Origin of the sequence: Curtobacterium sp. 320, from assembly GCF_031455235.1 — a bacterium.
Lineage (GTDB): Bacteria > Actinomycetota > Actinomycetes > Actinomycetales > Microbacteriaceae > Curtobacterium.
In genome coordinates this window covers 1-110,977 of record NZ_JAVDSI010000007.1, presented here as the reverse complement: position 1 = coordinate 110,977, position 110,977 = coordinate 1, and the positions used below count along the sequence as shown (strand labels likewise).

Here is a 110,977-nt window from a genome sequence, read left to right as displayed (position 1 = left end):
GAACTACCGCAAAGCACCGGAACACCAGTACCCGACAGGTCTCGACGACGCCCAGGACGCGCTCCTCTGGGCAGTCGACCACGCCGAAGAACTCGGCATCGACCCCAGCCGTATCAGCATCGGAGGAGGCTCCGCCGGAGCGAACCTCGCCGCTGCACTGACGCTGAAGCTCCGAGACGAAGACGGCCCACGGGTCATGTTCCAACTGCTCGAAGTACCAGCCCTGGACCTGACCTTCCGGAGTCCCAGCGTGCAGGAGAACGCCACCGGCTACGGACTGGACTTGCCGACCCTGCACATGCTCGGCCCCCTCTACCTCGCCGACACCGCACGCGCCGCCGCAGACCCATACATCTCCCCCCTCCTCGCAGAAGACCTGTCCGGACTGCCCAAGACCTACGCAATGTCGGCCGAGTTCGACCCGCTTCGCGACGACGCCCCGCGCTTCGTCGACCGCCTCCGAGCATCGGGCGTACCCGCCTCCGGGTACCTCGGCCGCGGGCACATCCACGGCTCCGGCGCCTACACGGCCGCGATGGAATCCGCGCGCCGATGGCGGCAGCACGCCCTCACTGCCCTCACCGCCGCGCACCAGCCCGAGGCACCTCAGTGACGTTCAGAGCACGGCACGTGACCCCACTTGCCAGACACGCCCTGACGACAGCGGCAACCGTCGCGATCGCGTACACGCTGCTCGCCCAACTGCTCACCATCGTGCCGGTGTCGTGGACGATGCCGCTGCTGCAGTGGGACGTGTCCCAGTTCCTGATCATCCTGCTCGGGACCCTGCGCGATGCGCTCGGAATCTGGAACATGGTCGTCGGGCTCCTCGGCGTCGTCTGCGCCGCCATACTCTGGCGAACACCCGTGGCACAGCGCCGACGTGACCAACCTGAACGGGCGAGGCATCCCCGCCACCGGCTTCCGCTTGCCCTGCTCCTGACCGGGTCAGCCGGGACCCTCAGCGCGATCACAGCGACGACGGTCCTCGCGATCTCAATCGCCTCACTCGGCACCGGGTCAAGCGCACTACTGCCAACACTGCCCTTCACCGGGCTGAGCAGCTCCCCAGACCAGACCGTGACGGTCGGCAGGGCCGGGAACACCACACTCCGAGCCGACCTCTACCTTCCCCGTGGTACCGCTCCGGATGCAGGTTGGCCCGTTGTGGTCTCGATCCACGGCGGCGGCTTCTCCACCGGCACCCGAGGACCCAATGCGTACACCGGGTTCCTACCTGAGCACGGCTACGCCGTCCTCGACGTCGACTACCGCCTCGCCTCCTCGCACTACCACCCGTGGAGAACCCAAGTCACGGACATCGGCTGCTCACTCGCGTGGATCGGCAAGGCAGGCCACACGGAACAGCTTGACCCGAGCAGGATCGCAACACTGGGTCTGTCCTCTGGCGGGAATCTCGCTGTCAACGCCGCATACATGTCCGCGAACCAGACCCTCACCTCAAGCTGCGACCCATCGGACGCCGCGATCCCCACAGTGCGGGCAGTGATAGCGGGCTACCCGGCAGTCGACCTCAGCGGCATCGGGAACCGCAGCGCGATCGGCCGCCTCGTTGAGCAGTGGTACGTCGGCGGTACGCCCGCCCAGTACCCTGAACGGTACCGCTTCACGGACTCAGCCACCCACATCAGCGCCCATTCACCGCCGACACTGATCTACCAGGGCGGGCGGGACCACCTCGTCTTCGCCGACCGAGCACGCTCCTTCGCCCACATCCTTGCCGAACACCACATCACTTACCAGTACGTCGAGTACCCAGGATTGGAACACGGCGCTGGCGATGCGAATGGAACCCTCACTGCCGCAGCAGCCGCGAGCCGTCAGCTCGCCCTCGACTGGCTCCGACACCACGACACCTGAAGCAACCGGCACACCCGCACTCATCGAATCTTAGGACCGAATCATGAAGATCGACCACCTCGACCATCTCGTCCTCACCGTCGAGTCCATCAACTCCTCGGTGGCGTTCTACGAACGGCTTGGCTTCGAGCATGTCGTCACGGACGACCGGCACGCGCTGCGGTTCGGGCAGAGCAAAATCAACCTGCACCAACACGGACACTCGTTCCAGCCGTCCGCCGAGCACCCCACGCCCGGCAGCGGAGACCTCTGCTTCATCGTCGACGACGGCCCCGAGTCCATCCGCGCGGCCATCACCAGTGCCGGGATCCCAATCGAAGAAGGCCCCACCGAGCGCTCCGGTGCACTCGGGCCAATGACCAGCGTCTACATCCGAGACCCCGACCAAAACCTCCTCGAGCTCTCGACGTATCAATGATTTGAGGGTGCCGCCGATCACAACACAGCGCAGAACCACGTCGTCGGCGACCACGCTGCTTGTCCAGCCATCCTCGTACCGGCGCCGATAGCGTGCGCTTATGTCAGTTTGTCGAGTTCCCATACATTCCCCTTCGTCTAAGCGACCAAGTGGCTGGGGCGAGTATGCGAACCGCAGCTGACTGCCGACAACCAGGGGCAGCTCAGCCGGGCGACGACCCGAGGCCGGCGATGATGACCCCGATCGCGAAGTCGCGCCGGTCGTGCTCAGAGGGACCGACGAGTGCGCGGGCGGCGTGCGCCACGCGGGGGAAGCGCTCGGGGTCCATCGAGCGGTAGGCCTGTTCGACGCTGTCCCGGTCCTGCACGTCGCCGGGCGCACCGCGGAGTGTCCGTTCGGTGGCGGTCGCGGCCACGAACTGCGAGATCAGGTCGATCGCGAGGGCAGCCCGTGACTCCGGGACGCCACCGCGGCCCATGAGTGCGAGCTCGTGGTCGGCGAGGCGGAGCGCTCCGGGCAGGGTCGGGATCGAGCCGAGCGCCACCGCGCCGAGCCCCGGATGGTCGGCGAGGGCCTCGATGGTGTTGACGATCGTGGCCGCGAGCGCGCTCCGCCAGTCCTCGTCGACGGCGTCGACGAGGACGACCTCGCCGTAAACCTCGTCCAGCACGTGCTCGAGGAGGACGTCGCGGTTCGCGAAGTACGCGTAGAGCGACGCTGCGCCGGTCTCCACCTGCTGCGCGACGTCACGGAGCGAGACCGCGTCGGCCCCGCGCTCCCGGATCAGCCGCGCCGTCGCCTGGACGATATCGGCTCTCCCAATGACTGATCGACTGCGATGACGGCTGTCACACGTCCGCCGCGGACCGAGCCCGCTCGGGGTCTGCGGCGTCGTGCATCGCGAGATGCGACTTCGAGTCGAGACGGATCAGGTCCGCGGCTCGCTCCCCGACCATGAGAACAGTAACGACCGGGTTCACCGACGGCACTGTCGGAAAGACCGACGCATCGGCAATGCGCAGTCCTTCGATGCCCCGCACGCGGAGTTCCGGGTCGACCACGGCGAGCGGATCCGAGGGTGCGCCGATCCGGCAGGTACCGCTGACGTGGTACACGGTTTGGTGGTTCGCCCGCTGAACGGCGCTGAGCTCTTCGTCGGACTGCACCTCAGCACCGGGGAAGACCTCGCGCGCGATCCAGCGGCGGAAGGGCTCTTGCTCGGCGATCGCACGCGCGGCCCTGACGCCGGCGATGAGCATCCGTTCGTCGTGGCCGTCGTCGTCGGTGAAGTACCGGTAGTCGATGACGGGTGCTTCGTCGATGTCCGCCGAGGAAATCGTTACCCGTCCTCGGCTGTGCGGCTTCGCCACGTTCGGTGCGATCGCGACGATGGCCTCGGGGAACTCGACGCCCAGGGCCCGTGGATGGTCGACGACGGGCTGCACGGGGAAGTGCATCATCACGTCGGGACGCTGCGGACCGCCCTCGTGCAGTCGCAGCATCGCGCCGGCGTCCCATCCGCTCGCGCTCACCGAGGGCGGGACCTGGGTCGCCTCCCACACGACGAGCCCCTCGGCGTGGTCCTGCAGGTTCTCGCCGACGCCCGGGAGTTCCACTACGACTGGCACTCCGGCGTCGTCGAGGACTCGGCGGGGGCCGATGCCGGAGAGGAGCAGGAGGCGCGGTGTGTCGATTGCGCCGCATGCGAGCACGATCTCCCGTCGGGCGCGTGCGGTGCGCAGCGTCCCGGCCTCATCGCGGTACTCGACGCCCACGGCGCGACCGTCGTCGAACAGGACCCGGGTGGCTCGGACCCCGGTGATGACGTGGAGGTTCTGCCGCACGTCCAGCACCGGGTGCAGGTACGCGATTGACGTGGAGCCGCGAACGTTGGTCGCAGGGTCGTAGCCGAGCTCGAAGAAGCCGGTCCCTCGGGCATCCACGTCGGTGCGTCCGTCGTTCCAGCGGTCTTGCACGGGCAGGCCGAGTGCTGCCGCGGCCGCGGCGACGACGTCGGCGACGAAGGGATTGCGGTCCTCGGGCGCGACGGGGTGGATTGGGACGGCGAGCCGGTCGAAGTACGGCTGGACGGTGTCGGCGTCCCATCCTGCCGCGCCGGCAGCGACCCACTCGTCGAGGTCCGCGCGGAGGGGCCGCCAGGAGATCATCGTGTTCGTCGTGGAGCAGCCGCCGAGCAGTCGTGTCCGGGTCTGCCGGATGCGTGAGTTCCCTCGTTCCTGCGGCGTGCTGCGGTAGTCGAGGTCGTACTCGCTCTCGACCATCTCCGCCCAGCGGCGCAGGTACCGAGCGCGGTCCTCGCCTCGGTCGTCGGGTCCCCACTCGAGAACCCCGACGGTCACTGCCGGGTCTTCGGACAGGCGGGCCGCGACGACGCCGCCGGCGGTGCCCCCGCCGACCACCAGGTAGTCGAACAGGTCTGCGTCGTCGGTCATCGGTCGTCCGTCCGGGTGGTCTCGGCTGCGTCGATCGGCGTCGGCTGCGGGGAGAGCGTCGGCCGGCGGCGTCGCTCTGCGAGGTAGCCGACAACAGCGAGCAGGCACACGGCGACGAGGGTCCCGATCGTGAACAGTTCGAAGGTCGTCCGATCGACGCCCCAGGTGTCAAGGAAGTCGTAGTGGATGCCGAACACGGTCTCGAGCGTGCCCGGGAAGACGGCGACCCACGATCCGAGGAGCACCCACAAGAAGATGACGACGGTGCAGGTGACCAGGCCCGCCGCGCCGCCCGGGACTCGGAACGGGCGCTCGACCGACGGGAACTTCAGGCGGAGCGCCACGGCGGCGGGGAAGATCACCAGGTATGACACGAGCAAGGTTGACACCGCGACGGTCAGCACGACGGTGAACACCGCACTCGTGCTGCCGTGCAGGAGCAGCGTCGCCGCGATGCAGAAGGCGGTCGAGACGATGCCCGAGAGGACGTTCATCCGAACGGGCGTGCCGAGCCGGTCGGAGAAGCGACCGAAGTACCGGAAGAACGCCCGCTCGGCCGCGGCCGCCGCCTGTACGCGGTCGGACGCGACCATCCAGGCGCTGGCCTGGGTGAGGACGACGAACACGAACACGAGTGCGGCGATGACCCGGAGCGCCGGGGCCGCGGGTCCGTAGACGTCGAATACCAGGCTGGCGGCGTCCAGGAAGCCGGACGCGCCCTCGATCTTGGCGCTCGGCAGGACCGTGAGGATGGCGAAGACAGGGACGAGGTACGCGAGCGCAGCGATGGCGCCCGAGGCCGCGACGGCGCGGGGGACGTCGCGCTGCGGATCGCGCATCTCACCCCCGGCGCCGTTGGGCGCCTCGAAGCCGACCACGGCGAACAGGACGATCGGGGTGACGGCGAGGAAGCCGCCGAGCGTCGGCGCGAACGCTCCGGCGGCGGCGCCGTGCAGGCCGTGTTGCGCGGCGTACGCGGCGACGGTGACGACCACGAGGACGACGAGTGCGAGCTTGGCGATCGCACCGATTGCGATGACGACCTTCCCACGCTGCAGACTGATCACCGCGATGCCGATCGCTATCCAGATGAAGCAGATCTTGAACACCAGGTCGCCGGCGCTTCCTGCTGCCGACCGTGTGACGTACCCGTTCCACGTCTCGGCGGCGATGAACGCGAGGGAGCCACCCATCCAGATCGGGTTCGTGACCCAGTAGAGCATCGACGTGATCGCGCCGGCGAACCGGCCGAAGGCCATCCGGACCCATAGGTACGGGCCCCCTTCTCCTGGGAAAGCGCTCCCCAGCTCGGCGGTCACCATCCCGTAGGGCAGCAGGAACGTGACGACGATGACCAGCGTCCAGGTGAACGCCTCGGCTCCGCCGGACGCGGCGATCTGCGCGATCGTGTCGATGCTGATGATGGCTCCGACGGCGAGCAGGACGATGTCCGCCCGTCCGAGCGTCCTGCGGAGCGCACCGTGCTCGAGCATCTGGGTCGATCCCGGGCTGCCCATCAGCTGTGCTTGATCCACGTCGTCTTGAGTGCGGTGAACTTGTCGAGTGCGTGCGCGGACAGGTCGCGCCCGAAGCCGGACTGACCGAAGCCACCGAACGGCACACCGACGTCGATGGCGTCCACCGTGTTCACCGAGACCGTGCCGGCCCGCAGCCGTGGTGCGATGCGGTGGACCCGCGAGAGCCGGTCGGACCAGACGGACGCGGCGAGTCCGTACACGGAGTCGTTGGCCAGGGCGATCGCCTCGTCCTCGTTGTCGAACGGCATCACCGCGAGCACGGGCCCGAAGATCTCCTCGGTGGCGATGACGGCGCCCGGTGCGACGTCCGAGAAGATCGTCGGCGCGACGAACGCGTCACTGGTTGCTCCGGCGACGATCCCGTCGCCGTGCACGAGCGTCGCCTCTCCCCTGCCGGTCTCGATGTAGGCGCGAACACGCTCCGCCTGACGGCGGCTGACGAGCGGCCCCATGCTGGTGGCCGGGTCGAGCGGATCGCCGACGGCGATGGTCGATGCCCTCGTGACGACGCGCGCGAGGAGGTCGTCGTGGATGCTGCGCTCGACGAGCAGTCGGGAGTTGGCGGAGCAGACCTGCCCCTGGTTGGTGAAGATGCCGGCGATGACGCCGTCGGCCGCGGCATCGAGGTCGGCGGTGTCGGCGAAGACCAGGTTGGCGCTCTTGCCGCCGCACTCCGGCCATACCTGCTTGAGGTTTGACTGCCCCGCGTACTGCAGGAACAGCTTGCCGACCGGCGTTGAGCCGGTGAAGGCCACGACGTCGACGTCGGGGTGCACCCCGAGTGCGCGCCCTGCCACCGGGCCGGCTCCCGGAACGACGTTGAGCACGCCATCTGGCAGGCCAGCCTCGGTAGCGAGCTCGGCGAGCCGCAGCACCGAGAGCGGCGACTCCTCGGCCGGCTTCAGCACCACGGAGTTGCCGGATGCCAGGGCGGGTGCGAGCTTCCACATCGCCATCTCGAGCGGGTAGTTCCACGGGACCACGGCGGCAACGACACCGAGCGGTTCTCGCCGCACCAGGGCGAGTTCACCTTCGCCGGTCGGAGCGACCTCGTCCGGGACTTTGTCGACGAGGTCTGCGTACCAGCGCAGGATGGCGGCGGTCCCCGGGACGTCGATAGCGGTGGTGTCAGCGATGGTTTTCCCGGCGTCTACCGTGTCGAGGAGTGCCAGCTCGTCGGTGTGCTCGAGGATCAGGTCGGCGAGCCGTCTGAGCGTCGCTTGCCGTTCCCGCGGTGCGCGTCGGGACCACCGTCCGTCCTCGAAGGAGCGGCGGGCGGCTCGGACGGCGAGGTCGATGTCCGCCGCCCCGCACTCCGCCACCTCGGCGAGGACTGCGCCGGTCGCCGGGTTCATGGTGTCCCGGCGCTGCCCGTCGACACTTGCAACGGCTCGACCGTCGATCCAGGCATCCCGCCTGATCCGCAGCGCCGCAGCCGCCGTTGTCCAGTACTGTACGTCGTCGCGTGCGGGTAGCGCCACGGTGGTCATTCAGCGACCTCCACGGTCCTCGGGATCACGGTGCCTTCAGCAGCGGGGACGGGGTGCCTCGCCGCGCTCCGCCGCATCAGGAGGTAGTAGAGCGGGCAGATGACGGCGAGTCCGACGATCCAGGAGATGTCGACGCCGTGGAGTGCGGTCGCGACCGGTCCCGTGTAGAACGCGGTGGCGACGAAGGGGATCTGGACGGCGATGCCGACGAGGTAGCAGACGACCGCGTTGACGTTGACCCGGCCGTAGACGCCACCGTCCCTGCGGAACAGTGAGGCGATGTCGTACTCACCGTGGCGGAGCAGGTAGTAGTCGACCAGGTTCACCGCGGTCCACGGGATGAGAACGCACAGCAGCAGCACCATGAAGTTGCTGAGGTTGACGAGGAAGTTGTCCGCGAACGCGAGGCCGAGCACCAGAGCGATCCCGAAGAGCACCAGCGCGATCACCGCGCGGGCTCCGGCACGTGGGTGCCACCGAGGAAACAACGTTTGGCCGATCGTGATGACGGAGAGGCTGCCGCAGTACAGGTTCATGGAGTTGCTGATGCTGATGCCGACGCCAAACACCAGGATCGCGATCCCGCTGATCCCCGAAGTCAGAGCCGTCAGGCCGGCAGCCGTGTCGAGCTTCGGCATCGCGGCGCCCACGATGGCACCGAGAGCCATCGCGAGGAAGGACCCGGCGACAGCACCCGAGAAGGTCGCCCAGAACGCCGCGCGGGTGCCCGTCTCCTTCGGCATGTAGCGCGAATAGTCGGAGACGTACGGCGCGTAGGCGATCTGCCACAGCGCGGCCAGCGAGACCGTCGCCATGAACCCGGCCGGCGTCACGGAGCCGCCGGTGAACGTCCCCGCGGGCAGACCCTGGACAGCGAACATCCAAACGAAGACGAGCAGGAGCGCGCCACCTGCGACGAAGCTCATCACGGTCCCGAACACGTGCAGCAGCCGATACCCGAAGATCGCCCCAGCCACACTGACCAGTCCGATGACGACGGTGGAGATGCCGCCGCCGATATGAACAAGAGAGTTCAGCGCCTGCCCGCCGAGCACGATGTTCGACGAAAAGAACGCCACGTACATGCCGACGACGATGACCACGACGAGGAGGCTGCCGAACGACCCGAACTGCGCTCGCGTCTGGAGCATCTGCGGCACGCCCATCTGCGGCCCCTGCGCGGCGTGCAGCGCCATGACCACTCCGCCGAGCACGTTGCCGACGGCCATCGCCAGGAGCGCCGCCCAGACCGGAAGCCCGTAGACGACGGTGGCGAGCAGGCCGGTCGCGATCGTCAGCATCATAATCTGGCCGCCGAACCAGATCGTGAACAAGTTGCGGGCCTTCCCGTGACGCTCCGTCTCGGGGATGTAGTCGATCGTGTGCGACTCGACGCCGAGCGCGTCGGTGCGGAGTTCAGTAGCCATGCGGGCCTCCTCGGATAAACGGTGACCGAATCACCGTGGGGAGAAGCATCACGTGACTGGACCGCATCTCGCGAATGACGTTAGATGATGCAAGGCATCACCAAGGGAGATGCAGTCGCAAGGGAGATCATCCCGACACAAGTTCGTAACACACGCGAAACGGAGGTCCTTCGGATGGGCCGGAAACCTGACGTCACCCTGATGCAGCTGCGGTACTTCGTCGAGGCTGCCAACTGCCTCTCGATGACCGGCGCAGCACAGCAGCTGCTCGTTGCACAGTCGGCGATCTCCGCGGCGATCGCGCACCTCGAGGCGCAGATCGGAGCACAGCTATTCATTCGGCAACGCGCCCGAGGTCTGGCGCTCACCGCAGCTGGACAGCAGCTCCTGGGCGATGCCCGCGCGCTCATCCTGAACCTCGAGGAGGCGCTGGACACAGCACGCGGCATCGACAACCAGGTCCGCGGCTCGATCCGGATCGGGTGTTTCGTCACCCTCGCTCCGTTCGTGCTGCCTGCGATCGTGACGCGCGTCCGCGAGTCCCACCCGTACCTCGAGATCGAGGTCGACGAGGTCGATGCGGAAGGCGCTCGCGACGCGCTCCGGTCCGGCCGCGTCGAGCTCGTGATCGGCTACGACTTCCCGATGGGCCCGGACATCCGCACGACCGTGCTGCGTGACGTCCCGCCCCACGTGCTGCTCGCGGCAGACCACCCCCTCGCCGCCAAGCCGCAGGTCTTCCTGCGTGAGCTGTCCCGTGACCCAATGATCCTGCTCGACCTGCCACAGAGCCGTGACTACTTCATCGGCATCCTGGCCTCCGTCGGGCTGCAGCCCCAGATCCGACACCGGTCGATGAGCTACGAAACCGTCCGGGCCTTCGTCGCACACGGCCACGGGTTCTCGATCCTCAATCAGCATCCGCGCCACGATCAGACCTACGACGGCGCCCGGGTGGTCGCTCGGCCTATCGCCGACGACATCCCGTCGCTCTCGGTCGTCCTGGCCGCCATGCGTGCGACGCGGACGACCGCACGCGCTCGGGCGTTCTCGGAGGTCGCGGCAGAGGTCGTGACGGAGGCGCTCGCCACCCATTGATTTCGGTTGTGTTTCACGGAAGATCATCATCGTGTTTGCTGATGCAGTCAATGACCTTCTTCGATTTGACCGATTCATCGGATGACGGTCACGCTGATCCGCAACGGAACGAACCAGTTCCGAGTGGAGGTGGACATGTCCGACCGAGCAACCGAGGTCGTCGTGGTCGGCGCCGGCCAGGCCGGCGTGGCGATGAGCGAGCACCTGACGAAACGAGGAGTGCCCCACGTGGTCCTCGAGCGGAGCCGAGTCGCCGAGCGCTGGCGGACTGGACGCTGGGACTCCCTCGTCGCCAACGGGCCGGCCTGGCACGACCGCTTCCCGGGTATGGAGTTCGACATCGACCCGGACGGGTTCGCCACGAAGGACGAGGTCGCCGACTACTTCGACCGGTACGTCGAGCGGTTCGCACTGCCCGTCCGGTGCGGCGTCGAGGTCCACTCGGTACGCAAGCTCGTCGGGCGTCCCGGCTACCGGGTGGAGACGTCCGACGGTGCGTACGACGCCCGCTACGTCGTGGCGGCGACCGGCGCGTTCCAGACTCCGGTCGTCCCACCGGTCGTCCCCGCCACGGCGCCCGTCGAGCAGCTGCACTCGAACGCGTACCGCAACCCGGCGCAGCTGCCGGCCGGAGCGGTGCTGGTGGTCGGCGCCGGCTCGTCCGGCGTGCAGATCGCAGCCGAGTTGCGAGCCGCCGGCCGCGACGTCCTGCTGTCGGTCGGGCCGCACGACCGACCACCGCGCGCCTACCGTGGGCGCGACTTCGTCTGGTGGCTCGGTGTCCTCGATAAGTGGGAGGCGGCCACGCCTCCGTCCGGCGCAGAACACGTGACCATCGCCGTGAGCGGCGCCGGCGGCGGCCACACCGTCGACTTCCGCGACCTGGCGGCGAGCGGCATCACCCTCGTCGGCCGGACCCGGACCTACGAGGGCGGCGTCGTGCGGTTCGCGCCGGACCTCCGCGAAAACATCACTCGGGGTGACGAGAACCACCTATCACTCCTGGCCGAGGCCGACGCGTACGTCGCTCGCAACGGTATCGACCTGCCCGAGGAGCCCGGGGCGCACGTCCTCGGCCCGCTGCCGGATGCGGCGGAGCACCCGCTCCTCGAACTCGACCTCGTCGCCGCAGGTGTGACCTCGATCGTGTGGGCGACCGGGTACTCGTCCGACTACGGCTGGTTGCCCGCCGACGCCACCGACGACGACGGCAGGCCCCGACACCAGCGCGGGGTCTCGACCGAACCCGGGATCTACTTCCTCGGGCTCCCCTGGCAGTCCCGCCGGGGATCCAGCTTCATCTGGGGCGTCTGGCACGATGCGGGGTACCTCGCGGACCACATCGACATCCAGCGCGCGTACGCGGCCCACTCGTCCCTCGTCCACCTCGAGCCCGCCGTCGCGGGGACCGGAGCAGAACGTTGACCGTCCACACCCGCATCCGTCCGTTCAACACGAAGGACACGTACCCGGAGCAGAACCTCGACAACGACCTTTGCCAGGCAGTCGTCGCGAACGGGGTCGTCTACATCCGGGGCCAGATCGGACAGGACCTCGACACCCGAGACTCGGTGGGGGTCGGCGACGTCGAGGCGCAGACCGAGCAGGCGATGGCGAACATCGACATGCTCGTCCGGGAGGCCGGCGGATCGCTCGAGCACATAGTGAAAGTCACCGTCTACCTCGTCGACGTCCGCTACCGGGAGACGGTGTACCGGACCATAGGCAAGTGGTTGCAGGGCGTCTTCCCGGTGTCCACCGGCATCGTCGTCCACTCGCTCGCCCGTCCCGAGTGGCTCGTCGAGATCGACGCCACCGCGGTTCTGCCGTGACGTTTTCGCTCGCCGTCCGCGATCCCGCCACCGGTGCGTTTGGATCGGTCATCTGCTCGTCGTCCCCCGCCGTCGCCGCCCGGTGCGTGCACCTGCGTGACTGCGTCGGTGCCGTGCACTCGCAGAACATTACGGACCCGCGGCTCGGCCGCCGACTGCTCGACGTCATGGAGGGCGGCTCGTCGGCCCTGCACGCCGTCGACCGCATCGTCGCGACGGACGCAACAGCGCAGTTCCGGCAGCTCGTCGCCGTCGACGCTCTCGGTCGCACCGCCGTCCACTCGGGTGAGCACGCGCTCGGTATCGTCGCATCGCATGAGGGCGTCGCCGCCGCGGCCGCGGGGAACATGCTCGCGAGCCCGGACGTCCCCGAGCGCATGGTCGAGGAGTGGGCTCGGGCGACCGGTTCCGTCGAGGAGCGGCTCCTCGCGGCGTTCGCTGCCGCTGTGGCCGCGGGCGGCGAGGCAGGCCCCGTGCACAGCGCTGGGCTCAGCGTGGTGAGCGGACACGGATGGCGCACCACGGACCTCCGGGTCGACTGGAGCGACGACCCGCTCACCGACCTCCGTGCGCTCCTCGCGGTGTGGCTCCCGCAGCGGGACGATTACGTCGTCCGCGCTGAGGACCCTGCCCGCTCCCCCGGGTACGGAGTCCCCGGTGACGGCCGCTGACGTGGAGCGGGCAAAACGTGAACTCCGCGAGACCACGGCTCGCGGTCACGGAAAGCTCGTGGCACTCGCTGACCGCATCCACGCACACCCGGAGGTGGCCTGGGAAGAGCACCGCGCTGCCGCCTGGGTCGCTGGTGCGGTCGACGACGCCGGGTTCACGGCGACGGTCGGCGCGTTCGGGCTCGAGACCGCCGTGCACGCCACGGCGGGTTCCGGGAGTCGTCGCGTCGCGTTCGTCGCGGAGTACGACGCGCTGCCCGGCCTCGGTCACGCGTGCGGCCATAACCTCATCGCAGCGTCCTCGGTCGGTGCCGCGGTCGCCCTCGCCCGGGTCGCCGACGAGCTCGACCTCACCGTCGAGCTCTACGGCACCCCCGCAGAAGAGGGAGGCGGCGGCAAAATCGAGATGCTCGACCGAGGCGCCTTCGACGACATCGACCTGGCGATGATGGCGCACCCCGCCCCCGTCGACGTCGCCGAGGCGCGCCCCTTCGCCGTCACCCACTCGCACATCGCGTACGACGGGGTGAGCGCGCACGCCGGGGCCTACCCAGACCAGGGAGTAAACGCCAACGACGCCTTCGTGGTGGCGCAGGTCGCCATCGGCCTGCTCCGCCAACAGCTCACCCAGGGCACGCGTGTGCACGGCATCCAGACCGTGGGCGGTGCGGCCCCGAACGCCATCCCCGACCGTACCGAGGGGCGCTGGTACGTCCGGGCGGAGACCCTCGCCGACCTGCTCGAGGTCGAGGAGCGCGTGCTGCGGTGCTTCGAAGCGGGCGCCCTCGCCACGGGAGCAGCACTCACCGTGACACCCGAGAGCAAGCCCTACTCGGAGTTCCGGACCGCCGACGCGGCCCTCGAGGCCTACGTCGCCAACGCGACGGCACTCGGTCGCCGGTTCACCAGTGGCGACACCGCATCACGGATGAACCGCGCATCGACCGACATGGGCAACGTCTCCCAGCGGGTCCCGTCCATCCACCCCTACGTCGGACTGGAGGCACGCGGCGCGTCGAACCACCAGCCCGAGTTCGCCGCGGCGTGCGTCGGCCCGAGTGCCGAACGCCTGGTCCTCGACGCCGCGACGGCGCTCGCTTGGACTGCCGTCGACCACTTCACCCACTGACCCCCGATCGCCGGAGGACCCGATGCCCGACCTGATCATCAACGATGCGAACGCCTACCTCGGGGACGGCGTGTGGCAACGAACCTCGGTCCTCGTCCGGGACGGGATCATCGCTGCCGTCGGTGATCGAGACGACCTCGACGCTCGAGCATCCCCGGACGTCGAGGTCCGCAATGCGGGGGGCGCTTCGGTCATCCCCGGCGTGCACGACACGCACGTCCACCCCCCGTTCGCCGGCGCAGCCTTGCTCGGCATCGACCTCAGCCCTGTCCACGACGCCGACGCCTACGCCCGGATCATCCGCGAGTACGCAGCCGCCCATCCTGACGAACCCGTCCTCGTCGGCTCCGGATGGTACGGGGACTGCTACGACGGCGGGTTCCCGACGCGGTGGGCCCTCGACGAGATCGTGCCCGACCGGCCCGTGATCCTCACCGGTCACGACGGCCACGGCGCCTGGGTCAACAGTCGCGCGATCGAAGCCGCCGGGATCCCCGAGGACATCGTGGACCCCTCCGGGGGGCGCTTCGTCCGGACCGCCGACGGTGTGCTCACCGGAGTGCTCCTCGACACCGCGACCGCCGCCATCAACGGGATCCGCCCCGAACAACCCGACGACCACCTCGAGGCCGCGATCCTCGCGGCCCAGACGCACCTGCACAGCGCCGGCATCACGACTTGGCACGACGCCGCCGTCGGCAAGAGCGAGCTCGGACCCGACACCTTCGATGCCTACATGGCACTCGAACGACGCGGGGAGCTGACCGCCAAGGTCGTCCTCTGCCAGTGGTGGGACCGTCACCGAGGGCTGGAGCAGCTCGAGGAGCTCCGCGGCCGACGAGACCGGGCCGCGTCCACTGAACACATCCGCGCGAACACGGTCAAGATCATGCAGGACGGCATGATCGAGAACCGCACGGCAGCGATGCTGGAGCCGTACACCACGCACCCGGACCACCGAGGGGACTCGTTCATCGAACCCGAGGAACTCAACCGGATCGTCACGGCGCTCGACGCCGAGGGATTCCAGGTGCACATTCACGCCGTCGGCGACCGCGCCGTCCGGGAGGGGCTCGATGCGATCGAGTCCGCTCGCGGGACGAACGGCGCGGCGGACGGGCGTCACCAGATCACTCACCTCGACGTCGTCGACCCGGCGGACACCACGCGGTTCGCCGCACTCGGCGTGACGGTGAACGCGCAGCTGCTGTGGGGACGGACGGACACCGAGATCGTCGAGCGCAAGCTCCCGCTCATCGGCGACGAGCGCGCGCAACACCACTTCCCCTACGGCAGCCTGCACCGCGCCGGCGCCCGGATCGCTGCGGGTAGTGACTGGCCCGTCTCCGATCCGAACCCCTTCTGGGCGATGCACACCGGGACGACCCGCCTCGCCCCGGCGTCCGACCCCCACGCGACAGGACCCGCGCTGGTCAAACCACTCCTGGCGGACGAAGCGCTCCCCTTCGCCGTCGCGCTGGACGCGTTCACCGGCACGGCCGCCTGGGTCGGTCATCTCGACGAGGTCACGGGACGGATCGCTCCGGGCTTCGCAGCCGACCTCGTCCTGCTCGACCGCGACGTCTCGAACGGGCACGGGCTCGACTCCGTGCAGGTCGTCGAGACCCTGGCGGATGGTCGGACGGTGTCCCGTCGGCTGTGAGCGGACGCACCGTCCGCAGCGACAGGACGACGAAGAGGGCGCCGCCCTCCTCGTCGTCCTGTCGCCCGCGATTCACATCGCGACCATGGAGAAGACCGCGGCAGTCATCGCGACGACCTCGCCGAGTCCGAACGCGAGACGCCTCGGATGTCCGGTGCAGGACCGGCCTGACCGTGCCTCCTGGATGACGGCGACGGTCACGACCGCACTCAGCGCGACGTAGCCGACGACGGCGACGACGACGACCGCCTCGGTCGCGCTGGTGTGGACGTGACCGGTCATCGTGCCGACGTGATCGCCGCCGATGAGCACAGCGCCGGCCATGACCACGGCGCTGATCCCCCGGTGCAGCCCCATTGGGTGCACGGCTCCACGCCGAGCACCGAGCGCGACCGGCGCACTCGCCAGCAATGCCACCGCGACCAGGAGCACGACCCGCATGTCCTGTCCGAGCGGCGACGACACGGCGACCATGGCTGCCAGCATCACCCCCGCAGCGACCAGGCTTCGGCGGGCCGGACGGGTTCCGACGACGCAGCAGGCGGACAAGGCCGACGAGATCAGCCCCGAGGCGTCGATCGCGGTCATCGTCATCACGCGCAGCCGCACCCCGCACCGCAGACGTGACCTCCGTCTGCACGGCACGATTCGGCAGACACGACCGGGACGTCGAGCGTCGGGTTCCTGTCGAAGAAGCCGTGCGGCTTCATGACGAAGCCGGTGTGGTCGACGGGCATGATCGGCCAGTCCTCGAGCCGCGGGAAGTGCGTGAGCCCGAAGGTGTGCCAGACCACGACGTCCTCACCGTCGACCTCCCGGTCCGCGGCCGCATACGAGGGGAGGCCGGCACCACCAGGGTGCTGGTTCACCGTGTAGCCGGCTGCCCACAGCTCGTCAGGCTGGTAACGCGTCACCCAGAGATGGTGTGCGGCGAAACCGGCCCGCTTGCGCGCCGGAGCGTCGATGTGGTTGAACAGCGCCGCGTTGCCTTCGGGGTAGAGCACGTAGCTCGTCGGCTCGCCTACCCGGTTCTTCCGGTCAACGCTGCTGATGCTCCAGACCCGTCCGACGGTGCCGTCGGCATCGCGCTGCGCATCGGCTTCACGCCGCAGACGGGTGCGGGAGCGCCCAATCGCGTTGCCCCACGGGTTCGAGTCGTCCATCGGGACGCGCGCCACGTCGAGCTCGTCGACCGCATTGCGCTCACCGTCCACCATCATGTCCAGGCGCGCACAGAACAGGTGCTGGTGGACCGGGGCGCCCAGACCGGGCGCGAGCTGCGTCGCGTACGGGTAGTCGCTGCCATCGTGCCCACCCGTGAACACGATCCCGGTTGCCTTCGCCTCAACCTCGAACGTGCCGTCCAGGTAGAAGTAGAAGTAGAAGCCGTAGTCGTAGTTGCCGACCGTCGTGAAGAACGACACGACGAGTCGCCGCTGCCGGCGGGACTCCGACGTGTGGGTGAACTCGTCGGTGTGCTTCCAGAGGATGCCGTAGTCCTCCTCGTGGATGCACACGGCGTTCTTGATTGTCCTCGGGCGACCGAAGTCATCGGCGACCACGGCGTCGAGGTAGGTGATGTCGCCGACGCAGTCGCAGCCGAGCTCGAGCGAGTTCGCAGTGCGGCCGAACTGGTACTCCCCCGCGTCGAAGTAGTTCTGCCAGCCGTGCGTGGGCGTCGGGTCGGCGTAGTTCACGACCATCTCGGAGATCGAGGCGCGGTAGATGACGGGGCGCAGTTCACCGTGGTCGCGGAAGCCGATCTCGTGCAGCGTCAGCCCTTCGCGTCCGTTGAACCCGACGCGGAGATCCCAGTTCTCCCACTGCAGCCGGTTGCCGTCGAGCGTGAAGCTCACGCCCTCGGGCTGAGTGATGGCGATGGGCTTGAGCGTCGCCCGCGTCGGCCCGCTGACCGCGGGGTCGAGGTAGTCGCCCGACTCCATCGGGATGTGCTCGAACCCGGTCTCGACGACCCGCAGCACCGTGCCGCTGATCACGTCGACGTGCGCCACGACACCGTCGATGGGGTGCGCCCAGGGCAGGTCTGCATCGTCGAGCTGCAGGAACGCGAGCACCCGGAGGACCCGTCGACCGACCTCGCCGTCGTAGCCGAAGACCCCGGCGCTCAAGGCACAGGTGCGGACCTGCGTGACGTCGGTGACGCCGCGACGGGTCATTGCCTCGACCCAGCGCTCGTCTGCCTTGACCAGGTCGTCGACCAACTGGAACTCTTCGTCGAGCACCGGTGCCGTGCCCTCGACGCGGGAGTCGATCTCTCGGTTGAGCACGACGACTCCGTCGGTCACGTCGGTGACGGTCTCTCGGAGCGCCCCGGTCGAGATGTCGAGGAGCAACGCCTCGACGTGGCGGTGCAGGCTCGCGTGACGAGCGACGTCGAGCACGTCCCGCTTGGCCGGCTCACGGAGCATGACGTACGCGAATCGTGTCGTCGCGGAGGCGAGGCCGCCCTGGTGCAGCACCGATCGTGCTCGGTCGATCTCGGCTGCCGTCAAGGGAGCGGTGGGGTGCCGGCCGGTCTCCGGCGCTGCTGGTGTCGTCACTGGGCCTCCAGGCTTGTGGCGGACTTCTTTCGTTGACTTTAGAGTCAAAATCATTTCGTCGGTGTTTCGGGCGGCGCGGCGGGTGCGACAGGATGGTGCGATGCCGAAGATCGTCGATCACGACCGCCGCCGCGAGGAGATCGTCGAGGCGTACCTCCACGTGCTCGGGGAACGGGGCGTCTCGGGCACGAACGGCCGGACGGTGGCGCAGGCACTCGGTGTCGTGCCTGGCACCATCTGGCACTACTTCGACTCAGTGGAGCAGATCGCCGAGGCCGCGGCTCGCCGGGGCGTGCAGCGGACCCTCGACCGCATCGCGACTCGGCTGCACCACCGCAGCGGCCTCGCCGCCCTCGTCGCGATCGCCGAGGAAATCCTGCCCGTCGACGACGTCACCCGTACCGAAGCACGGGTCGTCGTGGCGTTCTGGGGGCAGGTCACGCCCGACGCACAGGAGCGCAGAGCACTCGGCCGGGTGCGGGAGTTCACCGAACTGACTCGGACTGCCCTCGAACAGGCCGTCGACGCCGGGGACCTGCAGCCGTCGACGCCGATACGGGCACTCGTCCGTCAGGTCGACTCGGTGTACGCCGGCGAGCAGGTCATCCTGGCCGCGGACACCGGTTCGGGATCTGCAGCGGACGTGCGCGCGGTCTTCGCGATGGCCGTGGCTCCCTGGTTGACGCAACCCCTCCGCTCCGAGACTGCTCACGAACTCATCAGATGGTGCTCAAATGCCGTGGCTCAGCCGCCTACGTTCCACTGAGCTCTCTCCGCGAGAGAACGCAGGCGCTTGGCGCATGGCTTTCACGGCACGAGCCGCTGGCTGGCTCTTATGTCAGATTGTCGATTTCTTATGCACCTGCCTTTGCGTAGCCGACCAAGTGGCTCGGGCGAGCGAGAGAACCGCAGCTGACTGCCGACAACCAGGGGCAGCTCAGCCGGGCGACGACCCGAGGCCGGCGATGATGACCCCGATCGCGAAGTCGCGCCGGTCGTGCTCAGAGGGACCGACGAGTGCGCGGGCGGCGTGCGCCACGCGGGGGAAGCGCTCGGGGTCCATCGAGCGGTAGGCCTGTTCGACGCTGTCCCGGTCCTGCACGTCGCCGGGCGCACCGCGGAGTGTCCGTTCGGTGGCGGTCGCGGCCACGAACTGCGAGATCAGGTCGATCGCGAGGGCAGCCCGTGACTCCGGGACGCCACCGCGGCCCATGAGTGCGAGCTCGTGGTCGGCGAGGCGGAGCGCTCCGGGCAGGGTCGGGATCGAGCCGAGCGCCACCGCGCCGAGCCCCGGATGGTCGGCGAGGGCCTCGATGGTGTTGACGATCGTGGCCGCGAGCGCGCTCCGCCAGTCGTCGTCGACGGCGTCGACGAGGACGACCTCGCCGTAAACCTCGTCCAGCACGTGCTCGAGGAGGACGTCGCGGTTCGCGAAGTACGCGTAGAGCGACGCTGCGCCGGTCTCCACCTGCTGCGCGACGTCACGGAGCGAGACCGCGTCGACTCCTCGCTCGCGGATGAGCCGTGCCGTCGCGAGGACGATGGAACGACGCGAGAGCGGGGACTTCGCCGGCCGTGCCCGCCGGGACACGGGCTCGCGTGCGGCTGGCATGCCGAGGACGTTACCACTTGACACGAGCAGGGTTTGTGACGAACACTGTTCGCGAACGTTGTTCGTTAAGGAGGCGAGATGTCGGTTCTGGTGGTCGGCGCGAGTGGAGCCGTCGGTGGCGCGGTCGTGGAGGGACTCGTGGGTCAGGGGGTCGACGTCCGCGCCGCGAGCAGGAGGCCCGAGCGGTTGCAGTTGCCGTCGCAGGTGTCCGCCGTGGCGGCTGATCTGCGGGATCCGGAGTCCTTCCGTGCCCCACTGGACGGGGTCGAGCGACTGTTCCTCTACGCGGACGTCGACGAGCCGGAGGGACTCGTGGCGACGATCGCCGCTGCCGGGGTCCGCCACGTGGTGCTGCTGTCGTCGTCCGCGGTGACGTTCCCCGGCGCCGAGACCGACTTCAACGGCGCCCGCTTCCTCCGGGTGGAGCGTGCGGTCGCCGGGGCGGGCCTCGAGTACACGTTCCTGCGTCCCGGCGGGTTCGCGAGCAACGCGGCCCGGTGGAGCTGGGGGGTCCAGCGCGACGGTCTCGTGCCGCTGCCCCATCCGGACGCCGTGCAGGTCCCCGTCCACGAGCAGGACATCGCCGACGTCGCCGTGGCGGCACTGACCGGTGATGCCCTGCTCGGTCGTGCACCGGTGCTGACCGGCCCGGAGCGGCTCACGCTCCGACAGCAGGTCGCGATCATCGCGGACGTCGTCGGACGACCCGTCCGGGTCCTCGAGCAGACGGAGGCCGAGGCGTCTGCGATGCTGTCCGAGCACGTGCCCGCCGTGTGGGTCGAACAGATCATCGCGGACTGGCGGAGAGCGGTCGGGACGACACCGGCGGTCTCCGACGAGTACCGGGCGATCACCGGACGGTCGCCACGGACCTTCCGCCAGTGGGTCGTGGACCACGCCCGACTCTTCACCGCGGCCGCGCGCTGACGTCGTCCTCGTCCTGACCCGACGCCGCGTGACCCGTGCTCTCGACGGTACGCTCAGCGGTGGCTGCGACCCCTTCTTCCCCACAGCCCAGGAGGCACGAGTCGATGTTCGGCAGGGTCCCGATGCTCCCGGCGGTCGTCCCGATGGCCGTCGTCCTGTTCGCGCTCCTGCTCTGGGGGCTCCACCGTCGCGGACGGCTCACACCGGCACGGGGCGCCGTCGCGGCAGCAGCGGCCCTCTACTCCGGCGGTGTCGCCGCGAACACGGTGTTCCCGATCTTCCTGGCGTGGCCGCGCTCCGACGGTCCCGATCCGCTCCCGCTCAACCTGGTGCCGGTCGTCGGGTACGAGGTCGGCGACGCGGTGACCAACGCACTGGTGTTCGTGCCGCTGGGGATCCTCGTCTCGCTGATGCTCGCGCGGCCGACCTGGGCACGCACGATCGCCGTCACGGCGGGGATCAGCGCTGCCGTCGAGGTGACGCAGTTCCTCACGGCGCGGTTCGCGCACGGCGGGCACATCGCCGACGTCAACGACCTGGCCTCGAACGTCCTCGGGGGTGCGGTCGGCTCTGCGGTGTACGCGCTGGCGATGCAACGACCGGCTCTCGCTCGCGTCGTCGAACGGTTCCGGTGGCACCGCGAGGTGACGGCGTGACGCCCACGTCGCCGAGCGGTGGCGGGTCCGCTGCCGCCCGTCCCCGCGTCGCCGTCATCGGCCCGGGCGCGATCGGGACGACGATCGCGGCCGTGCTCCACGCCCGTGGGTCGACGCCGGTGCTCGCGGGTCGCTCCGCGCGTGCGGAACTCCGGTTCGTCGGTGGGGACGGACCCGTCATGGTCCCCGGGCCGGTGCTGACCGACACGTCGTCGGTCGTCGCCCCGGTCGACGTGGTGTTCCTCGCGGTCAAGGCGACCCAGACGGCCGAGGCACGCGAGTGGTTGCGGGCGCTCTGCACGCCGGAGACCATCGTGTGCGTGCTGCAGAACGGGATCGAGCAGGCCGACTCGGTCCGGCCGTTCGTCCCCACGAGCACGGTCCTGCCCGCGGTCGTCTGGTTCCCTGCCGTCCGCGAGGAGGACGACTCGGTGCGACTGCTCGGTCCGGCCCGGCTGACCCTGCCTGCGGGCCCCGCGGCCGAGCTCGTCGCGAACCTGCTGGACGGGGACCGCTGTTCGGTCGAGCTGGTCGCGGACTTCTCCACCGTCGCCTGGCGGAAGCTCCTGCAGAACGCAGCCGCCGGGCTGATGGCGCTCATGACGCGCCGCTCCGGCGTCTTCCGACGGCCGGACGTCCAGGTCCTCGCACTCCGGTACCTGCGCGAGGGGCTCGAGGTCGCGCGAGCCGACGGCGCCGAGCTCGCCGACGACGTCCCCGACCAGATCCTGGCCGGCTTCCGCACGGCCCCGGAGGACCACGGCACCTCCATCCTCACCGACCGCGAGGCCGGCCGGCCCCTCGAGTGGGACGTCCGCAACGGCGTAGTCCAGCGAAAGGGGCGAGCACTCGGAGTGCCCACGCCCATCAGCGACGTGATCGTGCCCCTCCTCGCAGCTGCGAGTGACGGCCCCGGGTAGCACCCTGCACGCCCTGCTATCCCTCGTCCTCGGACGGGTTGCTGGATCCGAAACTAGCGTCCTCAGCGGACCCGCGAAGCGCTTGCGACAGTTCCGCTTCCGTCGGGAGCGCCGCTTGCACGGACGGTGGCAGGAGGTCGTAGCTGGCGACGCCGATTGGTGTCTGCTGCCCGGCAAGTGAGTACCGCACCACAGCGTCGTTCTTGTCCGCGACGAGGAGCAGCCCGACGGTGTCGGCGTGCTGGGGCCGGCGGAGTTTGTCATCGACGAGGGCCACGTAGAAGCCGAGCTGGCCGAGGTATTCGGGCTTGAACTTCCCCGTCTTGAGTTCGATCACCACGTAACGGAGTTGCTCGACGTGGAAGAACAGCAGGTCGACGTAGAATTCGTCGCCGTCAACATCGAAGTTCACCTGCCGGCCAACGAACGCGAACCCCTCCCCGAGCTCGCGGAGGGTGTCAATTATGCGGTCCACGAGGGCCTGCTCGAGGTGGCGTTCCTTTGCGTCCCCGTCGAGGGCGAGGAAGTCCAGCACGTACGGGTCCTTCGTGATCTGCTGCGCCAGATCTGACTCCCCCGGTGGGAAGACGTCGGCGAAGTTCGTCGGCGCCGCCTGCAGCCTCGTGTGCGCTGCGGAGCGGATCTGGTGCTCGAGCACGTTTCGCGACCAACCGTGTGCAGCCGCCTGGCCGGCGTACCAGTCGCGGAGCTTGTGGTCATCGAGCCGGTCAAGCAGGACCGTGATGTGTCCCCACGGGAGTTGTCCAACAGCCTGTTGGACAACTGCGTCCGCCGTCCACTCCCCCGCGAATCGGCGCATGTAGAACAGGTTCGCGCGGGAGAACCCTTTCATCTCCGGAAACTCTGCACGCAGATCCGTCGCGAGACGACCGATGACGTTACTGCCCCACCCCTCATCACCCTGGCGCTGCAGGATGGTCGCGCCGATCCCCCAGTAGAGACGGACGAGCTCCGTGTTCACGCGGCGCTGCGCGGTGAACCGGGCGGCGCGAACCTGCTGCTTCAGTTCGGTAAGAGCGGCGGCATACCCGGATACGGCTGGCGACGAGTCAGACATCACTACTCAGTCTGCCCGACCACCATGCGGGAAGAACCCGACCACCATGCGGGAAGAAGGAGCAACAAAGCGCTCTCCGGGATCTGCTATGCCAGGGTGGATCTGATCCCCAGAGCGAAAGGCGGCCTCCTTATGGCGCAGAAAGTCACTACGCACCTCGTCGACGACCTCACCGGCGACACCATCGAAGAAGGCAAGGGCCGCACCGTCGCCTTCGGATTCGACGGCACCCACTATGAAATCGACCTCACCGACGACAACGCCGACGCACTCCGCGAAGCGTTGTCCGACTACGTCGCAGCAGCCCGAAAGGTCAGTGGCCGCTCCGGTCGTACCAGCGCCGGCAACGGTCCGAAGCGCGGCAACTCGGAGGATCTCGCGAGGATCCGCGAATGGGCGAACGCGAACGGCCACGAGGTGTCCAGTCGCGGACGCATCAGCCAGGCCGTACGAGACGCCTACGACGCCGCACACTGACAGAGCTCCCGGCACAGAACGGCCGATCACCCGCGGGTGGTCGGCTGTTCTAGTTCGTGCCGATAGGGCGCTCTTATGTCAGTCCATCAAACGGTGAAAGCTTGTCCGCAGAGGACGCAGTGAATCGGCATGGAAGCATCTTCGGGTACCTTGACCGGCTCCCAGGGGTGGCACGGCGGAGCAACCATGGCCATGTCGTCGGGCTCCACCAACGGGTCCGGCTCGGCCGGCCCGTCTGCCTTGCCGCGTTTGAATGTCAGGCCACTGTTCTTGCTGAATTTAAGTTCTTGCTCGAGCGCGTCAGCGATTATTCCCGGAGCTACTGCTGCGACGACAGCTTCTTGGTGCAAGATCTGCTCCTGAGTAAACCACTGGTCAGGCCCCGCGGCCCGACCAGGGTGGCCGAGGCTAGGACGTCGGCGGGCATCAGGCCGATTAACCCCCTCAGGCGTGATCAGCGAACCACTGCCGGGCTCGTCGTTGCACCTGCGGGGCATTGGGGTGTGCGTAGAAGGCGAGGTGTGTGCCGTCTTTCATCACAACGAGGGTGCTGTCAGGGATCGTGTTGTGTGCGTCGAGGCTGTATTGCGGGATGGCGTCGGTGTCGGCGTCGCCGTGAATGAGGAGCACTGGGCACCAGATGCGGTCGAGCTCGAGGGAATCGATCGCCCTGTAGTTGGCGACGTCGTTGTCCCATCCGGCTCGACGCGGTCCGCTCCAACTCATGGTGCGTGCTACCTCCAAGACCGCACGCCGCTGGTCCGGGGCCGCCATGACGCTCCTGGTGAGCGCCTGGAGGTCATCACCTCGGACAGAGCCCTCACCGGCAAGGGCCCCACCGACGATCTGCGCGGGGGCGAGGCGGCTGAGGAGGCGAACCATCCAGTTGCCAACCCTGGTTCCGAAGAGGAACGCATCGGACGGCGAGTATTGCGGAGCGGTCCACCGGCCACTGACGGCCGCGACCTGGACGAGACACGTTACGCGATTGGGGTGTCGGACGGCGAGACGGTAGGCGGAGGGCCCCCCACCCGACCACGCGAACACTCCGGCGCGATCAATGGCGAGGGCATCGAGCACGGCCGCGAGGAGGTCAGCTTCATGATCGATCGATGTGCCATCAGGGGGCAGCGGCGTGTTGAGGTACCCCGGCCGGGACAGAGCGATGGTCCGGAAGCGTTCCGCGGGCAGGAACCTGCCCATCATCCGTGCGCCGTCCACCCCGCCGGGACTGCCGTGGAGGACCAACACTGGCACGCCCTCGCCGTGTTCTTCGATCTCGACGGGTCCAAGCGCCGTGGAGACCGTTTCGGGGGAGCGGCTCACGCCAGGATCCCTGCGCGGAGGTCGTCGAGGTAGGCGCCGACCGCGCCCATCTCACCGGCGTCGGAGATGAGCGCGACATAGCCGTCCGGGCGGATGAGCACGAGCGTGCCGTCCGTCGCGCCGTATGCCGCAGCGAGGGACCCGTCGCTGTCGTCCACATCGATCACGGTGACGCCGTCGACGGCCCCCAAAGGTGCGCCGCCGAAGGGCAAGAGCGTCCAGGTCCCACCCGCCGTGAGTTCGAACAGCCGATGCACGGAACCGTCCCTCGCGGTGAGTCCAGTCGCGTCGGGGGCACGATCCCCGGCGCGAAGGACCCCCTGCCCGTTCCGGTCGTCGCGAGCGAGTGGGGAATCGCGGTAGGAGATGTCGAGCTGGATCGTGCTGCTGTCCCGGCTGGCGGGCAGGGCTTTGTCGCGGATCACGGCATTCATCCGACGGTTGGACATCGACAGCACACGTTCCGCGACCGGCCGGCGCTCCGCTTCGTACGTTGCGAGCAGGTTCGCGCTGGCACCGGCTTCGACCGCCGTGAGCTTCCAGCCGAGGTTCGTTGCATCCTGGATCCCAGTGTTCATTCCCTGACCACCAGCCGGCGGGTGGATGTGTGCAGCGTCCCCAGCAAGGAAGACCCTACCGTGGCGGTAGCGCTCTGCCAGCCGTGTGTTCGCCAGCCATACCGACGTCCAGGGAGCATCGACAATTCGTACATCGCCGCGGCCGGATACACGGTCGAGGACGGCTTGGAGGTTCTGGACACTGAGGTCCGGTTCGACGCCGGGCTCGATGCCGGCCTGGAACTGGAAAAGGTCCGTCGACGGCAGCGGACACAGCGAGGCCATCTCTCCCTCTGACCGCCACATGTACCAGGAGCCACGATCAAGCCCGTCGACCCTCACGTCCGCCACCAGCATGCGGACGTCGTCGCGGGTCTCCCCGACGAAGGCGATACCGGACTGCTTCCGAATCACGCTGTGTCCGCCGTCACAGCCGACGAGCCAACGCGCCCGGATAGTTCCGGTGCCTCCCCCGCTGGAGACCGTCGCGATGATGCCGTCGCTCTGCTCGGCGCACGAGTCGAACGTCGTCCCGAAACGCACCGTGTGTCCGAGTCCCCCGAGCAGGTCGCGCAAAGCTCCTTCGACACGCCACTCCGGCGTGATCACGCTCGCTGGGTAGGGGATGTCGGATCGGCCGAGCAGCGATTGCGGAACCTCGTCGACGCGACTCGTCGAACCGTCCGGTGCGATCGCGAGCATCGGCATGACCTGGGCGTCCGAGAGGACCGCCTCCACAACCCCGAGATCCTCGAGGACCTCCAACGATCGAGGTTGCAAGCCCTTGCCCCTCGATCCGGCGTGCGGCCCCGGGGACGCCTCGATGATCTCGAAGAGCACGCCGCAGCGTGCGAGTTGGCACGCGAGCGTCAGACCGGTCGGCCCGGCACCGACGATGAGCACCGCGGTCGTTACTTCACCCATAGGAACTCCAGAGATAGTAAAAGCTATCTAATAAACGTAGTACGCCTTTGAGAAGGAAGTCAAAGCTTTCTAAACTGGCCGAATGGTTGAAGCGAACCCGGGCAAGCGCCGTCGGGGTACGGAGCTCGTCGATGCGATCCTCGAGGCAGCTTGGGTTGAGCTCGTGGAGGTCGGGTACGGGCGGTTGACGATGGACACCATCGCTCGCCGTGCACGGACGAGCGAACCGGTCCTTTACCGCCGATGGCCTAACAAGGATGCCCTGGTCGTCGCTGCGATCGAGCACCGTCGGGTGACGCACCCGGTTTCGGTCGAGGACACCGGCTCGCTCCGCGGCGACCTCGTGGCCGAGCTCACCGCGGCAGCATCCGCGCGGGCTGAGTTTTACGCAATCACGATGGCCGCGGCGTACGCGGGACTCACCGTCGCCGGAGTGAGGACCCCGAGCGAGGTGCGTGACCGCCTCATGGGTCCGCACCGATCGGGGCGCGATCGACCGCTCTACCAGCGTGCGTCGGATCGCGGTGAGATCGATCTCCGAGCTACCCCGGACATCGTGCTCGAGATGCCGTTTGCTCTCGTCCGACTGGACCTGCTGATGAACCTTGCACCCCCAAGTGCCGCGCGGGTCCAAGCAATCGTCGACGACTGCTTCATGCCGGCGATCGAGCACCACCGCCCGCACTGAGCTGCACAGATACGATCTGTCTCGATGCGCGCCGCAAGAGCGGATGAACGACCGAAGCGTTGTCGCCTTCGTTTGAGCTGGACTGCCTAGCCGGCGCCTTGGGAGGGGTGAGCGAACCGTCAGAATCGGGGTACGGGCGCGATCGACGCGGCTTTCGCTGCTCGAGACATCTCGTCGACGAGGATCTCTTGCTCGCCAGCGGCGATGGCGGCCAGTGCTGCGTCGGCAACCGAACGGGGGTCGAGCTTCGCGCCGGGGAAGTCGGCCATCATGTCGGTGTCGATGAATCCTGCGTGGATCGCGGTCACCTGCACGCGCTGCGACGCCAGTTCGGCTCGCGTGTTGTTGGTCAGCGACAGCGCTGCCGCTTTCGAGACCGCGTACGCCATGTTGCCCGGACCGGCGAGCCAGGAACCGGCCGACAGGACGTTGGCGATGACGCCGCTCCCGTGCGCGATCAAAGCTGGGGTGAAGGCGGCAGTCACGGCGAGCATGCCGAGCAGGTTTGTCCGCAGCATGGAGTCGACGACCTCGATCGCGTCGTCATCGAACAGCGTCGCCCGCCGATGAATACCCGCGTTGTTGATCACCATGGTCACATCCGAGAGCTCTCGGGCGAGTGTCACGACCTGGCCACGGTCGGTGACATCGAGACGCACCGGGGTGACGCCCGCCGGTTGAGGTGCCCGCGGATTGCGAGCGGCTGCATAGACCTTCGACGCTCCGAGCTCTACGAGCGCGCTCGCGAACGCTGCCCCGAGGCCGCGATTGGCGCCGGTCACGAGGACACGGTGATCGCTGTAGTAGTTCATGCTTGCTCCTTCGATCGGTGTCACCGACGCTCGCAGAGACCACTCACACCTCACTGACGTCACCCTGACACACGTCGCGAGCCATCGAGTCCCGGCACTTGACCAGGCTCAGGCATGGCCGTACTGTGCTGGTGTACATACACAGTCTGTCAGGAGTGGCGTGCGGATCATCTTGTCGAGCACGAGTTCGGTGCCGATGTACGAGCAGATCAAAACCCAGGTCCGTAACGCGGTGCACGCCGGTGAGCTCGCCGAGGGTGCGCTCCTGCCATCACTTCGGCAACTGGCGCTGGAACTGCGGGTGAGTGTCATCACGATTACCCGTGCTTACAACGACCTCGTCGCCGAGGGGCTCGTCCGAAACGAACACGGACGTGGCTTCGTTGTGCGCGAGGTCGACGCCGACCTCGCGGGGACGGCACTCGCTGGACGGGTCGAGAGCGCCACCAACGAACTCGTCCAAGCAGCTCGAGCGGCTCACATGAGCATCAACGACATCCGAAAGAAGGTTGAGGACGCATGGAACCGAACCTGATCGACGCCGCCGTCGCGGTCCGTTCGCTCCACAAGCAGCAAGGGGCGTTCGCGCTCCACGATGTCGACGTCACTGCTCCCACCGGGCTCGTGACCGGACTCGTGGGTCCGAACGGCGCCGGCAAGACCACCCTCGTGAAGACCGTGCTCGGCCTTGTACGAGCCGACCGCGGATCCATCACACTGTTCGGCAACCGGTACCCTGCGGACGCCGCGGTCCACGACCGGATCGGGGTGGTGCTCGACCAGGCGACCGCCGCGCCCGAGTGGCGCGTCGGATCGGTCGGGCGGTACGTCGGCCTGCTCTTCCGGCGCTGGGACGACCGTCGTTTCCGCGACTTGCTCGACCGGTTCGACGTGCCAGTCGGCAACCGCGTTGGCGGCCTCTCACGCGGGCAGACCGTGAAGCTGTCCCTCGCGATGGCGCTTGCGCATGATCCCGAGCTACTCGTACTCGACGAACCGTCGAGCGGCCTCGACCCGGTCGCCCGGCGAGAACTTGCGGACACGATCCGAGAGTTCGTTCTCGACCCGGGCCACACGGTGCTCTTCTCGACGCACATCACCGAGGAACTCGACGACCTCGCCGACCACCTCGTCGTGCTCGCTGGCGGCGCAGTCGCCTACGAAGGTGGCGTCGACGAGCTCCATGACGCGTTCGCCGTCGTCCGCGGAGCAGGACCATTCCCCGAAGCCGCAGGACCGTCAACGATCGGCTTGCGCCGCGACTCCACCGGGCGATGGGAAGGCCTCATACGCTCCCGTGACACCGCCTGGTTCGGACCGGACGTCGTCATTGACCGGGCGAGCACTGACGATGTCGTCGTGCACGTCGCCCAAGACTCGCGCGCACATCAGAAGGTGTCCGCATGACCGCCGTACTCCAGTTCGCCCGGTTCGACCTGCGCACCATGGCACTCACCCAGCCGCTGCGCGTCCTGCTGCCGCTCCTGTTCACCGTCGTCTTCTGCGTCACGCTTCCCGTACCCGGCTTCGGGATCGCGATCGGCGCGGTCGTTGCGACAGTCTCCGCGTCCATCCCGTTCCAGGGCGACGAACGCGGACGACTCGACACCCTCTACGGCATCGCCCCAATCGGCCGGACCGCGGTGGTCCTTGGCCGGTACTGCTCGATGACCGTGTTCGCCCTAACAGCGATCGGGGTCGGCACCGCAACCACCCTCGTCATGCGAGTTGTTCGACACCAGGACTTCGGATGGCCACTCGTCGGCACGATGCTCCTCGCGTCGCTCGCATGCGTCGGCGTCGCGTACGCCGTGCAACTGCCCTGGTTCTTCGCCCTCGGCTTCACCCGCGGACGGCCGATGATCTACATCCCGGTCGGGATTATCGCCGTCGCCGGGACCATCGTCGGCCGGAGTGGGTGGTTCGCGACTCCGAGGTCGATCGACGTGCTCGTACCCCCACTGTGGCTCGTGGCCCTCGTCTTCGCTGCGGTACTCGTGCTGCTCGTCTCCGCCGGGATCGCCATGCGGGTGTACCGGAGGCGGGAGCTCTGACGCGCCCGCGAACAGCGCCGGCTTGTGCGCCGAGCGACCGGGCACTCGCAGTCGGATCACGTTGCCCCCTCGTACGGTCAGCTCCGTGCGAGCACGGCGACTGCGAGGAGACCGCCTCCGGCGGAGACGAGCAGGGCGAGCAGCGCGGCAGCGGTCACGGCCAACCCACTCCGATCATTCCCGACGAGGAGTCCCTTTGTCCGCAACACCCGCCCTCACCAGCACTCTCGATCTCGGTGGGATCACCCTGACCTACATTCCGGACGGCGAGTTCCGCGCCGAGCCAGCGCTTGCGTACCCCAGCGGCCACGAGGCGATGCTGTCCGACGACCTCGACGTCGTCGACGACGACGGCATGCTGGTCCTGAGCATCGGCGCGGTCCTGATCAGCACCCCGGACCGGAAGGTCCTCGTCGACACCGGCATCGGCATCGGCATCGGCATCGGCAACCGGACTATCCCGCTCGTCCGCCCCGGAACCGCCCGGGATGCCTTCATGCGAGGCGGCACGCTGCTCGACGAACTCCGCAAGCTGGGCGTCCAATCCACGGACATCGATGCCGTGCTCCTGACGCACCTGCATGCCGACCACGTCGGATGGATCGGGAACGAACACGCCGACGGCATCTCGACGTTCCCGAACGCGGACTACCTCGCCGACAGCTCGAGGACGGCTCCGAACCCGTGGCCGGTGTCACGGCGATCTCCTCGACCGGACACGCACCGGGACACGTCGCCTTCGCAGTCCAGGGAAGTCGTTGTCGCGCGCTGATCGTCGGCGACGCTGTGCACTGCCCGGGCGAGCTGATCCACCCCGACGTGGTGTGGGTGGGCGATCACGAACCCGCCGAGGCGGTCGACACACGGCGTGCCATCGCCGACCGTGTCGGGGACGGCGACATGGTCGTCGTCGGACCACACTTCCCAGACGCAGTGTTCCGACAGTTCCACCATGATGCACCAACGGCGCTCACCGAGGTGATGGCGGGCGTCAGCCACAGCAGCAGTCCGGCGCACAGCTCCTCGGCCTGACGAGATCGTGCGGACCGTCCCTGCTGCCGAGCGCGAGAACGGTCCGATCGGCCGTCAGCCGGTCACGGACATCGAGGCCGCGAAGCCGCGAAGCTGACGCCAGCATCGCAAGCAGCACCCTCCGCGCATACTCGATCGGCGGCTGCGTCATTACGGAACGACGCCAAGGTCGAGCGTTGAGGGGTCTACTCCAGGGATACGCCGGCGCGGGCCTCCTCGCGCTATCCCGACGAACCCGGCTGAGGCGAACACGCACCCGGCGGGGGTCACAGCGCGGATGAAGTCGATGATCTTCTCCAGATGCGCGAAGGGTCCCGACATGGGCACGAGCAGGGTTCGGACCGGCTCGTCTGGAACGAAGTACGAATCCCCCGGGTGGTACACGTTCTCCTCGACGATGTAGCCGACGTTCGCCGACACCGGCAGGTCGGGGTGGATGATGGCGTGCGCACCGCCGACGACCGCCACGCGGAACCCGGCCACGATGCCGCTGTCGCCTGGAGCGACCACGCGGACGCGGTCCGGGCGATCGGGCAGGAGAGCAGCGACGCTCGCTGGTGCCCAAACAGTCAGGGTGGGCTGGCCATCGAGGGCGGCGGTGACGAGGTCGACGTCCGCATGAACCGGGTGCTCGTGGGTGATCAGCACCGCGGCCGCGGCACGGATCAGCTCCGGTGCCGCGGCGGTGAAGGTCCCTGGGTCGATGAGCAGCGATTTGCCGTTCTCTTCGAGGAGCACAGTCGGGTGCGCGTACTTCCGCAAGATCATCGGTGCGAGGAGCTCTCCGCCGTCGTCGCAGTGCCGAGGTTCTGGGCGATCCAGGTGGCAAGCGTGGTGGTCGGGATGTTCCGCCGCGCGTTGAACGTTTCGGCCTTCGGCCACGCGACGCCGCGTCCCTGCGCGAACGCGGCCCGGTACTTCCGAGTCATGTTCTCCGGGTCAGCCGCGAGCTCCGCCATCAGCGTCGACTCGGACCACACCCGCAGCTCGAACGGACGCTCGAGGACCGTCTCGAGGGTCTCCGCGAGCTGGCCGTAGGTGATCGTGTCGCCGGCGACGTAGACGATCTCGTCGCGGATCCGCGGCTCGGTGAACACGATCTCCGCGGTCAGGGCGCCAATGTCCTCCGGAGTGGTGACCGTGACGGCGGTGTCCGCCGTGCCGAGGGCGTTCACGGTGGTGTTCGGCAGGTCGACCATGCCGGAGTCGGCGTCGAAGAGGTAGTTCATGAACATGCCGGTGGAGATGATCACCCACTCCGTGTCGTGCTGCGAGCGGAGCAGGTCACGGACGTCGAGCTGGGAGTCGAAGATGTCCTGGGGGCTGCCCCGGCCGATGACGTCGAAGTCGACGCCGAACTGCCACGGGAAGTACCGCGGCAGCTCCGCCACGAGTGCGGCCTGCGCGACCTTCATCGGGGTGTCGAGGCCGGCGGTGATGCCGGTGCAGCCGATGACGGTGTCGTAGTCGCGGAAGATCGCAGCGAGGTCCTCGACGCTGCTCTCCACCAGGTCGCCGCGGATGATGCCGATGCCGAGCTGGCGGATCTCGGCGACGTCGCGCTGCTTCGCTGGGACGGTCGAGTCAAGCGTTGTGCTCCGCAGCAGCACGTCGATCGTCGAGCCCTGCACCGCAGGTGCCCGGCGGGCGAGGTTTCGAAGGACGGGCATCCCGAGCTCTCCCGCTCCGATGACGAGGATCTTCCGTGACGTGCCGTCCCAGCTGCGCGCTGACATGTGTTCCTTCCTCCCGACTCCCGACTGTCGGGAACCGGTACGCCAGGAAGGCTAAACTTTGACATCACTGTCAAGGTCAAGTCGGAACCAGTGGAAGAGTCGAACAGCATGAAGATCAGCGACGCGGCGGAAGCGGTCGGAGCACCGGCGCGGATGCTCCGCTACTACGAACAGCAGGGCCTCATCCAGGCGTCCCGGTCATCGAACGGGTACCGGGACTACACGGACGAGCAGGTCGAGCACGCGCGCCACGTGCGTGCGCTCGTGGAAGCAGGCTTGTCCACCCGGATGATCAAGATCGTCCTCGACATCGAAGCACCCGACCCCGGGCCGCGAGAGTCCCCCGGCGGTCGCGCCGCGGCGGAAGAACTCGCCCGTGAACTGCGGGTAGTCGAGAACCGGATCGTGTGCCTCGAGAAGAGCCGCGACGCGGTCACCGAATACCTCCTGCGCTCCGAGCACGCCGACCTCCTCAGCCCCGCACTCGCCTGACCCGTCCTCGGGCGGCTCGACTCCGACCGCCGGCAGGGCAACGGAGCGCCCGACCACTGACGCGTCAACCCGCTCCGGGTGGCGCCGCATGCTCGGCCACTGACACGACATCAGGCAGCGCGTGCAGCTGTTGAATGCCGACGTCGTGCCGACGCACGCCCTCCTCTCCTCGCAGCACCGCAGCACCGCAGCACGCGTGACGGTGCGCTTCTTCGTGGCAGTCCCTCCGGTCCTGCCCGCCGCTCCTCTCGATCGACGCCGATTTGACCTTGACATTGATGTCAATGTTTACGCTGGCGAGCACGTGCGCTGACCCAGCGATTCCGCAACTCCCCCTTCAACGGGGATGGGCGCTCATGTCGAGCCCGTGCATCCTGAGCGGCGTTTCGGGTGACCAATCGCAGCGCCCACGGAAACGACTCACCATGTCGAGAGAGGAATCATCTGAGATGAGCACCATGAAAGACCTGACCGCCCGAGAGTTCGGCTACGGGCACCCCACGCCACTGTTCATGATCGGCACCTACGACGAGGCCGGCAGGGTCAACTTCATGAACTCCCACTGGGGCGCACTAAACCACGGCGGCTACATCAACCTCAACATCAACACCAACAAGAAGACCCATCGGAACATCGAGGCAATGGGAGCCTTCACGGTGACGCTTGCCACAGAGCAGCTGATGCCCTACGCCGACTTCTTCGGCATCCACTCGGGGTACCAGGTGCCTGACAAGTTCGCCAAGACGGGCTTGACAGTCCACAAGGCCAAGCATGTCAACGCGCCAATCATCGACGGCAGCACGCTCGTCATCGAGTGCGAGTTGGTCGAGGTCCTGTACGAGAAGCACATCCACACGGTGATCGGGCGCATCGCCAACGTCTCCGTTGATGAATCAATACTCGACGCGAGCGGCCGAGTTGATGCGGGACAGCTTGGCATGATCTTCTTCGACTCATTCAGCCGAGGGTATTTCACGCTGGGCGACAGAGTAGGCAACGCGTGGAGCGAAGGCCGGATCCTCTCGCCGCGATAACGCGAGGTCTCGGAGTGAGTCCCCGGTGAGGGATGACATCCGGAGCGTCCGCAACATCGGGAATACGCCGCGCCGACCGCCCGTTTGGTGACACGTCATCTAGATGCGGCGCCCCGCTGCCTTAGACAGCACCCACCCTCTTCCGATCGAAGGACACACCATGACGCTCACCGCCTCCGCCATCCCCGGCTACCAGACCGGCACCTGGAAGATCGATCCGACGCACTCCGAGGTCACCTTCTCGGTCCGTCACCTCGCCATCAGCAAGGTCAAGGGCTCGTTCGAGCGCTTCGACGCGACGCTCGTGACCGCCGAGAACCCGCTCGACACCAAGCTCGAGGCCTCGATCGACGTCGCCAGCATCAACACCAACCAGGCGCAGCGCGACCAGCACCTCGCCACCGGTGACTTCTTCCTCACCGAGGAGCACCCGCAGATGACCTTCGTGTCGACCGGCATCCGCGAGGACGGCGACGACATACTCATCGACGGCAAGCTCTCCCTCCGCGGCGTCACCAAGGACGTGACCCTGAAGACCGAGTTCGGCGGCGTCACCACCGACGGCTACGGCCAGGTCAAGCTCGGCGCTGAGGCGACGGCGAAGATCGACCGCACCGAGTTCGGTGTGAACTGGAACGCCGCACTCTAGGCCGGTGGCTTCACGCTCGGCAACGACGTCACCATCAACCTCGACGTGCAGTTCGTCCTCCAGGCGGCCTGAGCACCTCCGGCAGCAGCAGACGGCCCGCTCGCCCGATAGGCGACGGGCCGTTTGCTGTTGCGTTCGGTAGAAGGAGGGCCCCGCCGCGTGGGCACGAAGCACACTGAGCGCCTCGCGACGGCCCGGCCCGAGCTCGCTCGCTCGTGCCGCACCGGCGTCGGCGTGGGCTAACCGAGGACGCCGGTTTCCGCTGCCACGGCGTCGCCGTCGGCTTCTTCTGCCGTGTGGTCGGCGTCGCTGCTGTCGTCGCGTTGACGGTGGGCCGGGTGCCGGTGTCGGCGGTGTGTGTGCCGGTCCGTGTGCGCAGGCCCGTCGCCGCTGACATGGACGGTGACTTCCACCGGACCGGATTCCGCGGACGCTGTCGCGGTGATCAGGAGCCCGCTCCCGACTGATGGCGCGACACTCGGCACGTCATGATGCGGCGTGTGGGGTCGCCGCTCCTGCTGCACGAGAACCCCACCGCCTCCGCCGTGCGTCTGCGGGGCTTCGGTGTCAGCGGCGTGCGTCGACGCGTTCGCGTCGCGGCCGATCGTGGTCCAGTCATCGACGGGGGTGACGTAGCCGGCGTGGGTCAGTGAGGCGATCTGTGCGGAGGCCATCATGGAGCGCTTCCCGGCCCTGCGGTGCCGGCGGGCCTTCGCGATGAAGTACGGGCGCCCAACCAATGCCAGCAGGACGCCGGCGGCAGCGTAGCAGCCGAGCAGCAGCCAGCCCTGCCATGACGCGGGGCCGACGTCGTAGACAGTGCGCCGGAAGAGGTCGACGGTTGCGGTGCCGGTGACGAAGTCGTGGAGGAACTGGAACGGCTGCGGCAGCAGCTCTGCCGCGTACGCGCCGCCGGAGGCGGGCACGTTCGCGAACACGAACACCAGCAGCGCCGCTCCGGTGACGAACCTGCCGAGGAAGTACGCCAACCCGTTCACGACGCATCCCACAGCGAAGCTCGTCGACGCGCCGACGAGCCACAGCATCCAGAAGTGCCCCTCGACCGCGTGCACGACAAACCGGACCAGGACGACGGCGACGAGCGGGAGGATGACGCTGCCGGCGGCGATGACGGTGAAGCGTTGCCAGTGTCGGAGTCCCCCGCCCATCATCCCGACGAACATCGCGACCATGTACCCGGCGATGGTGCACAGCAACGTCAGGTAGAACAACGACGTCCCAAACGCGTCCGCCTTCGGCAGCGGCGCCAGATCGTCAATGGTGACGGTGGCTTTTGACGCGGTAGCGACGGAGCCGAAGAACTGTTGGGCGAAGGTGGAGAGCTGATAGTTCGCCGCGCTCGCGACCACGATCGTCGCCCGGCCTGTGCTCGGGTCGGGGGCGTAGGCGGCAGCGATGCTGCCATCGCGTACGGCTGTTCGCGCCTGCTCGAGCGTGCTGATGGTCGAGATGTTGACCGTGTCGCCGGCCGAGGTGCGGATTGCTGCTGCGGTCGGTCCGGTGATCTGGCTCTGCCCGACGACGGCGACCGGGATGTGGTGGAACGCCGGGGCGTGGAAGGCGAAGAGGTAGCAGAACACGAACGCGATGACGAAGAAGATCGGCAGCCACAGCTGCAGTCCGATCATCTGCAGCGCTGGCGGCAGCGTCTCGTACCAGGACCGGTACCGGCCGCGAAGGGACGGGCGGGACAGGGGGGTGACTGCGGTGTCGGTCATGCGTGCTGGCTCCTCACGGTCGCGGTGAGCCGCTCGGCGGCGTTGGTGTTGAACCGGCCGAGGAGCTCGGCGAAGCGCTCGAGGTCCTCGTCGGAGAAGTCGTTGGTGACCTCGCGAATCGTCGCGGCGCCGCTCAGGGACAGCTCGTCGAGGTGGCGTTGTCCTTCATCGGTCAGCGTCAGCAGCGACGCGCGTCGGTCGGCTGGATCGGTGTCTGCGGATACGAATCCGTTCGCCTCGAGCGCGGTGATCCGGCGGCTGATCGCTGCCCGGGAGAGCCCGGTGTCGCGTGCTGCGTCGCTGGAGCGGACCGGGCCGTTCAGCGCGATCGACTTCAAGATCAGCCGGGTGAGGGTGTCGGATCGTTCGTCACCCTCGGTGATGGCAGCGACGGTCACGTGGCGGTTCCACAGGCGGCTGACTTCTTCGTAGAGGCGGCGCTCGGATTGCTGTCGATGCTGGGTCATGTTGCGGACCACTATAGTTGCGCTGCGCACACAACCGATTCAGCATCCTTCTCCTGCACGCGGGAAGCGTCACATCAGGAGGCGCCTTGGGCGCTCACGAGGCGGGTAAGAAGGGCGGTGAGGGTGCGCTGTTCTTCGGTGGTCCACCCGTCGACGGACGCTCGAACCATGGCGGTTGCCGCGTCGCGCATCGCCGCGGCAACGTCTTGCCCCTGCTGGGTGAGGTGGACCAGTGCTGCGCGGCTGTCGTCGGGGTCTGGTTCCTGCCGGACGAGCTGCTGGTCAGCCAGGCGCCGCAAGGCTTTGGAGATGCCGGCTTTACCGATGCCGGTGGCTTTGACGATGTCGATCGCGCGAGCGGGCGGCTGCGCGTCGAGGCGCCAGATGATCCACCCTTCCGTGCTGTCGAGCGGAATCGGGAGCGTCGCGTTGAAGGCTTCCTGTCGAGCTCGAGAGCGCCAGAGGTCGGTGTAGGCGCGCAATGCGGTGATGAGCTCTGGGAGTGGATCCTCAGTAACAGGTTCCGGCGTGGGCACGACTCGACGGTAACACCGGCGTATGGTTTCCCAAGGAAACCAAAGCGGCGAGGGTGCCGCAGAACGGAGCAAGCATGTCTCGGACCATTGCTGTCACGGGAGCCGCGAGCGGCCTCGGCGCTGCAACCGCGGAAGCGATCGAGGCCGACGGCGACCGCGTCATCCGAGTCGATCTCCGCGAGGGAGATGTCACTGTCGACCTGAGCACCCGGGAGGGGCGCACCGAGGCGGTTGCGAAGATCGGTGAAGCAGCCGGCGACACCCTCGACGGGATCGTCACCTGGGCGGGCCTGGGCAGCGGAAGCGTGGCAACGCTCCTGGTGAACTATTTCGGATCGGTCGACGTCATCGAGGGCGTCCACGATCTCCTGGTCCGCTCACCGCAGCCCCGCGTCGTTGTCACCTCGTCACGGATGTCGCTCTACCCCGCCGATCATGGCCTTGTCCGACAGCTGCTCGAGCACGACCTTGACAGCATCGAGGCGCTCGGAGACGAGCCGGAGCAGTCGTTCTACTACAAGGCGTCGAAGACCGCGACGGCGAAGTGGATGCGGAAGAACGCTGTCGCACCCGAGTGGGGCGGGCGAGGGATCAAGATCAACTCGATCGCGCCGGGACTGATCGAAACTCCCATGACTCGGGGCACGCTCGACTCGCCGGAACACGCCCGCATGCTGCTTGACATGCACCCTCAGGCAGAGGACGTGCTCTCGCAGCCGTCCGAGATCGCGGCGATCGCACGCTTCCTCGCCAGCCCCGACGCTGGCCTCCTCGTCGGGCAGTGCCTGTGGGCCGATCGCGGCACCGAAGCCATTGAACGCGGCACGGACATCTGGTGAGCCCGGCAATCTCCACACAGTGCTCGCTGCGGCGCGACGTCGCGCGCAGGCAGTCTCAAGGAGCCCTGTCGTGAAAGCGTTCCGTCTCCTCGACGTTAATCAAGCCTCCGTCCAGGAAGTGGACCAACCTGTTCCCGGTCAAGGGCAGGTGCTGGTCAGGGTCGCCGCCGCCAGCTTCTGCCAAAGCGTGCGGCGGATCGTCGACTGATCCCAGTACCGATGTACACGGTGAGCCCTGCAACTACCGTCTGAACGCCCCTGCAGCGCTACTAGGCGTCCCTTCGCCAGACCGCGGCACAAGCGGGCGATCACGGTCTATCGGGATTTAGCAGGCGAAGGAGCTCCTGGAGCCATCGGGAACTCGGGCCGGCGGCGCCAACGGCGACGGCAACGGCGACGGCGGCGGCGCGGTGACGTCATGCTGCTCCAGCGGTACGCGGGATCCATGAACCTGATCACCGGCGTGAGCTCGTCACGAAGTTAGGTAAGGGCACGACGCTGGTGTGCCGGCGCGCGGCAGGGGGGTATCGGCTGTGTGCGCCGCATGACCCGGGCAACTCTCGGCCGTGCTCACGCTTCGCCGTGGAGCGTGTCCGGTTCTGGCCGCAAGGCGGAAACTAGATCAGCTTCTGAAGGAAGCGCCGCACGTGCCGCGGGCGGGAGTAGGTCATAACTGGCAACCCCGACCGGGCTCTGCTGGCCCGCGAGGGAGTAGCGGACGACAGCGTCGTTCTTGTCCGCGACCAGCAGCAGACCAACGGTGTCGGCATGCTGGGTGCGGCGGAGGCGGTCGTCGACGAGGGCGACGTAGAAGCCGAGCTGGCCGAGATACTCGGGCTTGAACTTCCCGGTCTTGAGCTCGATGACGACGTAGCGGAGTTGCTCGACGTGGAAGAAGAGCAGGTCGACGTAGAAGTCGTCGCCGTCGACGTCGAAGTGCACCTGCCGGCCGACGAACGCGAACCCCTCACCGAGCTCGCGGAGCGTGTCGATGATCCGGTCGACGAGCGCTTGCTCGAGGTGGCGTTCTTTCGCGTCGCCGTCGAGGGCGAGGGCGAGGAAGTCCAACACGTACGGGTCCTTGGTGAGCTGCTGCGCGAGGTCAGAGTCTCCCGCCGGCAGAGTTGCCGGGAAGTTCGTCGGTGCCGCCTGCAACCGGGCGTGAGCGCTGGTCTTGATCTGATGCTCGAGGACGTTGCGCGACCAGCCATGCGTCGCTGCTTCGTGGGCGTACCAGTCGCGGAGGTGGTGATCATCGAGCCGGTCGAGGAGCACGGTGATGTGACCCCAGGGCAGTTGTCCAACAGCCTGTTGGACGACCGCGTCCGCCGGCGCATGTAGAACAGGTTCGCGCGGGAGAAGCCCTTCATGTCCGGGAACTCGGCTCGCAGATCCGATGCAAGCCGGCCGATGACGTTGCTTCCCCACCCTTCTGCCTCCTGCCGCTGCAGGATGGTGGCGCCGATTCCCCAGTACAGCCGCACGAGTTCCGTGTTCACTCGCCGCTGCGCAGTGAACCGCGCATTTCTCACCTGCTGCTTCAGTTCAGCGAGGGCTGATGCGTACCCGGACGGGATCGGCGTGGTGTTGGTCATCACGACCATTCTGCCTCGTAACCAGGTTTGATCGTCGCCCTCATGGCGCAGGGGTCGATCCAATTTCTATGCCACAGTAGAAGCGCAGTCCCTCGAATGAAAGGCGGCGTTCCTATGGCGCAGAAAGTCACCACGCACCTGGTCGATGACCTGACCGGCGACACCATCGAGGAGGGCAAGGGCCGTACCGTGTCCTTTTCGTTCGATGGCAACCACTACGAGATCGATCTCTCCGACGACAACGCCGAGACGCTTCGGGAGGCATTCTCCGACTACGTTGCTGCCGCTCGAAAGGTCAGCAGCGGCCGTCAAGCGCGCACCAGCGCCGGCAGCACAGCCAAGCGAGGCAACTCCGACGAGCTCGCGAAGATCCGCGAGTGGGCAAACGCGAACGGACATGAGGTCTCGAGCCGCGGCCGCATCAGTCAGGCAGTGCGCGACGCGTACGACGCCGCACACTGAGGATCTACGACGATAGGACGGCCGCTTTCCCCTCGGGGGGCGGCTGTTCGGTTGCGCCAAGATATGCGGCGGAGGCGCCCGGGATTTTCTGGTGGTACGGCCTGGTGCCATCTGGCCAAGCAGAAGGCGGGCGAGCAGCGTGGCAACCCGAATGCCGTGCTGCTCGCCCGACTCCACCCTCCAAAACCGGAAGCCAGACAGCAAGCATCGTTCGTGAAGAGGACTGGGTGTGGTGCTGGTCGTCCCGGCGCGACCGAGGCGGTCGCCACCGGTCGGGTGCGACTGCCAGCACCACACCAACCTGTCTAACCGGCCCCATTGCTCATCGCACCGGTCTACCCGCGCACTGGGGCCGTAGACGCTCAATTTCGTGGATGGGCGCCCACATGGGGTCGAACCGTGTGGGCGGTTATGCGCAGGATGCGGCTTGAGTAAGGGCGTCGGTGGTGACTTTGAGATCGAGACCCGGGCCGGCGGACGGAGTGCCGTGTTGGGTGACCTCCCACACGGCGCCAATGGGGTCGGCCCCCATGAGGGTCGCGACGGACGGGAAAAACTCGTGTCCCATCCCGCTTGATGAGGATGCCCATGCGAGCTCGAGTTCGTCATCGAACGCGGCGTGCATCGAGGGTTGGCGGTCGATGCTGACGTGCGGCGTGAAACCGCCTCGTAGGGGGTTCTCCGCACCATAGGTTGATAGGGCGGGCATGCATGTGCCGTTAGCGAAGCGGGTGGCGTGGTTCGCGTTGACGATCGTGCCCGTGAGGGTGTCGCCGTCGGTGTGCTTCTCGAACTGGATCGCGACCGGGAGGGTGTCGTGTTCGTCATACCCGAGGCCGGATCCGCGGTAGGGGGAGATAGTGCCGGCGAGGATCTTGCCGCCGAAGACGCTGCTGAGGATCACGGAGTTCGGGATGCTGAGCACTGCACGAACACCGGTGACTGTGGATCCGACAACGTCAGCTTCGTACACGGTGGTCGCGTAGGCATTTTTCTCTGAAATCTGCTTCGACACGGCGCTGTTCATGGACAGCTTCTTCCCGTCAGCGCTCAGGAATGCCTTCCCGTCGCGCCCGACAGCGCCAACCACCGCACCGCTGGTGGGCAGACGGAGAGCCTTGCCGGTGGTGTACGCCGCCGTGCAGGCGAGCTTTCCATCGACCTTCGCGATGCTGGCGCATGCCTTGGACAGGTCAACGGTCTGCGGCTGCATCGAGCAGCCGGCAAGGGTCGTGACCGCGGCCGCTCCGACAAGGAGCGCGGCGATGGTTGTGGTCGTGCGGGGGGAACGCATGAGGGGTCCTGTCTGCTTGGGGCGCGAGAGCGTCGGTGGAGCGGGGGGTCAGGAGCGGGGTGGTCAGGTGAGGGTCTGGTGGGGTGGGGTCATGAAGACGTGCACGATGACATGGCAGATCGTCTCGGCGTGGTCGGATAACATCGCGGCGCACGGCCCGGCCCCGTCGGCGTGCGCGGGGCGGGCAGCGAGGAGCAGCAACGTGGCAGCGGTGACAGCGACCACCGCCAAGGCAACCGCGACTTGAACCCCGGCTGTGGCGGCGGGCTGCCGGTTGGTCATCGGTCGGTCACAGTCACGGTGAAGGTGGTGCGGTGGCCGTACCGGTCAGTAACCCATGCGGTCGTGGTCCCGGGCTTGGTGAAGGTGAACCCGGCGTTGAAATCGACACCATCGGAAAATTGAGCGGCGCGGAACTGGGCGATCGCCGGGACGGCCGATCCGCCCGTCCACTGGGTTCCGTCGGGACTACTCACGATGAGAACGTCACCGGTGCGGACGATCACTGATCCGGCTTCGAGCTGCTCTTTCGTGCGGAACAGCGGAGCCGGTACGCCGCCGAGCTCGTGTGTGCGAGAAACATCGGGAGTGGTGTGCACGTCTGCGTGTTCGTTCCCGTGGCGGTGGAGCGCTTCGTCGAATCGAGACGACGCGATCGCGGCGCTCGCGCCACCTCCGACGATGACGATCGTGGCCGCGGCAGCGGTGAGGAGGGCGGTTGTCCGTAGAGGCATGGTGATCCTTTCCGTGTCCGGAGCTGAGGACGAGTGGGCTGGTGTTCCAGCCCGTCGTCACCTACATGGCCGGTACCTCTCGGGGGCTTTCACACGGTGCGAAGTTTCTTGGACACGGGCCGGTGAAAGGTTGGGCCGGGGGTCGGCCATGATGTTGCATGTGCACCCGCCTGGCCGAACCGTTGCGTACGAGGTGTTCGTGCGGACCCACGGCGATGCGGTGCTGCGGTTCCTGCGCCGTCGAACCGATGCGGACACTGCGGATGACGTGTTCGCGGAAACGATGCTCGTCGTGTGGCGCCGCTTCGACGTGATCCCGTCCGAACCGCTGCCGTGGCTCTATACGACCGCGCGGAACTGCCTCCGAGACGCTGAGCGGGCTGCCCGTCGTCGGCACCGGCTCGTCAATCGGATCACCACCGTTGATCCGCCGGTGGTCGCGTACACGCACTCCGCCGGCGAGGACGATGACCGGGTGTCGAAGGCGCTGACAAGCCTCCGGCCCGCCGACGCAGAGATCCTGCGGCTCTGGGCGTGGGAAGAACTCACTCCAGCACAGATCGCCAGCGTGCTGACGATTACCGTTAACGCAGCAACCATTCGGCTGCATCGGGCGAAGAAACGCCTCCGCACACGCCTCGAGTCGATGGAGATCGATCCCGCGCAGCGCACCACCACGGAAGGAGCGGTGTGATGGACATCCGCGACGATGACGAACTGCGCGCTGCGCTTCGCCGCACCGATCCTCACCGTCACCCGTCCCGTCTCGACGACACGCGCATCCGTCGCCTCGTCGCGGCCGCTGAACGCGGCGAATCGCTCACGTCCACCGGCCGGCGTCGTCCGCGGACGACCCGCCCCAGATGGCTGCTCCTCGGCGGGGCCACGACCACGCTCGCTGCGGCCGCCGCCGCGTTCGCGATTCTCACCCCAGTGACGACTCCAGCCGGTGAGCACACCGGATCAGGAGTGATGCAAACCCCACCTTCCGCGTGCCCCACGCTGAGCGTCGACCAGATCCGCGCGAACGATACCGCGTTCGAAGGAACCGTCACCCGGCTCGACGGGGACACCGCAACCCTGCAGGTCTCGAAGGTCTACGCCGGCACACCAGGTACTACGCAAAGGCTCACCCAGATCCCGGACGACACCACCGGATCCGACACGCTGTTCATTGATGGGAAGACATATCTCGTCGCACTTTCCAACGGCGCCGTCACCGGATGCGGTGAAACAGGAGTCAGCACACCACAGCTTGAAGCACTGTTCAACGAAGCATTTCCACCCAGTCGTACCCACTGAGCAGTGCCCGATCAACGTCCCGGCGTGAGCGATAACGGCTGCCCCCGTCGGGAGCCGGCGGCCGCTGCTGCTGCCGGCAGAGCAGCAGTCCACGAGCCCAGTTACGAGTGAGGAGCCTGATCCTCGAGGGTGTGCGTCACGGCGTCGGCGACGATGTGCGCGACGTGCGCGTCAGCGAGGGAGTATTCCGCTTCGCGCCCGTGCCGGGCCACCGTGACAAGCCCGGCGGTGCGGAGGGTTCGCAGGTGCTGTGACACGAGGGGTTGTGAGAGCTGAGCTGCATCCGCGAGGTTCCCAACCGACGTGGGTTGCTCGCTGAGTAAGCACAACAAGTGCAGACGCGATGCCGACGACAACACCTTGAAGAGCTCAGCTGCAGGTTCGAGGTTCGCTCGGGGTGTCACACGGAAACATTAGTACTTGGACATGCGTTGCAACAGCAGCGGCGCTCTCCCGTCCGGGAGAGCGCCGCTGCTGAAGCGAGCTCAGTGCTCGTCGTAGTGGCCGTCGTGCTCGGCGTGCTTGTGGCCGTCGTGCAGATAGTCGACGTGGTCATCGTGCTGGACGGCTTCGTGGCCGCAGTCAGCTGCGTGCTGGTGCTCGGCCACGGTGTGCTCAGCGTGCGTCTCAGTGGCTGCCATGGGGGTCCTCCTGGTGTGGGTGTAGCGATGGTGTGGTCTCAGTACACCCGTTGTATGCATCAGTTGCAATGCTTTCATGTGAGAGCCTTCCAAGCTCGCTTGCCCTCGAGCACGGCGACGGCGCCGCCTCCGAGGGAACGCTCGTCGCGCTCACCCTCGTTGCCTTCGATCGCGCGTTCGCCGCAACCGACGACGCGAGTGGGGTCGCTGCGACGATCACGATGTCACGAACCATGGCCGGAACGGCCGGGGCGTTCGAGACGCGTACGAAGCTGCACACTAGGCCGAAACGCACTCCTCCGGGCTACGCTCCACTCGAGCACCGCTTGCCCGGAGCTCCGGCCGGACCGTCACGACACTGACAGTCCGGCCGTTCTCGTTAAAGCGCCGATAGCGGTCTCTTATGTCAGGTCAAGACAACCGGCCGCTCAAGAGTCAGGCACCCTGAGGCAAGACAACACCCGCGCTCACGCAGGATTTTCTGATCACATCTTCGAAGTCGGTGTTGGCGATTGCGTTGGCAAGCAGATATGGCTTGGATTCCGCTCGTTCGAGGACAGCAAGAATTTCGGGCTGCGAGTAAAGCCAGTCGCGGGAGTCCACATAATCTGCAGCCTCAGGAGCACGCTGCTTCAGCAACAGACTAATCCTGGACCTATTTGACTCACAGAATTTGTGCACCAGATCCTCCACGGGGTCAGCGTCCGAAGGATAGGCACTCAATAGGAGATTCATCAAGACTACGTCCACGGACGGGGGCGTGACCTCCCCGCTCAGATCCTCGTACTCCTGTTCCAGCGCTTCGAGAGCGAGCGCCGGCCTGTACATAGGCAGTTTCCTCCTCTTACGAATCATCCGCTGGACCTCGTCATCAAACAGTTCCACTAGAACGGTAAGCCTGTCGATTACTCGCCGCATCTTGCCGGGAGGTTTTACAAGCCCTTTGTACAGCAGCTTATGCGACACCACTGACCATGCATCCTGGGCACGAGTTCGTAGCTGCACCTCAGCCAGGATCAGTTCTTCCTTGTCATCAACAACACTCGCCGCCGACAAAATAAAGTGGATACCGGGATAAAACAGCTGGTCATGCTTGCCTCGCTTTACGGTGCGTTCAACGATGCGCCACGGACCTCGCTGTATGAGCCCGTCTGCGGAGCGAACGTCCTCATTCGTCGAGCAGACGATTCTCAGGCCAATCTTGTCCTGGATAGAGGTCCAAGAACGGGGGTTCGACGGGTCCGCACGCGCCTTCCGAATGAGGCTGCGTGCTGTCTTCACCCGCCCCGATACCACGTAGTCACTCAGAAGCGGTGACACGACCTCCTTGAGGTCGCGCTCGTACGTCACGAGCGCCTCATCCAGTGACGGCCTCGCATCTCGGTAGCGCGATCCGAGGTCCTCGGGGTCCGCCATCAGACTGGCGGACGTGACAGGCGGTAGGAGTCCGCCTCGCCCTTCACAATGATTCGGGGACCGTCCTCCGAAGTCGGGTCAACAACCACAGTTCCATTCTGCATGGCCTCGCTAGAGGCAGTGATCGTTACGCCTGACGAAGTCTTCACTTTCAATCCCCCAATTTGGCTTCGCACCAACCGAGTGTCTTTCGCAAATGTCGACGAACGAATTTGACTTGGGAGGCTCTGGGAGAAGTCATCTCGGTCCTCGGCATCCAGGAATTCTGAAATGAAGGAACTCGGTGTTAATTGAGCAGAAGGACTTTCAAGCACGGCCACGGCCGCCGTCGCATACCGCGCACGCTTCTCTTCCGGCATTCCAGGCGTGTTGATGAACTTGGTGACGGCCTTGACGAACTCTTCCGTCTGCACTTCCGCTCGATGCTTTAGTTCACATCCAAGAAATTGCTGTAGGAAGTAGTCTGCAAAAGAAACGCCGTTCTGCTTGTCCACCATTAGGCCAACAAGCTGATCCTGAGCATCAATCCAGAATAGTCCGATTTTATACACTCGAGAGTTTTGCCCCATGATGAGTTCAGTGAGATGTTCTACCTCAAAAACAACGTTCTCGCCGTTCGTCTCGTGGTTCAAGCGGACGCCTTCCTGGTGCTCAGCCTTCAGAATGACGAAACGATCACCGGTACTAGCTTTAGCGAGGGCTGCCAGAAATACGCCAGCAGAGCTACCATTTGTCTGCTTGCGATGCATCCAGTCGGCGATTTGCTTCGAGTTGTCAGCAAGGAGGTTAGGATTCTCAAGTGCAGCTCGCACCAGATTTGGTACCGGGCTGCCGTACTTGTCGGTTGCGACAATCTCTCGTGCGAACGCGAATGCTGGCTGCAGCATCTCTTCCCGAATGAAACGATCCGTCGCGGGGTTTAGTGGCGTCGGAGCTGAGGAATACAACGGCTCAGCCCCGCCCTTGTCCTGCCGGCGACCGCGAGGGATCTCATGCAGCATCGTCTGCTGAAGAGTCAGTGGTTCTACAGTCGGCACGATGGTCCTCTCCCGCCTCATCCGTGAGGCATGCTCGATGCAACTGTATCGAGTGCGCCGGGCGCGAGCGTCCCCCACAGTGACGCGCCGACGCCGCGCAGCGCCACTATCGCGACGACAATCCGTCTATCGCTTCAAGGTATGCCCTAGCGGAACGCCTTCTGGGCGGCCGTATCCCGTATTTCTGGGGTGGCAGGGCGTTCTACTGCGACGGATGCGTGCACGGGGCTAGCGATGGTGCAACGCTCGCAGCGACCTCACGCTGGCAGGTTCAGCAGCAGTGCGCCTACGTCATCGAGCGCTGAGGCTCGCGACGATTGCACGCTCCAGGCAAGGCCCTGCGATGTGGTGATTTCGAGCTGTCCGTACTGGACGACTGGTAGCACCGGGTTGTTCTTGAAGCGGCGGTCAGGCCCTCCCTTGACGTTGACGTACTGCCAGGTCTGGTCGACGAGCTGCGTGTCCTTGGGAACCTGGCCCGGTTGTTCGACGAACCGTGTCACGGATCGGCGCACGGCGAGGTGCCGGTAGGAAACGTCTGAGTAGTGCTTGCCGGAGCAGACCAGGAGGCGATCAGGCAGGAAGTACAGAGCGTCCTTGCCGGCGCGCAGAGTCGGGATGTCGACGTTGGTTGCGAGACCCTTGGGTTGCTGGATCCGCGCCGTGGCAGAGATCCGACGCACGAGCGCGCCGACGCCGGCGTTCGCTTTGTGCTGGTAGGTTGTCTGGACGCGGCCGGATTCGATGGTGCGCCAGAGCCGGTCGCTTGCGACAGCGGCGCTCCACGCTGTGCTGAATCGGTCGAACCATACAGCGCTAGCGTCCTCGAGGTCGTACAGCAGGACAACGTTCTTCTGCAGTGCGTCGCGGAGGAAGAACCACCAGCATCCCGGTATTGCGACCGCCCAGACGATGAGGCCCCAGGGCAGCAGCGCTGCTCCGACGATGAAGGCGGTGATTGCGGCGATCCAGCCCCATCGGGGGCGGCGTGCTGCTGTGTTGAGCTGCTGGACGATGTCGTCCCCGCCGGTCGGACGCAGATCGAGCGCTGTCAGACCGCTGACGTCGGTCATGTCCACCACGGCGGGGCTCTGCAGCATCCGCGGATGTGGCGGTGCAATGTGCGGCGCTCGTGATCCTGAGGAGGACAAATACGTGGCACCACCCGGCCCGACGCGCACGTAGTTCCCGCGAGGCCCTGTGCCCACTCGGAGTCCCGGAATGCCCGCGCTGACTCCGAGTCCGGACTTCGACAGGTTGAACCGAAGCGGCCCCGCCTTCACGCTTCGCCGGATCGTGATCCCCATGTTTCATCCCGTCTCGTCAGTGTCTCGTCCTGCCGGCAGGCTTGTCCGCGTCACGCGCAGCTTCGGCGCGAGGTACCCGCCACCCCTCGAACTGGGATGAGGTGATGCGGTGAGAGCTCACGCAGACTTGGGCAGTCCTCAGTAATTAGGAGCATCATGCCACCCCTCCCCCGCGTCCATGGGCCTTCACAAGGCGCCCCTCGGAAGAAGATCGCCCCGTCGACGTGGGTCGGATTGGTCGGCACGCTGCTGGTTGCGCTCCTTGGGCTGGCGTCGGGTGGTGTCTGGTCGATGCTGGTGATGGCTGCCCTCGTGGTGCTCCTCACGACGCTCTACGGGCTGCTGTTCCGTCGCACCACTTGGCTCCGCCTCCCGCGGAAGCGCTCCGCCGCTGCCCTCGGGGCAGGACTCGCCCTGGTGGTGCTCCTCGGATCCGGATCGGCCTTCGGCGCCACCCACCCAGCAGCACCGGCCTCCGCGGTCGACCCGACACCGATCGTTTCGTCTTCTCCTGCAGCAACCACAGCGCCGCACAACACACCGACACCGACACCGACACCGACACCGATCGTCACAACGAAGGACGTCACCGAGACGACGCCGATCCCGTTCGAGTCGACCACGGTTGAAAGCACCAGCCTCGCGAAGGGCACCTCGACCGTCACCACGCCCGGTATGGACGGTGTGCGGACGACGACGTTCCGCGTCACCTTCACGGACGGCGTTGAGACCAGTCGTCAGCAGGTCAGCGAGACGGTCACGACGCAACCCGTCGCTCAGGTGACCACGATCGGAACGTACGTCGCCCCAGCCGCACCGGCACCGGCACCGGCACCGGCACCGGCACCGGTCGATGGTGGTGGCGCGACCGCCCTCTGCAATGACGGGACGCTTTCCTACGCCGCCCACCACCAGGGAGCCTGCTCACATCACGGAGGTGTCGCCAAGTTCTACAGGTGACGTTGGCCCACTCTCCAACGGCAGCGTCCGTCCCGTCGCGTTGTCGCACCAACGGGTCCAGAATGTCGGCGCTCGCTCCTAAGGTGTGGGTAATGCTCACGTCCGTGAGCGCTGATGGCAAAGGAGCCGATCATGCGAGTCGCCGCGTACCACTCGATCAACCAGTCAGACCCCGACGTTCACCACGACGACAGCAACTGCCCCGTGGGTAAGCAGATCCCCGACCGCAACAAGCGCTCCGGGACGAACGGATGGCCCCGCTGCCAGCGCTGCGTCTGACGATCAGTGCGAGGCGCGGACGAGTTCGTCCGCGCCTCGCGCGCGTCGCAACCTGGTCCCTCCAGCAGCCCAGCGGTCGGTTCGGTAATCAGGAAAGCTAGTGGTCGCTATCAGCTGCTATCTGATGCTTGCGTGGAGTAGCGGCCTGTTCCAGGTCAACGCCGAGCGCTTGAGCGTCGTTCAAGATAACCGCGAGTCGAGTGAGCGCGTCGTCGACGGCGGCGTCGGTGCTGCCGAGCTCGGTATACGTCTCCTGCAGTGTCAAGGCGTCGAACCGTGACGGCCGCCGCGCAACCACTCCGAGGGTCTCCACAATCGGGCCGTCTGCGACTGCTGCACGTCGACTCGGGATGATGCTCGTCATGGACCGACCCGACAGGCTCACCCCGGTACGCGCCCATCCGTGAACGTCTAACGGCAACAGCAGCTGCTCCGCCCGGCGCCACTCCCCCGGCACCGGCTGCTCGCAGTCGTGCCGATCCAGGTTCCCCTTCGTCGGGTCCAGCAGTCGGATGACGTCGCCGCGGAACCCCGTCCAGACCGGTCCGACGATGCGCAGCCACCGAGTCACCGCGCACGCCCCGCAGGACGCCGGATCGTCGGAGGGCGGGACGACGTGGCCGCGGATCCGGACGATGCTCGTCACCGCGACATCGTCAGGTGCGATGGTGCGGGCCTGCTCGCGGGTCAGATGAAGGACTCCGAGGAGAACGATGAGGAAGGCGTCGCGGCGGCCGCGGAGCCCGATCGGGTATCGGTACTTGGGGATTGCCGCGAGCACCTCACCCACGGCCACCTGATCGGAGCCAGGGGCTTCTGGTCGTGGCCACACCCGGGCCGCCACGGTAGGTATCGGGACGGGGAGACCAGCTGCGAGGTGGTGTGCGCGGATCGCATGCCGGCGGAGTCGCTGCGTCGAGGTGGCGCCGGGGAACAGCGTCAGGAACTGCTCGATCGTTGCTGCCGTCGCAGGGAGCGACTCGTGACCTGCCGCCTCACACCAGGCGACGAACCGACCCCAGTGCGCCTCGAGCAGGGCCCTGCTGTCGGGCGCGAGTTTGGGGTCTGGTTTGGGGGAGGTTTGGGGGGTCACAAGCGCATCCGGGTGACGGCGTTGCGGACCAGGGGTGCGTATTCGCGGTCGTAGATCTGCAGGGTGGCGGCGTTGGTGTGGTGGGTCTGGTTCATGATCTCTATGTCCGTTGCGCCGGCGTTGCGTGCTTCGGTGACGAATCCGGCACGGAGGGAGTGCCCGGACCAGCCGTCCGCCCCGAGCCCGGCCGCGTGCGCGCGGCGGGCGACGGCTTTCCCGACGGCGGTCGGGCTGATCCCGGCGTCGCGGAACAGGCCCCACTTCGACACTGCGCGGAAGAACGGCATCAACGCCGGCAACCGGTCGGTGCCGAGCCCGTCGGTGCAGACGTGCATAGCGAGGCTCGCACCAGTGAGCGTGGCGAAGAGGCCCGCTTCCCCGCGGGCGTCCTGCGCGGCCATCAGCCGGGACAGTCGGACGTAGGCGCAGGGGGCGCAGGTGACCGGGTTCGCGCCTTGCTGCAGCACTTTGATCCGACCGAGGCCGTCCTGGTCGGTTTTCGACTTCCGCACGCGGGCGTAGACGCCTTCGCCGTCGACGAGGCGGAGGTCGGCGACGGTGAGGGCGGTGAGTTCGGATTCGCGGAACGCTCCGACGAAGCCGAACAGCAACAGCGCCTGATCGCGGGTTCCGAGCGCGCCGGTCTGCGGGTCGGCGACGTCGATCTTCAGCAGCGTCGTCTGCAGCGCCTTCAACGTCATGGGCTTCGCGCGCCGCACCGGCACGGACCGGGTGCGCCGGATCCCCTTCAACACGTCACGGACGATCGGCGTGGAGCCGGGTGGGGTGTGGCCGCGGCGGGCGTGTTCCCAGTCGATCGCGGCAACGTACCGGCTGATCGTGCCGGGTGCGTACCGCTGCCCACCATTAGGGAGGACGGCGTTGGCCTTGTCCGCGAGGAATGCCGCGACCTCGGTCGGGTCGACCGGTGCGGTGGTGATCTGCTCGAGCTCGTGCGGTTCGGAGATCTCGTGGTCGAGGAACCCGGCACGCCACCGGGCGAACTGCCGAAGGTCCGACCGATACGCGCGAACCGTGTTCTCCGACAGGGACGCTTCCGCGAACACCTGCGGCGTTGCGCCCACTGGCACCGTCACCGCAGCTGACCCGGCGGGGGCGCCATCGCCGGCGGCGATTCGGAGTCGCGCGGACGCGGTGCGGGAGCGTTCCGCAGCAGCACGCTGCTCCGCCGTCATCGACCTCCTGCTGACGGTGGCTGCGGAGGTCACGGACTGCTGGTCGGTCACGTCAGGCGAGGCCGAGTTGCTGCAGGATGCCGAGCTGGTCGGTGCTCCCCCATCGCTCCGCGGCGCGGCCGTCGCGGAAGCCGATGACCTGCACGTTGCGGATCCCGGTGAACCGGCGCCCGGTCGGTGCGTGCCCCATCCACTCCCCCGTGTGCGTGCCGGCGAGGGTGGAGATCGTGATCACCTTCGTCGGTGTCACGATCGTCTCGACGTCTTCCCTGTCGATGTCAGTGAACGCCTTCCCGAACTGCTCCCAGAACCATGCGATCCCGGACCCGTCCTGGGGTTGCCCGTCGGCGGCGTCGTGGTCGGTGAAGTCGGGCGTGAACCGCTCCTGCAAAGGCAACTCCTGCTGCCGCATCCGATCCCGCGCCTCCAGCGTCGGACCGCCACCCACTGTTACCTCAACCGCCATCGGAGCCTCCTCGTCGTGTGGTTGGAGCCTACGCACGGCTACCGGGTCAGTTCCGATAACGGTTCTTATCGGAATGTTTGGGCAGGGGTGGAAGCGACGCAGGAGGTGCAGACATGGTTGCGGCGCCTGATCTTCGCGCCGTAGCCTTACCGCGGCGGCCAGCCGCCAGGCCTCGCGCGTCCCGACCGATGCGCGACCGGCGAAGCCGTCTCGGACGCAGCTGGGCACGTCCCACGTCGAATCCCCTGAGGTGTCGACCTCCGAAGAAGCACGCTGGTCGGAGCGTCTCGGAGCACCATGTCTACACACGCCCGTCTTCAGCGCCGTGCCCTCCTCCGCTCGCGACTGCTGCACGAGCCCTACCACCTCGCACGGAGTCACGTGCTCGCCGTCGGTTCCGACGACGTCGTAGTGCCTGCACCGTCCGACGCGCAGAGCCGCCTTGAGGGTGCTGTGTTCCACGGCCTCGGCTACCTGCACGCCGTCGGCGGATATCCGGATGACTACCGGATCCACCGCCTGCTACCCACCGAGCATGCGCTCGAGGTGTGGCTCACCAAGCACTCGGATGGGTTCCTCCGCGGCCTGGTCGGTGCCCTGCCCACCTGGTACCCCGAGGACCGTGTCCTGGCCAACGGTCATCCTGGCCTGCGGTACCGCAGCATCCGAACCCAACCCGATACCGTTGAATTCTTCCTACTTCACGAGCAGTGCGCTGTCCGAGTCCACGGTGTCGACGTCGCCGCGTTCGAGGACGCATGCGCCGTCCACGACCCGGAGGAGGACTTGCAGGCAGACCGAACCGGCCATACCCTTTCCGCTGCCGAACTCGGCGAACTGGAACATCGCGACAGAAGGATCGACGCGCTCATCAGCCCGCTGATACGCCGTTTAGGGGCGCTCGGGATGGACGAAGTCCGCAGTATCGACCTCTGGCGGACGCACCCCGACGTCCTGAGCGTCGAAATGTTCACCGCCGACCGATCAGAGCGCACCTTCCGCAGACTCCTCGCCGATCTCATCTCCCCGCACCTACGTCCTCAGATGACAGTGGTGAGGACCGATGGAGCGGCCGGCTACCGAACTGTCTTTAGGGTCGACGGGCACACAGCGCAGCTACACCTACGGGTTCAAAGCTCCTAGCCCTCGCCGCGGCCTCACCGGCTCGACCCGCCAGATTCATGACTGCCGCCGATGATCCACATGCTCTGCGGACTGCGAACCGACCGGTTGACGATCGGCTATCGGCTATCGGCTATCGGCTATCGGACACGGTCATCGGCTTCGACGGGCCAGTCGGTTGCGGCGGTAGAAGCTCTCCAAGGCAGCGCGGTCCGGCAGAAACACCTTCGGCCCTTCGAACTCGTCGAAGGCATGCCGATAACGGAGCCGATTCCTCCTAGCGGGCCCGAGCATGAAGCGCAGCATGTCGACGCGGACACGGTCACGAGTGCCTTCCAAGCGTCCGGCGCGGTCGGGCTCGAAGAGGGTGCGGTGAAAGTAGCGGACGATGCCGACGGCGGTCGAGACATCCAGGAGCACTAGACCGGTTGCTCGCCGCAACCGGTCTGGCAACCAACGCGAATAGTTGCCCTCGATGACCCACTGATCGGTGCTCATCGCTTCGTTGTGCATGTATTCGAAATCAAGGTCCGGTCGCTCGAACCAGTCTGTTCCGGGTAGGTGTCGGTACTGGTCGAGGTGCACGACCGGCAGCGAGCGGGCTCGGCCGACAGCAGCCGCAAGGGTCGACTTGCCACTGTTGGACGGCCCCACAATGCAGATCCTTTGACCGAGCTCGTCGAGGTCCATCCTGCGAGTCTCGCAGGTACACGCAGAGATGTCGGGGCATTCGGGCAAGGAGACCGTTGAGGGATCCCCTGCCGGTACTGGGTGGGGTCGATAGCCTCGGCCGATGAACTCGACCACGCGGAGTGCAGGATACAAGTGGATCCTGCTCGACGCCGACGGCGTCCTACAGTCTCCCGAGCAGCCCTTCGTTACCGCGCTCGAACAGGTCGCAGGAGACGCGGCCGAGGCTTGGCTAGCTGACACGTTCCGCAGCGACGGTCCGGTGATCACCGGACGACAGGAAGTGCTCCCCGTGCTGGGCGACTTCCTACAAGCGGTCGGCTCCGACGCCGATCCCCGAGAGGTCTATGTGCGGCTGCGGGAGAGCATTCACCTGCACGAGGACGTGTTCGAACTCGTGGACAGCTGGCGCTCCATAGGACGTCGCGTCGCTCTCACAACGAACCAGGACCCTGGCCGCGCCCGCTTCATGGGCACCACGCTCGCCTTCGATGGGCGGTTCGACCGCAGCTACTACTCGTGCAACCTCGGAGCAGGAAAGCCCTCCGCGCGGTACTTCGAGTACGTGCTCGCTGACCTACAGGTCGAACCGGGCGAAGTGATCTTCATCGATGACACCTACGCGAACGTCGTGGCGGCGAAGCACCTTGGACTCGCTGCCCACCGCTGGCAGCACGGAGACAACCTCGGCGCACTCGCGAGGTACGTCGGAGCAGCACCCGAAGACGTTCCCCCTCACTCGATCAGCTAAGTGGATAGACGGCCGTGACTGCCAGCACGGCCAGCCGTTGCGTCCGGTTGCCGATCGGCCACCGAGACCTTCACCATCCACCTTCGGACCGGCCGAGGCAGACATTCGACGAGCGAAGACGACCAACGTCAGTCGACGCTGGGCCTCTTCCTTCGAATGCCCGCCAGGCGCGAGTCGCTGGCCTCGTCAGAACAGCGAGTTCAGCTCGCCGTAGTCGACGGCCGACGCCAAGGTCCCATACGTGCCAGCAGTCAGCAGCTCGGTAGCGGCCGATCGAGCAATCTCGTACGCGGCCTGTGCCATGCCCGAGCCGACGCTCACGCGGGCCACTCCGAGTTCTGAGAGCTGCGCGGTGTTCGGGGAGCCGGGACCGACCATCACGTTCAGCGGGCCGTCGATCGCCCCAGCCAGCGCCCTGATCGTGTCGGCGTCGCCAACTCCAGGTACGAAGACACCATCTGCTCCTGCTTCGAGGTACCGGTGCGCCCGATGGAGGGTCTCAGCGAGGCGCTGCTCCGGCGCGACCAGGCCGGCGAGGTACACGTCCGTCCGCGCGTTGATGAACATCGGCACCCCGGCACGATCCGCTGCACGTCGAGCCGCGCCGATACGAGCTGTCAGCTCGGCTGGGGGCAGTGCGCCGTCCTCGATGTTGATGCCGACCGCGCCGGCCTCGAGAACTGCGTCGACCGTGTGCTCCACGCCGGCTGCGTCATCGGCGTAGCCGGCTTCGATGTCAGCGGTAATCGGCACGGTCACCGCGTCAGCGATCCGAGAGAGGGCCGCGACGGCCTCATCGCGCCCGAGCGCGTTACCGTCCGCATGACCGAGCGACCACGCGACACCTGCGCTGGTGGTAGCGATGGCTCGCGCACCCGCGCTCTCGACAAGTCGGGCGCTTGCTACGTCCCAGGCGTTGGCGAGAAGGAGCGGGTGTGCGGGGTTCTGGTGGAGCGTGTGGAAGGCGGCGGCCTGCGTGGTTCTGTTATTCACCTGCTCAGTTCATCCGAGCCGTGGGTCCATTTCTGGCGGATATCGGACGACGCGGTCAGCGCTACTACGGTCTCGATAGCCGATGGTGAACCGATACGGGCCCCGCCCGCCCGCGCCTTGGTCAATCTGGCCGAACGGGGGTGGAGGCTGCGGCTCCGACGACGGTGGTCCAGGGCTTCGCAGTCCATGCTTCGACGAGTCCGCCGGTGACGTACGGGTCGGTCTCCGCGAAGGCGCGAGCGCGCTCGAGGGCGCCGTCCCCGGTGAACACGATGAGGGCACTGAATGGTCCGTCGCCGGTACCGACGGCTCCGCCGAGGAGGAGCTCACCACGCTCCGCCGCAGCCCACGCTGCAGTGAGGTGTTGCTGGCGGAACGCGTCGCGACGCTCCAGGTAGTCGTCGACGTAGGTGTACTCGAGGACTGCGTGCATGATCCTTCTCCGATCTGGTCGTGTTCAGAGCTCGAGAGCCCAGGTCTGCTCGTCGACGGCGGTGCCGAAGAGCAGCGCCGGGGTCTCCGACTCCAGATGGAAGCCTGCCTGCTCGTAGCGTCGCCGCGCAGCCGTCAGGTTGGACGACGTCCAGAGGGTGAGTCTCCGGTACCCGGCCCTCAGAGCGAACGCGAGGGCTTCGTCGATGAGCCGGGTCGCGACACCGAGTCCGCGGGCACCGGGAGACACGAGCAGGACGCGCAGCTGCGCCGTCTCCTCCTCAGCGGACGGCGCGACCATGACGGATCCCACCCGTTCGTCGTCGACTTCAGCGATCAGCGTCGTCTCCCGTTGTGGGTTCACGGCGGCGCCGTGGGCTCCGACGATCTGCGCGACGAAGGCCTCGAACTCAACACCCTAGCCGAACTGGGCGGCGTAGACCTCACCGTGGGCCTGGACGATCCACCCGAGGTCGCCGGGCTCGCTCGCAGCCCGGATCGTCACGGTGTGGTTGATCGCCGTACGCATCGCGATGCTCGCTTCCTCCGCCGACGCATTCACGGCGGATCGTTCCACTGACACAAGTGTGTCAGTGCAACGGTACGCTACTCGAGTGACCGAGCGACCGCGAAACCCGTCCCCGCGTGAGCAGGAGCTCCTGGATGCCGCGTACGTGTACGTGCTCGAGCACGGCCTCGCAGCCACGTCCCTGCGCCCGTTGGCTGCTGCGATCGGATCGAGTACGCGGGTGCTGATGTTCCTGTTCGGGAACAAGGACGGTCTGATCCGTGCGATCCTGGCGCGTGCTCGTCGCGAGGAACTCGATGCACTCCGCTCGGCTGCTCCTGCTGACGCCGACTTGGCGACCACGACGCTGGCGCTCTGGCGTTGGCTCTCCGCCGAAGCGCACCGGCCGGTCCTTCGGCTGTGGGTTGAGTCGTACAGTCGGTCGCTGGTCGATCCCGACGGTCCGTGGGGCGGGTTCGCCGAGCAGACCGTGAACGACTGGCTCACGCTCCTGGACCGGGGAAACCCCGGGTCGCGGGCCGAAGCGACAGTCGCACTCGCTGTTCTCCGAGGTGCTCTCTTGGACCTCCTCGCGACCTCGGATCAGACGCGCACCGACCGCGCGATCACGGCTTTCACCGAGTCGATGGCCCAGCCCTGAGAATGATCTGGAAAGCGCCTCGCCTGATCCCAACAATCGATCGGTCACCGGGCGCGGCGAGAGAACAGATCCAAGGGGCGCTACTCAGCGGCCGGGCGCGTAACACGCCTTGCTGCAGTGACCGGCGCAGGTAGCGTCCCGGTATGGAACTGGAGAAGCTGTGGCCGCTGTTCGGACTCGAACTCCGAACCCCGCGGCTGGTGTTGCGTCCGGTGCGGGACCAGGACCTCCCGGCCCTGGCACAGGCCGCTCTTGATGGCATCCACGACCCGGACCGCATGCCGTTCGGTTTCCCCTGGACCGATGCGTCACCGGAGGAGCTGCCGCGGAATCTCGCGATGCACCAGTGGCGTCTGCGCCAGGTCTCCCCGCAGAACTGGACGATCCAACTCGCCGTCATCCTTAACGGCGAGGTGATCGGGGCACAAGACCTCGCCGCGTTCAACTTCGCGGACCGCCGAACTGTGAGCTCCGGTTCCTGGCTGACACGACGCGCCCAAGGCAACGGCATCGGCACCGAGATGCGCGCCGCCCTCCTGCTGTTCGCCTTCGACACTCTGGGTGCCGAGTGGGCGGAGTCGAGCGCTGCGGCCTGGAACACCCCGTCACTGACCGTCTCCTACAAGCTCGGCTATGAGCCGAACGGGGTCACGCGGGTATCACCTCGGCACGGGCAACCGGTCGACGAACAGCGCGTCCGCCTCTCCCGCGGCGCCTTCAAGCGCCCGACGTGGAACCTGCAGACCATCGGCGATGAATCCGTTCTCGCGCAGCTTGGCATCACTGCGTAGCAGGACGGAAGCGCCGCCGAGCTGCAGCTGGAGCGAGTGCGCTGACGGAGCCAGCCGTCCGATAGCCGATCGGCTATCGGACACCGAATCGGGCCCAGGAGTCGGCGGGTAGCTCCGGCTGGCCCGGGACGGCGTGGTGCTCGAACGTGCACGTCGGGTCGATTTCGGTCGCGACCGTGTGCCAGAATTTCGCTGCTACTTCGTTGCGGTCCTGGTAGGCCACCGCCCATCTCCCCGGGTGCGCCGCGGTCAGTTCCATCACGGCGGCACGTCCGATGCGAGAGCGTCGTGCTCCGTGCGCGATGAAGAAGCTACTGATGATGTGTTCCTCTTCGTGGAGGCCGCGGAGGACCGCGAGTCCGACCGGGTGCGGTCCGAGGTGCATTACGTGTGCCGACCAGCCCGGCTCCGCAAGGCCGGCGTCGAGTCGTTCTTGGCGGAAGCGGCCGCGCTCATCGGGGAGCGTGCCGGTGAATGCGGACATCTCGTGCCGGAACATGGTCCAGAGCTGTTCGAGCTGAGGGCGGTGTCGTTCGTCGGCGGTGGTGATGGTCAGGGGCGATGGGGTGCTCATACAAGAAAACCTCCGCCATGGTCGGCGGAGGTTTTGTCGCTGACAGTATATCGCCCCGTCCGGCTCCCGATCCTTCAGCGATGCAGCTCGGCACGCTCCGTCTCGGTCGAGATCCAGAAACGTTGGAACACTCGTCCGGCGGCGTCGGTCACCTCGTTTTCGAACCGGCCCCCGTTGCCCTCGATAACGCGGCGGGACCCGAGGTTCTGCGCCTCACAGGTGAGCAGCACTTCTAACAGTCCACGTCGGTGAGCGATGCGTAGCACGCCCTGGAGTGCCTGACTTGCAATACCTCGGCGTCGGGCACTCGGCCTAACGCTGTAGCCGATGTGGCCGCCGTAACAGCGCAGGAAATCGTTGAACTCGTGGCGAAGCGCGATGCTTCCCAGGTACTCGTCGCCCTCGACCATCCAGTAGTAACTACAGGTGACGAACCCCTCACCCGCTGGGACGTCTTCCTCGGCACGCAGCTGCATCACCCACTCAGCGAATCCGCCTTTGGTCGCCAGCAGGGCTGCGTCACGGATGCCGGCACCGTCCTGGTGCGCACCCTCCCACTCGAGCATGGACTGCTGGAACGATCGGAAGAGCCGTTCGGACGGCCGCTCGAGCTGCATCCAGCGATCCTAGGGCTGTCTCAGTAGCCGATCGGCATACGGCCACCGAGTACAACGGGGTTCATGCGTCGAAGCCCAGTGATCATGATCTTCTCGTCCCGCTGACCGGCGTGAAGATGTTCCGATAGCCGATAGCCGATCGGCTACGGAACGCCCGTTTCGCTCGGGTGTCCGCTGCGACCCTGTCGAGCGGTCGAGCGGTCGAGCGGTCGAGCCGGTTGAGCTCTGCGCTGGGATCGGCCGCGTCCTCGTCCTCGCGATGAGGATTGTGCTCTGTGGGAGGCCTTGCCGCGGGTGAACTCGGGGCTCGGCTAGCCGTTGGACGAGGTGGCGGGGACGGCGTCCTGTCGAAGGGCATCCGTGAGGATGGACGCAAATCGTTGCACCGCCGTCAACTCATCCTCAGTGAGCGTATCGATGGTCTCGACCAGCGGAGTACGGACGTGACCGTAGGCGCGTGTCAGGTCCTGCTCCGCGGTGCCGGCGGCGGTCACGATGATGCTGCGTCGGTCCACCGGGTTGGGTTGCCGCTCTGCCCGACCGTCACGCACGAGTCGGTCGATGAGCTTTGTGACCCCAGCAGTCGACAAGTGCAGTAACCGGGCGAGTTGCGTTGGTTTCAGTGCTCGTCCATCACGGCGCGCGAGCACCAGATGTCGCAACGCAAGAGCATCAACGGGCAGCATGCCCAGCGCGCGCAGCGCCTGCTCGTCCGCGTCGTGGACGCTGTCGCCGAGGGCTTCCAGGCTCAAGATGGCCGCTGCACCAGCGGCGGTACGCGGCTGGTGCGCGAACAGATCAGACGTCCCAGGAGCCTGATTGTCGGAGGTCATGTCATCCCGTCTGTCGCATGGTGGACAAACCCATGCTCCCCGACCCCACCTGAGAACTCAAACTGAGTAAGTAACCAGCCAGGTAAGACAACTGTTGGGGCCACGACGCCACCGATCTGCGGTCGCGAAGATCAGAAGGAGCGACAATGTCAAATACGACAGGTAACCCCGCACGACACGACTCAGCCGTCCGGGCCACATGGAACGAAACCAAGTCCGCGCTCAAGACCACCGAGTTCTACGCCTGGTTGGTCGTGTCGATCGCGATCCTCATCGCGTCGGCGGTCGTCGACAACGCAGACGAGGGCCACACCGGATTCGGCGCCGATCAGGCCTGGCTGTACGTCGCGATCGTGACGGCCGCCTACGTCGTCAGCCGCGGCATCGCGAAGGCTGGTGTTCGCAAGCCCGACTGGAACGACGACGATCGCCGCGATATCAACGGGCGTTCGAACTGACCTCTGGGCACGAAACGCCCCACCGCTCCTAACCGATGGTGTGCCAGCGAGCAGCTGCTCGCCAACTCCCAACTGGCATCTGGGTGACTGTGGGCTGCTCCGATTCATCGGAACGGCCCACACCTGCGTGTACCGCCGACGGCGAAGCCAGAGCGCCGTGCGCAGCATCCGCGCCCACTGCAATAGCTCTGAACTTCGATCCACCGCCTACCCACAGGCGCTCATCGTCGACAATCAGCGCGTCGCAGCGATACGTCGGCCCGGTCCGGCACACGCTTCAGAAATCGCTGCGGAACGCCTCATTGCCGAGGCCTGCATGCGACAACCTGCGTATCGCTCTGATGGGGAGCACCTCGGGGAAAACAGGGACGACCATGGTCATGCATACGGGCTGTGCGCCCCTCCGCGGGGCGCATCGCCCGCACTCGCCCGAACGGCGGGCACAGAGCTGACCGCCAACCGATCAGCTACGAGGCATGCCGCCCGGGACGGAGAAGGACCTCGTCCGGACCGTCATCTGCGACGTCGTCGGGAATGTGCGCGGTGGACTGGTACTCGCTGCTGCCACCAATTGTCGCGCCGGGCAGATCCGCGTCGTGCGCGGACGCGGACGCAGGTGAGAGCGCTGAGGGCTCCGGATGGTGTTCTGCAGGCGGGTCGGTAAGTGCCACGCGTCGACGGTAACCCGTGGATCACCGGTTCGAAAGGCAAGAGCCGGTTCTGGCGGCGACGGCCCACGTCATGGCCGATTCGCTACCCTCGAACGGGGGGGGGCATGAGGACTCACGGGCAGTCGAGGAGGAGATCGACCATGAGCAGCTACACGAGTAACGAGAACGTCGAACCCGCCCGGATCGGCACAGTGAGGTCGGCCCGCAAACAGTGGCGCCGCACCGGCACGCTTGATGTGCCGACACCAGACGGCGACTTCTTCCGCGACGAGTCACCGGAGGCTGTGCGCTCCTGACACGAACGCGTTCAGGCACACGCAGCGCCGAGCTCACACGAACGTCGTAGACGGCGTCATAGTGCTGCCTACCCGACGGCCCGAGTGTCTCCGTCCGGGGTCAGGTCGGAGCGAGTATCGGCATGGATCGGCTCGCTGTGGCCGAACGTCTCCGCTGCGGCGCGGAGACGAGCGACGAACTCGTCGTTCTCGAGCTCAAGGTCATCTTCCTCAGCGTCTTCGATGACGAGCTCGCTGGCCGGCCCGATGAGCACCTTCGTTGTGGTCATCGTTCCGTCCTCGGCCACGGCGGGAATCGCGACGGTGTCGGCGCGATCGCCGCCAGCAAGTGCCGCGGCGTACTCGATGACAGCATCAGCGACGTCGTCGCTCGTGAGAATCGTGGAGTGGTCGTAGCGGATGTGCTTCATCGGTTGCTCCTTTCGCCCACCGACCCAACCGCTCCGAAGCCGGATACCCACTCAGCGTCCACCCGCCTCCACTTCCCCGACAGGCGACACCATCAGCAGTCACCACCACCAGCGCCAGGTCTCTCGGTGCCCGACGTACTATCAACGCACCGCAGCGCGGGCTAGGAGGCTCTGATGGGTGACGTTGATTACGACCCCCCCTACGGCGACGATGGTTTCGCCGACCCCAGGAAGCGCGGGTGGTGGAGCACCGTGGCCAGCGCCGTTGTCCGATCTGTGATCGCCGTGTTTTCAGGCATGCAAGGGCGACAGTGGCCGCGACAACTACCTCTCGACCCTCCAGAAAAGAACCGCGACTACCGCCCCTAAGGCGGCTCGGACCGCGAGGCGGAGATCGAGGAGCACCCTCAGATCCGACAGCAGGCCAGCGCCAAATCAAGTAATTGACGCCGCTCTGGCGGCGATCACCTAGTCCTGCCGATGGATGGGCATCGCGTCGCGGACACTCCGTACGACAACTCCGCATGCAGGGGGCCGGTGCGGGGTTAGGGTTGCGTCCACCTGAGCAGGTCAGGACCCAGGGAGGCGTTGCCGATCGGCGTTCGGGTCGCTGGTCGGCAACGCCTGCCCGCCCTACCTGACCCCGGCAGCCGCACCCCGCATCATCCGACACGGACCACCACCGCCGACGCCAGCCCCGAGACGCGAACACCACGGGACACCCCAACGAGCCAGCCGGACGACGAGCGAGGAACACCCGGCCAGCCCGCAACGCGGCCACTGCGCACGCAGTGAAGACGAAACAGTCGCTGCAGCCGGGGTCTCGGGCTACTACTGCCGCCAGCATAGAGACCACCACGAAACCCGCAACCCCCAGGCCGCCCTTCCTGAGCTGACTGCCGACCCTCCGACGCACCGCCCCAGTCACCCGCCGACATCGACGGCGCCCGCAGCGTGAAGTGCTCCAGGGACGGGCCGAGAGAGGATGAACGCTCGATCCCGGCCCGCTGGGAAGTGGTGAGCTTCCCGCCCGGACACCAGCCGCCTTGACAGCCCGATGCCCGCGCCCGACCGTACTCGGCGCAGAACCCACGGGCGGGCTCCCGAACGCGATCCGGATGCGCTGCCGCACAATGAGCGTCTCGAGAACCGATCGGTCACCGGCAGTTGTTGCCCCGACCGTTACACAAACATGATGAGATGAGTGCTGTCGACGGGATTCCTGATCCGACCCGTCCATGGGGAGTGGTCCTCCCCCGAGGCGGGGCCGCGCATTCGGGTTGCACGGCCCCGCCTCTCCCCCGGCAGCAACCCTGCTCCGGCACGGGTGTGTACCCGATGGGCGCGGGGAGAGCACCGCCGGTGAAACGGGCCACCGCCGGCCCTCTACAGTGAACGGCACCTGCGCCGGATCAGGGTCGCAGGTGAGTGGCCAGCCGCCCTCGTCGGGCGGCTGGCCACACTCGTCTCAGCGTCCCAGTGCGTCGACACGCGAACCGCGCCCTCGGGGACCAGGTGCACCGTGTTCGAGGTTCGATCGGCGAACACTCCGAGCGCACACCTCGCCGACCTCGGCGTCTCGATAGCCGATCGGCTACCGGACACCGATAACCGCGCTGCTGTGGTTGCCGACGACGCCATCCGCTTAACAGACGCCATCCGCTTAACACTCGGGAGCTGCGTCTGCCCTGTCTCACAACTGATCACCATGACGCGTGAGCCACCGAGCTCCTACGAGGCATGGCAAGGTGACCCCATGAACACAGGAGCCGATCGGTGGGGCGTCCCAGACACAATGTTCGGCGGCCCCATCCCCGACGAGTTCGCCGCAGCGATCGCCCGCGTCGCGCTCCTGTCCGCACTCGTGGAGAGCAAACTTCACGGGCTGCTCTCGACCGTCGGAACCGACCCGCAGAGCACGTGGGCCGGACGTCCCGCTGGCGCTGTCCTCGACGAGCTCGACCAGATCGCACGAGCGGGCATACCCGCTCGACGGTCAGCACCTCCGAAGCTCATTCACGCCCTCCGAGCAGAGGTCGCAGCCGCCCGTACGGACGCTCACACCCGCAACGAACTCCTCCACGCCGTCTGGCCTCTCCCCCTCGTCGATGGCGGTGTGGGGTGGAAACCACTCCCCCCAAACCAACGGGAGAACCCCGCCGCCTGGACTCGATCCGTCACGGGCGAGTTCCAACCCCTCATCATCCGGCTCGTCAACCACGTCAGCACCATCGAGACGCTCCGAGCCAGGGTCGAGGAACTCCCTCGAAACCAGAATCCCCCGACCCAGTAGTGAGTGCCGAGTCAGCTATGGGGCAATGATGCGTCGGTACGGGATCTGGATGGCGTGAACCATCGGCTCGCGTACGGCGGCCCTGATCGTGCTGACGGTCCTGGCGGCATCCACGCACTCGTGCCTTGCAACCAGATTGCCCTTCGCACGGCAAGGGGTGGACGTCTCGGGACAGCCCCTCCTTGCGGGTCCGATAGACGGTCCTTGATTGGGCGCTCCGCTCTCCTGGCCGCTGAGGCCTATCGACTTGCGTGAGTCTGGGCGCCCCGTCTCACATAGGTGGTCCGAGACCAGTCTCATTGCGCGTGCCTTATACGGCCGCGCCACAAGCGTCGGCGCTCCCTCCTACGATCCAAGCCATGAGTCGTCGTCGTTCGGGTCGTTGGGTACCGCCGCAGCCGTTCTCGTTAGAGGAAGCAGCACGCGGCCCCGATGCGCGTGAGCTGGAAGAGCCACTGCCCGTTTACGTCTGGTTCCAGCTTCCGGATCGGTTGATTCGCCGGGACGACGCGGTTGCTCGGAGCATGACCCGTGACGCGGTCTGGGTGGAAGCGGGTCGTGGCGAGACGAAGCTCGAGGCGTGGGTGTGGAGAAGTAGCGTCCGCCATCGAGTGGCGGAAGAGAGGGCGCGGGACCTCCGCTCGTAGGAGGGTGGTCAGAGCGGCACGCGGAGGTGCTCGTTCGGATCGAGGTCGTTTTCGTGGCAGCCAGACATATCCGGGCACCTGCTCTTGGACCTGCTCCTCGCGTGGAGGGCGGGGCGGAGTTGTGTCACGGCGTCGTTGGCGGTGGCAATCCGCAGGTCGACGTGCGCCGTCGCCACCCCTGTTGTGACGATGAGCTGGTTGCGGCGGGCCGCTCGACGGCGTGTACGCGCCGGTTGTGTCAAATGCGCATCTGCGTCGCCACTGCAGGCGCGGCTGCTCGCATTTGGCGGGCATCAGCAGCGGTGGTGCTGCCGCGGCGCGCCGCACCGGCGCGTCCGTGTGGATGCCGCCGTCGCAGTCGACCGTGGTGGGAGCGCAACGCCTTCACTAACTGGCGCCTGCCTCGTGACGCCGTTGAGGGCGTACGGCGCTCGTCGCGACACGCCGACCGAGCGTTGTCCACAGCGGTGCAGAGAGTCGTCCTGCGCATGTGGAGGAGTGTCGGTGGTGGCGTCCAGATTGGCGGTATTCCGGGGTACACCGACCTGTCCACGCTGCGGAGGACATTGTGGAGAACTACACGGCTGTAACACTTTCTCTTGTGGTCGGTCCCGGTGTCGGCCACTACATGTACCGTTGAAGCTGTGAGGGCGGTCACCCGCCCGAACAGCAACAAACCCCCGACCGGATCTTCCAGTCGAGGGCTGTCACTCCACACAGTTCGCGCCGAAGTTTCCTAGGCCCAAGCGCTCACCGTGTATTCGAACTCAGATTGGAGACGCCAGATGGTCACCCGCACCGGTTGAGTCTCACTGTACCCATCGGGACGGCATACACGTCATACGCCGCAGAACGATGCGGGTTTCTCTGCCACGTCTGGGCGTGTCGACATCGTCGACAACCGACCGCCGTTCGCACGTCGCCTCCATCACAGGAGCTGACGTCTCGCAGCCACGACTCCGTGGCTGAACCTCCTTCGTTGCCGACGTCCGGCAACACCTTTTTCGCAGCGACGGCATCGTCGCTGCAGACACGGAAAGGAGAGGGCACAGTGACCCTCCGTTTCAAGATCAAACCTGCCCGAAACGGCCAGTGGTCGTGGTGGCTCTACGCCGCGAACAACGAACTGGTCGCATGGGCCGGCGAGACGTGCGCCTCGCCCACGAACGCGCAGCGCGCTGCCACATCGTTCAAAACCGGGTCCTTGATGGCCCGGTACGACGTGTACCTCGACACCGGCGCAACCTGGCGGTGGCGGGCATGGCGTTCCAGCGACAAGGTCGCGGCATCCGGTGAAGCGTTCGCATCCCACGCGAACGCGCAGCGCGCCGCGCGCCGCGACGAACGTGCAGACGAACGCATTCGTCGCCGTCGGCGCGTAACCACAACACCCTCAGCGCGGTGGTCGGCGAGCAGCATCTCGGCGACCCCCCATCTCGCCGCAGTCGCGGCAGAACGGAACACAATCATGACGAACTCGAACGACCGACACGTCGTCCAGAACCCCAACGGCGGCTGGGACGTTACGGCACCCGGCGCGAGCCGCGTGTCCGCACACACGCCTACGCAGGCGGCAGCCATCGACCGGGGCCGGCAGATCATCGGCAACGCTGGCGGCGGCGAGCTGAACATCCACGGCCGTGATGGTCAGATCCGCGCGAAAGACACCATCGCACCCGGCAACGACCCGCGCAACATCCGCGGATAGCGCCTATTGCGGCGACTCGAGTGGCTCCGGCTACCCGTCGGAGCCACCCAAGTCGCTCCACCCCGTTCAAAGCAGCGTCACGCACCCCCTTGAAGGAAGATCGTCGTAGGTATTGATCGGCTCATCGAGCGTGGGGTGCCGGTGCTGCACCGTGTCACTGCCGATGTCCGTGATGGATCGTAGGGTGCTGCCATGCTTCTTCTAGCTTCAGGCGCAGACCCCGTTCTCGTCCCGACATGGGTCGGCGCGATCGCAGCGGTGCTCGCGGCCGCACTGGCCGGCTTTGCGCTCATCCCCGCAGCCATCCAGGTCCGGCAGAACAGCAAGCAGATCGCAGCCGCCGCGCTCCGCGAGGCGCAGGACAGCGAGGACCAGACCCGGCCCTACGTCGGAATGGACGTCGTACCGAGCATCGCCGGCGGCGGATCCTTCGACCTCGTCATCGAGAACTTCGGACGCACCACCGCGCGGAACATCCGCATCAGACTCGCAGACTCCGTCTTCGGTGCTCAGTACCAGGACGACTCCGTCAGCGCAGCGCTCGCTCGGGTATTCGCCAAACCGTTCGACCTATCACCCGGCGCCCGACGCCGGCTCTTCTGGCACCTGCCCGACGACCCGAAAGCTCAGCCACGTGGTGCCAAGGGAGCTCCAGCAGCCGACACCGTCATCGCCACGTATCAGTGGCAGCCCGGAAGCGACCGCGAAGCCCAGCAATACGAAGAACGCTACCCATACGACCTCACCGACTGGCCGACGATCATTCCACGGCCGTACACCGGAGCAGACGCGCAAGGATCAAACGACGACCCGAACAAGCACCTGCGGAACATTGCGCACGGGATCCGCGCTGTCGCACACCACGCTGGCGAGCAGCACCGGTAGCGAGCGAGATGTGAGCGCACACCGGGGAGCCCTCTGGTGAGACCGTCGCAGCCGCACGTCACGCCAAGCGCCAAGCCGACTGCACATCGTTCGCGATCGCGTTCTTCCGCCAAGTCTTCAGCTGGATGAAACGCCGGTGACTTGTGTCGAAGAGGTGCAGTACCGAGCGCTGCGGCTGGTGAACCCACGGCAGCTGCGGCAGACGGTTCTCGCTCAGCGGCAGCCGGTTCACCTTCCGATGCAAACGATCCGCTGCCACGACCAAGTCCCGTCCCGTCCGGAGATCAAGGACGCGGCCGACGTTCCGCTCTATCCTCAACCACGTGCGTGCGCTCCGCTCGATGACCGGCACGTGGAGTAGGACGAGGAGTTTGACGCGCAGACCCTGCTCGATCGCATCGAGGACGACGTTGCCGCCATGACTGTGCGCGTAGACCGTATCGAGCGCGCTGAGGCCGTACCGAGCACACCACCGCAGCAGATCCGCTGTTCCTTGCGCGCGGGCGGCGTCGCTTAAACCCGCAGTCCAGCGCGGGTAGTCCTGTCCAGCGTAGAGGTTGCGTGAGGCGTAGCTGCGGACGTGATTCGAAAGCGGTGACGACGGCGCGTACCAACGCTTCTGCGCAGATGTGAGCCGCGCGAACGTCCCGTGCAGCATCACACTGCATGACGCGGGATCGCTGTCGGCGCCGGCATCGGGCGATCGATTGCCGTCGTCGGCTACGTCGTCGTGGTCCGCATCGAAGTCATCCGCTGTCTCGTCGGGACCAGTGGACGCGTCGACGATGACGCTGCCGATCGCTGACACGGTGGCGTTTGACGAGCGGCGGGCCGTCTGAAGGATGACCTGCACGGTCTCCTCGTCGGTCCGGCCCAAGGAGTGCAGAACCGCGGCCGCGACGGTACGGACCAGCTCGTCCGCATCGCGTAGCGACTCGGTCAGCAGCGTTACTGCTGACCGAGCTGATGAAAACGACGCGATGTTGGCAAGCAGACGATTCGCGGTCGACGGTACGTCAAACTCGGATGGAACGTCGCCGAGTGGGCGAGTGAGTATGTATTCCTGCGGCGTCTGGTCCGCTGCCAGCCCGTACTGCGGGCCGGACGGCGCCGGGCGCGGTAGCAGGCCCAGTGCCGCTTGCCGTAACCAGTCAAGTGATCGTGTCCTCGCCTCGGTCGTCAAGGGCCGTGGTAACGGCGTCGCCCGGAGCAGCGGGTCCTCGGGACCAACGAATCCCGCCGGCGGCAGACCGGAGAGCGCATAGCCGATCAACATCAGCTGCGTACCGCGCACCTCGGCAGCTCGGTCTGACCAAAGCCTCGCAACCCCGCTGTCGTCCGCTTCTGCCATCTGCAGCGCCCCCTATTCCGGGACCTCTCGTCGTCCCACCCAAGCACTGACGGTAGCGCCCTAAACGCCCATCCGGGGATCCCCCATCCAGGCCGCAGGCAGTCCTGCAATGAGCCTTGTGAACTGTGAACCGCACCTGGCTATCTTTCGCCAGCCCGCCCTGGGACCGACCGGGTCCAGACGCGACAGCGACGACGTCGCTCACGCTGAAAGTCGTTAGACGTTCAGCTGCGGGCAGCGTCGCTTCGCTGGGATCTGACGTCGTCGTCCGTGCCACGCTCCGCACCGACAGGCGGTCTGGCCACGGGCTCAGGCTCGGGCTCGGGCTCGTCGGGAGGGTCCGATTCGAGGTGTCTCCAATTGCGGATGAGCCGGTAAATGAAGCGGATGAACAGCCCTAGGAGCCCGAGCGCTGTGCCGACGAATCCGCCCGACAGCGCTGACCGTGCCGTGTCCGCAGGCGCAACAGTGACGATCAACCATGCTCCGACGGCCAGCAGCAGCACTCCGAGCGTGAAGACGCCGGTGACGACACCGAGGGCAGCCCAACGGCGTGGGGAGAGGGCTTTACGGCGAACTAATGCCGCTAGCGCGGCGGCTTCTTGCTGCTGATGGGTAGCAACAGCTTCCGTAGCTGGGTGGTCCGCACCGAGCACCGTCAGGCACTCTTGTGCGGCGCGGATCGCCTCGACGCGACGACGAGGCGCGCGCTGCGCGGCCACTGAGCGGACACCGGAAGCCGCGGCAACGAAGAGAGCCCCGGCCGCTCCGGAGACGATGAACTGCACTGCGATACCGCTCACCGGCGAACCAAACGCATCTGGACGAGGATCACATCGGAGGGTCGCACTCTCGCGCGCCTTCTCGGTTCAGGTTGAAGCACCAGGTGCATGGCGGGAGCTCTCGGCGTGCTCACTTTTCGGACTGCGCGAACGTGGTGAGCGACTTGAAGAGGCGTTGATCGAGATCGGTAACGGTCCAAGGTTCGTCCTCGCCAAGGTGCGACTGCAGGAGCGATCGCAACAGCAGGACGGCGACGGCCCACGCGGACCACGCTTCGCCTTTCAAAGTGATCCTTGAGTTCTTCGGCTCTGTGCCGTGCACGATTTTCGACCGGTGGTTGTACACCTTCTTGAGGACGTCGTACGCGAACGCTGCGTCCATCCTGTCAGCGAGAGCGGTCGCAGCACGCAGCCCCATACGGTGCACCAACTCGTCGTGTTCCTCCCCAAGGAGTGCTTCGATCCCGATGCAGGCGTCGAGGAGCGCGTCATCGGGATGTGGTCGAAGTGATGCTTGCCGCAGTCGCCGTGCTGCGAGTTTTGCGCGAGCGTTCGTGGAACGTAACCGAGGAAAGACCTCGGCTGCGCGGTAGCAGCGTGCTGCGCTGATGGTCTTCGGCGCGCGACTCCAACCGTGATCCGCCAGAGCTGGAGGTAAGCGCGAGGCGATAATTGTGTTCTCAATCGGAGGAAGATCGCTCAGCCAACTGTAGGCCCAACCGCGTGGTCGAAGCGCCACCTGGACGTATCCGAGTTGTCGTTCTGTTGCGATGTCCAGTGCTTGGAAAACCTCGTCGATCTCGCTTATGAATGGTGGGTCGTTGTCGAACCGGATTCGCCGCGGGAGCGGACCGTCGGAGTTGTCGACCTCACGATTGCGGAGGACCACCGCGTGCGTTGCTGCCGACACGAGGTACGCGTTGATGCTTGAGTTGCGGTCAACGGCTCGTGCTCGTTGAGTGGGTTCGTCGAGCGCTTCGACCCACACGTCGTCTCCGAGGTGCAGCGGTTCGTCGATGTCAAGCTGCGTCAGCGTGATCGGCACGACCACGTCAACGGGCAGCGTGTCCGCTAGGAGTGCTCGTTCGTGCTCTCGGTACACCGTCTCGACGGGGAGGCCGGTCGCGTACACCCGCTCGGCAATCGTTGCGACGATCCTGGTCGCATCAAGTGTCTTGAACACGCGTGCGATGGCCGCGTCGTCCGGGTTGATGCCTGCGCCTGAGATGCGTGCGCACAAATCACCGTCAGCGAGGACGAACTCGATCATATCTTGAAGCTCGGCAATCTCAGACGCGTCGAGTCTGGGCTTACCTTCCGTCCCTCTGTTCGTGAAAAGACTCATTACGTCCATCGGACCGTCGGTGCTGTGCACGAAGCGACTCTTGCTGATAGATGGCCATCCATGCTCATTGAGCCGGTACTCGGGTACTTCCTGGCGTGTAACGTACCCGGGGGTGGTCGCGATCTCGGGAAGGAGCGCCGTGACCGCGTTGACGGCGGCGATTGCCCGGGTAGCGAGTTCCCGATTGATGGCGTCCTGCATGCCCGAATCTTAAGGTCTGACACTGTCATTCCTCCAATCTCGGCAGGCGCGCAAGGATAGGGGCATGGGCGCAGCGACGACCCTCGTTGACGTGGCCTTCTGCCGGCTGCGCACCTTCGGTCGAGGCGTCGTTAGTCCGGCAAGTTGTGCCGAAGGTCGTATCCGGTGTCGGCGAGGAACTGCAGCCGGTTGCGGACTTCTTCGAGTGATGCTGCGTCGTCGTCGTTGCGCATGTCGGCTCGCAGCAACGTGTTGGCGGTGATGATGTCGTCAGTGCGGTCCGTGTAGCCGGCCGCTGCTGCGGTCAGGAAGGTGGTGGGATCGGCGGGTCGAACCAGCTCGGTGCCCGAGTAGCCGACGGTGTCCGGTTCGAACCCGAGCGAGCCCATGTCGACCTCGTGTTCGGTGAACGCGACGAGCCGGTACGGCATCTCTCGTTTGCTGATGGCCGGGTAACCGGGCCGTTGGGAGATGGCGCGGCCGGAGATGCGGCAGCCAGCGCTGATGAGCCGTTTCGCCTGCTCGACGAGCGGCGCGTCCGATGTCCACCGCGTCCTGACGCCGCCGGGTCCCGGGTAGCAGGCGATGGCGAAGTCGACGAGGCCACCGACTTGCCGTGATTCCCATCCGATGTCGGTGCGGTGGACGCGTTTGCCGAGCCTGGCAAGGGCGTCGTCGACCTGCCCTGGCGTGAGTCCTGCGCGGACGAGGCCGTCAAAGGTGGATCCGTTGACGGCGAGCATCCGCGCAACGGCGAAGGTGATGTAGATCGGCGCTGCGTCCTTCCACCGGTCGTGGCTGCCGAGGACCTGTTTACCGTCGACCCATACGCGTCGTCGGTCGACGTCGACGAGGAGGACCGTTGTGGTCTGTTCGGCGAGTGCGATCTGTGTCGTCGTCACCGTCCGCGGCGCCAGCAACAGCATTTCCGCGGGCACAGCCGGCTCGTCGCGTGGTCTCTGCGTCAGGGTCGGGAATCGTGCGCGGCGGCCGTCGGCGAGGCGGATCGTGTCGTGCGTCTCCACGACCGCGGTGTGTCCGGCAACCTTAAGAACGGCGAGAGCGTCAGTGAGGTCAGTGGTGTCGCCGAGCCCGTACGGCATGGTGATCTGCGGCCGACCACCGTAAGCGGCGGCGACCCATTCGAGTGCGGGCCCCATCAGCTGCGCTCCTCTGGAGTGTCGGGGCGGATGAGCGCCACGATCCAGCCCGCCTCGGTTAGGAATGGGTCCCACCCGTCGCGGGTGTCGCCGGGGGCGGGTTCGATTCGGTAGGTGGCGGCGTCGCCGCTGCCGTGGACGATGACCTGTCGGAGTTCGGTGTCGGGTGGGTCGCGGAAGTACATGTGACCGTGGACGCCGTGCAGGTCGAAGGCGACGTTGATGAGGAACAGGTCCGGACGGTGGGTCGTCATCGCCACTGCCGTCCGCGGAACAGGGCGACGATCATTGCGAGCGGCCGCCCCTGCTGAATCCAGGTCAACGGCGTCAGCGGTTCGTCGTCGACTTCAAGGAAGGTGCGCGGTGTGGTCATGAACTCGGTCATGGCCGCTGCGTCAAGCAGCGGCTGCGGTGCCGCGGCGAGGAGGACGTCGAGGCCGGGTAGCAGACTGGACGGGTCGCCGAACTCGGGCAGGGCCGGTTTCACGAGTTGCCAGTCGGGGATGCGTTCTTCGCCCTCGAGGTCGAAGCTGAGGAGTCGATTCGACCCGAACAGCTCACCAACGTCATCGATGGTGACCTGTAGTGCTGCGGCGGCTTCCGCTTCGGTGAGGGTCGCATCGAGCAGGTGCCGGCGGATGCGGGCCTGCGTGTTCCGCCACCAGTCCTCCGGAACATCTGCCGGGTCGACTGGGGAGTCGGAGCCGCGAGTGAGTTGCCGGCCGTCGTCGGCGTAGGCGCTGAGCTGCTCCCGGGTGACTTCCCCGCGGGCGTACCTCCACAGCTGTGACTGCCAGGGCATGTCGTCGGGGAACCCTTCGAGGTAGCCGGAGTGGATGACCGCCCGGACTGCTTTCTCGCGTCTGGCGATTTCGGAGGCGGGGATGAGGATGGTCTGCACGATGCGGTTCGCCTCTCGTACCGCTGGCACGTTCAGGTCCGACAGAACCGCGTTGGTCCTGTCATAGAGCTCGTAGCCGGGTCCCGTGTCGATGGCGCGGACCATGATCTGCGTCAGATGCGCATCCGGGTTGTCGGTGTCCTCGAGGAGCAGGTTGCCCCAGAGGATCCGGTCGTTCGAGAGATGCAGCGACACCAGACGCATCATCAGCAGGTATCTCCAGTCGGGGGGGGGCGGGGCCGTCAGGGTTGCGGGAAGTCGGCGGGGGTGCGACCGATGCGATCGGGTGCGTAGCGGAGGATGAACCGCATGATCCGGTGCGCCTCGACCATCGCCGGGGGCGACGGATCTTGCTCGTCTGGGTCGACGCTGATAAGCCGAAACCAAGGCGGTTCGTCGGTGTGGTCGATGAGGACGGTTGTCGGTGCTTGATCGGGGTGGTCGGTGTCGGTGAACATCACGGATCCGAAGAACCGGGTGTCGTCGAACGCCAACGTCAGCGACAGCAGCTGCAACATCAGCCCGTTCCGTCCTCGTCGCCGCTGTCGGGGTGCCAGCGGAGGTCGTGGGCGAGGTCGGATCGGAAGCGCAGCAACTGCCGCAGCCCGTTCACCGCGTCCGTATTCGCGTCGTCGTAGCTGTCGGCATAGATGACATGCGCGGTGATGAAGTCATCCGTGCAGCACCCCTCGGCGGTGAGGATCGTGGTGTCTTGCGGGATGACGACCGTCACCGTGATGTCGTTCGCGGTGGCGGGCTTGTAGCCGACTGCCTGCATGTCGGGGTGCTGGGCGAAGAACGCTGTCAGTCGGTTTGGTGGGACGAAGACGCCGGTTTGCTGCGCCGCCCACCGGTCCGACATCAATCCACCGAGACCGATGAGCTGGTCTGCTTGGTCGTCGATGGTGTCGTCGCGTCGCCAGGAGGTGCGGATCCCGCCCGGCCCCGGGTACGCGGCGAGCGTCCAGTCCACGAGCTGGCCCAAATCGGCTGCTTCCCAACCGCGCTCGGTCGACACGACGTGATCTCCGAGCGTCCGAAGCACCTCCGAAACCTGCTTGACCGACAGGCCGGTTCGCGCTGCGATGTCGGCGGTGCTGCCGCCGTGCATCGTGACGGTGCGGGCGACGGCGAACACGTTCCGCCATCCCGGTGTCGCGTCGCGCTCCATCGATGAGCCGTAGACCTGCTTGCCGTTGGCCCAGACGCGTTGCCGTTTCCCGTTCACGACCACCAGGTCCGGGTACCGGCGCGCCAACGACAGGACACCACCTTCGGACCCGCCGGGCAGGACGATGAGGTCCTCGTCACGTTCGGCCGGCGTGCCGTCGTCGTTGATCGTGGCGGTCGGGTTCGGGGTGGACAGGAACCCGGACCGGCCGTCGTCGAACCGGAGCCTGTCGAACGCCTCCACCTTCGCTGGCATCCCCGCCGCCGCCAACGCCACCAGCGTCTGAGTGATGTCAATCGTCCACCCGAGCCCGAACGGCAACAACAAGATCCTCTGGTGATGGCGGATGTCCTGCACCCACTGCCGGTCACCCATCAACGCCACCACCGTCCGGCTCCGACGGCCGGTCCGAACCACGTCCGGCCAACCGTGGGTCGTCCTCGGAGAGCCGCTCGAGCCCCAGCCCGGACGCGTCGAGGATCGCGTTCTCGGACTCCTCAGTGGCGACGAACGACCCGATCTGCGCGTTGACCGCGACAAGCGTCCCGATCCGACTCCGCGCATCCAACACCACCGCAGCGACCTCCTCAGCGGTGCAATCGGAGGTCAGCTCCGGCTTCGACGGGTGGAGCGCGGGGAACTCGAGCCGCTGCACCGGTGGATGCCACGTCACCCCGACGCGCAGCACCCGACCATCGTCGTCGTTGCGGTAGAACATCGACCCGAAGGGATGACCCTGGTCGAGGGTCAGCTCGGCACCGTAAAGCGTCCAACCGGCGGCAGCGTAGGACGGGTCCCATCGCGTGACCGGGAGGGCGCCGATGCCCATCTTCAGACCCCCGATGACCGCTTGGCCTTCCTGAACTTCGGCGTAAAGCGCTCGGAGGTCCGGGGGCGGTGATTCGCGCATGAACGAGATCGGTAGCCTCACCAGCCGGGTCCTTGAACCGCCGTCTGCGCCCGGCGTCACAGCCGCTCCCCCGCCTTAACCTGCGGAAGTCGAGCTGCCCCGGGAAGCGGCTCGACCCGAGCTACGGGCAGACCCTCCACGGTCAGCACCACATGCCCGTGGCCATGCACGAGAAGCACCCACTCGACTGGATGAGCGCCGAAATCCGTCGCGTCGACGTACCGCACAGGAGGCTCGTCCGCGGTACCTCCCCTCGTCATAAGGCGCCCGCGAAGACGACCAGGCCGACACGGCGGCGCAGAGGCCTCCTCGTTAGCGTGTTCGGGTGAGGCACATTGCCGACGTCAACGAATCGTGCGGGATCCTGAGCGCCGCCGAGCCCTGCGATGCGTGCCGGCAGTGCACAAGCGCTCCACCGCGAACCTGCGGTGTGCACGACCTCCGGTGGCGTGCCTGGAGCGTCGTACCGACGCATCGATGCGGCGCTCGCCCTGTTTGCAGCACGTATTGCCATGCTCGACAAGATAGCGAACATTTGTTCACTGCGCTCTGGCAGTTTTCACGACAGCGTCGAATGGTGCCAGATCGCAGCGAGCCGAACCTCCCGGCACTTCGCCTCGCGGTGCAGCAAGCTCGGCACGAGGCAGGTCTGAGCTGGGATGAGCTAGCGGCGCGGTCTGGCCTGCAACGGCGAAGCGTGCAGTATCTCGCTTCCGGCGAGCGGACGGGGTCGCTGACGGCATGGTGGAAGCTGGCACAAGGACTTGGGCTGCGCTTCGGCGACCTGGTCGAGGCCCTCGACGCCCCGGACGCAACGGACGAGGTAGTCGTCGATCGTTGACAGTAGTCGACTCGGGCCCGAACCGTGGGACGAGCTCGGCAGGTTACTCGAGGATACGAAGCGGCCGCACCTGCCTACCTTCCGTAGACGCGGCCTGGGCCTCGAGGTCATGCACATGCTGGTGCAGTGCCAGCGCGTAGCGCCGTACGTTCTCTAGGTTCTCGCTCGCCGTCGATATCTGTTCTCGGAGTGCTTCTATCGTCGCGTCGCGCTCAGTGAGCTCAGCGCGTAGACGAGTGACGGTGATCGGATCTCGGTCGTCGTCGTTCATTCGGCTGACCTCGAGCGGGATCCGATGTTGGAGTGCGACGAGTAACTCGTTGTAGTGCTTGTGCGCACTTCCGTGTGAATACTTGCCGATTCGCGCCATGCCAGCCTTGCTCACAGGCTCGCCGTTGCCTGAGAGCAGTGTTCCCGCGATGACGGCTTGCAGTGGTACTGGCAGGGGTTCGCTGCCGCTCATGACTGTGGCGAGGATCGCGGCCAGCTCCCGGTGCGTCGTCATGCGACCACCTGCCGCCGCGCCGCCGCCGCGTAGCTTCCCGGCAGCTCTGTGAGGATCAGCTCGATCAGCTCGGGATCCGTAAAGGACTCGAACTCTGGCTTGAGTTGTGGCATGTCTGCCTCGATTTTCTTTCGGGCGCGTTCGAAGATGCCTTCACGGCCGATGTGCTCCCTCCGTGCGAGTTCCTGCCGGGCTCGTTGCCCTTTCGTCATGGCTGAATTCTTGCAGGCTCCCGGTCGACAGAGCCGGAAGTTTGCTTCCGTCACGCCGCCGCACAGTCCGCCGGGGCCAAATACGCAGATGGTGAACGTGCCGGCAACGACGTTCTTGTTGCCCTTGGCGAGCTTGACGAGCTGCTTTCCCGTCACAGGCTCGTTGATGAGTTTGTAGGCGTCCGAACGGATGAGCGTGTCGTCCAGCCGTTGGGCACCTCGGCCGCCTATCGCGTCGCTCAACCCAAGCTCCGTGATGTCGGCGGCGACGTCGACGAGCGTCTGACCTAGGACGACCTGCCGAACTTCTTCGACGGACTCTGGGTCCGCGATGTAGACACTGTTTGGAAGGTGGCCGTAGTAGCCCTCTGCCACCTTCCGGCTGGACCAATGCCCCTGGGCTGCTGCGAGTGCGTCGCCCCATGGCTGGGACGCATAACACTGCACTCCAGTGATCCTGATTGTTCGATGGGACAGCCACGTTGGCAGTTCAGGGAGTGCAGCGATCAAGCCGCGATCGGAAAGGATCTCCCCGGCACGTTCGAAGCGACGAAGCCACTCGAACTGAAGCACCATCGAATCCGTCTTGGTGACCTTACCGAGTCCCAGACCAGGGTGGAAGAGGATTTCCTCACCGGTGGTCGGGTGCACTCTTGGCGCGAGGTGCAACGCTTTCTTCAGGCGCTTGATGATCTGAACGGCGCGGACGACGTCCTCGCTGACGACCCAGGTGGCGGGGCGCGGCTCTGGCACGTTCTTGACTAGGAAACCGCGCATTCGCGTCACAGGAACATCGGTGTCGCCTCGTTCGTAGCTTCCGGCGCGGATGCAGTCATCGGGCAGTGCCGCGAACTCTCGGTCCCGTACGGTTGTGAGCAGCGCTACGACGTAGGCGCATGCGAACGCAAGCAGAGATGTCCAATAGTCCAGCCCGTTTCCGTAGCGGGTCGCGATCAGCCCGTCGGTCCACGGACGAAGTGATCCGTCGAGCGCTGGAACGGGCTGTATCGGCAGGTCGAATCCGTCCTCCGTTACCGACACGCCTCGCTCACGTCGCAGGTCTGCCCAGACAGCTACCGCAGGGCCGACCGGGTTTTTGAGCACCTTGTTTGAGCAGCCTGCCATTTTGACGAAGGTGGCCCAGGAGGGAGCGGGATCGACTGTATCTCCGCGCAGTCCGACCGTTGCCGGGAGGGCACGACCGGTCTCCCGCCACCGTCGCAGGTCGTCCATGACCACCGCGAGTTGCTCGGGTCGGCTCAGGTGTGTTCTGTCGGGCACCTGGGCAAGATGTTCGCGGCGCGTCAGGATGTCCTCCGCGCAGTGGTCCATGATCCAGAGACTCAGGCCGAGGACTGCGCCGCAAATCTCCGGGTTGGGTCGCTCAGTGTTCGGGCCGCGCTCTGGCACTTTGAAGACCTTCATCACGCTTTCGCCGCCGAATGGGCGGCCGCCGAACATTTCCGGCGCCCCGAGCACGTGTCGAGCCTTCCATAGCGCCGGCAACTGCAGTGCGTACGTTGCGCTCGTTAGCGGCGCGTTGCCGGGGCTACGGTCCTCGATGGCCTGCGCCACGGACCGCCACCCAGCTGCGGTCAATACCGTGCCGTGGGCATCGATGATGGGCAGGGTGACCTTGAATGTAAGAGCGTAGGCGACCGCGGTCATCATCGAAACGGGCGCGGCAGCGGCAAGGGCGAGAGCGTTGGGGGCCGAGGTGTCGAGGCCACTGGCGCCGGTTCTTGCGAGCGTCGGGTTGAGGCGGAGGAGGATCCAGTCCTTGACGACGTGCCGCCAGCGCACCGGGATGTCAGCGAACTCGATGTTCCTCACGCTCTGGTTCACGAGTGGGTAGCCTTGGATGTCCCAGATGTCATCGCCGTACCAGATGGGAGTGCGAATCTGCACACCTCGCGGGATGAGCGCGCGCACATCGGTCCCGGGGCTGAGCCGTGGCCGCGCTCCTTGAACGGGGATTGTCGGAACCGCTGGAGTCTTATTCACGAATCCTCGTTTCATAGTAGGCGCAGGCAACTAGCGTGCGACCGTTGTCGACGGCGGTATCGGGCGCTGCGTCGACGAGCGACTTCGGAAACTGTTCGAGGCTGCGGGTCGCGAATGCATTCAAGAGCGGCGCGTCACCGTCGAGCCATTCGGCTGGTTCGTACTTTCTGATGTTTGCGCTGAACTCGACGGCCGCGACCAGACCCGGGATGACTTCAGGCGTGCGGTAGCCTTTCGGGCAGGTGAAGCACGCGATCGGCCCTAGACCGCAAGGGAGCGCGGGATTTGTTGGGGATTGCCCGTTAGTGATGCATGCTGCGACGCCGACGTCCATGATTCCGTCTGCTGCCTCGATCGCGGCCTTCGCGTCGCGCTCGTGTTGGTCAAGCTCACTCTCGTTCGGAACGTCCTCCAAGGTCAGTGACGTACGGTCTCGCCAATGTTGCGCGACGTTGTCCTGCGTGGCGAGAAGGAGGGGCACTCTGATGACGTCGGGAACGGCGTCCGCGAGGTAGATTCGGGACATCTCTTCGCTTTGCCCGCTGATTCGCTGTCCCGAGCTTCTCCCGCGGTTTGCGGCCCCTTTCCGTAGCTTACGGAAGCTGATCGAGCCAGGAAGGCCGCCGCGATCAGAACTTGCTCCGACGTGCGAGAACCACCATTTGCGAATATGTTTCTCGCTAAGCACTTCATTGGCACCGGTTGGGATGAAGAGCAGGCGGTCGAAGTCAAACGAGTGTTGACGGAACGCGCGGTCGACGTTTGTGGCGGCTGTGACAAAATTGAGCAGTCCGACGAAGCTGAAGAGTCCCCCGGCTGGCGCCGGTGTACGAATGACTTGGCCGTTGCGGGCCTTGACGCCGGTTGCGTATCCGGCTGTTTCGCTCGATTGCTCGGCAGAGTCGCATGTGAACGAACGAATGACGCTCAGGTTTGGGCCGAGATTGTCGAGGACGGCGAGCAGTATCATTGCCGGAACGAGGTCGTCGTCGTGTACTTCGAATTCTTTCGGAAGCGCTTCCTTCTGGGGAGCGAGGACGGTCGGTTCGAGCTGGAGCCAGTCCTTTGGCAGCGTCCCGTAAGCGCGTTCCACGGCTTCTTGATACCGCAAGAACCATGCGAAGACTCGTTCCTTCATTAACGTTTCGATGACGTCCATGATGTCCGGCGCGTAGCCGACCACAGACGGTTTTGTTACGGGGATCGTATAGGCGAAGAGCGCTTCCGACAATACTGCTCCGTCAGGATGCCACCGTTCCAAAGCGCCGCATACACAGCGTCTTAGGTTTCGGCGCTTGCTTGCATTGCCAGCGGCACGGACGATCGCATCCCACAGATTCACTTCTGTCAGCAACTCGTCGTCCAGACGAGTACATCCAGCAACGCGCTCGAGTTCCACCAGGAACTGACGCGCCCCACTTGCCACCGTCTTCACGGTGGTGGCTGAGGTCCATGTGCCACCCCGCAGATGTATCGAACTCAAAAGGTGCTCAGTGAGCTGGTCTCCCGCCTCCGTGGATCGAAGCTGACGAATGAAGACTGGATACCGAGCGCCGCTGACAGCGAGCCGAAGATCTCCGCCTGTGGTTCTCGAGGCTTCCGTGATGTAGTTCGGGTTGACTCCGCGTTGGTCCGTGTTGCGCGCACTGAGGTAGGTGCGGTCGTTGTCCATTCTCATTGTCGCGTCCGTCCGAGGAACGCGTCGATGGTGTATCGGCTGGCCATCAGTCCGACTTGTTGTATGTAGAGCTGGGTTGTGTTCTGGTCGATGTGACCGAGCCCGATCGATGCCATTTTCACTGCGCTTTGGATGTTAATGCGGTGGGGTCTGCCGTCGAGGTCTCGTCCAGCACTGGTCGGGACTCCGAAGTAGAAGAGCGCTGCGAGGTGCGTTGCGTAGGTTCCGCGAAGGTCGTGGGTCGTCACGTGGGGGAAGATGCTTCCGGCCTCCGCAGCGCGGCGTTCCGCCTCCGCGGAGACGTCGGCGACGATCTCTTCGGCCGTGCGCTCGCTGAGAGGGCGGCCGCGGTGGACGGTCAGGAAGATCATCGCTGGTTGTCCGGTTTTGGTGACGAGTCGCCGCCGTTCATCGGCGGTCATCGTGTTGAAGTTCCTGCGGATGCCGTCCGTGTCGACGATGCCGTGGAACTTTGCCGTGGGGCCGATCGCAACCCAGATCGGATTTGCGGGTGGCTTCCATCTGTCGAGTTGGAGCCGTCGGCCGCCTGTCTCCGGATCGACGTATTTGCGCACTCGGTCGAGGTGTCGACGGATGGCGGGGAGGACGACTTCCCGGGAGGTTTTTGAAACGGCGCCGGGGAGGCGCATCTGAATGAGATCGCCCTCGACTGGATTGGGGTTGCGTGGTGTGGATGAGGGAGCTTGAGGGAGTTCGTAGGTGAGGAGGTGGGCGAGCGTATCGGCTCGTGCGCCACAAGCGAGTCCGAGGGAGATGAAGGCGGCGTCGCGGGCAGCGGTGTAGTTCTGGCCGTTGTTGCGGGTGATTGCGGCGGCGAGGAGTTCATCGATCTGCGGTGGTTCGAGCGGCGTTTGAGCGGCGCTCGCTTTCGGGATACCCCGACCTTCGCGCATTGAGAGCACCGGACCGTTAGCTGTTCGCAGCTCGTCAATCGTGATTGGCAGAGGAATACCTCGCTCGTCGCGCAGCCATTCGTAGAAGCCGCGGATCGTCGCGCGGTCGGAGGCTATGGTGTTCCCTGACACGCGATTTGGCCCAGTCGTGCGCGTGTTGATGTATTCAATGATGTGCGCGTTTGTTGCGCCGCGGAGTGACGTGTTGTGTGCGGTGATGTAGTGCAGGAATGTTCGGAGGTTGTCGGCGCGGGTGATTGCGGTCTTGGTCTTGCGGAGTCCCGTGCGCGCGTCGACTTCGCGCAGCCACGCCGATGCGTCGTCCTCGACGATTCCGTCGATGGTGATCACGGGAGCCGTGACCGGTGGAACGACGTGCGGGACGACGCCGAGGGTGCGTTGCACGACCTCAACGTCCCAGCCGCCGCCGCGGTGCACTCGCACTCGTGCCATCGCCTGCCCCTTCGATAGTGGGAGCCAGTATGGCCCAGAGCGAGGCCAGGAGACAGGGGTTTTCCGGACTCATACGGCAAACACCCCCTGCTCGCTCGTGACGCGGAGACAGGGGGGTTTTCCGGATCTTTACCGCTTCAGGTTCGTCAGCTCCTGCAGCACCTCGTCCGAGGTCGTGATGATGCGCGCGTTCGCCTGGAACCCGCGCTGCGCCACGATGAGGTTCGTGAACTCCTGCGACAGGTCGACGTTCGACATCTCGAGCGTGCCCGACGCGAGCTGCCCGACACCGGGCGACCCCGGAGCGCCGACCGTGGCGTTGCCGGAGTTGGCCGTGGCGCGGTAGCCCGACGCCCCGGTCTTCTCGAGGCCGGCCGGGTTCGCGAACGTCGCGAGAGCGATCCGACCGATGGCGAGCGACGCACCGTTCGAGAACGTCCCGACGACCGTGCCGTCCTTCGAGATCGAGTAGCCCTGGAGCGACCCGGCCTCGTGGCCGTTCTGCGACGAGATCGACGCGGTGTTGAGCGAGGCGAAACCCGTGAGCTGCCGCATGTCGACGGCGATGCCCCCGACGGCGAGCGTGCCACCGGCCGTGAGCTTGCCGTCGGTCCCGAACGTGAGCGACGTCGTCGCCTGGGTGCCCTGGCCGTCGGTCGCGGTGACGTCCCAGCCGGCAGCGGTCCGCTCGTAGGCGATCGACATGGTGTGCTTCGCACCGGACGCATCGTAGACGGTGGCGTCACGCGTGATGACCGCGCCCACGGCGGTCTCGGACGGCAGGTTGCCGGTCACACCAGCGGTGGAGGTGCGGACGGCGGGCGCGGCGGCGTCGAGCGGCAGGACGATGTCCGACAGGGCGCCGTTCTCGTTCACGACGCCGTTCGTGGCCGGGTAGCCCTGCACGATCTTCCCGTCGGCGCTGACGAGGCGGCCGTCGGCGTCGAAGTCGAACGCACCGGCGCGGCTGTACACGGTGTCGTTGCCGAGGCGCGTGACGAAGAAGCCGTCGCCCGAGATCATCAGGTCGGTGGCCTTGCCGGTGGCCTGGGCGGAGCCCTGCGCGAAGTTCGTGGAGACGCCGGCGACCTGCACACCGAGGCCGATCTGGGCGGGGTTCGTGCCGCCGATGCCGGTCTGCGGTCCGCCGGCACCCTGGGTCATCTGCGACAGGGTGTCCTGGAAGACCGTCGACGACGACTTGAAGCCGACCGTGTTGACGTTGGCGATGTTGTTTCCCGTGACGTCCAGCATCTGCTGGTGCGAACGGAGGCCGGAGATCCCGGAGTAGAGCGAGCGGAGCATGGTGCGTCCTTTCGTGGAGGTACCGAAGAAGAAGAAGAGGAGGGGGTCAGGAGGTCGTCTTGATGCCGGAGATCACGTCGAGGTTGACCTCCTTCCCGTTCACCGTCACGGTCGGCACGCTCTGGGCGTACGACACCGCGGTCGCCGTCCCCGTGATCGACGTGCCGGACGTGGCGTCGGTGTAGCTGACCTGCTTCCCGACGAGGTTGGCGGCGGCGATCCGCATCTGCAGCGAGAAGCTCTCGTTCGCCGTCGTGGTCTGGTTGGTGATCTGCTCCATCATCGCGAGCTGCGTCTGCTGGCTGATCATCTGGTTCGTGTCCATTGGCGAGGACGGGTCCTGGTTCTGCAGCTGCGTGACGAGGAGCTTCATGAACACCTCGGAGTCCATCGTCTGCGACCGCGAGCTGGTCTGGTTCGCGGCGAGGGCCGCGGCCTGGGCGGCCTGGTCCACGGTGCCGGTGATGCCGTCGATCGGCATGGTCGTTCCCTTCGGTTCTGCCTGTGCTGGCGGTCGACGCTCAGGCGAGGACGTCGAGTCCGACGGTGCGGACGGTGGGCGTGTGGGCGGTGCCGGGTGCGCGCGGGGTGCGCCGCGCCTCCTGGCCGGTGTCGACGCGTGGACCCGTCTGGGCGGGCCGTTCGTCGTGCCCGGAGCGGGTGTCCGGGTGGTTCTGCGAGGACAGGTCGAGCGTGGTCGACAGTCCGGAGCCGACGGCGTCGCGGCGGAGGTCCGGCATGACCTGCCGGACCGCGTCGCGCCCCGCGTCGGAGGCGGCGAAGAGCTCGACGTGCATCCCGTGCGCGGTGACGTGCGCGCGGACGGTGACCGGGCCGAGCGTGTCCGGCGTCACCTGGACGGTGACGACGTGCTCCCCCGGGCCGGCCTGTGCGAGCGTGAACACCGGTCGGGCCAGCTGCTGCGCGAGCGGGGCCGGGGCGTTCGCGGTGGCTGCGCCGGACGTCGGGGTGGCCGGCGCGGCGGGCGCCGTCGGCGAGGTGGTCGGGACCGCGACGGCGCTCTCGCCGCCGCGCGGCGTGGTGACGGCCTGGAGGCGCGGATCGCCCTGGTCGGGCGCGCCGCTGTCCGCCTCGTGGCCGGTCTGGGCACTGCTGCCCGGCGCTCCGGCGGCCGGGACGGTGGCGGTGGCCGTTGCCGTGGCGACGACGGGCTGCCCGGCGTCGGCGGGGTCGGCGCCGGTGCCGGTCGTGGCGACTCGGGTGCTCTGGGCGCTCTGGCTGGCCTGGGTGCTCTGGGCGACCGGCGTGCTCGCTGCTGCCGGGGCCGTCGGTGCGGCCGTCGTCCCCGGGGCGGCGGACGCCGGCGTTGCTGCCGTCCGGTCGGCCTGGAGCGAGGGTCCCGCCGGGAGGGCCGGACCGGGCGCACCGAGCGGGGCGGCCGGGGTCGTCGCCGCGGCAGCTGTCGTCCCGGCCGGGGCTCCGGCGGCGGCCGTCGCTGCGGTGCCGCCGAGCGACCCGGCCGCAGGGCTCGTGGCAGCGGTCGCCGCGGTCGGGTGTGCGCTGCTCGCGGCGTCGGCGTGCATCGTCGGGTCGGCGGGGTCCGGCATCGGGGTCGCCCCGCTGCCCGGCACGGGTGCGTCGAGCGACGCCACGGACGAGCCGGCTCCTGCGGGCGCGGTCGTGAGCGGCTGCGCTGTCGCCTCCGACGGGGCGGCGGTGGTCGGCGCGGCGGGGACCGGCTGGACCAGGGCAGCGACGATCGACGCGGTGTCGACGGTCGGCGCGGTTCCCGTGGCGGCGGGACCGGTGGAGGCGCCGTCGCTGGAGGTGCCGTCGGCGGCGGTGTCGTCGGCGGAGCGAGCCGCGGCGGCACGGGTCGCACGGTCCGTCGTGCCGTCCGTCGTCGTCGCTTCCGTCGCCGAGCGGCGGTCCCGTCCTACCGAGGCAGAGGCCGAGGCCGCGGGCGGCGCACCGCGGTCCGCTCCGGGCGCCGGGGTGCAGCGGTCGAGGGACGGCCCCGTCGGCGTGCGTCGGTCCCGGGCGTCGGCAGCCGAGGCAGCGGACGTGGAGGACCCGGTGGCTCCCGTGTTCCCCGCGGCGGCCATCGCGGCGCCGAACGAGTCCGCGGACGCCGGCGCACCCGACGAGGACGCGGCCCGCGCCGGTGCCGGGGTGGCAGCGGACGTGGTGATGGTCAGGCTCATGCTGCGCTCCCCGCGTTCATGAGGGACAGCAGCGCCGCCGTCTGCAGGTCCGTCGCACCCGAGGCCGCGGTCGTCGCCGTCGTGGCGGACGCCTGCGCGGGCACGATGCGTCGGATCGTGGCGATGTCCGAGTCCTTGTACCAGTTGTCGACGATCCGGACGTCCTTGCCTGGTCGCGGCGCGTGCAGGACCTTGCCGTCGCCGACGTAGATGACGACGTGTCCCTCGCCCTTCGGGATGATGAGGTCGCCGGGCTGCGCGTCCTTGAGGGACCCCACCTCGACGCCCATCTTCGCCTGGTCCGGCACGACCCGGGGCATGGTCACCCCGAGGTCCTTGAACACCGTCTGCACCAGCCCCGAGCAGTCCATGCCGCTCGTGGTGGTGCCGCCGAAGACGTACGGCACGCCGAGGTACTTCTTCGCGTCCGCGACGACGTCGGCACCCGTGGCGCCGCTGCCCGTCGCGAGGGTCCCGGCGCCGGCGTCGACGGACGTGGCGGCGGCCGCGGGCGTCACGGCCGAGGTCGTGCCGGTACCGGTCGCGCCGGTCCCGCTCCCGGTCGCGGTCGCCAGGGCGTCGGCGAACGCGGTCGACGTGGCGGCGCCCGACGCGGCCGAGGTGGCCGCCGTCGCGGTGGTCCCGCTGCGCAGGGCATCGATCTGGGTCCGGATCTCGGAGATCCGGGAGAGCACGGCGTCCACGCTCATCGGGCACCACCTTCCGCGCGGCTGCGTGCCGCGATCTCGTCGAGGGCGTTCTGTTCGGTGCGGAGGTCCTTGGCGGCCTGCTGCTCGTCGTGCTGGACCTCGAGCTTCTCGAGCCCGAGGGCGGACCGGCGGGCGGCGTTGTACTCGTCCTGTGCCCGGTCGGCGTCGGCGCGGCGGGTCCGGGCGACAGCGTCGAGCTCCTCGAGCATCCCGCGGGTGGCGGCACGGGCCGCGGCGACCGCGCTCAAGGTCGCGGCGTCCTGGATCGGCTGCGACCCCTCGGTGTCGGCGAGGTTCCGACGTGCCGCGATCCGGGCGTCGGCAGCGTTGCGCACCCGCTCGTTGGCGGTCGCGAGGGCGGCGGCGGCACGGTCCTGTTCGGCGTGCCGGAGCCGGAGGAGCCCGGCGAGCGGGAACCGGCGGGCCATCAGGCACCACCCCCGGCGCCGAGCGTGCCGACGAGGGCGTCGAGGGAGCGCCACGACGCAGCCGCGGTCGCGCGCTCGTCCATGCCCTGCCGCAGGAAGCCGTCGATCGCGTCCTGGTGGTCGACGGCAGCGTCCACCAAGGGGTTCGTCCCGCGCTGGTACGCCCCGACGTCGAGCAGGTCCTGCGCCGCCTTGCGCGCGGCCATGACCTTCCGCAGGGCCGTCGCCGCACCGCGCTGCCCGGGCGTGGTGACCTTCGAGGCCACGCGCGACACCGAGCCGAGCGCGTCGACCGACGGGAAGTGCCCGGTGATCGCCAGCTTCCGGTCGAGCACGACGTGCCCGTCGAGGATGCTCCGGGCGGCGTCGGCGATCGGTTCGTTGTGGTCATCGCCGTCGACGAGGACCGTGTACAGCCCCGTGACGCTGCCGACCCGGTCGGTCCCGGCGCGTTCGAGCAGCCCGGCGAGGACGGAGAACGTCGACGGCGGGTAGCCCCGGGTGGCCGGCGGCTCCCCCACGGACAGCCCGATCTCGCGCTGCGCCATCGCGACGCGGGTGAGCGAGTCCATCATCAGCACGACGTCTTGGCCGGCGTCGCGGAAGGACTCGGCGATGCGGGTGGCGACGAACGCGGCACGCAGGCGCATGAGCGCCGGCTCGTCCGAGGTGGACACGACGACGATCGAGCGGGCGAGGCCCTCCGGACCGAGGTCGTCCTCGAGGAACTCGCGCACCTCGCGGCCGCGCTCGCCGACGAGGGCGATGACGTTGACGGCGGCGTCGCTCCCCCGGGCGATCATCGACAGCAGCGAGGACTTGCCGACGCCGGAGCCCGCGAACAGGCCCATGCGCTGCCCGCGTCCGACCGTGGTGAGGGTGTCGAGCACGCGGACGCCGAGCTGCATCGGGGTGTCGATGCGCGTCCGGGCCATGGCGTTCGGCGTCTCGTGGTCGAGCGGCACCCACGCGACCGGCTCGCCACCGGCGCCGACGAGCGGACCGCGGTCGTCGATCGGGCGCCCGAGTCCGTCGAGCACGCGTCCGAACAGTCCCGCACCGGTGGGCACGAGCACCGGTCGCCCGGTCGGCCGTGCGGGCGTGCCGGCGGTCACACCGGTCAGGCGCCCGAGCGGCATGCACCGGACGCCGGTGACGTCGGTCGCGACGACCTCGACGAGGGTCTGCGGCGCACCCTCGGCACCGACGGCGACGACCTCGCCGACGTGCGCGTCGAGTCCGGCGATCGTGAGGCCGAGTCCGACCGCGCTCGTGACGACACCGACCCGCTGCGGAGCGGCCTGTCGGAGTGCCTCGTCGAGCCCACGGGGGCGGAGGAGCGTCGTGGTCACGGGGTCACCCCCAGCGCCGTGCGGGCACGGTCCAGCGCGGTGGCGATCCGCGCGTCGAGCAGCCCGTCGGGCAGGTCGACGACGGCGTCCCCGTCGTGCAGCGACGGGTCGGCGACGACCGGGACCGGCAGGTCGAGCTCGGCGACGCGCGCGGCGTCCGCGACGCTCAGCCGGACGGCCACGGCGACGGTGCGGTCGATGGACGCGAGCGCCCGCTCGACGGTCGCCTGCGCACCGGGGACGACCCGCGCCTCCCGTCCGTCATCGGAGGTGTCCGCGGTTCGGGAGGCGCGGATCGCGTACCCGACGACGGCTTCCGCTAGGTCGACGGCCGCGACCGCGACCGACTGCTCGGCCTGGTCGAGGACCGGTGCGACGTGCGACAGCATCGCGTTCGTCGCGGCGTCGAGGACCGCGATGCGGCGCGCGGTGTCGGCCTGCATCGAGGCGGTGCGGGCCGCGTGCTCGGACTCGAGCCGGGCACGGAGCGCGTCGGTCTCGGCCTGCGCCTGCCGGAGCCCCGCGGCGTACCCGGCGGCGTGCCCGCGCACATCGGCGCTGGCGGCGCGCGCGTTCCCGGACGGGTCCCCGATGACGGGGAACGCGACGCGCTGGACCACGGACTCAGTCAACGAGCTCGTCCTCCTCGGCGCGGTGGACCGTGATGACGCCCTGCGCCTCGAGTTCGCGGACACCGCGGACCACCTCGGCGCGGGCCTCCTCGACCTGCGAGACCCGGACCGGGCCCATGGCCTGCAGCTCGTCGTCGAGGAGCTCGCGGTTGCGCTCCGAGACGTTCGCCCGGATCGTCTCGACGACCGGCGCGGCGGCACCCTTCATGGCGGTCGCGAGGAGCTTCGAGTCGATCCCGCGCAGGACCTGCTGGATGTCGCGGGACTCGAGCTTGACGATGTCCTCGAACGTGAGCATCCGGGAGCGGATGTCCTCGGCGAGCTCGGGGTCGCGCTCCTCGAGCCCGTCGAGCACGGCCTTCTCGGTGGCGACGTCGGAACGGTTGATGATGTCGACGAGCGGGGCGATGCCGCCGACGACCTCGACGCTCTCGCGCGGCGACACGACGGCACCGGCGCGCTGGCGGAGGACGCCGGCGACGATCCCGACGGCTTCCGGGGTCGCGCTCCCCATGGTCGCGAACGCCTGGGCGACGTCGGTGCGGGCGCGCTCGTCCACCCCGGCGAGCACGGCGCTGGCCTGGGCCGGCTTCAGGTGTGCGAGCACGAGGGCGATGGTCTGCGGGAGTTCGCCCTCGAGGAGCGTGACGACCTGGCCGGGCTCGGCGTCGTCGAGGAAGTCGAACGACTGCCCGGCGAGGTTCGAGGCCAGGCGGTCCATGACGCCGGCGGCGCGTTCGGCACCGAAGGACGCCTCGAGCAGCCCGAGCGCGGTCTCCTTGCCGCCGCGCTTCTGCGTGCGGCCGCTCAGCGTCATCCGGTGGAACTCGGTCAGGGTCTTGTCGACGACGGTGTCCTCGACGCGGCGCATCCGGACGATCTCGGCGGAGATCTCCTCGGCCTCGATCTCGGTGAACTGCTTCATCACCTCGGCGGCGCGCTCGGTCTCCATCTGCATGAGGATGAGCGCGACCTTCTGCGCACCGGTCAGCGCACGGTCGCCAGCGCCGGTCCCGCCGGCGCTCGGCACGAGGGCGCTCACACCGGTGCCCGGTCGTCGAGGAGCCCGCGGAGGAGCTCGGCCGTGCGCTTCGGGTCCCGCTCGGCGAGGGCGGAGATGTCCTGGCGGCGACGCTCCGCGGTGATCTCCTCGGTGGTGAGGACCTCGGTGGGGGCGTCGTCGTGCGGGACGGTGGGCAGCGCGACGGTCGGGGCGTCCCCGGCCTGCAGGGTGCTCCGGTCCGCGGCGCCGTCGACGGCGAGCGGGAGCTGGAAGGTCTCGCCGGAGAAGGCGTCGAGCTCGCCGAGGTCGACCGCCTCGCGCTCCTGCTTCCGGCTGCGGCGGGCGAGGAAGACGATGATCGCGATGAGGGCCAGCAGCGCACCGACGACGATCCCGGCGGTGCGGATCGACGACCACAGCGCCTCCTGCTGGTCGGCCTTCTGCTGGGCCTCGAGCGCCTTCGTCGCCTTGTCGGCGGCGCTGGTGTCGAAGTCCATCATCGCCACGCGGACCTGGTCGCCGCGGGTCTGGTCGACACCGGCGGCCGCGGCCACGAGGTCGTTGATGCTCTGCAGGTTCGCGTTCTGCACCGCGGCGGCCTTGGAGTTCAGCGCGACCGAGATCGTCTGGCGGGAGAGCCCCCCGGCCGGCAGCTGCGTGGTCTCGGTGGTGTGGTCGACGGCGTTGTTCTTCGTCGCGGACTCGTTCTTGTACCCGTCGTCGGCGCCGCTCGTGGCGGTGCCGTTCGGCACGGCGATGTTGTCCGGGCCGAGGACGCCGGTCGCCCCGGTACCGCCGGCACCGGACCCCGCGCCGTACTGCTCGGTGGTGGACGACTCGTTGAGCGCGACCGGGCCGGTCGTCGGCGTCGTGTAGGACTCCGACGTGCGGGTGCCCGAGTTCTGGTTCATCGTGGCGGACACCACGACGCTGGCGTTCCCGGTGCCGAGGGTCGTGTCGAGCAGGTCCTGGATCTTCTTGCTCGTCGAGGCGTCGTAGTCGGCCGCCTGGTCCGCCCCGCTGCCGGTCGCGCCGGTGCCGACGGCGGAGAGCGTCTGGCCCTTCGCGTCGACGACGGAGACGTCGGTCGGCTGCATGCCCTCGACGGCGGCGCTCGTCAGGTGCACGATCGCCTGGACCTGGTCGGTGCTCAGCTCGCTGCCGTTCTTCGTGGCGATGAACACCGACGCGGTCGGGTCCTTCTCCTCGGAGACGAACACGGTCTTCTCGGGGATCGCGAGCTGCACGGTGGCGGTCTGCACGCCGTCCATCGCGCCGATGGTCTTCGCGAGCTCGCCCTCCATCGCGCGCTTGTACGTGACGTCCTGCTGGAACTCGGAGCTCGTCACGCCCATCTTGTCGAGCAGCGAGTAGCCGCCCTCGTTCGATGCGGGCAGCCCGTTCGACGCGGCCTTGAGCCGCTCCGAGTACACCGACCCCTGCGGGACGAGGATCGTGGCGCCGCCGTCGGTGAGCTGGAACGGCACACCGTCGGTGGTGAGCTGGTCCGTGACGCTCGCCGCGTCGGCCGCCGCCAGTCCGGTGAACAGCGGGGCGTAGGACGCCTTGCCGAGCCAGCTCGCGAGCGCGATGCCGCCGAGCACGAGCGCGGCGATGACGAGGATCGCGATGGTCCGCTGGGCGGCGCTGAAGCCCTTGACGTAGGCGGCGAGACGACCGAAGAGGTCCTTGACGGCGACGGGCATCAGGCCTGCATCCTCATGATCTCGTTGAAGGCGTCGACACCCTTGTTGCGGACGGCGGAGACGAGCTCGAGCGTGACCTGGGCGCGGGTGGCGGCGATGGTCGCGTCGTGGATGTCGTCGAGGTTGCCGGTGACGGCCTTGAGCGCGAGGGTCTTCGAGTCGCTCTGCAGCTGCTGGAGCCCGTCGACCGCGTTGCCGAGGCTGGCGGCGAACCCGCTGCCGTCGGACGTCGCGCCGGCGGACGCGACTCCGCTCGTCGCGCTCGTGCCGACGTCGCTGGACGTGCCGCTCAGGCTCGTCATCGCGTTCGTCATCGCGTTGGTGGTCACACCGTTCACGGCGTCGATGGGCATCAGTTCTTCCCGATCTGCAGGGCCGCCTCGTAGGCGGTCTTCGCGCGGTCGACCACGGCGGCGTTCGCCTGGTAGCCCCGCTGGGCCATGATGAGGTCCGCCATCTGCGTGCCGAGGTCGATGTCCGGCATGCGGACGTAGCCCTCCGCGTTCGCGAGCGGGTTGTCCGGGTCGTACGTGACCCGGCCGGCGGCGCTGCCGAACGCGGCGCCCTTGACGTAGGCGCCGGAGACGCCGTTGCCCTCCTGGACCTCGACGTAGCGGGCCTGGAAGGCGGAGTCGTCCATCGACTTCACCGTGTTGACGTTCGCGATGTTGTCCGACACGGCGTCGAGCCACTTGCGGTGCACCGTCATGCCGGTGCTCGCGATGCCGATCGCGTCGAACGTGGTCACGAGGTGGTCCGCATCGCCGCACGGACACTGGTGAGCTCGGAGTTCATCGCCTGCGTGGCGAACTGGTACCGGAGCACGGTGTCGATGTTCGAGAGCGTCTCTTCGTCGAGGTTGACGTTGTTGCCGTTCGTGTTCGTCGGCTCGAGGCTCCGCGCGACGGTCGGGGTCGTGCCGCCGTCCCCGTCGACGATCGACTTCGCCAGAGCGTCCTCGAACTGGACCTTCTCGGCGTGGTAGTTCGGCGTGTTGATGTTCGCGATGTTGTTCGCGATGACCTTCTGTCGCATCGACAGGCCGTCGAGCGCACTCTGCAGTGCGACGCTCGTCACGGAATCGAACACTGGTGGACCGTCCCCTCGCTGACGACGTCCCCTGGTGACGTCGCCTGATGGCGGTGGCCGATCCGTGGCCGAACTGGTGAGCGATCCGTGCTCAGGGGGCGCTGTCGGCCGGGCCGCGGGGCGCGTTAGGGGTCGCCCCGAACGGGGGGCGGGGGGGGTGTCGGGCGGCGCGGTCGAGGCGGGGCGCGCGGCGGCGCGGGCTGCGGTCGGGGACTCGGTACGACAACGTCGATGTCGTACGACGTCGGGAGTGTCGATCGTTGTACGCGCGCGATGTCGCGGCCGCGCAGGAGCGACAACGTCGATGTCGTACGACGTCGACAATGTCGTTCCGTCTCACCGCCAGCCCGCGCCGCGGCCCCCCGCCCGCGCCCGCGCCCGGCCCCGCGTCAGGCGGACGCGTCGAGGTACACCGAACCGCGCGGCTCCCGCGTCGCGTCCACCGCACGGAGCGCCCCGAGGTGGTCGAGCGTCGCCCGACGGTCCCCCTCGAGCGCAGCGATCCGGTCCCGCTGCGCGGCGAGCAGCCGGGAGGCACGCCCCACCAGCTCCCGCGGCACCGGCCCCAGCCCGGTCGGCTCGGACCACCGCACGTCGCCGCCCGCCGTCAGGTCGGCTTCGAGCACCTCGAGCACGGCCTCCCACGCGGCACGGCGTTCCGCGTCAGGCGACACCGAGTGCCCCGCCGGTCGGGTGCTGCACCGCGGTCGCCGCCGGGATCGACGCGGCGGCCTCGTGCCACGACTGCCGCAGCGGCTCGAGGATCCGGATGCAGTCGCGGGTGGCCTGGACGTCCCGGTGCACGTTCGCGGTGATGAGCGACGTCGACGCGTAGTTGTAGATCGCCAGCAGTCCCTCGCCGCCGTCCCACACGTCGATCTTCAGCGTCGAGGACAGCTCGCCGACGATGGCCTGCGCGTGCAGGAGCTGCTCGCGGGCCGCGTCCCAGTCGGCGGTCGTCTGTGCGGCCTCGGCGCGGTGCAGGTCGAGGAGCAGCCGGTCGTAGAGCATCGTGACGAGCTGCGCCGGCGTCGCCGAGAGCACGGCTTCGTTCGTGTACTGGGCACGGCGCTGGTCCGTGACGGTGCGGGGCTGCGCGGCCTGTCGGAAGGCGGCGGACTGGAGGTCGAAGGCGTTCATCGGTGTTCCTGTCAGCTCGTCGTCGACGCCAGCTGGCTCGCGAGCCAGCTGGACTGGGACTGGAGCTTGCTGAGGCTGGTCTCGAGGCTCGCGTACATCGTCTGCAACGCTGCGCGACGCGAGGTGAGCCGGTCGGTCCAGCTGTCGATCTGGGTGTTGAGGTCCTTCGCGACGGCCTGCTGTCCGGTGATCGCGGTGGTGATGGACCCGTCGTACTTGTCGGAGGCCGAGGTGGCAGCGGCGCCGACGTTCGCCGCGACGCCCGAGAGCATCGCCTGCGTGCCCTCCGGATCGGTCGCGAGGGCCTTCTGGAAGACGTCGGCGTCGAAGGTGAAGTCGCCGTCCTTCGTGATCGAGATCCCGATCGACGACGGGGACTTGCCGCCCACCGGCGCGGACATCGTGCTCGCGAGCCGCTGGACGACGTCACGCGTGGTGCCGTCGCCCGAGAGCACGCCGGCCGTCGTCGTCGTGGTGCCGGTCGTCGGGCTCGTCGTGCTCGTGACGGCGGTGTTCGAGCTGTAGTACGCGGCCACGGCGTTCATCGCATCGACGAGGCCGGACGCGACGGTCTGCGCCTTCGTGGTGTCCTGCGCGATGGTCAGCGTCACCGGGTCGGTGGTGGGCTGCGTCACCGTGACGCTGACCCCGGGGACGAGGTCGGTGAAGGTGTTCGTCGTGCTCGTCACCGTCTGCGCCGCCGCGGTACCGGCCCACAGGGTCACGCTGGCGTCCTTCGCCTGCGTGACGACCGCGGCACCGACCTGGGTGAGGACGTTCGTCGCGGTGCCGGCGGTGACGTCGTCGGCCGTGCCGCGGTACACCTGGAACGCGCCGGCTGCCCCGGTCTTCGCCGAGGTGAGCTGCAGGCGGTAGAGCTTCGTGCCGTCGGCGTCGGTCCCGGCAGCGACCCGCGTCGCCGTGACACCGGCGCCCGACTTGTTGATCGCGGACACGGTGTCGTCGAGGGACCCGGAGGCCGGTGTGACGGTCGTCTTCGTGCCGTCGGCGCCGACGAGCGTGATCGGCTCGGCTGCGGAGGACCACGTCGCCATCGCCGCGGTGACGCCGACCTGGGCCGACGCGGTGGACCCGACCGTGAAGCTCAGCGACCCGGCGCTGGCGTTCGCCCCGGTGACCGCGGTGACGCCCGGCGACGAACTCGTGGCCGTGAAGAGGTCGAGCGAGGTCGCCTTCGACGCGTCCTTCGCCTTCGTCGCGAGGGTCTGCACGAGCCCGTTGATCGTCTGCAGTGACGAGATGAACGAGTTGGTGCTGGTGAGCTTGTTCTTGAGGAGCGTCTGCGGGACCCCCTCGACGCTCATCAGCGAGTTGATGAGGTCGGTGGTCTTGAGACCGCTGACGAGACCGTCGATCGCGAGACTGCTCGCCGATGACACGGACGACATCGATGGCTCCTGCCGCTACGAGGGGAAAGGGTGCGGGTGACGCCGCCGCCCGGGGTACCTGAACGATCCCGGACGGCGGCGTCAGCGCTGCTAGCGCAGGAGCGAGAGCACACCCTGCGTGCTCTGGTTCGCCTGCGCGAGCATCGAGGTGCCGGCCTGGCTGAGGATGTTGTCGCGCGTGTACTTGACCATCTCCTCCGCCATGTCGACGTCGGTGATGCGCGAACCGGCAGCGGTGAGGTTCTCCTTGGCCACGTTCGTCACGTTGATGGCGTGGTCGAAGCGGTTCTGGATGGCACCGATGTTCGAACGTGCCGTCGACACGCTCTTGATCTGCGCGTCGATCGTGGTGATCGCGGTCTGCGCACCGGTGGCGGTCGTGAAGTCGAGACCGGTGACGGCGGTCGCCACGGTCGAGACGTTCGCGCCCGACAGGTCGACGTCGATCTGGCTCGCCGCGTCGCCGTTGGCGCCGACCTGGAACTTCAGGACGCCTGCGGTGCCGGCGGAGCCGTCGAGCAGGTTGATGCCGTTGAAGTTGGTCGACTGGGAGATGCGGGTGAGCTCCTTGGACAGCTCGCCGACCTCGGTGGAGATCGCCGTGCGGGAGTCCGCGTTGTTCGAGTCGTTGCCGGCCTGCACGGCGAGGTCGCGCATGCGCTGGAGGATCGAGTGGGTCTCGGTGAGGCCACCTTCAGCGGTCTGCACGACGGAGATGCCGTCCTGTGCGTTGCGGGCGGCGACCGTGAGGCCACCGACCTGGGACTTCAGCCCCTCGGAGATCGACAGACCGGCCGCGTCGTCGGCAGCACGGTTGATGCGGAGACCCGACGAGAGCTTCTCGAGGGACTTCGACAGGTCGTTCTGCGTCGAGTTCAGGTTCCGGTACGTGTTGAGTGCCGAGAGGTTGGTGTTGATGGACATACCCATGGTGGTTTCCTCCGTGAAATCTGGGTCGTACGTCTGCCCGTCCGTGGGCTGACAGGGGTGACTCTCGACCGGTTGGCCGGAGCCGTTAGGGAATCGGCGGAATTCGTCGTGCGACGAGACCGCCGAGGGCTAGCTCACCGCGACGACGGGGGCGGTCGTGGCCGTCGTGGCGTCCTGCACGGCCCGCGCCACGCCGGCCGCGGCGTTGGCGGCGACCCGTGCCAGGTACGCACTGCGGCGCGCGGCGGTGGTCTTCGAGGCCGGCTCCACGGTGACGCCGTCGTCCCCGTAGTGCGCGGCGAGTCCGTCGCGGAGCAGGCGCATCGCCTCGGAGCGCTGCTGCGACACGGCGGAGTGGGTGATCCCGAGCTCGGCGGCGACCTCGGTCACCGACCGGTCGCCGAAGTACACGTTCTCGACCACGAAGCGCATCCGCTCCGGCAGCGCCTCGACGGCGGCACGGAGGTAGCGGCGCTTCTCGGCCTCGAGCAGGTCCTCACCCGGCAGCGGCAGGTCCGCGGCGAGGGTGTCGTGCACGGTCTCGTCGATCGGCGAGACGGTCCGGGCCGCGTCGCTCATGGCGTCGGCGGCGGTCTGGCGGTCGACGCCCATCGCGTCCGCGATCTCCTGCACGCCGACGCTCCGCCCGAGCCGGGCCGACAGCGCCTCCTGCGTCGCCAGGGTCTCGCGGATCCGCTTCCGGGTGCCGCGGGATGCCCAGTCGGCGGAGCGCATGTCGTCGGCGATCGCCCCGGTGATGCGGGTGCGGGCGTACGCGCCGAAGGGGACGCCGAGGTCGGGGTCGAAGGCCTCGGCCGCAGCGACGAGGGCCAGCGACCCGACGGCGGCGAGGTCGTCACGGTCGAGGTGCGTGGCACGCGCCCGCACGTCGGCGACGATGTAGCCCACGAGCGGGAGGTGCTCCACGATCATCGCGTTGCGGTCGTTCCGGTCCATGCTGATCCCCTGGTCGCCTGACATGCCTGACCCGTCCGTGGGCGCGGCAGACGCCGGCCTCGGATGGCCGGTGCGTACGCCGAAGACCCACCCGGGTCCCTCCGGGTGGTGCACCGTGCGTCCCTGCGACGCGGTGCGGGGTGTCCCCCGCGGTGCGATTCGAATGTATCGGCTGGCAAAGCCCTGAGGAGCGGCACAACCGTCCCCAAAGCGGGGGTGAGGGGGCGTTCTCCCGGTCGGCATTTGGGGGGACCCCGGCTCGGGAACGCGCGTTCTTGTCCCCCGATGGGGTGCTTGCCAGGAGGCGCGGCTCGTGTCCGGCAGACGCACTCGCCCGGTCGGTGCTTACGCCCGGCATCCGCGACCCGATAGGTCCCGGTGTCCGCAGGATGACCGACACACCCCACCGGGAGGAGCTGATGAGCGTGAACGAACTGTCCGCCGTGCTCTGGCGCGAACGCGAACTGCTCGAGCTGCTCACCTTCAAGCTCGAGGAGGAACAGCTGCTCCTCGCGGCCGGTCGCTCCCGCTGGGTCTCGCACGCCAGCCGCGAGGTCGAGCAGGTCCTCGAGCGCCTCCGCAGCACCGGTCTCGAGCGCGCCGCGTCGAGTGCCGAGGTCGCCGAGGAGTGGGGCGTCGCCGCCGACGCTCCCCTGCGCGAGGTCGTCGCCGCTGCGCCGAACGGCCCCTGGGGCGAGATCCTCGCCGCCCACCTCACCGCGATGGTGGAGCTCACCACGCAGATCGGGGCGCTCCGCGACGAGAACGACCGCTTCCTCCGTGCCGCCGCGCAGGCGACCGAGGAGACGCTCGCCGGGTCCGTCACCGGTGCCGCCACCTACGACGCCAGTGGTACCTCGGGTACGGGCACGGACGGCGCACGACTCTTCGAGGGGACTCTGTAGCACCGTGGTCAGCACCTTCGGCTCCCTCGCCACCGCCTACTCCGGCCTCGCCGCGGCCCGCGCCGGCATCGACGTCACCGGGCAGAACATCGCCAACGCCGGCACCGCCGGGTACACCCGCCAGCGCGTCTCGCAGTCCTCGATCCCCGCCGCCCAGACCGGGTTCATGCGCGGGACCGCAGCGCTCGCGGGCCAGGGCGTGTCCGTCGACGGCATCGCCCGCCTGGCGTCCCTCACGCTCGACGCCGGCGTGCGGGTGGCTTCCGGCTCCTCGGCCTACGCCGACGCCCGCGCCACCGCACTCGCCACGCTCGAGAACGGGCTGAACGAACCCGGTGACGACGGGCTCGCCAGCAAGCTCGATGCGTTCTGGTCCTCGTGGAGCGAGCTCTCCAGCCACCCCGACGATCCCGGTGCCGCCAGCGCCGTCATCGGCGCCGCGAAGACCGTCGCCAGCGCGCTCGCCAGCGGCTCGAAGGCGATCGACGCACAGTGGACGAGCGTCCGCGGCACCGTCGACGGCCAGGTGCAGCAGCTCAACGACGCCGCGTCCCAGGTCGCCGACCTGAACGGCCGGATCCGCACCGCGCTGGCGTCCGGCGGGAACGCGAACGAGCTGCTGGACCAGCGCGACCAGCTCACCCAGCAGATCGCCTCGCTGGCCGGCGGCACCGTCCGGCAGAACACCGACGGCACCGTCGACGTCCTCATCGGCGGCAACGCGATCGTGCAGGGCACCGACGCCCGCTCCGTGGCGCTCGGCGGCGGGCAGCGCATGGCCGACGGCGCCGCGGTCACCCTCACCTGGACCTCGGGCACGGCCGGCGCGGTCGCCCTGTCCGGCGGCTCGATCGGCGGGAACCTCTCACTGCTCGCCCCGGCGACGGCGAACGGCACCGGCGGAGCCCTCGCCGAGGCGTCCGCGTCGTACGACCAGGTCGCGACGAAGCTCGCCACCGCGGTCAACGCCGTGCACGCCACGGGGACGACCCCGACCGGTGCCACCGGGACCCCGTTCTTCTCCCTCACGGCCGACGTCCCGGCTGCCCAGGGCCTCTCGGTCGTCCCGACCGACGGCAGCGGCCTGGCGACGCGGAACGCGGCGGGGGAACTCGACGACTCGTTCACCGACGCGCTCTCGCGACTCGGCGCGGCCTCCGACGGTGCCGACCGCTCCTGGGCGACGTTCGTGGCGGGGGTGGGCAGCGCCTCCAGGTCCGCCGCGTCGGAATCGACGCTCACCGGACTCGCGCTGACCAACGCGCGCACCCAGCAGCAGTCGAGCGCCGGTGTGGACCTCGACGAGGAGAACGTCAACCTGCTGAGCTACCAGCACGCGTACCAGGGCGCCGCGCGGGTCCTGACCGCCGTCGACGAGATGCTCGACACCATCATCAACCGCGTCGGACTCGTCGGGAGGGGCTGACCGTGATCACCCGTGTGACCACCCAGATGTCGATGACGGCCGCGAGCGCCAGGCTGCAGGCCGGCGCCGCGAAGCTCGCGCAGCTCACCGACCAGGCGACGACGCTGAAGAACATCCAGCGGCCGTCCGACGATCCCGTCGGGACCGCCTCGTCGATGCAGGTGCGCAAGGAGCAGGCGGCCGCCGCGCAGTACACGCGCAACGCGAACGACGCGGCCGGCTGGCTCGCCACGACCGACAGCGCCCTGTCGAGCGTGTACTCCGTGCTCAACAACGTGCGGGACCTCACCGTGCAGGCGGCGAACAGCGGCACCATGAGCGACACCGACCGCGACGCGTTCATCACGCAGTTCCAGTCCCTCAAGTCCGAGCTCGAGTCCCGGGCGAACACGACCTACGGCACGCGATCGGTGTTCGCCGGATCGTCCACCGCCGCCACCGCGTACGACCCGGCGACCGGGTGGGCGTCCTCCGGCACCGACGTCACCCGACGCATCGGCGACGGCACAACCGTGCGGGTCGACACCGCCGGTACCGCGGTGTTCGGCTCGGGGAACTCGTCCGTCTTCGCCGTGATCGACTCGATCGTCGGCGACCTGGAGAACGGCGTGAACGTGAACCCCCGCATCAACGACGTCGACGCCGCGATCAGCACCGTGCGCGGCATCCAGGCCGACGTCGGCGTCCGGCACGCCGCGGCCCTCTCCGCGCAGGACTCCCTGAAGAGCGCGACCGTGTCGCTCGAGAACCGGCGCGCCGGCATCGAGGACAAGGACCTCGCGAAGGCCGTCCTCGACCTGCAGGTGCAGCAGACCAACTACCAGGCAGCCCTCGCCGTCACCGCGAAGGTCCTGCAGCCGACCCTGATGGACTACCTCCGATGAGCATCGACCTGACCTTCGCCGTCCCGCCCTTCGGCCTGGCGCCCGCCCCCGTCTTCACCCTGACGCCCGTGGACGGCGCCGAAGGCCTGTTCACCCTCGTCGGGGGTTCCTCGCGCTTGTTCGTGCTCGACGCCGCGGTGCACCTGCCGTCGTACGCGCCGGAGCTCACGGACGAGCAGGCTGCCGGGCTCGGGCTGACCGCGCCCGAGGACGCGATGCTGCTCGTCGTCGCGAACCCGGGCGGCGCCGACGGCGGGACCACGGTGAACCTGCTCGCGCCGATCGTCGTGAACGCTCGGACGTCGGTCGGGGCGCAGCTCATCCTCGAGGAGCAGGACCTGCCGCTGCGCGCGGAGCTCGCCGCGCGCTGAGCGGCGGAGCGCTGGCGGCCGCGGCCCGGGTTCCGCGCGTGTTTCGCTGCGGACTCGGAACGACATCGTCGACGTCGTACGACATCGGAAACGTCGCTACCGCGCGGACGCAACAGTTGCGCGCGCCCGATTGCGACAACATCGCCGTCGTGCGACATCGACGTTGTCGCACCTTGCGCACGTGCTCACCCTCCACAGCCCTGGAGGCGCGGCTCACCGTCCACAGATCGGCTCCGCGCCGCCAGGTGGTCGCGTTGCGGGCAGCATCGTGGAGGCATGCACGAACGCGTCCTCGCCGTCCCACTCGTCCGCACCGGCGGACACCCGAGCGCAGAACGACGCGCACTCCAACGGAAGGTCCACCGCGGCGAGTTCGTCGCGATCCGGCCCGGTGTCCTCGCACGCCCCGACGATGTCGCCGACCTCCGCCCGGAGGACCGACACCTCCTGCTCGTCCGCGCCAGCTCGCAGGCCATCCGTCCACCGGTCGAACTCTCGCACCGCTCGGCTGCTGCCGTGCACGGTCTGCCGTTCATCAGCCCACCGCCGGGCAAGGTCGAGGTCACGGATCCACGACGTGAGCGCAGCGAGACGACCGCCCTGCTCCGAGTGCACAGTGCACCGCTGCGGGCTCCCACCAGCTCGAGGTGGGACGGCCTGCCACCGACGTCGCCGGTCGACTTCGAGGGCATCGCCACCGCCGCGCTGGTCCGGACGCTGGTGGACGTCGCGGTGGTGCTCCCGCTCGTCGAGAGTCTTCCGATGATCGACGCCGCGCTGCTCGAGCGACGGGTCCTGCTTGAGATGCTGCACGAGGAAGCGTGCGCACGCAGCGAGAAGGGTCACGACAAGGCGGCGGTCGCGATCGGGATGGGGTCGGGGCTGTCGGGGTCGCCGGCGGAGTCGGTGTGCCGGGTCCGGTTCCGGCAGCTCGGCGTCCCGCAGCCCGTGCAGCAGTACGTGTTCCGACGGCCCGGGGAACGCACGGCGATCGTCGACTTCTGGTTCCCCGAGGCCGGCGTGGTGGTCGAGGTGGACGGCCGGGGGAAGTACGAGGACCCGGCGATGCTGGGCGGCTCCACCACCGCCGACGCCCACTGGCAGGAGAAGCAGCGCGAGGACTTCGTGCGCTCCTTCCCCGAGGTCCGCGCCGTCGTCCGGCTGACCTGGGCGGACCTGATGGATCCCGAGCGGGTCCGGGCGAAGCTCCGACGGGCGGGGATCACGTGCCGGTGAACCGCGGAGCGTCCGGGTGGTGGGCCAGCTGGCGCTCGACATCGGAGACCGCGGCACGGCCGACGACCACGTCGCCCGCTCCGAGGCGGACGCCGTGGATCCGCCCCGTACCTTTGACCACCGCGCCGCGCCGGTCGGGGTCCGGGTCGTGGCGGTCGGCCCCGGCGCTGAGGACGACGTCACGGACCGCAACCGTCCCGATCACCTGCGCGCCGGCACCGATCCTCGCCGGTCCCTCGACGAGACAGCCACCGGACAGCCGTGCACCCGCGCCGATCTCCACGTCGGCACTCCCGGAACCGGACGAGGCCGCACCGACCGCGACGACCGTGACCGGACCGGGCCCGATCTCCGCCCGACCGATCTCGACGCGCGCCCCGTCGGCGAGGACCGTCACCGGCCCCGGCCCCAACCGCGCCCCCGCGCGGACGACGACTGCCCCGGTCCTCCGGCTCTCGAGGACGGCACCCGGGTACACCACGACGCCCGGCTCGATGACCACCGAACGACCGACCAGCACGGACGCCGGGCCCAGGACGAGCACGTCCGGCGCCAGTGCCGCGACCTCGTCCGGCGTCAGGAATCCGGCAGCGCGCCGTGCTGCATCGAGTGCGTGTGCAGGGGTCATCCGACGAGCCTCCCATGCGTCCGGCGTACCGTCGTCCCCATGGCCCGAGAGCAGAAGGACCAGGCGATCGTGCCCTTGCCGGCAGCGCCTGTGGCCTCCACCCCCACCGACCCGAACGCGCGCACCCCCGAGCAGACCCAGCCGGCCGGCTGGGTCAAGATGCTCGACCGGGTACTGAGCGTGCAACGCCCCGTCGTGGTGGCCCACGTGCGGGCACTCCGCCGTCGGCACCCCGACTCGACCCCGGCCGAGATCATCCAGATCCTCGAGCGACAGTACCTCGCGGCGGTGACCACGGGCGGTGCGGCCGTCGGCGCGAGCGCGGTGATCCCGGGCGTCGGCATGGCGGCAGCCCTCGGGTTGAGCGGCGCCGAGACCGTGGGCTTCCTCGAGACCACGGCCCTGTTCGCGCAGTCCGTGACCGAGGTGCACGGCATCGCGCTCGACGACCCCGAGCGCGCCCGCATGCTCGTGATGGCGATGATCCTCGGCTCGCCGGGCACCCAGCTCATCAACCAGCTCGCGGGCCAGATCGCCGGTGGACAGGTCCGCACCGCGTTCTGGGGCGAGATGGTGACGTCGTCCCTCCCGAAGCAGGTCGTGAACGGCATCGGCGGACAGGTGCGCGACCAGTTCATCAAGCGCTTCGCCGCCCGGCAGGGCACGACGATCGTCGGTCGGGCCCTCCCGTTCGGGATCGGCGCGGCGGTCGGTGGCCTCGGGAACCACGCGCTCGGGCGGAAGGTGATCCAGGCCTCGCGGACGGGGTTCGGGCTGCCCCCGGCGCAGTTCCCGATCGTGCTGGAACCGAAGTCGGCCAAGGAACCGAAACCGACCAAGGAACCCAAGCAGGCCAAGGCGCCGAAGGAACGGCGGGCGATCGGTCGCCGGAAGGGTCGCGAGGACCTCTGGGCCGACACCCCGGACCGCACCGGCGACTGACGGGCGCACCCACCGGCTGGACGTAACCGACAGACCGACAGGAGGCGCGGTGCCAGCCGGCACCGCGCCTCCCGTCCGTCCCAGCGCAAGCCCTCCTCAGCGCCCCCGCACCGGCGTCGTCACCACCTGCCCAGCGTGCGCGAACCCGCCCCCGAACCCGAAGAGCAGCGCCGGCACCCCCTCGGGGAGGTCCCCTCGGGCCCACGCCTTCGACAGCCCGAGCGGCACGCTCGCCGCCGATGTGTTGCCCGACTCGACGACGTCCCGCACCACGAACTTCGACTCCCCGCCGAGGGCGTGCACGAGCGGCTCGATGATCCGCAGGTTCGCCTGGTGGAACGCGAACACCTCGATGTCGTCCATCGTGAGCCCCGCAGCCGCGACGGCTGCCCGGGCGTGGTCGGCGGCCTCGGTGATGGCCCAGCGGTAGATGGAGCGACCCTCCTGGCTGAAGCGCTCGGGGTCGCCGGAGACGAGCACGGCCTCCTCGAGGTGCGGCACGCTCCCCCACGACACCGGGCCGATCTGGGCGTCGTCGGACACGCCGAGCACGGCGGCGCCGGCACCGTCCCCGACGAGCACGCACGTGGATCGGTCGGTCCAGTCGACGATGCCGGACAGCACCTCCGAGCCGACGACGACCGCGATGTCCGTCGACTCGACCCGGATCGCCTGGTCGGCCAGCGCGACGCCGTACTCGAAGCCGCTGCAGGCGGTGTTGATGTCGATGGGCGCCGCGGCGGGCGACAGGCCGAGCGCCGCGGCGACCCGACCGGCGGTGTAGGGCGCTCGGTCGCGGTGGGTGGTGGACGCGACGATGACCAGTCCGACGTCGGAGGGCGCGACGCCGGCGTCGGCGAGGGCGTTCCGCGCTGCCTCGATCGCCATGGAGGTCACGGTGTCCGACGGTCCGGCGATGTGCCGGGTCTCGATCCCGGTCCTCGTGCGGATCCACTCGTCGTTCGTGTCGACCATGGTCGAGAGCTCGTCGTTGGTCAGGATGCGTGCTGGCTGGTGGTGGCCGAACCCGAGGATCCGGCTGCCACGGAGTGCTGGGGTGTTCACGAGACCGCACGCTACTCCCCTGCCCGACCCGCTCATGCCCGGCGCGGCATGGAGCGCACCCTCCGAGGCGGGTACCCACAGGGCCTGCCTGCGGGGAGCGGGACCGCGTAGACCTGGACCATGGACTACACACACCTCGGCCGCACAGGGTTGTCGGTCTCACGAGCCGTGCTCGGGACCATGAACTTCGGCCCGGAGACCAGCGAGGACGACTCGCACGCCATCATGGACCGGGCCCACGAGCTCGGCGTCAACTTCTTCGACACCGCCAACGGCTACGGCGGCTCGGTGGGCAAGGGCGCCACCGAGGAGATCATCGGCCGCTGGTTCGCCAAGGGGGGCGGGCGGCGTGAGAAGACCGTCCTCGCCACGAAGGTCTACGGCGACATGATCGACTGGCCGAACGGCGGGAAGCTCAGCGCGTACAACATCCGCCAGGCCCTCGACGCGAGCCTGCAGCGCCTCCAGACGGACCACATCGACCTCTACCAGTTCCACCACGTCGACCGCGCGACCCCGTGGGATGAGATCTGGCAGGCGATCGACGTCGCCGTGCAGCAGGGCAAGGTGCTCTACGTCGGCTCGTCGAACTTCGCCGGGTGGCACATCGCCCAGGCCCAGGAGGCCGCCGCGCGCCGGAACACCCTCGGCCTCGTGAGCGAGCAGTCGATCTACAACCTCGTCGTCCGCGACATCGAGCGCGAGGTCCTCCCGGCCGCCCGTGAGTACGGCCTCGGCGTGATCCCGTGGTCGCCGCTGCAGGGCGGCCTCCTCGGTGGCGTCATCGAGAAGACCGAGAACGGCTCGCGTCGCCTCTCGGGCCGCAGTGCCGAGTACGTCGAGGGCCACCGCGACCAGCTCACCGCCTACGAGTCGTTCGCGAAGGAGCTCGGGCACACCCCGGGCGAGCTCGCCCTGGCGTGGCTCCTGCACCAGCCCGGCGTCACGGCGCCCATCACCGGCCCGCGCACCATGGAGCAGTGGGAGTCCGCGGTCCGCGCCGTCGACATCCGCCTCGACCAGCGTGCACTCGACCGGCTCGACGAGATCTTCCCGGGGCACAAGACCTCGCCGGAGGACTACGCCTGGTGACGCGCTGACGCCACCACGTCGCTGACGCGACCCATGACGGGAGGCGCGGTCCGGGTCCGACCCGCACCGCGCCTCCCGTCCGTCCGCACGTCCAGAGCCGGACCCGCGTCGCGCGCGCAGCCACCGGTCAGAGCGCGGCGATCTCCTCGTCCCGCAGCCCGATGCTGCGGAGGTACCCGTCCACCGAGCCCCACCGCCGCTCGACGCGCTCGATGACCGTCGTCATGATCTCCGGGACGCAGCGGTGGCCGATCGCCGTCGCCACGGGGTCCGTGCTCGCGGCGCGCTCGGCGGCGAAGCGCTCGACGAGCCCGGCGGCGCTGGCCGCGTAGTCGGCACCGACGGCGTCGAGGTCGGCACCCCAGTGCCGGGCGAGCAGCGCGCTCACGATGCCGGTCCGGTCCTTGCCGGCGGCGCAGCAGACGAGCACGTCGCCGTCCGCGGTGGCGATCATCCGCAGCGCCGCGGCGATGCCGGAGTGGTGCCGGTCGAGCCAGTCGGTGTACTGGTCCTCGAGGTCGACGGCCTCGGCGGCGGATTCGATCGCCGAGGCCGGGTCGAAGAGCGGCACGGATCGGTAGGCGGGCGTGGCGGCGAGCGGGTGCGGCACCGCGTCCGTCTCGTCCACGCGGCGCAGGTCGACCACGGCGGCGAGGCCCGCCGGGTACGCGGCGGGGGCGACCCGGTCGGTGTTCGCCCGGTACACCGTGCGCCGGCGGCCGTGCGGGAGGCCGGGTCCCCCGACCTCGCGGAGGTTCGTGAGCGTGTTCGACGTCGTCGTCATGGCTCCACTCTGCCGGACGCGGGGCGTCGGCACGCCGCCGGCCGCGCGCCCGCCGTCGCGCCGCGCGCCCGGCGGCCGTTGCCGTCCCGGTACGACATCGTCGATGTCGTACGACCGCGGAGTCGTCGTTCGTTGCGCCCGCGGGCTGTTGCGGTCGCGGGCGTGCGACATCGTCGATGTCGTACGACGTCGACAATGTCGCACGGAGTCCCCAAGCCGCGCGCCGCGCGCGCCGCCGCGCCACGCGCGCCCCGCACCCCCGCCCACGACGACGGGCCCCGCGCTGCTGTGTGCGCGGGGCCCGTCGTGCCGGTGTGGCAGCGAGCTACCGGACGGAGACCGGGGTCTCGTCGCGCTCCTCGTAGAGGACGTAGCCCTCCTCGCCGTGGACCGCGGTGTCGATGCCGGCGACCTCGTCCTCGGTCTTCACACGGAAGCCCATCGTCTTCTCGATGATCCAGCCGATGACGAAGGCGAGGACGAACGAGTAGACACCGACGGCGCCGGCAGCGGCGGCCTGCTTGCCGAGCTGCGTGAACGAGCCCGAGTAGATCAGGCCGGTGTCGTTGGCGAAAAAGCCGAGGTACAGCGTGCCGACGATGCCGCCGACCAGGTGGACGCCGACGACGTCGAGCGAGTCGTCGAAGCCGAGACGGTACTTCCAGTCGATCGCGAAGCAGCAGATGATGCCCGCGATGAAGCCGAGCAGGATGCCCCAGCCCGGGGTCAGGTTGGCACATGCCGGGGTGATGGCGACGAGGCCGGTGACGGCGCCCGACGCGGCACCGATCGAGGTGGCCTTGCCGTCCTTGAGCTTCTCGACGAGCAGCCAACCGAGGATCGCGGCGGCCGGGGCGGCGAGGGTGTTGACCCAGGCGATCGCGGCGATGCCATCCGCGGCGCCCTCGGAACCGGCGTTGAAGCCGAACCAGCCGAACCACAGGATCGCGGCACCGAGGAGGACGAAGGGCGGGTTGTGCGGCTTGTGCGCACCCTTGGCGAAGCCGACGCGCTTGCCGAGGACGAGCGCGAGGGCCAGACCCGCGGCGCCGGCGTTGATGTGGACCGCGGTGCCACCGGCGAAGTCGATGACGCCCCAAGTCGCTGCCCAGCCGGACGTGAGGTTGAAGACCCACGAGGCGACCGGGAAGTAGACGACCGTGACCCAGACGCCGGCGAAGACCATCCACGCGCCGAACTTGGCACGGTCGGCGATCGCACCGGAGATCAGGGCGACCGTGATGATCGCGAAGGTCGCCTGGAAGCCGACGAACGCCATCGAGGGGTACGCGGCGTTGATCGTCGAGGCCTTGGCCTCCTCGAACGCCTGCCCGAGGCCGATCTGGTTCCAGTCGATGCTGAAGAAGCCGACGACGCCGGACACCGCCGTGCCGTCACCGTGGTTCGCGAAGGCGATGGCGTAGCCGTAGACGACCCAGAGGACGCTCACGAGCGCAATCGCCCCGAAGGACATCATCATCATGCTGATGACGGACTTGGCCTTCACCAGACCGCCGTAGAAGAAGGCCAGGCCGGGTGTCATGAACAACACCAGCGCCGCCATGACCAACACGAACGTCGTGTTGCCCTGATCAAGCATCTGTTCACCTCTCGATTGCACCAGCGGCTCTTGGTCCGCGTCGGGTGTCACCGAGTCTGGCGAGGCGAGGTTTCACGAGGGAGCACGAAGTGTTTCGCGGATGTAACGCGACGGCCCGGTGTGTAAACGTCGTGTTTCGTCCCCCGGGCAGTCCCCTGGACGGGGGCCACGAGTTCTCCCGGTCCGTCCGGACGGTGTCCGACAGCCGTCGCGGAACGGGGCCTGGAGGCGCGGCGCAGCGGGGCAGCGCCCGCTCGCGACCGGCAGGCGGCTCAGTCCACGGCGCGGGTCAGCGCCACGACGCGGCTCGCCGCACGCAGGTACTTCTTGCGGTACCCACCGTCGAGCATCGACTCCGGGTACACCTGGTCGAGCGGGGTGCCCGAGGCCACGATCCGGACCTGCGCGTCGTACAGCCGGTCCACCAGCGCGACCCACCGGAGCGCATCGGTCTGGTCGGTGAAGGGCTGCACGTCGGTGAGGCCGACGGCGTCGAGGTCCTCGACCATCGCGACGTACTTCGACGGGTGCACGGACGCGAGGTGCCCGACCACCGCACGGAAGTCGTCGAGCGTGACGCGTCCGCTGGGGAGTCCCGCGGCAACGTCGGCCACGACGCCCGCCGACTCGTCGATCGCGCGCCGGCGGAAGTCGAGCCCGTCGATGCGCATGGTGTCGAACCGGTCGGACATCGCCTGGATCTCGCGCAGGAAGTCCTGGGCCGCGAAGCGCCCCTCGCCGAGGGCACCCGGCGGCGTGTTCGAGGTGGCGGCGAACCGCGTGCCGGTCTCGGCGAGCTCCTTGATGAGGCGCGTCATCACCATCGTGTCACCGGGGTCGTCGAGCTCGAACTCGTCGATGCACACCAGCGCCGTCCCGCGCAGCAGGTCGACCGTCCCCTGGAACCCGAGAGCCCCGACGAGCGCCGTGTACTCGATGAAGGTGCCGAACGTCTTCCGACCAGTGGCGGCGTGGTAGGCGGCGGCGAGCAGGTGGGTCTTGCCGACGCCGAACCCGCCGTCGAGGTAGACGCCGGACTTCGCGGTCGACTCCGCCACGGGCTTCCGGCGACCGAACAGCCCCCGGCGAGGCTGGTCGGCGGGACCGGCGGAGACGAAGGCCTCCACCGCGTCGCGGACCGCCGCCTGCGACGGGTACTCCGCGTCGGGTCGGTAGGAGGCGAACGACGCGTCGGCGAACTGGGGCGGCGGGACCAGCGACGCAGCCATCTGCTGCGGGGTCACCTGCGGGTCGCGGTCGACGAGGTGTTCAGGCGCGGTGTTCGCTGACAATCGGGGCAGTCCTTCGGGAAGCATGTCGTGGGGTGTCACGTTGCGTCAGGAGCACGGCACGCCCGCGTACCGTTGCCCACAGGCACCGACGACCGATCCTAGTCCGGTGCCGGATCACCACCTGGAGGTAGCCCACCATGACCGCACCGGTCGACACGTCCGAGAAGTTCACCGCCTACGCCCACCCGGAGCGGCTCGTCTCCACCGAGTGGCTGCAGGAGCAGTTGGACGCCGGCACCCCGGACCTGGTCGTCGTCGAGTCCGACGAGGACGTCCTGCTCTACGAGACGGGCCACGTCCCCGGTGCCGTGAAGATCGACTGGCACACCGACCTCAACGACCCGGTGCTCCGCGACTACATCGACGGCGAGGCCTTCGCCGAACTGCTCGGCAGCAAGGGCATCGGCCGCGAGACCACCGTCGTCATCTACGGCGACAAGAACAACTGGTGGGCCGCATACGCCCTCTGGGTCTTCTCGCTGTTCGGCCACGAGGACGTCCGTCTCCTCGACGGCGGCCGGGCGAAGTGGATCGCCGAGGACCGTGCGCTCACGACCGACCAGACCGTGGTGACGCCGGTCGAGTACCCCGTCGTCGACCGGATCGACACCGAGATCCGCGCCTACAAGGACGACGTGCTCGCCCACCTCGGCAAGCCGCTGATCGACGTCCGCAGCGCCCCGGAGTACGCCGGCGACCGCACCACCGCGCCGGACTACCCGGAGGAGGGCGCCCTCCGCGCCGGCCACGTCCCCACCGCCGTGAACATCCCGTGGGCCACCGCCGCAGCACCGGACGGCACCTTCAAGACCCGCGAGGAGCTCGACGCGATCTACCGCGACGGCGCCGGCATCGGCGACGCGGACGAGGTCATCGCCTACTGCCGCATCGGCGAGCGGTCGAGCCACACCTGGTTCGTCCTGCAGCACCTGCTCGGGTACGAGAACGTCCGCAACTACGACGGCTCGTGGACCGAGTGGGGCAGCGCGGTCCGCGTCCCGATCGCCGTCGGCACCGAACCGGGTACGATCACCGACCGATGACCGACGCACTCCCCCAGTCCCTCGCCGAGATCCGCGACGACTTCCTCGAACTCTCCCAGCAGGACCGCCTGCAGCTGCTCCTCGAGTTCTCGAACGAGCTCCCGGCGCTTCCAGAGCGCCTGCAGGGGCACGAGGACGAGCTCGAACGCGTCGAGGAGTGCCAGTCCCCCGTCTTCATCACGGTCACCGTGGGTGCGGACGGCGACGCGCCCGGCATCGTCCGGATGCACGCCACGGCGCCGCGCGAGGCACCGACCACGCGGGGCTTCGCGTCGATCCTCGCGCAGGGGCTGTCCGGCCTGACCGCCGAGCAGGTGCTCGCCGTGCCGGCGGACTACCCGCTGACGATCGGGCTGAGCGAGGCGGTCAGCCCGCTGCGGATCCGCGGCATGGTCGGGATGCTGGGCCGGGTGCAGCGGCAGGTGCAGGCGCAGGCCGCGGTCGCGTAGACGTCACCACACACGGACGGGAGGCGCGGGGGCCCCGGGGCCCCCCCCCCCCCCCCCGGGGGGGGGGGGGGGGGGCCCCCCCCGGGGGGGGCCCCCCCCCCCCCGCCCCCCCCCCCCCCGCCGGGGGGGGGGGGGGGGGGCCCCCCCGGCCCCCCAGGCGGCGACGTT

Annotated in this window: 119 protein-coding genes and 2 pseudogenes (1 of these 121 cut by a window edge); 47 read left to right on the top strand and 74 right to left on the bottom strand. The window is 67.9% G+C overall.

The window, feature by feature from the left end; genetic code table 11:
• The 3 genes in view from J2X60_RS11230 to J2X60_RS11220 are tightly spaced (at most 43 nt apart) and all read left to right on the top strand, a layout consistent with a single transcriptional unit that may run on beyond the window.
• On the top strand, positions 1-613 hold the 3' portion of the coding sequence (locus J2X60_RS11230) for an alpha/beta hydrolase (protein ID WP_309887473.1). The gene continues 347 nt to the left of window position 1, outside the view; the window shows 613 of its 960 coding nt (coding positions 348-960); its start codon lies beyond the left edge, outside the window; it ends in the stop codon at positions 611-613.
• Positions 610-1,881 carry an alpha/beta hydrolase gene (locus J2X60_RS11225; RefSeq protein ID WP_309887471.1) on the top strand — a complete coding sequence of 424 codons (1,272 nt, stop codon included), beginning with the start codon at positions 610-612 and terminating at the stop codon, positions 1,879-1,881. Before J2X60_RS11230 ends, J2X60_RS11225 begins: the two co-directional genes overlap by 4 nt.
• A 43-nt stretch (positions 1,882-1,924) precedes the next feature.
• Positions 1,925-2,299, top strand: a complete 375-nt coding sequence (locus J2X60_RS11220) for a VOC family protein (RefSeq protein WP_309887469.1) — start codon at positions 1,925-1,927, stop codon at positions 2,297-2,299.
• 202 nt (positions 2,300-2,501) lie between these two features.
• Here the strand turns inward: J2X60_RS11220 and J2X60_RS11215 are convergent, their stop codons facing one another.
• Genes J2X60_RS11215 through J2X60_RS11195 form a run of 5 tightly spaced genes read right to left on the bottom strand, consistent with a single transcriptional unit; the run spans position 2,502 to position 9,207 of the window.
• On the bottom strand, positions 2,502-3,107 hold the full coding sequence (locus tag J2X60_RS11215) for a helix-turn-helix domain-containing protein (RefSeq protein WP_309887663.1): 606 nt from the start codon (positions 3,105-3,107) through the stop codon (positions 2,502-2,504).
• 40 nt (positions 3,108-3,147) lie between these two features.
• Complete coding sequence (locus tag J2X60_RS11210; RefSeq protein WP_309887467.1) at positions 3,148-4,752, bottom strand: GMC family oxidoreductase N-terminal domain-containing protein; 1,605 nt, start codon at positions 4,750-4,752, stop codon at positions 3,148-3,150.
• Entirely contained in the window at positions 4,749-6,287 is a 1,539-nt protein-coding gene (locus tag J2X60_RS11205; RefSeq protein WP_309887465.1) for an APC family permease, read from the bottom strand. The genes J2X60_RS11210 and J2X60_RS11205 overlap by 4 nt, the downstream gene beginning before the upstream one ends.
• A complete protein-coding gene (locus tag J2X60_RS11200; RefSeq protein WP_309887463.1) occupies positions 6,269-7,780 on the bottom strand; it encodes an aldehyde dehydrogenase in 1,512 nt (503 codons plus the stop codon). Before J2X60_RS11200 ends, J2X60_RS11205 begins: the two co-directional genes overlap by 19 nt.
• Positions 7,777-9,207: a cytosine permease gene (locus J2X60_RS11195; RefSeq protein WP_309887461.1), complete on the bottom strand. Its 1,431-nt coding sequence runs from the start codon at positions 9,205-9,207 to the stop codon at positions 7,777-7,779. The genes J2X60_RS11200 and J2X60_RS11195 overlap by 4 nt, the downstream gene beginning before the upstream one ends.
• A gap of 84 nt (positions 9,208-9,291) precedes the next feature.
• On the opposite strand from J2X60_RS11195, the gene J2X60_RS11190 reads away from it, so the two are divergent.
• The 6 genes from J2X60_RS11190 (at position 9,292) to J2X60_RS11165 (ending at position 15,600) form a co-directional block, all read left to right on the top strand.
• Entirely contained in the window at positions 9,292-10,305 is a 1,014-nt protein-coding gene (locus J2X60_RS11190) for a LysR substrate-binding domain-containing protein (protein WP_309887459.1), read from the top strand.
• A gap of 135 nt (positions 10,306-10,440) precedes the next feature.
• The gene (locus J2X60_RS11185; protein ID WP_309887457.1) at positions 10,441-11,730 is read left to right on the top strand and encodes an NAD(P)/FAD-dependent oxidoreductase; all 1,290 of its coding nucleotides are present in this window, start codon (positions 10,441-10,443) and stop codon (positions 11,728-11,730) included.
• A complete protein-coding gene (locus tag J2X60_RS11180) occupies positions 11,727-12,137 on the top strand; it encodes a RidA family protein (protein WP_309887455.1) in 411 nt (136 codons plus the stop codon). The genes J2X60_RS11185 and J2X60_RS11180 overlap by 4 nt, the downstream gene beginning before the upstream one ends.
• Positions 12,134-12,808, top strand: a complete 675-nt coding sequence (locus tag J2X60_RS11175) for a DUF1028 domain-containing protein (protein WP_309887453.1) — start codon at positions 12,134-12,136, stop codon at positions 12,806-12,808. The genes J2X60_RS11180 and J2X60_RS11175 overlap by 4 nt, the downstream gene beginning before the upstream one ends.
• 58 nt (positions 12,809-12,866) lie before the next feature.
• Positions 12,867-13,937 carry an amidohydrolase gene (locus J2X60_RS11170; protein ID WP_309887451.1) on the top strand — a complete coding sequence of 357 codons (1,071 nt, stop codon included), beginning with the start codon at positions 12,867-12,869 and terminating at the stop codon, positions 13,935-13,937.
• Positions 13,938-13,959: 22 nt separating this feature from the next.
• Entirely contained in the window at positions 13,960-15,600 is a 1,641-nt protein-coding gene (locus J2X60_RS11165) for an amidohydrolase (RefSeq protein ID WP_309887449.1), read from the top strand.
• Between the two features lie 72 nt (positions 15,601-15,672).
• Here the strand turns inward: J2X60_RS11165 and J2X60_RS11160 are convergent, their stop codons facing one another.
• Together J2X60_RS11160 and J2X60_RS11155 are read right to left on the bottom strand one after the other, a co-directional pair.
• Entirely contained in the window at positions 15,673-16,194 is a 522-nt protein-coding gene (locus tag J2X60_RS11160; RefSeq protein WP_309887447.1) for a hypothetical protein, read from the bottom strand.
• A complete protein-coding gene (locus J2X60_RS11155) occupies positions 16,194-18,161 on the bottom strand; it encodes a primary-amine oxidase (RefSeq protein WP_309887444.1) in 1,968 nt (655 codons plus the stop codon). The genes J2X60_RS11160 and J2X60_RS11155 overlap by 1 nt, the downstream gene beginning before the upstream one ends.
• Before the next feature lie 100 nt (positions 18,162-18,261).
• Here J2X60_RS11155 and J2X60_RS11150 point away from each other — a divergent pair, with 100 nt between their 5' ends.
• The gene (locus J2X60_RS11150; RefSeq protein ID WP_309887442.1) at positions 18,262-18,927 is read left to right on the top strand and encodes a TetR/AcrR family transcriptional regulator; all 666 of its coding nucleotides are present in this window, start codon (positions 18,262-18,264) and stop codon (positions 18,925-18,927) included.
• Positions 18,928-19,098: 171 nt separating this feature from the next.
• On the opposite strand, the gene J2X60_RS11145 is transcribed toward J2X60_RS11150, so the two are convergent.
• Positions 19,099-19,773, bottom strand: coding sequence for a helix-turn-helix domain-containing protein (locus tag J2X60_RS11145; protein WP_309887440.1), 675 nt, complete (start codon positions 19,771-19,773; stop codon positions 19,099-19,101).
• Between the two features lie 78 nt (positions 19,774-19,851).
• On the opposite strand from J2X60_RS11145, the gene J2X60_RS11140 reads away from it, so the two are divergent.
• From J2X60_RS11140 to J2X60_RS11130, 3 genes are all read left to right on the top strand, one after another.
• Positions 19,852-20,700 carry an NAD(P)H-binding protein gene (locus J2X60_RS11140; protein WP_309887438.1) on the top strand — a complete coding sequence of 283 codons (849 nt, stop codon included), beginning with the start codon at positions 19,852-19,854 and terminating at the stop codon, positions 20,698-20,700.
• 104 nt (positions 20,701-20,804) lie between these two features.
• On the top strand, positions 20,805-21,356 hold the full coding sequence (locus J2X60_RS11135; RefSeq protein ID WP_309887436.1) for a VanZ family protein: 552 nt from the start codon (positions 20,805-20,807) through the stop codon (positions 21,354-21,356).
• Positions 21,353-22,276: an oxidoreductase gene (locus J2X60_RS11130; RefSeq protein ID WP_309887434.1), complete on the top strand. Its 924-nt coding sequence runs from the start codon at positions 21,353-21,355 to the stop codon at positions 22,274-22,276. The genes J2X60_RS11135 and J2X60_RS11130 overlap by 4 nt, the downstream gene beginning before the upstream one ends.
• A 16-nt stretch (positions 22,277-22,292) precedes the next feature.
• On the opposite strand, the gene J2X60_RS11125 is transcribed toward J2X60_RS11130, so the two are convergent.
• Positions 22,293-23,354 (bottom strand): PDDEXK nuclease domain-containing protein, encoded by a 1,062-nt coding sequence (locus J2X60_RS11125; RefSeq protein ID WP_309887432.1) that lies wholly within the window; start codon positions 23,352-23,354, stop codon positions 22,293-22,295.
• Positions 23,355-23,486: 132 nt separating this feature from the next.
• Between J2X60_RS11125 and J2X60_RS11120 the strand changes: the two genes are divergently transcribed.
• A complete protein-coding gene (locus tag J2X60_RS11120) occupies positions 23,487-23,831 on the top strand; it encodes an Lsr2 family protein (protein ID WP_309887661.1) in 345 nt (114 codons plus the stop codon).
• A gap of 444 nt (positions 23,832-24,275) precedes the next feature.
• On the opposite strand, the gene J2X60_RS11115 is transcribed toward J2X60_RS11120, so the two are convergent.
• Entirely contained in the window at positions 24,276-25,157 is an 882-nt protein-coding gene (locus tag J2X60_RS11115) for an alpha/beta hydrolase (RefSeq protein ID WP_309887430.1), read from the bottom strand.
• A complete protein-coding gene (locus J2X60_RS11110; RefSeq protein WP_309887428.1) occupies positions 25,154-26,638 on the bottom strand; it encodes an FAD-dependent monooxygenase in 1,485 nt (494 codons plus the stop codon). Before J2X60_RS11110 ends, J2X60_RS11115 begins: the two co-directional genes overlap by 4 nt.
• An 82-nt stretch (positions 26,639-26,720) precedes the next feature.
• Between J2X60_RS11110 and J2X60_RS11105 the strand changes: the two genes are divergently transcribed.
• Positions 26,721-27,326: a TetR/AcrR family transcriptional regulator gene (locus tag J2X60_RS11105; protein ID WP_309887426.1), complete on the top strand. Its 606-nt coding sequence runs from the start codon at positions 26,721-26,723 to the stop codon at positions 27,324-27,326.
• A 119-nt stretch (positions 27,327-27,445) separates the two neighbouring features.
• Here the strand turns inward: J2X60_RS11105 and J2X60_RS11100 are convergent, their stop codons facing one another.
• Entirely contained in the window at positions 27,446-28,138 is a 693-nt protein-coding gene (locus J2X60_RS11100; protein WP_309887424.1) for an SDR family NAD(P)-dependent oxidoreductase, read from the bottom strand.
• 160 nt (positions 28,139-28,298) lie between these two features.
• Here J2X60_RS11100 and J2X60_RS11095 point away from each other — a divergent pair, with 160 nt between their 5' ends.
• The 4 genes from J2X60_RS11095 to J2X60_RS11080 all read left to right on the top strand — a co-directional run bounded on the left by J2X60_RS11095 (position 28,299) and on the right by J2X60_RS11080 (position 30,964).
• Positions 28,299-28,673 (top strand): GntR family transcriptional regulator, encoded by a 375-nt coding sequence (locus tag J2X60_RS11095; RefSeq protein WP_309887422.1) that lies wholly within the window; start codon positions 28,299-28,301, stop codon positions 28,671-28,673.
• Entirely contained in the window at positions 28,658-29,545 is an 888-nt protein-coding gene (locus J2X60_RS11090; protein ID WP_309887420.1) for an ABC transporter ATP-binding protein, read from the top strand. The genes J2X60_RS11095 and J2X60_RS11090 overlap by 16 nt, the downstream gene beginning before the upstream one ends.
• Positions 29,542-30,192, top strand: a complete 651-nt coding sequence (locus tag J2X60_RS11085; RefSeq protein WP_309887418.1) for an ABC-2 transporter permease — start codon at positions 29,542-29,544, stop codon at positions 30,190-30,192. The genes J2X60_RS11090 and J2X60_RS11085 overlap by 4 nt, the downstream gene beginning before the upstream one ends.
• 196 nt (positions 30,193-30,388) lie before the next feature.
• Positions 30,389-30,964 carry an MBL fold metallo-hydrolase gene (locus tag J2X60_RS11080; protein WP_309887416.1) on the top strand — a complete coding sequence of 192 codons (576 nt, stop codon included), beginning with the start codon at positions 30,389-30,391 and terminating at the stop codon, positions 30,962-30,964.
• Between the two features lie 410 nt (positions 30,965-31,374).
• Here the strand turns inward: J2X60_RS11080 and J2X60_RS11075 are convergent, their stop codons facing one another.
• Entirely contained in the window at positions 31,375-31,992 is a 618-nt protein-coding gene (locus tag J2X60_RS11075; protein WP_309887414.1) for an MBL fold metallo-hydrolase, read from the bottom strand.
• On the bottom strand, positions 31,989-32,960 hold the full coding sequence (locus tag J2X60_RS11070) for an aromatic alcohol reductase (protein ID WP_309887412.1): 972 nt from the start codon (positions 32,958-32,960) through the stop codon (positions 31,989-31,991). The genes J2X60_RS11075 and J2X60_RS11070 overlap by 4 nt, the downstream gene beginning before the upstream one ends.
• A 108-nt stretch (positions 32,961-33,068) precedes the next feature.
• Between J2X60_RS11070 and J2X60_RS11065 the strand changes: the two genes are divergently transcribed.
• The 3 genes from J2X60_RS11065 (at position 33,069) to J2X60_RS11055 (ending at position 35,135) form a co-directional block, all read left to right on the top strand.
• Positions 33,069-33,452 carry a MerR family transcriptional regulator gene (locus J2X60_RS11065; protein WP_309887409.1) on the top strand — a complete coding sequence of 128 codons (384 nt, stop codon included), beginning with the start codon at positions 33,069-33,071 and terminating at the stop codon, positions 33,450-33,452.
• A gap of 449 nt (positions 33,453-33,901) precedes the next feature.
• Positions 33,902-34,486, top strand: a complete 585-nt coding sequence (locus J2X60_RS11060; protein ID WP_309887408.1) for a flavin reductase — start codon at positions 33,902-33,904, stop codon at positions 34,484-34,486.
• A gap of 160 nt (positions 34,487-34,646) precedes the next feature.
• Positions 34,647-35,135, top strand: a complete 489-nt coding sequence (locus tag J2X60_RS11055; RefSeq protein ID WP_309887407.1) for a YceI family protein — start codon at positions 34,647-34,649, stop codon at positions 35,133-35,135.
• Positions 35,136-35,374: 239 nt separating this feature from the next.
• Here J2X60_RS11055 and J2X60_RS11050 read toward each other — a convergent pair whose 3' ends face one another.
• Genes J2X60_RS11050 through J2X60_RS11040 form a run of 3 tightly spaced genes read right to left on the bottom strand, consistent with a single transcriptional unit; the run spans position 35,375 to position 37,877 of the window.
• Positions 35,375-36,874 (bottom strand): ABC transporter permease, encoded by a 1,500-nt coding sequence (locus J2X60_RS11050; protein ID WP_309887406.1) that lies wholly within the window; start codon positions 36,872-36,874, stop codon positions 35,375-35,377.
• Positions 36,871-37,371 (bottom strand): MarR family transcriptional regulator, encoded by a 501-nt coding sequence (locus J2X60_RS11045; RefSeq protein WP_309887405.1) that lies wholly within the window; start codon positions 37,369-37,371, stop codon positions 36,871-36,873. Before J2X60_RS11045 ends, J2X60_RS11050 begins: the two co-directional genes overlap by 4 nt.
• A 44-nt stretch (positions 37,372-37,415) precedes the next feature.
• Positions 37,416-37,877, bottom strand: coding sequence for a MarR family winged helix-turn-helix transcriptional regulator (locus tag J2X60_RS11040; RefSeq protein WP_204621124.1), 462 nt, complete (start codon positions 37,875-37,877; stop codon positions 37,416-37,418).
• A 74-nt stretch (positions 37,878-37,951) separates the two neighbouring features.
• On the opposite strand from J2X60_RS11040, the gene J2X60_RS11035 reads away from it, so the two are divergent.
• Both J2X60_RS11035 and J2X60_RS11030 read left to right on the top strand, forming a co-directional pair.
• Positions 37,952-38,716 (top strand): SDR family oxidoreductase, encoded by a 765-nt coding sequence (locus tag J2X60_RS11035; protein WP_309887404.1) that lies wholly within the window; start codon positions 37,952-37,954, stop codon positions 38,714-38,716.
• Between the two features lie 70 nt (positions 38,717-38,786).
• Positions 38,787-38,924, top strand: a complete 138-nt coding sequence (locus J2X60_RS11030) for a hypothetical protein (RefSeq protein WP_309887403.1) — start codon at positions 38,787-38,789, stop codon at positions 38,922-38,924.
• Between the two features lie 362 nt (positions 38,925-39,286).
• Here the strand turns inward: J2X60_RS11030 and J2X60_RS11025 are convergent.
• Positions 39,287-40,311: pseudogene (locus J2X60_RS11025) on the bottom strand (YhcG family protein).
• 114 nt (positions 40,312-40,425) lie between these two features.
• Here J2X60_RS11025 and J2X60_RS11020 point away from each other — a divergent pair.
• On the top strand, positions 40,426-40,773 hold the full coding sequence (locus tag J2X60_RS11020) for an Lsr2 family protein (protein ID WP_309887402.1): 348 nt from the start codon (positions 40,426-40,428) through the stop codon (positions 40,771-40,773).
• A gap of 409 nt (positions 40,774-41,182) precedes the next feature.
• Here J2X60_RS11020 and J2X60_RS11015 read toward each other — a convergent pair whose 3' ends face one another.
• The 3 genes from J2X60_RS11015 to J2X60_RS11005 form a co-directional block, all read right to left on the bottom strand.
• Positions 41,183-42,067 carry a hypothetical protein gene (locus J2X60_RS11015; RefSeq protein WP_309887401.1) on the bottom strand — a complete coding sequence of 295 codons (885 nt, stop codon included), beginning with the start codon at positions 42,065-42,067 and terminating at the stop codon, positions 41,183-41,185.
• A 63-nt stretch (positions 42,068-42,130) separates the two neighbouring features.
• Positions 42,131-42,349, bottom strand: a complete 219-nt coding sequence (locus tag J2X60_RS11010) for a hypothetical protein (protein WP_309887400.1) — start codon at positions 42,347-42,349, stop codon at positions 42,131-42,133.
• On the bottom strand, positions 42,346-42,666 hold the full coding sequence (locus tag J2X60_RS11005; protein WP_309887399.1) for a hypothetical protein: 321 nt from the start codon (positions 42,664-42,666) through the stop codon (positions 42,346-42,348). Before J2X60_RS11005 ends, J2X60_RS11010 begins: the two co-directional genes overlap by 4 nt.
• Before the next feature lie 82 nt (positions 42,667-42,748).
• Here J2X60_RS11005 and J2X60_RS11000 point away from each other — a divergent pair, with 82 nt between their 5' ends.
• Positions 42,749-43,495 carry a sigma-70 family RNA polymerase sigma factor gene (locus tag J2X60_RS11000; protein WP_309887398.1) on the top strand — a complete coding sequence of 249 codons (747 nt, stop codon included), beginning with the start codon at positions 42,749-42,751 and terminating at the stop codon, positions 43,493-43,495.
• Positions 43,495-44,103: a hypothetical protein gene (locus tag J2X60_RS10995; protein ID WP_309887397.1), complete on the top strand. Its 609-nt coding sequence runs from the start codon at positions 43,495-43,497 to the stop codon at positions 44,101-44,103. The genes J2X60_RS11000 and J2X60_RS10995 overlap by 1 nt, the downstream gene beginning before the upstream one ends.
• A gap of 101 nt (positions 44,104-44,204) precedes the next feature.
• Here the strand turns inward: J2X60_RS10995 and J2X60_RS10990 are convergent, their stop codons facing one another.
• The 6 genes and pseudogenes from J2X60_RS10990 to J2X60_RS19055 form a co-directional block, all read right to left on the bottom strand.
• The gene (locus J2X60_RS10990) at positions 44,205-44,507 is read right to left on the bottom strand and encodes a metalloregulator ArsR/SmtB family transcription factor (protein ID WP_309887396.1); all 303 of its coding nucleotides are present in this window, start codon (positions 44,505-44,507) and stop codon (positions 44,205-44,207) included.
• 81 nt (positions 44,508-44,588) lie between these two features.
• Complete coding sequence (locus J2X60_RS10985) at positions 44,589-44,744, bottom strand: zinc transporter permease (protein WP_204621140.1); 156 nt, start codon at positions 44,742-44,744, stop codon at positions 44,589-44,591.
• Positions 44,745-45,179: 435 nt separating this feature from the next.
• On the bottom strand, positions 45,180-46,094 hold the full coding sequence (locus J2X60_RS10980) for a RelA/SpoT domain-containing protein (RefSeq protein ID WP_309887395.1): 915 nt from the start codon (positions 46,092-46,094) through the stop codon (positions 45,180-45,182).
• Positions 46,095-46,159: 65 nt separating this feature from the next.
• Entirely contained in the window at positions 46,160-47,197 is a 1,038-nt protein-coding gene (locus J2X60_RS10975) for a nucleoid-associated protein (protein ID WP_309887394.1), read from the bottom strand.
• Positions 47,198-47,454: 257 nt separating this feature from the next.
• Positions 47,455-48,270, bottom strand: a complete 816-nt coding sequence (locus J2X60_RS10970) for a hypothetical protein (protein WP_309887393.1) — start codon at positions 48,268-48,270, stop codon at positions 47,455-47,457.
• A gap of 99 nt (positions 48,271-48,369) precedes the next feature.
• A pseudogene (locus tag J2X60_RS19055) lies at positions 48,370-48,504 on the bottom strand (DUF4236 domain-containing protein); the annotation flags it as partial.
• Between the two features lie 300 nt (positions 48,505-48,804).
• Here J2X60_RS19055 and J2X60_RS10965 point away from each other — a divergent pair.
• Positions 48,805-49,464 (top strand): G5 domain-containing protein, encoded by a 660-nt coding sequence (locus tag J2X60_RS10965; protein ID WP_309887392.1) that lies wholly within the window; start codon positions 48,805-48,807, stop codon positions 49,462-49,464.
• Positions 49,465-49,840: 376 nt separating this feature from the next.
• On the opposite strand, the gene J2X60_RS10960 is transcribed toward J2X60_RS10965, so the two are convergent.
• From J2X60_RS10960 to J2X60_RS10950, 3 genes are all read right to left on the bottom strand, one after another.
• A complete protein-coding gene (locus J2X60_RS10960; protein WP_309887391.1) occupies positions 49,841-50,533 on the bottom strand; it encodes a hypothetical protein in 693 nt (230 codons plus the stop codon).
• A 299-nt stretch (positions 50,534-50,832) separates the two neighbouring features.
• Positions 50,833-52,065, bottom strand: coding sequence for a tyrosine-type recombinase/integrase (locus J2X60_RS10955; protein ID WP_309887390.1), 1,233 nt, complete (start codon positions 52,063-52,065; stop codon positions 50,833-50,835).
• Positions 52,066-52,084: 19 nt separating this feature from the next.
• A complete protein-coding gene (locus tag J2X60_RS10950) occupies positions 52,085-52,423 on the bottom strand; it encodes an ester cyclase (RefSeq protein WP_309887389.1) in 339 nt (112 codons plus the stop codon).
• 456 nt (positions 52,424-52,879) lie between these two features.
• Here J2X60_RS10950 and J2X60_RS10945 point away from each other — a divergent pair, with 456 nt between their 5' ends.
• Positions 52,880-53,641 carry a hypothetical protein gene (locus J2X60_RS10945; RefSeq protein ID WP_309887388.1) on the top strand — a complete coding sequence of 254 codons (762 nt, stop codon included), beginning with the start codon at positions 52,880-52,882 and terminating at the stop codon, positions 53,639-53,641.
• A 132-nt stretch (positions 53,642-53,773) separates the two neighbouring features.
• On the opposite strand, the gene J2X60_RS10940 is transcribed toward J2X60_RS10945, so the two are convergent.
• Complete coding sequence (locus tag J2X60_RS10940; RefSeq protein WP_309887387.1) at positions 53,774-54,310, bottom strand: hypothetical protein; 537 nt, start codon at positions 54,308-54,310, stop codon at positions 53,774-53,776.
• A 103-nt stretch (positions 54,311-54,413) separates the two neighbouring features.
• On the opposite strand from J2X60_RS10940, the gene J2X60_RS10935 reads away from it, so the two are divergent.
• Entirely contained in the window at positions 54,414-55,061 is a 648-nt protein-coding gene (locus J2X60_RS10935; RefSeq protein ID WP_309887386.1) for an HAD-IA family hydrolase, read from the top strand.
• Between the two features lie 186 nt (positions 55,062-55,247).
• On the opposite strand, the gene J2X60_RS10930 is transcribed toward J2X60_RS10935, so the two are convergent.
• From J2X60_RS10930 to J2X60_RS10915, 4 genes are all read right to left on the bottom strand, one after another.
• Positions 55,248-56,054, bottom strand: coding sequence for an isocitrate lyase/phosphoenolpyruvate mutase family protein (locus J2X60_RS10930; protein WP_309887385.1), 807 nt, complete (start codon positions 56,052-56,054; stop codon positions 55,248-55,250).
• A 121-nt stretch (positions 56,055-56,175) separates the two neighbouring features.
• Complete coding sequence (locus J2X60_RS10925) at positions 56,176-56,487, bottom strand: YciI-like protein (RefSeq protein ID WP_309887384.1); 312 nt, start codon at positions 56,485-56,487, stop codon at positions 56,176-56,178.
• A 24-nt stretch (positions 56,488-56,511) separates the two neighbouring features.
• On the bottom strand, positions 56,512-56,850 hold the full coding sequence (locus tag J2X60_RS10920; RefSeq protein WP_309887383.1) for a GNAT family N-acetyltransferase: 339 nt from the start codon (positions 56,848-56,850) through the stop codon (positions 56,512-56,514).
• Positions 56,851-56,904: 54 nt separating this feature from the next.
• Positions 56,905-57,063, bottom strand: coding sequence for a hypothetical protein (locus J2X60_RS10915; protein WP_309887668.1), 159 nt, complete (start codon positions 57,061-57,063; stop codon positions 56,905-56,907).
• On the opposite strand from J2X60_RS10915, the gene J2X60_RS10910 reads away from it, so the two are divergent.
• Entirely contained in the window at positions 57,020-57,655 is a 636-nt protein-coding gene (locus J2X60_RS10910; protein WP_309887382.1) for a TetR/AcrR family transcriptional regulator, read from the top strand. The two genes, J2X60_RS10915 and J2X60_RS10910, sit on opposite strands and share 44 nt — an antisense overlap.
• Positions 57,656-57,798: 143 nt before the next feature.
• Positions 57,799-58,446 carry a GNAT family protein gene (locus J2X60_RS10905; RefSeq protein ID WP_309887381.1) on the top strand — a complete coding sequence of 216 codons (648 nt, stop codon included), beginning with the start codon at positions 57,799-57,801 and terminating at the stop codon, positions 58,444-58,446.
• 73 nt (positions 58,447-58,519) lie between these two features.
• Here J2X60_RS10905 and J2X60_RS10900 read toward each other — a convergent pair whose 3' ends face one another.
• From J2X60_RS10900 to J2X60_RS10890, 3 genes are all read right to left on the bottom strand, one after another.
• Positions 58,520-59,020: a GNAT family N-acetyltransferase gene (locus J2X60_RS10900; protein WP_309887380.1), complete on the bottom strand. Its 501-nt coding sequence runs from the start codon at positions 59,018-59,020 to the stop codon at positions 58,520-58,522.
• A gap of 74 nt (positions 59,021-59,094) precedes the next feature.
• The gene (locus J2X60_RS10895; RefSeq protein WP_309887379.1) at positions 59,095-59,637 is read right to left on the bottom strand and encodes a GNAT family N-acetyltransferase; all 543 of its coding nucleotides are present in this window, start codon (positions 59,635-59,637) and stop codon (positions 59,095-59,097) included.
• A gap of 311 nt (positions 59,638-59,948) precedes the next feature.
• Positions 59,949-60,470: a MarR family transcriptional regulator gene (locus J2X60_RS10890; RefSeq protein ID WP_309887378.1), complete on the bottom strand. Its 522-nt coding sequence runs from the start codon at positions 60,468-60,470 to the stop codon at positions 59,949-59,951.
• A gap of 254 nt (positions 60,471-60,724) precedes the next feature.
• On the opposite strand from J2X60_RS10890, the gene J2X60_RS10885 reads away from it, so the two are divergent.
• Both J2X60_RS10885 and J2X60_RS10880 read left to right on the top strand, forming a co-directional pair.
• Positions 60,725-60,928, top strand: a complete 204-nt coding sequence (locus J2X60_RS10885) for a hypothetical protein (protein ID WP_309887377.1) — start codon at positions 60,725-60,727, stop codon at positions 60,926-60,928.
• An 811-nt stretch (positions 60,929-61,739) separates the two neighbouring features.
• A complete protein-coding gene (locus J2X60_RS10880) occupies positions 61,740-61,895 on the top strand; it encodes a hypothetical protein (protein ID WP_309887376.1) in 156 nt (51 codons plus the stop codon).
• Positions 61,896-61,963: 68 nt separating this feature from the next.
• On the opposite strand, the gene J2X60_RS10875 is transcribed toward J2X60_RS10880, so the two are convergent.
• Entirely contained in the window at positions 61,964-62,305 is a 342-nt protein-coding gene (locus J2X60_RS10875; RefSeq protein ID WP_309887375.1) for a hypothetical protein, read from the bottom strand.
• A gap of 1,522 nt (positions 62,306-63,827) precedes the next feature.
• Here J2X60_RS10875 and J2X60_RS10870 point away from each other — a divergent pair.
• The 3 genes from J2X60_RS10870 (at position 63,828) to J2X60_RS10860 (ending at position 67,838) form a co-directional block, all read left to right on the top strand.
• Positions 63,828-64,598: a hypothetical protein gene (locus J2X60_RS10870; protein WP_309887374.1), complete on the top strand. Its 771-nt coding sequence runs from the start codon at positions 63,828-63,830 to the stop codon at positions 64,596-64,598.
• A gap of 1,698 nt (positions 64,599-66,296) precedes the next feature.
• Positions 66,297-66,953, top strand: coding sequence for a DUF2188 domain-containing protein (locus J2X60_RS10865; RefSeq protein WP_309887373.1), 657 nt, complete (start codon positions 66,297-66,299; stop codon positions 66,951-66,953).
• Positions 66,954-67,211: 258 nt separating this feature from the next.
• Entirely contained in the window at positions 67,212-67,838 is a 627-nt protein-coding gene (locus J2X60_RS10860; protein WP_309887372.1) for a hypothetical protein, read from the top strand.
• A 58-nt stretch (positions 67,839-67,896) separates the two neighbouring features.
• On the opposite strand, the gene J2X60_RS10855 is transcribed toward J2X60_RS10860, so the two are convergent.
• The 9 genes from J2X60_RS10855 to J2X60_RS10815 form a co-directional block, all read right to left on the bottom strand.
• On the bottom strand, positions 67,897-69,189 hold the full coding sequence (locus J2X60_RS10855; RefSeq protein WP_309887371.1) for a hypothetical protein: 1,293 nt from the start codon (positions 69,187-69,189) through the stop codon (positions 67,897-67,899).
• A gap of 224 nt (positions 69,190-69,413) precedes the next feature.
• Positions 69,414-69,992: a hypothetical protein gene (locus J2X60_RS10850; protein WP_309887370.1), complete on the bottom strand. Its 579-nt coding sequence runs from the start codon at positions 69,990-69,992 to the stop codon at positions 69,414-69,416.
• A gap of 109 nt (positions 69,993-70,101) precedes the next feature.
• A complete protein-coding gene (locus J2X60_RS10845; RefSeq protein WP_309887369.1) occupies positions 70,102-71,517 on the bottom strand; it encodes a HEPN domain-containing protein in 1,416 nt (471 codons plus the stop codon).
• A gap of 131 nt (positions 71,518-71,648) precedes the next feature.
• Complete coding sequence (locus J2X60_RS10840) at positions 71,649-72,677, bottom strand: hypothetical protein (protein WP_309887368.1); 1,029 nt, start codon at positions 72,675-72,677, stop codon at positions 71,649-71,651.
• Positions 72,677-72,931 carry a hypothetical protein gene (locus J2X60_RS10835; protein ID WP_309887367.1) on the bottom strand — a complete coding sequence of 85 codons (255 nt, stop codon included), beginning with the start codon at positions 72,929-72,931 and terminating at the stop codon, positions 72,677-72,679. The genes J2X60_RS10840 and J2X60_RS10835 overlap by 1 nt, the downstream gene beginning before the upstream one ends.
• A complete protein-coding gene (locus tag J2X60_RS10830) occupies positions 72,928-73,785 on the bottom strand; it encodes an antitoxin VbhA family protein (RefSeq protein WP_309887366.1) in 858 nt (285 codons plus the stop codon). Before J2X60_RS10830 ends, J2X60_RS10835 begins: the two co-directional genes overlap by 4 nt.
• Positions 73,786-73,820: 35 nt before the next feature.
• Positions 73,821-74,096, bottom strand: a complete 276-nt coding sequence (locus J2X60_RS10825; RefSeq protein ID WP_309887365.1) for a hypothetical protein — start codon at positions 74,094-74,096, stop codon at positions 73,821-73,823.
• Positions 74,096-75,136, bottom strand: coding sequence for a hypothetical protein (locus J2X60_RS10820; RefSeq protein ID WP_309887364.1), 1,041 nt, complete (start codon positions 75,134-75,136; stop codon positions 74,096-74,098). The genes J2X60_RS10825 and J2X60_RS10820 overlap by 1 nt, the downstream gene beginning before the upstream one ends.
• Entirely contained in the window at positions 75,117-75,719 is a 603-nt protein-coding gene (locus tag J2X60_RS10815) for a hypothetical protein (RefSeq protein ID WP_309887363.1), read from the bottom strand. The genes J2X60_RS10820 and J2X60_RS10815 overlap by 20 nt, the downstream gene beginning before the upstream one ends.
• A 514-nt stretch (positions 75,720-76,233) precedes the next feature.
• On the opposite strand from J2X60_RS10815, the gene J2X60_RS19050 reads away from it, so the two are divergent.
• Positions 76,234-76,500, top strand: coding sequence for a helix-turn-helix transcriptional regulator (locus J2X60_RS19050; protein WP_396127789.1), 267 nt, complete (start codon positions 76,234-76,236; stop codon positions 76,498-76,500).
• 43 nt (positions 76,501-76,543) lie between these two features.
• On the opposite strand, the gene J2X60_RS10810 is transcribed toward J2X60_RS19050, so the two are convergent.
• From J2X60_RS10810 to J2X60_RS10710, 21 genes are all read right to left on the bottom strand, one after another.
• Positions 76,544-77,005: a hypothetical protein gene (locus J2X60_RS10810; protein ID WP_309887362.1), complete on the bottom strand. Its 462-nt coding sequence runs from the start codon at positions 77,003-77,005 to the stop codon at positions 76,544-76,546.
• Complete coding sequence (locus J2X60_RS10805) at positions 77,002-79,125, bottom strand: hypothetical protein (RefSeq protein ID WP_309887361.1); 2,124 nt, start codon at positions 79,123-79,125, stop codon at positions 77,002-77,004. Before J2X60_RS10805 ends, J2X60_RS10810 begins: the two co-directional genes overlap by 4 nt.
• Positions 79,126-79,213: 88 nt before the next feature.
• Positions 79,214-80,893, bottom strand: a complete 1,680-nt coding sequence (locus J2X60_RS10800) for a hypothetical protein (protein WP_309887360.1) — start codon at positions 80,891-80,893, stop codon at positions 79,214-79,216.
• Between the two features lie 2 nt (positions 80,894-80,895).
• Entirely contained in the window at positions 80,896-82,266 is a 1,371-nt protein-coding gene (locus J2X60_RS10795) for a site-specific integrase (protein ID WP_309887359.1), read from the bottom strand.
• Between the two features lie 129 nt (positions 82,267-82,395).
• Complete coding sequence (locus tag J2X60_RS10790; RefSeq protein WP_070418840.1) at positions 82,396-83,571, bottom strand: flagellar hook protein FlgE; 1,176 nt, start codon at positions 83,569-83,571, stop codon at positions 82,396-82,398.
• Between the two features lie 46 nt (positions 83,572-83,617).
• Entirely contained in the window at positions 83,618-84,052 is a 435-nt protein-coding gene (locus tag J2X60_RS10785) for a flagellar hook capping FlgD N-terminal domain-containing protein (RefSeq protein WP_309887358.1), read from the bottom strand.
• Positions 84,053-84,092: 40 nt separating this feature from the next.
• A complete protein-coding gene (locus J2X60_RS10780) occupies positions 84,093-85,736 on the bottom strand; it encodes a flagellar hook-length control protein FliK (RefSeq protein ID WP_309887357.1) in 1,644 nt (547 codons plus the stop codon).
• The gene (locus tag J2X60_RS10775; protein WP_083403302.1) at positions 85,733-86,446 is read right to left on the bottom strand and encodes a C40 family peptidase; all 714 of its coding nucleotides are present in this window, start codon (positions 86,444-86,446) and stop codon (positions 85,733-85,735) included. The genes J2X60_RS10780 and J2X60_RS10775 overlap by 4 nt, the downstream gene beginning before the upstream one ends.
• Positions 86,443-86,874, bottom strand: coding sequence for a flagellar export protein FliJ (locus J2X60_RS10770; protein ID WP_309887356.1), 432 nt, complete (start codon positions 86,872-86,874; stop codon positions 86,443-86,445). Before J2X60_RS10770 ends, J2X60_RS10775 begins: the two co-directional genes overlap by 4 nt.
• A complete protein-coding gene (locus J2X60_RS10765; protein ID WP_309887355.1) occupies positions 86,874-88,226 on the bottom strand; it encodes a FliI/YscN family ATPase in 1,353 nt (450 codons plus the stop codon). Before J2X60_RS10765 ends, J2X60_RS10770 begins: the two co-directional genes overlap by 1 nt.
• A complete protein-coding gene (locus tag J2X60_RS10760) occupies positions 88,223-88,858 on the bottom strand; it encodes a hypothetical protein (RefSeq protein WP_309887354.1) in 636 nt (211 codons plus the stop codon). The genes J2X60_RS10765 and J2X60_RS10760 overlap by 4 nt, the downstream gene beginning before the upstream one ends.
• Complete coding sequence (fliG, locus tag J2X60_RS10755) at positions 88,851-89,900, bottom strand: flagellar motor switch protein FliG (protein ID WP_309779471.1); 1,050 nt, start codon at positions 89,898-89,900, stop codon at positions 88,851-88,853. Before fliG ends, J2X60_RS10760 begins: the two co-directional genes overlap by 8 nt.
• Positions 89,897-91,567, bottom strand: coding sequence for a flagellar basal-body MS-ring/collar protein FliF (gene fliF, locus J2X60_RS10750; RefSeq protein ID WP_309887353.1), 1,671 nt, complete (start codon positions 91,565-91,567; stop codon positions 89,897-89,899). The genes fliG and fliF overlap by 4 nt, the downstream gene beginning before the upstream one ends.
• On the bottom strand, positions 91,567-91,920 hold the full coding sequence (gene fliE, locus J2X60_RS10745) for a flagellar hook-basal body complex protein FliE (RefSeq protein WP_309887352.1): 354 nt from the start codon (positions 91,918-91,920) through the stop codon (positions 91,567-91,569). Before fliE ends, fliF begins: the two co-directional genes overlap by 1 nt.
• Positions 91,920-92,315 (bottom strand): flagellar basal body rod protein FlgC, encoded by a 396-nt coding sequence (locus J2X60_RS10740; RefSeq protein ID WP_070418832.1) that lies wholly within the window; start codon positions 92,313-92,315, stop codon positions 91,920-91,922. Before J2X60_RS10740 ends, fliE begins: the two co-directional genes overlap by 1 nt.
• Positions 92,312-92,656: a flagellar basal body protein gene (locus J2X60_RS10735; RefSeq protein ID WP_070418831.1), complete on the bottom strand. Its 345-nt coding sequence runs from the start codon at positions 92,654-92,656 to the stop codon at positions 92,312-92,314. The genes J2X60_RS10740 and J2X60_RS10735 overlap by 4 nt, the downstream gene beginning before the upstream one ends.
• 389 nt (positions 92,657-93,045) lie before the next feature.
• On the bottom strand, positions 93,046-93,330 hold the full coding sequence (locus tag J2X60_RS10730; protein WP_309779466.1) for a hypothetical protein: 285 nt from the start codon (positions 93,328-93,330) through the stop codon (positions 93,046-93,048).
• Entirely contained in the window at positions 93,320-93,796 is a 477-nt protein-coding gene (gene fliS / locus J2X60_RS10725; RefSeq protein WP_083295338.1) for a flagellar export chaperone FliS, read from the bottom strand. Before fliS ends, J2X60_RS10730 begins: the two co-directional genes overlap by 11 nt.
• Before the next feature lie 11 nt (positions 93,797-93,807).
• Positions 93,808-95,205 (bottom strand): flagellar filament capping protein FliD, encoded by a 1,398-nt coding sequence (gene fliD, locus J2X60_RS10720; RefSeq protein WP_309887351.1) that lies wholly within the window; start codon positions 95,203-95,205, stop codon positions 93,808-93,810.
• Positions 95,206-95,295: 90 nt separating this feature from the next.
• Entirely contained in the window at positions 95,296-96,135 is an 840-nt protein-coding gene (locus tag J2X60_RS10715; RefSeq protein WP_071295373.1) for a flagellin, read from the bottom strand.
• A gap of 129 nt (positions 96,136-96,264) precedes the next feature.
• Positions 96,265-97,116, bottom strand: coding sequence for a sigma-70 family RNA polymerase sigma factor (locus J2X60_RS10710; protein ID WP_309779464.1), 852 nt, complete (start codon positions 97,114-97,116; stop codon positions 96,265-96,267).
• Positions 97,117-97,511: 395 nt separating this feature from the next.
• On the opposite strand from J2X60_RS10710, the gene J2X60_RS10705 reads away from it, so the two are divergent.
• The 5 genes from J2X60_RS10705 to J2X60_RS10685 all read left to right on the top strand — a co-directional run bounded on the left by J2X60_RS10705 (position 97,512) and on the right by J2X60_RS10685 (position 101,914).
• On the top strand, positions 97,512-97,997 hold the full coding sequence (locus tag J2X60_RS10705; RefSeq protein WP_070419569.1) for a flagellar protein FlgN: 486 nt from the start codon (positions 97,512-97,514) through the stop codon (positions 97,995-97,997).
• Between the two features lie 4 nt (positions 97,998-98,001).
• Positions 98,002-99,423: a flagellar hook-associated protein FlgK gene (gene flgK / locus J2X60_RS10700; protein WP_309887350.1), complete on the top strand. Its 1,422-nt coding sequence runs from the start codon at positions 98,002-98,004 to the stop codon at positions 99,421-99,423.
• Positions 99,424-99,425: 2 nt separating this feature from the next.
• Positions 99,426-100,307, top strand: a complete 882-nt coding sequence (flgL, locus tag J2X60_RS10695; RefSeq protein ID WP_309887349.1) for a flagellar hook-associated protein FlgL — start codon at positions 99,426-99,428, stop codon at positions 100,305-100,307.
• Positions 100,304-100,678, top strand: coding sequence for a flagellar assembly protein FliW (gene fliW / locus J2X60_RS10690; protein ID WP_071295376.1), 375 nt, complete (start codon positions 100,304-100,306; stop codon positions 100,676-100,678). The genes flgL and fliW overlap by 4 nt, the downstream gene beginning before the upstream one ends.
• Positions 100,679-100,954: 276 nt before the next feature.
• Positions 100,955-101,914 carry a hypothetical protein gene (locus tag J2X60_RS10685; RefSeq protein ID WP_309887348.1) on the top strand — a complete coding sequence of 320 codons (960 nt, stop codon included), beginning with the start codon at positions 100,955-100,957 and terminating at the stop codon, positions 101,912-101,914.
• Here the strand turns inward: J2X60_RS10685 and J2X60_RS10680 are convergent.
• Positions 101,901-102,542, bottom strand: a complete 642-nt coding sequence (locus tag J2X60_RS10680) for a hypothetical protein (protein ID WP_309887347.1) — start codon at positions 102,540-102,542, stop codon at positions 101,901-101,903. The two genes, J2X60_RS10685 and J2X60_RS10680, sit on opposite strands and share 14 nt — an antisense overlap.
• A gap of 39 nt (positions 102,543-102,581) precedes the next feature.
• Here J2X60_RS10680 and J2X60_RS10675 point away from each other — a divergent pair, with 39 nt between their 5' ends.
• Positions 102,582-103,484 carry a hypothetical protein gene (locus J2X60_RS10675; protein WP_309887346.1) on the top strand — a complete coding sequence of 301 codons (903 nt, stop codon included), beginning with the start codon at positions 102,582-102,584 and terminating at the stop codon, positions 103,482-103,484.
• Positions 103,485-103,580: 96 nt separating this feature from the next.
• Here J2X60_RS10675 and J2X60_RS10670 read toward each other — a convergent pair whose 3' ends face one another.
• Positions 103,581-104,549, bottom strand: a complete 969-nt coding sequence (locus J2X60_RS10670) for a beta-ketoacyl-ACP synthase 3 (protein WP_309887345.1) — start codon at positions 104,547-104,549, stop codon at positions 103,581-103,583.
• 120 nt (positions 104,550-104,669) lie between these two features.
• Between J2X60_RS10670 and J2X60_RS10665 the strand changes: the two genes are divergently transcribed.
• A complete protein-coding gene (locus J2X60_RS10665) occupies positions 104,670-105,641 on the top strand; it encodes an aldo/keto reductase (RefSeq protein ID WP_071295380.1) in 972 nt (323 codons plus the stop codon).
• Positions 105,642-105,768: 127 nt separating this feature from the next.
• On the opposite strand, the gene J2X60_RS10660 is transcribed toward J2X60_RS10665, so the two are convergent.
• From J2X60_RS10660 to zapE, 3 genes are all read right to left on the bottom strand, one after another.
• Positions 105,769-106,425, bottom strand: a complete 657-nt coding sequence (locus J2X60_RS10660; protein WP_309887344.1) for a tyrosine-protein phosphatase — start codon at positions 106,423-106,425, stop codon at positions 105,769-105,771.
• 325 nt (positions 106,426-106,750) lie between these two features.
• The gene (locus J2X60_RS10655) at positions 106,751-108,025 is read right to left on the bottom strand and encodes an ammonium transporter (RefSeq protein ID WP_309887343.1); all 1,275 of its coding nucleotides are present in this window, start codon (positions 108,023-108,025) and stop codon (positions 106,751-106,753) included.
• A gap of 272 nt (positions 108,026-108,297) precedes the next feature.
• The gene (gene zapE, locus J2X60_RS10650; RefSeq protein WP_396127787.1) at positions 108,298-109,341 is read right to left on the bottom strand and encodes a cell division protein ZapE; all 1,044 of its coding nucleotides are present in this window, start codon (positions 109,339-109,341) and stop codon (positions 108,298-108,300) included.
• A 113-nt stretch (positions 109,342-109,454) separates the two neighbouring features.
• Between zapE and J2X60_RS10645 the strand changes: the two genes are divergently transcribed.
• Together J2X60_RS10645 and J2X60_RS10640 are read left to right on the top strand one after the other, a co-directional pair.
• Positions 109,455-110,360, top strand: coding sequence for a sulfurtransferase (locus J2X60_RS10645; RefSeq protein WP_309779454.1), 906 nt, complete (start codon positions 109,455-109,457; stop codon positions 110,358-110,360).
• Positions 110,357-110,809, top strand: a complete 453-nt coding sequence (locus J2X60_RS10640; protein WP_071295259.1) for a SufE family protein — start codon at positions 110,357-110,359, stop codon at positions 110,807-110,809. Before J2X60_RS10645 ends, J2X60_RS10640 begins: the two co-directional genes overlap by 4 nt.
• The last annotated feature ends 168 nt before the right edge of the window (positions 110,810-110,977 follow it).

What these genes read in the sequence shown, in the direction of transcription:
- J2X60_RS11220 (WP_309887469.1), top strand. Translation starts at nt 1,925, where the DNA reads ATGAAGATCGACCACCTCGACCATCTCGTCCTCACCGTCGAGTCCATC.
- J2X60_RS10910 (WP_309887382.1), top strand. Translation starts at nt 57,020, where the DNA reads ATGCTCGCTTCCTCCGCCGACGCATTCACGGCGGATCGTTCCACTGAC.
- J2X60_RS10940 (WP_309887387.1), bottom strand. Translation starts at nt 54,310, where the DNA reads ATGGACCTCGACGAGCTCGGTCAAAGGATCTGCATTGTGGGGCCGTCC.
- J2X60_RS10965 (WP_309887392.1), top strand. Translation starts at nt 48,805, where the DNA reads ATGGCTGCCCTCGTGGTGCTCCTCACGACGCTCTACGGGCTGCTGTTC.
- J2X60_RS10655 (WP_309887343.1), bottom strand. Translation starts at nt 108,025, where the DNA reads ATGCTTGATCAGGGCAACACGACGTTCGTGTTGGTCATGGCGGCGCTG.
- J2X60_RS10640 (WP_071295259.1), top strand. Translation starts at nt 110,357, where the DNA reads ATGACCGACGCACTCCCCCAGTCCCTCGCCGAGATCCGCGACGACTTC.
- fliD (WP_309887351.1), bottom strand. Translation starts at nt 95,205, where the DNA reads ATGTCGTCCGTGTCATCGGCGAGCAGTCTCGCGATCGACGGTCTCGTC.
- J2X60_RS11210 (WP_309887467.1), bottom strand. Translation starts at nt 4,752, where the DNA reads ATGACCGACGACGCAGACCTGTTCGACTACCTGGTGGTCGGCGGGGGC.
- J2X60_RS11100 (WP_309887424.1), bottom strand. Translation starts at nt 28,138, where the DNA reads ATGAACTACTACAGCGATCACCGTGTCCTCGTGACCGGCGCCAATCGC.
- J2X60_RS11190 (WP_309887459.1), top strand. Translation starts at nt 9,292, where the DNA reads ATGATGCAAGGCATCACCAAGGGAGATGCAGTCGCAAGGGAGATCATC.
- J2X60_RS10840 (WP_309887368.1), bottom strand. Translation starts at nt 72,677, where the DNA reads ATGGGGCCCGCACTCGAATGGGTCGCCGCCGCTTACGGTGGTCGGCCG.
- J2X60_RS10890 (WP_309887378.1), bottom strand. Translation starts at nt 60,470, where the DNA reads ATGACCTCCGACAATCAGGCTCCTGGGACGTCTGATCTGTTCGCGCAC.
- J2X60_RS11160 (WP_309887447.1), bottom strand. Translation starts at nt 16,194, where the DNA reads ATGACGATGACCGCGATCGACGCCTCGGGGCTGATCTCGTCGGCCTTG.
- J2X60_RS11120 (WP_309887661.1), top strand. Translation starts at nt 23,487, where the DNA reads ATGGCGCAGAAAGTCACTACGCACCTCGTCGACGACCTCACCGGCGAC.
- J2X60_RS10715 (WP_071295373.1), bottom strand. Translation starts at nt 96,135, where the DNA reads ATGGGTATGTCCATCAACACCAACCTCTCGGCACTCAACACGTACCGG.
- J2X60_RS11145 (WP_309887440.1), bottom strand. Translation starts at nt 19,773, where the DNA reads ATGCCAGCCGCACGCGAGCCCGTGTCCCGGCGGGCACGGCCGGCGAAG.
- J2X60_RS11060 (WP_309887408.1), top strand. Translation starts at nt 33,902, where the DNA reads ATGAGCACCATGAAAGACCTGACCGCCCGAGAGTTCGGCTACGGGCAC.
- J2X60_RS10875 (WP_309887375.1), bottom strand. Translation starts at nt 62,305, where the DNA reads ATGAAGCACATCCGCTACGACCACTCCACGATTCTCACGAGCGACGAC.
- J2X60_RS10780 (WP_309887357.1), bottom strand. Translation starts at nt 85,736, where the DNA reads ATGAGCCTGACCATCACCACGTCCGCTGCCACCCCGGCACCGGCGCGG.
- J2X60_RS10790 (WP_070418840.1), bottom strand. Translation starts at nt 83,571, where the DNA reads ATGCTCCGCTCGCTCTACTCCGGGATCTCCGGCCTCCGTTCGCACCAG.
- J2X60_RS10795 (WP_309887359.1), bottom strand. Translation starts at nt 82,266, where the DNA reads ATGGCACGAGTGCGAGTGCACCGCGGCGGCGGCTGGGACGTTGAGGTC.
- J2X60_RS11070 (WP_309887412.1), bottom strand. Translation starts at nt 32,960, where the DNA reads ATGTCAGCGCGCAGCTGGGACGGCACGTCACGGAAGATCCTCGTCATC.
- J2X60_RS10970 (WP_309887393.1), bottom strand. Translation starts at nt 48,270, where the DNA reads ATGACCGACGTCAGCGGTCTGACAGCGCTCGATCTGCGTCCGACCGGC.
- J2X60_RS10900 (WP_309887380.1), bottom strand. Translation starts at nt 59,020, where the DNA reads ATGAGCACCCCATCGCCCCTGACCATCACCACCGCCGACGAACGACAC.
- fliW (WP_071295376.1), top strand. Translation starts at nt 100,304, where the DNA reads ATGAGCATCGACCTGACCTTCGCCGTCCCGCCCTTCGGCCTGGCGCCC.
- J2X60_RS10710 (WP_309779464.1), bottom strand. Translation starts at nt 97,116, where the DNA reads ATGTCAGGCGACCAGGGGATCAGCATGGACCGGAACGACCGCAACGCG.
- J2X60_RS11185 (WP_309887457.1), top strand. Translation starts at nt 10,441, where the DNA reads ATGTCCGACCGAGCAACCGAGGTCGTCGTGGTCGGCGCCGGCCAGGCC.
- J2X60_RS11150 (WP_309887442.1), top strand. Translation starts at nt 18,262, where the DNA reads ATGCCGAAGATCGTCGATCACGACCGCCGCCGCGAGGAGATCGTCGAG.
- J2X60_RS10770 (WP_309887356.1), bottom strand. Translation starts at nt 86,874, where the DNA reads ATGGCCCGCCGGTTCCCGCTCGCCGGGCTCCTCCGGCTCCGGCACGCC.
- J2X60_RS11020 (WP_309887402.1), top strand. Translation starts at nt 40,426, where the DNA reads ATGGCGCAGAAAGTCACCACGCACCTGGTCGATGACCTGACCGGCGAC.
- J2X60_RS10785 (WP_309887358.1), bottom strand. Translation starts at nt 84,052, where the DNA reads ATGCCGATCGACGGCATCACCGGCACCGTGGACCAGGCCGCCCAGGCC.
- J2X60_RS11125 (WP_309887432.1), bottom strand. Translation starts at nt 23,354, where the DNA reads ATGTCTGACTCGTCGCCAGCCGTATCCGGGTATGCCGCCGCTCTTACC.
- J2X60_RS11105 (WP_309887426.1), top strand. Translation starts at nt 26,721, where the DNA reads ATGGTTGAAGCGAACCCGGGCAAGCGCCGTCGGGGTACGGAGCTCGTC.
- fliF (WP_309887353.1), bottom strand. Translation starts at nt 91,567, where the DNA reads ATGCCCGTCGCCGTCAAGGACCTCTTCGGTCGTCTCGCCGCCTACGTC.
- J2X60_RS10825 (WP_309887365.1), bottom strand. Translation starts at nt 74,096, where the DNA reads ATGTTGCAGCTGCTGTCGCTGACGTTGGCGTTCGACGACACCCGGTTC.
- J2X60_RS11140 (WP_309887438.1), top strand. Translation starts at nt 19,852, where the DNA reads ATGTCGGTTCTGGTGGTCGGCGCGAGTGGAGCCGTCGGTGGCGCGGTC.
- fliE (WP_309887352.1), bottom strand. Translation starts at nt 91,920, where the DNA reads ATGCCCATCGACGCCGTGAACGGTGTGACCACCAACGCGATGACGAAC.
- J2X60_RS11110 (WP_309887428.1), bottom strand. Translation starts at nt 26,638, where the DNA reads ATGGGTGAAGTAACGACCGCGGTGCTCATCGTCGGTGCCGGGCCGACC.
- J2X60_RS10810 (WP_309887362.1), bottom strand. Translation starts at nt 77,005, where the DNA reads ATGACGACGCACCGGGAGCTGGCCGCGATCCTCGCCACAGTCATGAGC.
- J2X60_RS10680 (WP_309887347.1), bottom strand. Translation starts at nt 102,542, where the DNA reads ATGACCCCTGCACACGCACTCGATGCAGCACGGCGCGCTGCCGGATTC.
- J2X60_RS10845 (WP_309887369.1), bottom strand. Translation starts at nt 71,517, where the DNA reads ATGCAGGACGCCATCAATCGGGAACTCGCTACCCGGGCAATCGCCGCC.
- J2X60_RS11135 (WP_309887436.1), top strand. Translation starts at nt 20,805, where the DNA reads ATGTTCGGCAGGGTCCCGATGCTCCCGGCGGTCGTCCCGATGGCCGTC.
- J2X60_RS11085 (WP_309887418.1), top strand. Translation starts at nt 29,542, where the DNA reads ATGACCGCCGTACTCCAGTTCGCCCGGTTCGACCTGCGCACCATGGCA.
- J2X60_RS10855 (WP_309887371.1), bottom strand. Translation starts at nt 69,189, where the DNA reads ATGGCAGAAGCGGACGACAGCGGGGTTGCGAGGCTTTGGTCAGACCGA.
- J2X60_RS10800 (WP_309887360.1), bottom strand. Translation starts at nt 80,893, where the DNA reads ATGGACAACGACCGCACCTACCTCAGTGCGCGCAACACGGACCAACGC.
- J2X60_RS10685 (WP_309887348.1), top strand. Translation starts at nt 100,955, where the DNA reads ATGCACGAACGCGTCCTCGCCGTCCCACTCGTCCGCACCGGCGGACAC.
- J2X60_RS11015 (WP_309887401.1), bottom strand. Translation starts at nt 42,067, where the DNA reads ATGCGTTCCCCCCGCACGACCACAACCATCGCCGCGCTCCTTGTCGGA.
- J2X60_RS10905 (WP_309887381.1), top strand. Translation starts at nt 57,799, where the DNA reads ATGGAACTGGAGAAGCTGTGGCCGCTGTTCGGACTCGAACTCCGAACC.
- J2X60_RS10935 (WP_309887386.1), top strand. Translation starts at nt 54,414, where the DNA reads ATGAACTCGACCACGCGGAGTGCAGGATACAAGTGGATCCTGCTCGAC.
- J2X60_RS10835 (WP_309887367.1), bottom strand. Translation starts at nt 72,931, where the DNA reads ATGACGACCCACCGTCCGGACCTGTTCCTCATCAACGTCGCCTTCGAC.
- J2X60_RS11050 (WP_309887406.1), bottom strand. Translation starts at nt 36,874, where the DNA reads ATGACCGACACCGCAGTCACCCCCCTGTCCCGCCCGTCCCTTCGCGGC.
- J2X60_RS11055 (WP_309887407.1), top strand. Translation starts at nt 34,647, where the DNA reads ATGACGCTCACCGCCTCCGCCATCCCCGGCTACCAGACCGGCACCTGG.
- J2X60_RS10675 (WP_309887346.1), top strand. Translation starts at nt 102,582, where the DNA reads ATGGCCCGAGAGCAGAAGGACCAGGCGATCGTGCCCTTGCCGGCAGCG.
- J2X60_RS11010 (WP_309887400.1), bottom strand. Translation starts at nt 42,349, where the DNA reads ATGACCAACCGGCAGCCCGCCGCCACAGCCGGGGTTCAAGTCGCGGTT.
- J2X60_RS11000 (WP_309887398.1), top strand. Translation starts at nt 42,749, where the DNA reads ATGACGATCGTGGCCGCGGCAGCGGTGAGGAGGGCGGTTGTCCGTAGA.
- J2X60_RS11090 (WP_309887420.1), top strand. Translation starts at nt 28,658, where the DNA reads ATGGAACCGAACCTGATCGACGCCGCCGTCGCGGTCCGTTCGCTCCAC.
- zapE (WP_396127787.1), bottom strand. Translation starts at nt 109,341, where the DNA reads ATGCTTCCCGAAGGACTGCCCCGATTGTCAGCGAACACCGCGCCTGAA.
- J2X60_RS11165 (WP_309887449.1), top strand. Translation starts at nt 13,960, where the DNA reads ATGCCCGACCTGATCATCAACGATGCGAACGCCTACCTCGGGGACGGC.
- J2X60_RS10995 (WP_309887397.1), top strand. Translation starts at nt 43,495, where the DNA reads ATGGACATCCGCGACGATGACGAACTGCGCGCTGCGCTTCGCCGCACC.
- J2X60_RS11065 (WP_309887409.1), top strand. Translation starts at nt 33,069, where the DNA reads ATGAAGATCAGCGACGCGGCGGAAGCGGTCGGAGCACCGGCGCGGATG.
- J2X60_RS11075 (WP_309887414.1), bottom strand. Translation starts at nt 31,992, where the DNA reads ATGATCTTGCGGAAGTACGCGCACCCGACTGTGCTCCTCGAAGAGAAC.
- J2X60_RS10895 (WP_309887379.1), bottom strand. Translation starts at nt 59,637, where the DNA reads ATGCAGCTCGAGCGGCCGTCCGAACGGCTCTTCCGATCGTTCCAGCAG.
- J2X60_RS11195 (WP_309887461.1), bottom strand. Translation starts at nt 9,207, where the DNA reads ATGGCTACTGAACTCCGCACCGACGCGCTCGGCGTCGAGTCGCACACG.
- J2X60_RS10830 (WP_309887366.1), bottom strand. Translation starts at nt 73,785, where the DNA reads ATGATGCGTCTGGTGTCGCTGCATCTCTCGAACGACCGGATCCTCTGG.
- J2X60_RS10925 (WP_309887384.1), bottom strand. Translation starts at nt 56,487, where the DNA reads ATGCACGCAGTCCTCGAGTACACCTACGTCGACGACTACCTGGAGCGT.
- J2X60_RS10775 (WP_083403302.1), bottom strand. Translation starts at nt 86,446, where the DNA reads ATGAGCGTGGACGCCGTGCTCTCCCGGATCTCCGAGATCCGGACCCAG.
- J2X60_RS10880 (WP_309887376.1), top strand. Translation starts at nt 61,740, where the DNA reads ATGAGCAGCTACACGAGTAACGAGAACGTCGAACCCGCCCGGATCGGC.
- J2X60_RS11200 (WP_309887463.1), bottom strand. Translation starts at nt 7,780, where the DNA reads ATGACCACCGTGGCGCTACCCGCACGCGACGACGTACAGTACTGGACA.
- J2X60_RS11035 (WP_309887404.1), top strand. Translation starts at nt 37,952, where the DNA reads ATGTCTCGGACCATTGCTGTCACGGGAGCCGCGAGCGGCCTCGGCGCT.
- J2X60_RS10705 (WP_070419569.1), top strand. Translation starts at nt 97,512, where the DNA reads ATGAGCGTGAACGAACTGTCCGCCGTGCTCTGGCGCGAACGCGAACTG.
- fliS (WP_083295338.1), bottom strand. Translation starts at nt 93,796, where the DNA reads ATGAACGCCTTCGACCTCCAGTCCGCCGCCTTCCGACAGGCCGCGCAG.
- J2X60_RS10645 (WP_309779454.1), top strand. Translation starts at nt 109,455, where the DNA reads ATGACCGCACCGGTCGACACGTCCGAGAAGTTCACCGCCTACGCCCAC.
- J2X60_RS10985 (WP_204621140.1), bottom strand. Translation starts at nt 44,744, where the DNA reads ATGGCAGCCACTGAGACGCACGCTGAGCACACCGTGGCCGAGCACCAG.
- J2X60_RS19050 (WP_396127789.1), top strand. Translation starts at nt 76,234, where the DNA reads ATGGTGCCAGATCGCAGCGAGCCGAACCTCCCGGCACTTCGCCTCGCG.
- J2X60_RS10665 (WP_071295380.1), top strand. Translation starts at nt 104,670, where the DNA reads ATGGACTACACACACCTCGGCCGCACAGGGTTGTCGGTCTCACGAGCC.
- J2X60_RS10660 (WP_309887344.1), bottom strand. Translation starts at nt 106,425, where the DNA reads ATGACGACGACGTCGAACACGCTCACGAACCTCCGCGAGGTCGGGGGA.